The sequence below is a fragment of the Mesorhizobium sp. genome, from assembly GCF_005063415.1.
In the GTDB taxonomy this organism is placed as follows: domain Bacteria; phylum Pseudomonadota; class Alphaproteobacteria; order Rhizobiales; family Rhizobiaceae; genus Mesorhizobium.
The window spans coordinates 1-95,915 of sequence record NZ_SUEG01000005.1; the positions used below are offsets into that span (position 1 = coordinate 1).

Consider the following 95,915-nt stretch of genomic DNA (forward strand, 5'->3'; position numbering starts at 1 on the left):
CCTTCGGCAGCTTCTGGCCGGTCGCCGCGCGGCGCATAAGGCTTGCGTGGACCCTCGCGCTTTTCATAAGGCTTGCCTTCCGGAGGCGGCACTTTGCTGAACGGCCTGTCGCCGCCTTTGAAGTCGCGCTTCGGCCGTTCGCCTTCGGCCGCCGCCGGCCGGTCGCCGCGCGGAGCATAAGGTTTTTTGGCGCCGAAGGACGGCTTGCCGCCCTTGCCGTGAGCGCTATCGCGACCGCGCGGCCCCGCCGGTTTCGGGCCGGCCTTGCGCGGGAATTTCTTGTTTTTGTCGTCCATGTGGCCTTTGCTCGTTTGCGCGGGTAGTAACAGGATCGCGCTCTAGTGGCGAGGAGATAATCGGAATGGAAACCGCGTGAAGCGGCAGGATTTCATGGCGCTGGCGCTGAAAGAAGCCGAAGCCGCCGCCCTGCGTGGCGAAGTGCCGGTTGGCGCGGTCGTCGTCGGCGGCGATACAGTCGTTGCGAGTGCCGGCAACCGCACCCGCGAGTTCGCCGATCCCACCGCCCATGCCGAGATGCTGGCGATCCGCGAGGCCTGCCGCAAGCTTTCCAGCGAGCGGCTCAGCGGCCACGATCTCTATGTGACGCTGGAGCCGTGCGCCATGTGCGCCGGCGCCATCTCCTTCGCCAGGCTGCGCCGGCTCTATTTCGGCGCTGCCGACGAGAAGGGCGGCGCAGTGGTCAACGGCGTTCGCTTCTTCACGTCACCAACCTGCCACCATGTGCCCGACATCTATCCGGGCATGGCCGAGAACGCTGCAGCAGCGCTGCTGAAAGACTTTTTTCGCGAGCGACGCGGACCCTGATTTTCTGGTCCGGCAGACGGTCCAAATCCAAGTCAACCAATCCAGGCCAGAAAGTCTCTGGCGCCGTCAGGCTACCAAGGCAGCCAGTCGAACATGCCGCCACTCTTGCTCTTGGCGGCCGCCTCCTTCTTGAGGCGTCGTTCCTTCTTGTACTCGTCCTCGCCGAGGTCGCCCTGCGGCGCGGTGGCGGCGGCAGCGCGGTATTGCACCGGCGGCTCGCTCAGATATCTGCGGGTGGTCGGGTCGCCCTGTTTGCCTTCAGCCCGGCGGCGCATGATTTCCGCGGCGCGGCCCTTGTCCGAATCGGCCGGAGTCCAGGCGGGCGGGTGGCTCGAGCCCGACTGTTTCAGCGCGGCCTTGACCGACGCCGGATCCGTCTGCACGTCATCGATGACCTGCGCCTGGTAGGCCGGGTCGTCCTGATGCAGGGTGGCATCGGCGCGCAGGCGGGCACGGCGCTGCTCCGGCGATTCGGGCCATTCGGCGCTTGCCGTCTCGATGCTTTCCTGCGGCGCCGGCAAGACTTCCTTCTGCCCCGGCCCTGGCTTCACCAGCGTGGGGCGCGGCTTGTAGTCGATACTATCCTTGCGCTTGGGTGCGAAGGAAAAAGCCCCGGTGAGGTCGCCAGCAAGCTGTGCGCCCGCGGTCTTGTCGGTCCCGTAAGTGGGCGAGCCCATGCAGCCGGACAAGGCGAGGCCCGATACGACAAGCGCCAGCAGCGCAACGCGCGCGTAAGTTCTCTCGGTCATGCCAAAAAGTCCCACTGTAGACAGCCTCTCGATTGCCGCCGGCCAAAGAAAGGTCCGGTCCCCATCGCCTATGCTCTTCCGACGGAATTCCGGCGACAATTTGTCGTCCGGAGTTTCGCGTGTTTACCTCAACCACTCGTTAAGGGCAACGCGCGGGGGCCGATCGGCCGCCCGCCGTGGCATTTGTGCACCGCCTTAAAGGCGGCTCACAGCTTTCAGCTCATGCAGGACTGCGGCGTCACGGGCCGAGACGTCCGGGAATTCCGGATCTGAGCCGACATCGGCGGTGTAGCGCCAGGAGCGCGCGCATTTCACCAGGCCGCGGTCCTCCGCCTTCTCGACGACCACGGCGACGCCCTTGACGTCGTCGAGGGTAAAGCTGCCCGCCGGCGCTTTGCCGTGCACGATAACCAGATCGCTGGTGATCGCCATCTCGGCCATGTCGACATCGGCGATCGCCGCTTCGAGCGCGGCATCGTCGAGGGTGACGACCGGCACCGCTTCCAGCGAAGAGCCGATGACCTTCTGCGCGCGGGCAATTTCCAGCGCGCCGGTGACGACACGGCGAACCTGCCGAACCTTGCGCCATTTCTCCGCCAGCGCCTCGTTCTTCCAGTCCGCCGGGATTTCCGGGAACTGGTCGAGATGCAGGGAGACCGCAACCGGATGACGGTCGAGCCAAGCCTCCTCCATGGTGAAGGGCAGCATCGGCGCCAGCCATTTCACCAAGCAGTCGAAGAGATGACGTACCACCTGCACGGAAGCCTTGCGCTTCACGCTGGAAGGCGCTTCGCAGTAGAGCGCATCCTTGCGGATGTCGAAATAGAAGGCCGACAGCTCGACCACCATGAAGTCGAGCAGCGCGCGGGTGATGCGCTTGAATTCGAAGGCGTCGTACCCCGAGCGTACGACTTCATCGAGCTCGGCGAGCCGGTGCAGCATCAGCCGCTCCAGTTCAGGCATCTTGTCCAGTGGCACCTCCTCGCCGTCATCATGGGCGAGTGTGCCCAACATCCAGCGGATGGTGTTGCGCAGCTTGCGGTAGGCGTCGATGTTGGTCTGCAGCACGTTCTTGCCGAGCCGCTGGTCTTCCCAATAATCGGTCGTCACCACCCAGAGCCGCAAGATGTCGGCGCCGGACTGCTTGATGACGTCCTGCGGCACGACGGTGTTGCCGAGCGACTTCGACATTTTCCGCCCCTCCTCATCCATGGTGAAGCCATGGGTGACGACGGTGTCGTAGGGCGCCCTGCCCCTGGTGCCGCAGCTTTCGAGCAGCGAGGAGTGGAACCAGCCGCGATGCTGATCGGAGCCTTCGAGATAGACGTCGGCCGGCCACTTCAGGTCGGGCCGGTCCTCAAGCGTGAAGGCATGCGTCGAGCCTGAATCGAACCAGACGTCGAGGATGTCCATGACCTGCTGCCATTTCGAGGCATCGTGATTGCCGAGGAAACGCTCCTTGGCGCCGGCGGCGAACCAGGCGTCGGCGCCTTCCTTCTCAAAGGCGTCCATGATGCGCTGGTTGACCGCCTCGTCGCGCAGCACATTGCCGCCGGCATCGGCAAAGACGGCGATCGGCACGCCCCAGGCGCGCTGGCGCGACAGCACCCAGTCGGGGCGCTCCTCGATCATGGCGCGGATGCGGTTCTGGCCGGCGGCGGGCACGAAGCGGGTATCGTCGATGGCTTTCAGCGCGCGGCTGCGCAGCGTCGTGCCGTCGCCAAGCTCCTTGTCCATATAGACGAACCATTGGGGCGTGTTGCGGAAGATGATCGGCTTCTTCGAGCGCCAGGAATGCGGATAGGAGTGCTTCAGGCGGCCGCGCGCGAACAGCGCGTTGCGCTTGATCAGCTCGTCGATGACAGCCTGGTTGGCGTTGCCCTTCTTGCCATTGTCGTCGATGACGCGCGCCGCTCCACCCTCGCGGTCCGGGCCAAAGCCCGGCGCGTCCTTGGTGAAGAAGCCGGCATCGTCGACCGTGAAGGGGATCGCAGTGTCGATGCCGCGCTGGCGAAGATCAGAGGCTGCATCCATCCAAGCGTCAAAGTCTTCGCGGCCGTGTCCCGGCGCGGTGTGGACGAAACCGGTTCCGGCATCGTCGGTGACATGATCGCCGGCGAGCATCGGCACGGGAAAATCGTAGCCGCCACCCAGACTTTTGAGGGGATGCGAAAGCGTAAGGTTTTCAAGCTCTTCGGCGCCAACGTTGCGAAGCCGATTCAGAGTGACCTTGGCTTTCGCGGCAGCGTCGTCCGCAAGCTTCTCGGCAAAGATCAGCTTTTCGCCGGGCTGAGGACCAAAGGCGTTCTCGGCCGCCGTAACCTCGTAGAGACCATAGTTGATGCGCGGCGAGTAATTGACGGCGCGGTTGCCGGGGATTGTCCACGGCGTCGTCGTCCAGATGACGACGTTGGCATCAAGCAGATCGAGCGACGTCTGCGTCAGCTTCGGATCCAAAGCTGGCTGCCCATCCTCGATGTTGATAACCTGGCGAGCGAGGCTGACGACCGGAAACTTCGCCCAGATCGTGTCCGACTCATAGTCCTGGTATTCGACCTCCGCCTCGGCCAGCGCGGTGCGCTCGACGACGCTCCACATCACCGGCTTGGAGCCGCGATAGAGCTGGCCGGACATGGCGAATTTCAGCAGCTCGCCGGCGATGCGCGCCTCGGCATGGAAAGCCATTGTCGTATAGGGATTGTCGAAGTCGCCGACGACACCGAGCCGCTGGAATTCGGAACCCTGCACCTTGATCCAGTGCGCCGCAAACTCGCGGCACTCCTGCCGGAATTCGTTGACCGGCACCTCGTCCTTGTTCTTGCCCTTGGCGCGGTACTGCTCCTCGATCTTCCATTCGATCGGCAGGCCGTGGCAATCCCAACCGGGTACATAGTTCGAATCATAGCCGCGCATCTGGAACGAGCGGGTGATGACGTCCTTGAGGATCTTGTTCAGCGCATGGCCGATATGGATGTTGCCGTTCGCATAGGGCGGGCCGTCGTGCAGTACGTATTTTTCGCGGCCGGCTGCGTCTTCGCGCAACTTGCGATAAAGGTCCATGTCCTGCCAGCGCTTGACCAGCAGCGGTTCCTTTTCCGGCAAACCGGCGCGCATCGGGAAATCCGTCTGCGGCAGGTAGAGCGTTTTGGAATAGTCGATCGTCTCGGCGGTCTCGGTATCAGTCATTCGTCTGCCATATGCGTTGCCCGGCGGCAAAAGAGCCCGGGCGTTGAACTATCATGATCTGGAAAAAGCGCGAGAGGCCGCGCGCAAGATTCCCGGCGGCTCCGGCGGCGGTCAGGCCGCCCGGAACACCGGGCCTGTAATTCGTATCGCAGTCGCGAGAAGACGCGAAAAGCTCGTCATGGCTGGGCTTTTAACCGAGACAGGCGATGTTGAAAAGCCCGAACTCTGATACTTCCTTGTGCTATGTGCCAATTGCGCGTACATTTGAAGGCAAATGGCCTGCAGTGCCAAGGAGACGTTCATGTCGGTCGCAGCAAGGGCAATTCGCGCAACACACGACTTTTCCGTCCCTACGGACAAGATCGATCATCTGCGCAGTCTGGGTTTCAGTAGCGAAGAACTCTATCGTATCGTTGCCCCCCGCCGCACGCTGGCGCGTCGCAAGGAACATGCCGAGCCGCTTTCGCCAGCTGAATCCGACCGCGCCCTGCGCCTAGAACGCATCGCCGAGCAGGCGGATCGGGTATTCGGCAGCCGTGAGAAAGCCCAGCGTTGGCTGAGAAGCGAGATCATAGCATTGGATGGTGCAAGGCCGATCGATCTCATCGAGACAGAGACCGGCGCCCACGTCGTTTCCGAAGAGCTTATCCGCATCGACTTTGGCATGCTTGCCTGACGATGCGCATCTGGCGCATCTCCAATTTCGCGGATCTCTCGGGTCGTGGCGGAACGCTCGTTGATGGAAGATGGAATAGGCGCGGGATGCCCATCGTCTATTGCACCGACCACCCTTCCACGGCACTGCTGGAGATACTGGTGCATGCGACGCGCGAAACCGTTCCGGAAACCTACCAGCTTATCGAAATCGACGTTCCGGACGGAATAGAAATGACCGAACCGGTTATCCATGACGGCTGGGACAAGGACATGGAATCGACACGGCGACAGGGCACGGACTTTCTCTCGGCCAATCGTTACGCGGTCATGAAAATTCCTTCGATCATAATGCGCAAAGCAAACAACTATCTGCTCAACCCGACCCATGACGATGCGGCACGCATTACGATTGCGGGCCTATACCGTTATCCGTTCGACAGCCGTTTGATCAAATGAGCCGACGCCTACCCGCTCACATCGAGAAATCGAAGCGATAGGTCGTCGACACGCCGATCATGAACTGATCCCTGGAGCCGCGCTCCTTGACCAGGCTGGAATCGGCGGCCGGGCCCATCAGGCGGGAATATTCGCCGAACAGACTGGCCGTCATCGGCTCGGTCACCTTCCAGGTCACCGCGCCGCCCAGGCCCGCCGATTTCACCCCGCCGCCTGGATGATATTCGCTGAGCCCCGAGGCCAGGGACTCCTTGGCATCAACGCCGTAATAGGCGTCGAAATAGTCCGATGAGGCGAACGAAACGCGCGGCCCGCCCGAAATCCTGACGTCGGGCGTCACATCGTAAAAGGCGTCGGCGGCGATGTCGGCGACAAAGCCGTTGTGGGCGCGAATGCCGTGCCGCAATTCGGCGCGGGCACGCAGCCAATCCAAAGGATAGAATTCGAAGAAGCCGCCGGCCTCGCCGCCCCAGCGCACCGGGTCGAGACCCTTCAATTCGTCGGCGTCACCACCGTCGCGGGAAAACAGGAACTTGCCTGTCAGGCCGGCGCGGACGCCGCCATCGTCGATCAATGCCAATGAGATATTGTCGTTGCGCGAGGTGAAGCGCGCCGCGGGACCAGCCTTTCCGAGCGAGATGATCGGCGAGGCACTGAGCAGGTACTTCTTGCCGCCCTCGAAATTCGGGGCAACCATGCCGGTGGCGCCGACCGTCAGGTACCAGTCTCCGGACAGCCAGCCGAAGGTGCCCTCGCCGGCCTTGGCAACGCCGCAGGTGCCGAGCATGAATGCGGCCAAGACCGTCGGGATCGTCGGGACAGACCGCATCGTTACTCCATACGTCGAAGGCGTTGGCCGATACAACCAGCCTTGACTGAAGCCATGGCGCCAGTTCGGTAAAATTTGACTTAATATCCGTAGCATTGACGGCGTTGGCCGAACTGTTCCGCATTGCAGCCAATTGTGTGCCGCACCAAGATGCCAGACTTCCGGAATGCGCCAGCAGCGACTGTCATCTCCAGCCTGAAATGTCTCGGCTGCTGTTGGCGTTTCGCAATAGCCGTATGAACCCTAGCTGCTCAGCCAGGGGTTACAAACATTCGCGGACAAACATGCCGGCGCTGTGAAGAGCGCGCCGACCGGCACTCAACCCCGCGTTCCAAACCGGCCAAGCGTGAATCATATGCGGCCAAATTTCGAGACGTACTTTGACGTCAGCCGCGCCAGCGGCTTCGGCAAGCCGAGTTGCGTCCGACAACAGCGTCTCGGCCGAACCGACCTGTATCAGCATTGGAGGAAATCCGCTCAGATCGGCGAACAAAGGCGAGATCAGCGGATCGCGCCGACCAACGCCATTGGGAACATAGGCGGTTGCCAGTTCCTCCAAATACGCCCGGTGGATAATAGGGTCGATTGCGTCCTTGGTTGATAGTGTCGCGCCGGACATCGAAAGGTCCGTCCAGGGCGAAACCAGCCAAAGACACCGCGGCAGCCGCTCGCCTGCGGCGCGCAATATACTGACCAGGCACAAGGTGAGGTTGCCGCCCGCACTGTCTCCGCCAACCACGATGCGGTCCGGCGCGATGCCTTGCCGCCTTAGAAAGCGCCATGCCGCGAGTGCGTCTTCATGTTGCGCGGGGAAAGGATGTTCCGGTGCGCGTCGATAGTCGAGCGCGAGGGTGCGCATTCCCATTGCCCGACCTGCCTCGGTCACCATTCGACGATGACTTTTAAGAGAGCCGGAGCAGTAGCCACCACCTTGGAAAAAGAGCAGAACCCTATCCCTGTCACTCCCAGGCGCCAGGGACCACTCGCCCGCGAGGCCATCGAAATCCACATGCTCGCATCGGATGTCCTCCGCAATCGGCCAGACCGAACCGACTTCGTCGAGCCGCGCCCGGCGTTCGTCCCAGCGGACCGTTCGTGGTTTTGACGTCAACAGCCTGCGGACCGCGCTGATCTCTATCAGATCGAGGTGTTCGTCCACATCGCTCATTTTGCTCCCCTAGCCTCATCAAGCGTAGAAAACGGCATACAGCAGCAGCCACACGTCATCGATAAAGGGCCAATGCCAACGCTGGGAATTTTTCGTTACACTTGCGCCATGGCGAATACACGGGACGACGGGTCGCCCGTAAACCCGCTTGTCATCTTTTAGCACTGGCCCACCCCCGCACATGATCGAATATTCCATCTGGTATTTGGCCGCTTCGGGTCAAAAGCGGAGGTCTGGCAAGCGGATCGCTCGGGAGTGTGGCGCTCACAGCCTGCTCGCTGGACGGGCAAGGCGATCGGCGCTATTTTCCGGAACAAAGAAGCTAGGCAACCTTGCGGGAGAAGGGCAATGACCGTGCACAGCGATGCCATGAAAGACGCCATCGGCCAGACGCGGGCGAAGTGGGGATGGTTCGTCGCGCTCGGGGTGCTGCTGCTTGTCTTCGGCGGCATCGCCTTCGGCAATCTGTTCATCGCAACCGTCGCCTCCGTCTTTGTCGTGGGCTGGCTGATGCTGATGGCCGGCGTTGTCGAAATCATTCATGCCTTCGGCGTGAAGACATGGGGCCGCTTCTTCTATTGGCTGCTCAGCGGTCTCCTCTACGCCGTCGCCGGCTTCTTCGCCTTCGACAATCCGGTCCTCGCCTCGACGGTGCTGACCTTCCTCCTGGCGGTCGCGCTGCTTGCCTCAGGCGTGCTCAGGGCTTGGGTCGGCTACAGCCACCGGCCGCAGCCGGGCTGGGGCTGGGTGGTCGCAGCCGGCATCATCAGCGCACTGGCGGGACTGGTCATCGCCATGGGCTGGCCGGTCAACAGCGTGTGGGTGCTGGGCCTGTTCCTGGCCGTCGACCTGATCTTCCAGGGCTGGACCTTCATCGCCCTTGGCCTGGCGCTGAAGAGATAATTTCTGGTTTGAGCATGATTTATCGGAAAACCGGTTCCCACTTTTTGCTTCGCTGACCTTCAGTTCGGGACCATGCTCTAAAAAGCTATGGCCGCGTCGAGCCCGGAAAGCGGCCTGACGCCGGCGAGCAATGCCTTCGCCTCAGCCTCGTCGCGCTTCATCTGGGCGACCAGCGCGTCAAGCCCGTCGAACTTCACCTCCGAACGCAGGTAGCCGAAAAAGGACACGGCACAAATCTCGCCGTAGAGGTCGCCGGAAAAGTCGAAGACGAAGGTCTCCAGCAGCGGCGCGCCATTGTCATCGACGGTCGGCCGGCGGCCGAAGCTGGCGACGCCATCATGAAGCGAACCGTCGGCGCGGCGGAAGCGGACGGCATAAATCCCTTCCTTAAGGGTGGCTTCCGGCGAAAGCCTCATGTTTGCGGTCGGAAAGCCGAGCGTCCGGCCGAGCTGCTGGCCGCCGATCACCTCCGCCTCGACGGTGAAACGGTAGCCGAGCAGGCCGGCGGCCTCGGCCACATTGCCCTCGCACAGCAGCGTGCGTATGCGGCTCGACGACACCACCTCGGCGCTTTCGTCGCGAAACGCATCGACCAGCGTGACGCCAAAGCCGTGGCGCTCGCCGGCAGCCATCAGATAGGCCGGGCCGCCTTGGCGGTCCTTGCCGAAATGGAAATCGAAGCCGGTGACGGCGTGGCTTATGCCGAGGTTGCGCTCGAGCACGCCGGTGACGAAAGCCTCCGCCGACAAGGAGGCGAACTCGCGTGTGAACGGCTGCTCGACCAGCGCCGCAAAGCCCAGATGCGACAACAGCCGCGCCTTCATCGGCGGCGGCGTCAGCACGAACAGCGGCATGTCCGGCCTGAACACCTTTCGCGGATGCGGCACGAAGGTCAGCACCAGGGCAGGTACGCCGCGACGCTCCGCTTCGGCGTGCGCGCGTTCGAGCACCGCCTGGTGGCCGCGGTGGACGCCGTCGAAATTGCCGATCGCCACCACGCCGCCGCGCAGATGGGCCGGCAGCGGTGCGGTTGCGGAAATGCGTTCGAACATTGCCGTCATGGCTTAACCTATTGCAGCCTGGGAATCACCGCGACCGGCCTGTAGCCGTATTTTTCCAGAAAGGCCGCGAGCCTGGCCGGATCCGGCTGCAGCGTCTCACCGTAATCGCGGGCGTGGATGCCGCCCGATACGTAGAGCACGTCGAAGCCATTGTCGGCCGCACCCTTGATGTCGGTCATCATGCCGTCACCGATGGCCAGAACTTGCGAACGCTCGACCGGGCGACCGAGAGTGAGGGCGACCTCCTTCATGGCGACGTCATAGACCGGCGCGTAGGGTTTGCCGGCAATCAGCGTGCGTCCGCCAAGCTGTGCGTATTCGCGGGCCAAAGCGCCTGCGCACCAGATCATGCGTTCGCCGCGCTCGACGACGATGTCGGGATTGGCGCAGATGAAGGGCAGGTTCCTGGCACGCAGCCGCCGCAGAAGATCGGCATAATCTTCCGGCTTCTCCACCTCGTCATCGAACAGGCCGGTGCAGACCACGCCGGATGCTTCGAACTCCTCGACGAGTTCGACGTCCAGGCCCTCATAGAGCGTGAAATCCCGATCGGCGCCTATATGGAAGATCTTTCGCGGCCCTTCGGCGATCAGGTCGCGGGTAACGTCGCCGGACGTCACGACACGGTCGTAGGCGGCGGGAGGAACGCCGATGGCGTTCATCTGCGCCACCACATCGGCGCTGCGACGCGGCGAATTGGTGATCAGCACGACAGGTATTTTCGCCGCGCGAGCAGCGATCAGCGCGGCAGCCGCCGCGGGGAAATGCCATTCGCCATTGTGCACCACGCCCCAGACGTCGCACAGGATGGCTGCATAGGCTCCCGACAGGTCTGCGAGCGAACCGATGATGTCGGGGGAATCCGCCATGCCGTTGTCCCTGTATCATGATGGTTGCAAGGGCCGCGACCGACGGTCCGCCGCGACCGGTTGGGATTAACCGAAGCGCTTCACCCTGTCACCAGCTTTCGTTGTGTCCGCAAGATTGTCGCACGGGACACATCGTCGGCTGAAGGCGATGGGATTGGCGACTAAGGCAGGGGACCCAGCGCGCTGGCTCAAAGGCTCCTGCCCTCATGCCCTTGCGGGTGATGGAAGCGTGTGGTGAGTGTCCTCATCCGGAGATGCGCTCTTGCCTGAACCCGCCAACCACCTTGCCTTCGCGCTGGTCTGCCTCGGCATGGTGCTGACGCCCGGCCCGAACATGATCTATCTGATCTCGCGCTCGCTGTCGCAAGGGCCGAAGGCCGGGCTGATCTCGCTTGGCGGAGTGGCGCTCGGTTTTTTGTTTTACGTGCTGTCGGCGGCGTTCGGCATCACCGCGCTGCTGCTCGCCGTGCCCTTTGCCTATGACGTGCTGCGCCTTGCCGGCGCGCTCTATTTGCTGTGGCTCGCCTGGCAAGCGGTGAAGCCCGGCGGGCGCTCGCCCTTCCAGATCCGCGAACTGCCGAAAGACAGACCGCGCAAGCTGTTCGCCATGGGACTGATGACCAACCTGCTCAACCCGAAGGTGGCAGTGCTCTATCTGTCGCTGCTGCCGCAATTCATCAGCCCCGGCAAGGGCCACGTGCTGTCGCAGCTTCTGGTGCTCGGTGCCACGCAGGTCGCGATCAGCCTGACCGTCAACGCCATCATCGCTGTGACGGCCGGCTCGATCGCCGTGTTCCTCGCCGGGCGGCCGCTATGGATGGTGATCCAGCGCTGGATGATGGGCACGGTGCTGACCGCGCTGGCCGTCAAGATGGGAACCGACGCGCAACGCTGATCGGTCCTACATCGGCCGCCTGACCTGCTGTGCCCGCTCCGGTTCGACCACCCTGCGGTAAAGATGCCAGGTCGCGTGGCCAAGGATGGGCATGACGACGGCAAGCCCGGCAAATAGCGGGATCGAGCCGATGACCAGGAGCACGGCGACCATCAGGCCCCACAGCGCCATCTGCAGCGGGTTTGTCATAACTGCGCGCGCCGACGTCTCGACTGCCGAGACCGCGCCGACGTCACGATCGAGCAACAGCGGAAAGGCGACGACAGTCGTCGCCAGCACGATCGCGGCGAAGGCGAACCCAGCCGCGTTGCCGAGCAGGATCAGCGTCCAGCCCTTGCTGGTCGTCAGCACCTCGCGAATAAAGCCGACGATAGAGGCCGGAGGCTGATTGCCGTACAGGCTGGTGTAGATCGATTGCGCGGTGAACAGCCAGAGCAGGAACAATACCACCAGCATGATACCGATGACCGCAATCGCGGGCAGCGCCGGGGAGTGGCGCACGTCGAGCGCATGCCACCAGGATGTATCCATGCCGAACTCGCGCCGGCGGCTGATTTCGTAAAGGCCGATAGCGGCGAACGGACCGACCAAAGCGAAGCCGGACATCAGCGGATAGATGAGCTGGATGGCGTTCGAGCCCGACGTCCACTGCGTCAGGATCAGGCCGACCACCGGATAGATCAGGCACAGGAACACGTAGTGCGACGGCTTGGCCCAGAAATCCTCTACGCCGAGACGGAGCGCATCGAGCAGATCCTCGGTGCTGATGCGGCGCACCGTGGGCTGTACATGCATTCCACCTGCGTCCGCCATGACATGAAAGCCGGCCATAACCTTTCTCCCGTGTGTCGGAGCGGTCACCGCCAGGATGGCCGCCCGCAGCTGGCACTTCAAGAACAGCGATATGATAGCCGATCTCGGCACGCTTGTCGTCACCGCCCGACGCCGGGGCGCCGAGCGGCTGAACGAACAGATTAGGCCGCGAAGCGATCGGTCACCTCGGCCAGCGGCACGTGACCGAGGCAAGCGCCGGACCCGGCGGGCTTTTCGCCAGCCTCGACAGCGAGCGCGTATCGCACGGCCGGATCGGCTTCGATGCGGCGGCGTAACGCCGCCAGCTTGGGATAAGCGGTGCCGTCGACCGCCTGGTGGAACTCCGCCCAGCGCGCCACGCCGATCAACGTGGTGTCGGCAAGCGTCAGCCGGCCGCCGACCAGAAAGTCCGTGTCGAGGATCATCGCCTCAAGCTGATCATGGCGGTTGGTAACGACCGTGCGGCCAAAGTCACGCAAGGTTGCCAGCAGCGCCGGATCGGCCGACTCCATTTCATATGCAGCCCAGAGCGGGGTGAAGGCGGCGGTGAAACCGGTGTTCACGAAAGCTGTCAACTGATGCATCCGGTCGGCTTCCGGCGAGCGGGGCTCGAAGCTGATACGGCGTTGCGTATCGCGGGCTTCGAGCCAGGCAGCGATCGCCATGGTCTCGGTGAGCACCCTGCCTTCGTCGGTGATCAACACCGGTGTTTCCTGGCGGCCGTTGATGCTGGCATAGGCATCGTTCTTCATTTCAGTGAGCATATCGACGCGACACAGGCGGTAGGGTTGTCCGACGCGTTCAAATGCAGCGACAAGCCCCATCGAACTTCCCAGCGGGAAGCCGTAAAGGAGAATAGGTTCCATTTCTTTGTCTCTTCCATGATTTAGGGATTACGCTGCGCAGCGAAACTTGACCCTAAACGCTGGTCGCCCCATGTAAATTACGCACTATTCTGTAACCAGGTCCCCGTCATGAAAGACGTCGTCTCACGCTGCCCGATCGAAGAGACCATGCGTGTGCTCAGCGGCCGCTGGCCCACCTTGCTGCTCTACTATCTCAAGGACGGGACCAAGCGCTTCAGCGATTTGAGGCGTGACAACCCAACCGTGTCGCACCGCATTCTGGCGCTCGAACTGCGCAAGCTGGAGGAAGCCGGGATTGTGCGGCGAACGGCGCATACCGGCTATCCGCTACGCGTGGATTACGACCTCACGGAGCCCGGCCTCAAGCTTGTGCCGCTTATCGACGCCCTGAGCGACTGGTGGGCACATACCGAGCAAGATCGGGCCGGCCGGGCTACGTCGACGCCCGAAACGAATCTAGACACAGCCGCCTAGCCGATTGTGAAAATCTGACGCTTGCCACCCGAGGCTGGACAGCCGCTTTGGGTCGGATCCGGGCCGAATACCGAAACGCACCGGCAGCGCCAGAAGCTTCATTGCCGAGCAGATACGCTAACGTCGCATTTTGGGCACGCAAGCGGACTGGCCGCTTTCAGGTCCTTGGATCATCGAGCCGGCCTCAGTTCGGATCTGCCGACGTTGCTTTCGACCGGTCCTGTGACCACCGCGGCTTCCACCGGATCGCCAGAAAAGCGAGGCAAGCGAAGGAAGGCAGCGTCAAGTTCGAGCCAGAGATTAAGAAGAACAGAGCCATCGCCGCATAGGCGTCTGCCTGCGTGGGTATGGACGGATTTACTCATGCGCAATATGAATTATGAATGGAGATGAGGCCTGCCGTGGCGCTCACATTTTCGCCGAGTCGCTACGGCAGGTGACGCTCGTTCAATGACGCTGCGCAGGGCGGGTTTGGCCTTCTGGTCCAACGCCGCCGGCAGAAGTTTCGATATCAGGGGATCTGGTCAATGACCGACAACAAGCCAGACGTTACCAAGGATTGGCAAGCGACGCAGGGCCAGAAGTCCTCCGCCACGCGTCTTCGCCTTTTCGCCGCACTCTCGTGGGTCGTCGCCATTGGTGGCGAGATCTACGGAATTATGCTGCTTCGCCAGAACAAGTTCGACCAGGGACACCTGCCGCTGATCATCGGCCTTCTGGTCGGCATCGCGATTTTCGCAATCGCCGGCAACTTGCTGTGGAAGGCGGCCAACAGGCACGATCCGGCCCGCGCATCCGACGCGGCCAGGTTCTTCTTCCAAAACCAGCTCGGCGCAATCATCACGCTGATTGCCTTCCTCCCACTGGTTTTCCTGATCCTCACCGACAAAAACATGGATCCGCGGACCAAGAAGATTGCCGGCGGCGTCGGCGCTGCGCTGGCTGTGCTCGCGACGGTTACGGGGATCAGTTTCAAACCCCCGTCGGTCGAACAGTACACTCAGGATATGAACGCGTGCGCAGCCCAGATCAAGTCGGGGCAGCCGACCACCGCCTGTTCGCCCGATGTCGCCGCTCAGGCGCAGGCGATCGCGACGGACACCGCCGCGGTGGCGGCGGCGACGCGGGACGCGAGTCACCCCGCCGGTCAGGATGTCGTTTACTGGATCGCGCCCGAAAACGGAGCCGCGAAGTCCGCCGAGCCGCATGTTTTCCACCTCTGCGCAGGCGTGAGTCCGCTGAAGGACAAGACCGTGAATAGTGGCTCCGTGACGGAGGCCTATGCACAGAACGCCATTCGCATCACGAAGCAGATCGATATGGAACAGAAGCAGTGCGGGTTCACCGCCACAACCAGCACCAACTGAACCCGCCTGCGCTCGCCCCCGCACTAGTGCCTTGGATCAGTGGGGCGCGTCAGCGGAGCTCGGCCCTTTTGTTGCGCTGCGGGTCGGCTTGCGCGAGATTCTAGTCCCCTGCCCGGCAAAAGCCATGATCACCGCTATGTCAGGCGGGCATGACCATCGCGAGAATCGAAAATGATGAAGGCAAAGCTGGCCTAAGCAGGCGCATGCTGCTCAGGGCCGCCGGCCTTGCCGCCCTTGCAGGGCTCAGCGCCTGCGCAACCGCCGTGCTGCCTACCGGTGAAGGCGCCGGGATCTCTGCCTCGGCCACCGGCACGCTGGCCGGCATCCGCGCTTCAGCCGGTCTCGCGCCGCTTCTCCCAGATCCTCAGCTCGAACGGGCAGCCCTGCAGCAGGCCGGCTATATGGCGCGCGGCGGCCGAATGAACCACACCACCGGCTGGGGCAAGGACTTTGCCTCGCGCGTCAAAGACAATGGCATTGCCGGCGCGGCCGCCGAAAACATCGCCGAAGGCCGCTTCGACCAACAGAAGCTGTTCGATATCTGGGTGCATTCGCCAGGCCACCGCCGCAACATGCTCGACCCGCGCTTCACCCGCTTCGGCCTCGCCTATGTGCGCGACGGCCGCGACAGCACGCTTCGCTACTGGTGCCTTGTGCTCGGCAGATAACTTCCGCCATTTGGTCGGCGGAAGCCTGCCGGGCGACCGATCCGTCAGTCTGTTCGGCCGCCGCCGAGCAATTCCTCGATGTCCTGCGCACAAACCGGCCTGCTGAAATGATAGCCCTGCATTTCGTCGCAATTGTTCCTGCGCAGGAAGGCCACCTGATCATCTGTCTCAACGCCCTCGGCAATGACCCTCAGGTTGAGATTTTGCCCCAATGAAATCACCGCGCTGGCCACAGCCTGGTCGTTCTCGTCGGCGGCGAGATCCTTGATGAAGGACTTGTCGATCTTCAGCCGCGCCACGGGAAAGGCCTTGAGTGCGCTGAGGCTGGAATAGCCTGTGCCGAAATCATCGATCGAGATCTGGACACCCAGGCTTTGCAGAGCGTTCATGGTCGCGAGGGCGAGCTCGATATCCTGCATGATAAGGCTCTCGGTCACCTCCAGCTCGAGATACCTGGCCTCCAGGCCGCTGTCCTTCAGCGCGCTGACGATGCGATCGATCAGGTTGCGTTCCCTGAATTGCCGCGCCGACACATTCACGCAAACGGTCAAGGGCGGCAGCCCGGCGTCTTGCCAGGCTTTGTTCTGCCGGCACGCCTCATGCAGAACCCAGTCGCCGATCGGTACGATCAGACCTGTCTCCTCGGCGGTCGGGATGAACATCGTCGGCATTATCGTGCCAAGCGTTGGATGGTTCCAGCGTATCAGCGCCTCGACCGCAAAAATCCGACCTGACCGAAGGTCCACTTGCGGTTGGTAGAGCAGAGTGAATTCCGAACGCGCCAAGGCGTTTCGCAACTCTTCCTGAAGCACGAATTTTTCATGCGCCCTGGTGTTGAACTCCGGAGCGTAAAACTGGAAATTATCGCGGCCGAACTCCTTGGCTCGATACATGGCCGCATCGGCATTTGCCAGCAGCGTATCGGGATCCGTCCCATCCTTGGGATAGTTGGCAATGCCGATGCTGGCCGTCGCCCGCACCAGATGCGCTCCGAGCTGAACCGGCTCGGCGAGTGCCGCCCGGAGCTTTTGCAAGGTCTCGGAGACGAGAGCGACGTTCGCCGGCTGATCGAAAAGCACGACGACGAATTCGTCGCCGCCCAGCCGCACGACGGTATCGGTCGCCCTGACGCAGTCGACCATGCGACTTGCGACGATCTTCAGAAGCTCGTCTCCGGCATTGTGGCCGAGCGTGTCGTTGACGAATTTGAAATTGTCCAGATCGATGAACACCACGGTCACCCAGCGATCGTATCGCTGGGCGTACAGGACCGCCTGCGAAAGCCGGTCCTCGAGCAAGGCGCGATTGGGAAGCCCGGTCAGCACGTCATGGTTGGCCATGAAGTGGATCCGGTCTTCGGCCTGTTTGCGTTCGATGGCGATCCCGGCGATGCGCGTCGTGAAATCGATCAAGCGGGTCTCGGCCTCGGTCGGTTCGCGCACCGTCATCGAATACATCGCAAAGACGCCAAGCACGACGCCCTGATGCGACAGGATCGGTGTCGACCAGCACGAACGCAAACCGTGCGGCCGCGCGAGTTCGCGATAATCCTGCCAAAGCGGATCGTGCATGATGTCAGCGACGATCACCGATTCGCGCCGATAGACTGCGGTTCCGCAAGACCCTGCCGTGGGACCGACCGCGGCGCCGTCGACGGCGTCGGTGTAGTCTCTCGCCAGGCTCGGCGCGGCGGCGTGGCGCAAATGGGTGCCATCCTTGTCGAGCAGCAAGACCGAACCGAATATCCCCGCCAGTTGGGATTCGACCAGACGCATGAGCTGCTCGAGCACGTCTTCGAGGGGAGCGCTCTTTGCGATCATCTCGAGGATATGCCCCTGCCCGTCGCGAAGGATTTCGGCCCGCTTGCGCGCAGTGATGTCGCGGGCAATGCCGACGAGGCCGAAAATGTTGTTTTGAACGTTGCGCAACGGCAGCTTCGTCGACAGGAACCATTTGCCGGTGCCTGACGCATCGACGACGAACTCCTCCTCGTCGATCATCGGTTGTCCGTCTCGCATCAGTTGCTGCTCGATGGAGCGAAATTTTTGCGCAAGATCCGGTGCGTGAAGGTCGAAGTCGCTCAGACCGATCATGTCGCTCGTGCTGTCCCGACCGCTGTCGGACGCAATGGCTCGGTTCGCGACGACGAAGCGGCTTTCGGTGTCCTTCACCCACATGTAGTCTGGCACCAGGTCGATCAGCGTCTGCAACGAGATACGCTCGTCGACGACCAGGCGGTTGGCGCTGAGCTCGCTGATGTCCTCGTGCGTGGCCACCCAGCCGCCGTCAGGCATCGGTTGATGGCAGACCTGAATTGTCCGGCCGTCGGCGAGCACGGCTGACCAGTTTCTCGAAGCCGTGCCGGAATTGACTGCCCGGGCCAACGGCAGATAGGCGTCCGCTTTCATCGGCGAGGTCCCGACAGCGACGCGACGTTCGACGATTTCGCGCAGAGCCAGGCCCGGCTGCAATTGCTCCGGCGAAAGGCGATAGATTTCCGCATAGCGGCGGTTGCAGAGGATCAGCCGTTCATCGGCGTCAAAAAAGCAGATGCCTTGCGAGATGTTCTCGATCGCGGTCTGGAACCGCAGTGCCTGGTCCTTAAGTGCCGCAATCGTGGCGCGAAGCTCGCGCTCGAGGGCCTCATATGAGGCAGTCGCCAGTTGTGCCAGAGTCGTCAAATTGGCGGATTCGGGCGCTTCGGCGGTTTGCCTGGATGATTTCGTGGCCAAACACAATTCCTCCCGCTGATGCTTGAGGCAAGCAAACGAGGCTCGCCTTCAACCTAAAAGCGAGTGCATATTGGTCCGGATATACTAATGGCAGGTGAACCTGGCTCAACGCCGACGCGACCGGCACAGGCAGGGGAAGCCGCAGGCCGGTCTCGGTTGCCGGAGCCGTGAGACTTAATCCATATGCGCGGCAGGTGCCCCACCGGCGGGCGGCGCAGCCTTTGGCTTGCGCAGCAGGAAAACAAACGGGACGGCAAGCAGCGTCATCATCATCAGCAGTTTGAAGTCATTGACGTAGGAGATCATCATCGCCTGGATATTGACCATGCGATCCATCAGCGACAGCGCCGTCGGATCGCCGCCCGCCGCTGCCGGCGATGCCGCCCAGAGGTTGGGATTGAACGGATTGACATAAGCCGAGAGCTCGGCGTGGTTGATCTGCGTGTTACGCACCAGCAGAACCGTCACCACCGATACCCCGATCGACGAGCCAAGATTGCGCACCAGGCTGAACAACGCCGTGGCATCGGTGCGGAAGCGTGCGTCGAGCGTGGCGAAAGCCACGGTGGACAGCGGCACGAACACCATTCCCATTCCAAGGCCCTGGATGACGCCGGAGCTGAGGATAAGCCAGTTGTCCATCTGCGGCGAAAAGCTCGACATCGTGTAGAGCGACTGCGCAGTCAGCAGGAAGCCGATGACGACGAGAATCCTGGCATCGATCCTGTGCATGATCCGCCCGACGAACAGCATCGCAATCATCGTGCCGACACCGCGCGGTCCCAGGACGATGCCGATGGTGAGTGTCGGATAGCCGAAGATGGTCGACAGCATGGGCGGCAGCAGCGACATGCTCGCCAAGATGAGCACGCCCATGACAAAGATGAACGCCAGCCCGGTGACGAAATTGCGATCGAGGAAAATCTTGGGGTCGATAAAGGGGTGCTCCGCCGTTAGCGTGTGAATGGTGAACACCCAGAAGCCGGTGATGGAAAGACCAAGCTCGATCCATATCTCGATCGAGGAAAACCAGTCGACCTCGCCGCCGCGATCGAGCATCAGCTGCAGCGCGCCGACACCGAGCGAGAGCATGGTGAAGCCGAAGAAATCGAAGCTGCGCACCCGCCGGGCGACGCTGGGAAGATATGCGGCCATGCCGAGGAAGGCGATGATGCCGACCGGCAGGTTGATGAAGAACACCCAGCGCCAGTTGAAATTCTCGGTCAGCCAGCCACCCAGCGTCGGGCCAAGGATCGGTCCCAGCATAATGCCGGCGCCCCAGATGGCCATTGCCTGGCCGTGGCGTTCCCTGGGGTTGATGTCGAGCAGGAAGGTCTGCGACAGAGGCACGATGGCCGCGCCGAACACGCCTTGCATCAGTCGGAAGAGAACGATGGTCTCCAGGCTCCAGGCGATGCCGCACAGCATGGAGAAGACCGTGAAGCCGACCACGGCCGTCAGGAACAGCTCCTTGCGGCCGAAGCGATCGGCCAGCCAGCCGGTCACCGGCGTCATGATCGCCGCGGCAACGATGTAGGAGGTCAGCACCCAGTTGATGTTGTCGGGGGAGGCGCCGAGATCGCCGGTCATGGTCGGTAGCGCAACGTTGGCGATCGTCGTGTCGAGCGCCTGCATGATCGTCGCCAGCATGAGCGCAACTGTGATCAGGCCGCGGTGCGGCACTTCGCGAAAGGGTTCTGGGCTGCTCATGACGTAAAACTTCCAGCAGGTAACAAAAACGTGTACATTAGGTTTCCGGACGGCGAGGCCCTCGCTGTAGAGAGACCCTCATCGCGGTGGGACGCGAGCATCGATGTGGGGGTTACATCGACTGAGCGTCTCGACAAAGCGTGCGCCTGCCGCCCGGAAACCTGAGGACCGAAGATCCTGCGCGGCGTTGTCTGCTCAGGCAGGCTACAGCGCAGCCCGACCACGCATTCAACTTTTCCTGCGCCTCCCTCGGACCAATCCTGTCACCTGCATCCATCTCGCTGTTTGCTATGCGGCCGCTGTTAGGCCTCCTTACTTGGCCTCGCCTGCCGTGGCGCGGCGGAAAATGCTCGGCAGCCCGCGGGAAACGCCGGTGTCCACCGTGACGGTCGCGCTCATGCCGGTGCGCAGCGCCATCTTGGCGTCGGCATCGGCCAATTCCAGGCGGACCGGAATGCGCTGCGTGACCTTGACCCAGTTGCCGGTGGCGTTCTGCGCGGGCAGCAGCGAGAACTCGGCCCCGGTGCCGGCGCCGATCGCCTTGACGGTGGCTTCGAACGTCTTGCCCGGATAGGTGTCGACCACGATTTCGGCCTTCTGGCCCGGCTTCATGTTGGTGAGCTGGGTTTCCTTGAAATTGGCGTCGACCCAGGTGTCGCCGGTCTCGACCAGCGAAAACAGCGGCGGGCCCGAACCGACATACTGGCCGACCTTGAACGAAGCGGCCTGGCTGACGATGCCGTCGGCAGGCGCCTTGACCGTGGTCTGGACCAGATCGTAGGCCGCCTTGTCGCGTGCGGCGAGCGCCGCCATTACCGTTGGATGCTTGTCGGTCTCGATGTCGGGATTGCCGCCAAGTGCCGCCTTGGCGCTGACGATCCCTTGCTGGGCCACGGCCAGTTGCTGCTTGGCCTTGTCGAGGTCGTTCTTGGCCTCGTCCAGCGACGACTTGGCGTTGATGCCCTTGTGGGCAAGGTCGGCGGCGCGGTCATATTGCGACTGCGCGTACTGGACCTGGCTTTCGTCGGACTTCTCCTGCGCCAGCGCTTGGCTATAGGCCGCACGCAGCTGCTCGACATTGAGCCGCGCGCCCGCCACCGCCGCGTCGGCTTGGGCCAACGCGATCCGGCAGGGCTCGGGATCGATGGCGAACAACACGTCGCCCTGCTTGACAGACTGGTTGTCGAAAATGTCGACCTGAACGATGCGGCCCGCCGCATTGGCGGCTATCGACACCTTGGCCTGCTGCAGATTGGCGTTTTCGGTCTCCTGATAGCGGCCGCCGGTCACCCAGACATAGCTGCCGCCGGCGATCAACGCAGCGGGCAGCACAAACATCAAAAGGAAGCGGCCGGCACGACGCTTTTTCTTCGGCGCCACCGACGCCGGAGCTACCTGCGCAGCGACCGTTACCGGAGTTGCCGCCGGCTTCGCGGGAGCTTCCATCTCCAGCTTGGCCGCATTCTCATCTACTTTGGCTACCGCGTTCATCCTGCTGCGCCTTCCGTATTCTTCACTTTTTCCGAGGGCGGCGTGTCACCATCTGCAAGATTCTGCACCATTGTCTCCAGCGCCTTGACCAGGACGCGGCGATCTTCCGGCGAAACGCCAACGAGCGATTCTTCATAAACCTCGCCGGCAAGGCTCTTGACGTGGGCGTAGGCCGCGTTCGCCTTGGCGGTCGGGAAAATCATGCGCACCCGCCTGTCGGTTGCGTCCGGACGGCGCTCGATCCAGCCGCCCTCCTCCATGCGATCGACAAGACGCGAGACGCTGATCGGCTCGATTTCGAGAAGCTCGGCAAGCCGCGCCTGCGCGACACCCGCCTCCTTGGCGACACGGACCAGAAGCCGCCATTGCGCCGAAGAAAGGCCAAAACCGCTGGCGCGCGCCTCGAAGCGCTTGCGCATCAGGCGCTGCACGTCGTGGATCAAAAAGCCCAATCTATCGATGCCATCGGAAACCATGAGCGACATATATAATAAGCGTGCTCATAATTCAAGGAGCCGGATTATGCCAGAAGCCGGTAAGTGTGCATGGCAGTCAGTGCAGGGCGATCGTGGTTAGCAATTTGTCACCCCGGACGCTTGTGACGAGTATGCAGAAGATCGGCGTTCAGATGCTCAGACTATCGATCTCATCCAGGCGGAAAAGGCTTCGATATGCGCTTGTCGGGGGTGATTGGCTACGCTGGCAAGGTAAAAGCCATAGCCTGGCAGAGAGAGATCATGCGCCTTGACCAGCCTGCCAGCTTCGAGTTCGCCACTGACGACCACATCGCTGCAGATAGCGATACCTTGGCCTGCCGCGACCGCGTCGATCGCGTGCAGCTCTTCGCGGAAACTTAAGTCCCATGCCTGGTTGGCATTGGGGATGCTGGGATCGATCGAGCGTGCGATCGCCAGCCATCGCTGCCAAGTCGGCGCTTCCGGGTCGCGGTTCGTCCAATTGAAATGGATGAGCGGGTATTGCAGCAGATCGGCGGCGCGCTCGATCTGTCGGTCGCCTCCTGCGAACAGCTCCGGGCTGCATACCGGAAAGAATGCGTCCCGAAAAATTTCCTGCGCGGGAACATCCCGCGGCATCCTGCGCGCATAGCGGATCGCGACGTCGGCGTCACCGGCTCGCAGGTCCAGAACGGCGTCTGTCCCGATGATCTCCAGTGGAATGTTCGGATGCAGTTCGCGCCACTTCGACAGGCGCGGAACCAGCCATCGGCTGGCAAATGCATTTGGGCTCGTCACGCATAACGGGCGTTGGCCAACACCGGCCGAGGCTGATGCTATAGCCGTAGCGAAAGCGTCGAAGCCGCTGCAAATTACCGGGAATAGCCGTTCGCCCACGGCTGTGAGCACGAGCGGTCGTGGGCGCCGCCGGAACAGAAGTTGCCCACAGACCTCCTCCAGCAATCGAATCTGGTGGCTGATGGCCGTTGGCGTCACTCCGAGTTCCGTCGCGGCCTTCCTGAAGCTCATCAGCCTGGCAGCGGCTTCGAAGGCGCGAAGCGACCCGAGCGGCGGAAGTTTTCTCATCCAGGCAGTTTAGATGAATTTAGCTCATCCAGCGACTGAGATATTCGATTTTGCAGCGAATGGCGCCGCATGAGATCATTCTGATCCGACACACGTCGGTGAACGAAAGCGGCCTGTCCAACCGTGCCGGATCACGAAGGGTATCCCTCGATGAGCATGTTCAAGCTTATAGACGGTTCCGAGCCGACGTTGCAGGCGCCAGATATTGCCCGGCTCAGGCAGGCGATTCGCGGCGATCTGATCCTTCCGGACGAGCCTGGCTATAACCTGGCGCGCAGAGTTTGGAATGGGATGGTCGATAAGAGGCCGGCGGCTGTCTTCTATTGCGCCGAATCCAGCGATGTCGTCACGGCCGTCAACTTCGCCCGGTCGCAAGGCTTCCTCGTCGCCGTCCGCGGCGGTGGCCATAACGTCGCCGGCAGTTCGGTATGCGACGGCGGCGTGGTGATCGATGTGTCACGCATGAAGCGGATCGAAGTCGACCCGATCCGCCGTGTTGCGCGCGCAGAAGCCGGCTTGAACCTGGGCGAGTTCGACGCAGCCACACAGGTCCATGGTCTTGCGACGACCATGGGTGTCAACGCGGATACCGGCATAGCCGGACTGACACTCGGCGGCGGGTTCGGCAAGCTTGGCCGCAAACATGGACTGAGCTGCGACAACCTTGTCGCTGTCGAAATCGTGACGGCGGACGGCCGGTTGCTCACGGCAAACGCGGCCGAAAATGCAGATTTGTTCTGGGGCATTCGGGGCGGCGGCGGCAATTTCGGAATAGTCACGACTTTCGAATACAAGCTCCATCCCGTGGGTCCGCTCCTCATCGCGGGATCGATGCTATACCGCTACGAAGAGGCACGCGAAGCGATGCGGTTCTACCGTGCGTTCTCGAGCGGCGCCCCGGATGAGCTGCGCCTGGATGCCGCACTTGTCACGGCGCCCTCGGGCGAGCGCTTCTTCAGCATATCGGCGTGCTACATCGGCCCACTCGACGAAGGCCAAGAAATCATTCAACCTCTGAGAGAGTATGGCACGCCGGTTGAGCGCCGGATTGCTCCTGTCCCCTATCTTCAAATCCAGTCGGCCGGGGACAGCCTCTTTCCGCGCGGGCGGCGCTACTACTGGAAGGCGCAGTTCATGCGCGAAATCACAGATCAGGCGATCGATACCATGCTTGCGGCTTACATGACTGCACCCAGCGAATCGCTTCTGGTCCTGCAGCAGGTTGGCGGCGCCATCTCGCGAGTACCGATGGACGGAACGCCCTACGCCAACCGGGATGCACTTTACGATTGCTTCCCGATATCGATCTGGGACAATCCGTCTGACGACGAAACGCACGTCCGATGGGCGCGTGACCTGTGGGATGCAATGAGACCGTTCTCGACCGGCGGCGTCTATGCCAACAATCTCGGCGACGAGGGCACTGATCGGGTTCTGGCAGCTTACGGCGAGAATTATCCGAAGTTGGCCGCACTAAAAAACAAGTATGATCCTACCAATTTCTTTCGCTTGAACCAAAACATTAAGCCTACGACCTGAGCGACCGCCGCAGGCCGATGCCCGAAATTCTGCGCCCTGCTACAACTCCAAATCCCAGTTCTGGCCGACCAGATCCTTGCCGAAGGAATGGTGGTGCTCCTCGTTGGTCAATTTAAAGCCCGCAGCCTCATAGATGTGGCGGGCGGCGGCGAGCACGTCGTTGGTCCACAGCGTCAGTGTCCTGTAACCCGTGGCGCGGCAAAAGCCGACACATTCCTCGGCCAGCCGCTTGCCGATGCCGAGGCCGCGCGCCGACGGCTCGACATAGAGCAGGCGCAACTTCGCCACCTCGTCCGACTGGCGCACGACGAAGACCGAGCCGACGACCTCCCCTTCCCGCTCGGCGATCCAGCTGCGTTCCCATTTCGGATCGAAGGATTTGACGAAGGCACCGAGGATTTCGGCGACCAGCGCTTCATAGGTTTCGTCCCAGCCATATTCCTGCGCGTAGAGCAGGCCCTGGCGATGGATGATCCAGCCGATGTCGCCGACTTGCAGAGGCCGCAGCATATAGGGAATTTTGGGCTCGGCGCTTCCGCCCAGCAGGCGCTGCACCGTCTGCATGGCCTTGACCAGCCTGTCCTGTTCGGCAACCGAAAGCCGGTCGAGCAAAGCTGCGACCTGGTCGTGCGAGCCCTGGTTCAGCGGTGCGAAGGCCTGCCGCCCGGCCTTGGTCAGCGCGATCGACGAGCGCCGCGCATCCGCTTCGATCGTGGCGCGCTCGACCAGATCACGCTCCTCGAACTTCTTCAGCAGCCGGCTGAGATAACCGGCATCGAGGCCGAGGTCGCGCCCAAGGTCCGTGGCGGTCAGGCCATCGCGATGCGCCAGCTCATAGAGCACCCGCGCCTCGGTCAGCGAGAAGGTGCTTTTCAGCAGCCCTTCGTCGAGCAGCCCGATCTGGCGGGTGTAGAAGCGGTTGAAGGCCCGCACCGCGTCGATCCGCTCCCTACCTGGGTGATGATGAATGGTCATGGCATCCTCCTCGGGGCAAGATCAGCGATTTAGTTGACTTAGTCAAGTATCCGTTTGAAGCAATTGTCCTGATTATGCCCGGCGGGCGCCTTGACTCGTGCGAGCTGCCAGCCTATTTCAGCGCCACGTTAGCACTCCCCCAAGATGAGTGCTAACCACATGTCCGGCGCCGCCGGACGGAGGAACTGTTCTCACCATTCTCATCGAGGAATAAAAAATGGCAAAGTCGAAGTTCCGCCCGCTTCATGACCGCGTGGTCGTTCGTCGGGTCGAATCCGAATCCAAGACCGCGGGCGGGATCATCATCCCCGATACGGCTAAGGAAAAGCCGCAGGAAGGCGAGATCATCGCCGTCGGTTCCGGCGCCCGCGACGAAGCCGGCAAGCTCGTCCCGCTGGACGTCAAGGCCGGCGACCGCATCCTGTTCGGCAAGTGGTCGGGCACCGAAGTCAAGCTCAATGGCGAGGACCTTCTGATCATGAAGGAATCCGACATCATGGGCATCATCGGCTGAATATCGGCATCACCCTCATTTAAATCTTCGGGCTCAATCCAAGCCCCTGCCAGGAGCTAAAAATGGCTGCCAAAGACGTAAAATTCTCCCGCGACGCTCGTGAGCGCATGCTGCGCGGCGTCAACATCCTCGCCGACGCGGTGAAGGTCACGCTCGGCCCCAAGGGCCGCAACGTCGTCATCGACAAGTCGTTCGGCGCACCGCGCATCACCAAGGACGGCGTCACCGTCGCCAAGGAAATCGAGCTTGAGGACAAGTTCGAAAACATGGGCGCGCAGATGGTCCGCGAAGTTGCTTCGAAGACCAACGACATCGCCGGCGACGGCACCACGACCGCGACCGTTCTGGCACAGTCGATCGTCCAGGAAGGCCACAAGGCGGTTGCCGCCGGCATGAACCCGATGGACCTCAAGCGCGGCATCGACCTCGCCGTCGCCGACGTCGTCGCGACGCTGATCAAGAACGCCAAGAAGATCAAGACCTCGGAAGAGGTTGCCCAGGTCGGCACCATCGCCGGCAATGGCGATGTTTCGGTCGGCTCGATGATCGCGGAAGCGATGCAGAAGGTCGGCAATGAAGGCGTCATCACCGTCGAGGAAGCCAAGACCGCCGAGACCGAGCTCGAAGTCGTCGAAGGCATGCAGTTCGACCGCGGCTACCTCTCGCCCTACTTCGTCACCAACGCCGAGAAGATGGTTGCGGATCTGGAAGACGCCTACATCCTTCTCCACGAGAAGAAGCTCTCCAACCTGCAGGCCATGCTGCCGATCCTCGAGGCTGTCGTGCAGACCTCGAAGCCGCTGGTCATCATCTCCGAAGACGTCGAAGGCGAGGCCCTGGCCACGCTGGTCGTCAACAAGCTGCGTGGCGGCCTGAAGATCGCTGCCGTCAAGGCGCCGGGCTTCGGCGATCGCCGCAAGGCCATGCTGGAAGACATCGCCATTCTCACCGGTGGCCAGGTCATCTCCGAAGACCTCGGCATCAAGCTCGAGAATGTCGGCCTGAACATGCTCGGCCGCGCCAAGAAGGTGTCGATCTCCAAGGAGAACACCACCATCGTCGACGGCGCCGGCAAGAAGGCCGAGATCCAGGGCCGCGTTGCCCAGATCAAGCAGCAGATCGAAGAGACCACTTCGGACTACGACAAGGAGAAGCTGCAGGAACGTCTGGCGAAGCTCGCCGGCGGCGTTGCGGTGATCCGCGTCGGCGGTGCGACGGAAGTCGAAGTCAAGGAAAAGAAGGACCGCGTCGATGACGCCCTCAACGCGACCCGCGCGGCCGTCGAAGAAGGCATCGTTGCTGGTGGTGGCGTCGCGCTGCTGCGCGCTTCGGCCAACATCAAGGCCACCGGCGTCAATGCCGACCAGGCCGCCGGCATCAACATCGTGCGTCGTGCGCTGCAGGCTCCGGCCCGCCAGATCGCGGCCAACGCCGGTGCGGAAGCATCGATCGTTGCCGGCAAGATCCTTGAGAACAAGGGCGCGACCTTCGGCTACAACGCCCAGACCGGCGAGTATGGCGACATGATCGCCATGGGTATCGTCGATCCGGTCAAGGTTGTCCGTACGGCTCTTCAGGACGCGGCCTCGGTCGCCGGCCTGCTGGTCACCACCGAAGCCATGATCGCGGAGGCTCCGAAGAAGGAGTCGGCTGGCGGCGGCATGCCTGGCGGCATGGGCGGCGGCGGCATGGGCGGCATGGGCGGCATGGATTTCTAATCCAGCTCTGGCAGCTTTCGCAACGAGAGGGCGGCATCAATGCCGCCCTCTTTTTTTGCGAACCTCGGTCCGATGAACGATCGACGCCAACGCCGGCCATCGGCGTTAGGGCAACCTCAAAAGAACTGTCGAGTTGGTTGCGCGCGGCTTTGCGTCATCAGAGGCGCAAGGCGGTCGCGTGTGAGGATTGCGCGCTCCCATAGGCGGTTTCGGCATGTGCCTCGCCTTCGACATCGACATTGCGGCCAAGCAGGAAATCGGCGGCTTTCGAGGCATGGCTTGCGGCGCGGAAGATGGCGCGGTTGTCCTCGCGCAAAACCGTCAGCCATGAGCCGATGTAGTCGGCATGGCGCACGCTCGGCTCGATGCCGAGACTGCTGCAGATGAAGGCTGATGCGATTTCGGCGACCAGTTCCTCGCGCGCATAGGTGTTGGACCCGAAGGAGCCGGACAGGTCGCGCGCGAGTCGCCTCGGGTGGCCGGTCCAGTGGCCAAGCTCGTGAAAGCAGGTCCGGTAATAGTCGATCTGGTGGAAGAAAGCCGGCTGCGGCGGCACCTGTATGGTGTCGCTGCCGGGCATGTAGAAGGCGCGCTCGCCGCCGATGCGAAAATCAGCGCCGGTTGCATGAATGAGCGCCTCGGCCTGCGGGACCATCTCGCGCTCAGGCAGAGGCTCGCCGGCGGCGTAAAGATGTTCGGGCAGATTATCGCACTGCGCGACATTGAAGACGGTGAAGCGCTTCAGGAAGGGCACCGCCTGCGGTTCGTCGCCATCGGTGTCGGCGCGTTGCTTTTCGTTCTTGGGAACAAAGCGGTCAGCGTGAACGATGGTGGTGCCGTGCTCGCCCTTCCTGACATTGCCGCCAAGCGAAAGCGCCTGCCGGAAGGTGAGCCAGTTCTGGCTGGGGAAACCGCGCTCGATGACCGCGCCCCACAGGATCAGGATATTGATGCCGGAATATCGGCGCTGGGTGGCCGCATTCCGCGGCAGGCCGAGGCCTGTCCTTGCCCTGCCCCACGGCTTGACCCATGGCACGGTGCCGCGCTCCAGTTCGGCAATGATGCGGTCGGTGATTTCCTGATAAAGGCTGGCGCCGGTGCGCCCGCCACTGTCTGCGCCAGCCTGTCGGCTGCCGCAACGTTTGTTGTTTGCACGCATCGTGATGTCCTCCGCTCTACAATCGCGCGCCCTCCCCGGAAGCGGGGTGGGCGGCAAAAGCGACCGGAAAGGCCCGCCGTCGGAGGCGGACTGCATCAGCAGGACCGGAACGGAGTGGAGGACCCGAAAGCGACAAGCGAAGGGTTGCGGGACGCCGCGGCGGGCCTAGAAGGGAGTGCTGCCCACCCTGCGCCAGGGGGAAGGCCACAATAGAAAGACGCCGGCCGACAGGCCGGCGACCGTCAGCAGCCGAAGGCTGCCCCGCGCCAGGGGGCGATGCCGCAGGGCCAAGACCGCCTGAGCTTGCCGAAGAAAAGCGGGCTCGGTTCACGAGCACCCGGCCAGCGACTTCAGGCGCGGGCGCTCAGGATTGTTGTTGGCGCCCACGGCAGCTGGATGACCGCAACAAGATTACGAGGAGCGACAGCAAAGCCAGCTGCCACAAACGGCACGCTCCGGCAACAACAGCGTGGCCGGTCTACAGATGCTGCCCCGCACGAGAGCCAGCACGCTTTGAGCGCGCATCGGCGATGCAAGCGTTGCAAGCTGGCCATGTCCACAAGGTCGGCGACCACTATATCGCCGACCACCAACGCGGGCGTACCGTCTAAGTGCAGACCTTTCGCGAGTGCGCGGACCGCGCATTTCATCTGCGATGGCCGGATCTTGCATTCCCGCTTGAGCTGCTCAACGTCAAGGCCTACACGCGCTGCGATCTTGAGAGTGACCCTTCAACTGGGGGAAATCATAAGGGCGCGGTGGAATTCGTCGAACTTTCCCTGTTTTCTCGAGGCGAGTGCGGCGAAGGCTGGGAATTGGGAATCCGGTCCCAGGACCGGGAACTGTTTGATCACAAGCTTCAGATTGGGTTCATGCTTGAAGGCTTTTTGGTAGTTGATATCAGCCAGTCTGCAATGCGGACAGTTGTGGTAGTCATTGAATATGACCAGAACGGCATCGCCTTGCGGGTTGCCGGCGATTGGCGAAGGAGATCGTTGTCGAATGCGCCGCTCCACTTTTGCCTGTCGGTCGACCACGCCTGCCGGTGCAGGTTCGCGCTATATTGGCTCGCCAGCAAGGCGAGGAGTAAAAGAAGAGCTGCGACAGTGATGGCAGTCGGCTTAGACATGAGTCTCCAATCCATGGACGGCGTGGCAGCAACGGCCGCCTTTTTGGTGTAAAATGGGTCAGTTTTGATCGTGCCCCGCAGTTGCTACAGGCGCACAGGTGCCGGTGCGATCTGGCGGTTTCTCAAATACGGCTTTGCGCCATCGGGTCCACCCCAATAGCTGAGCGTCGTTCGCACGGGGAATTGTGTTCACCACGCCGGGCGACTTGACCGTCCACCGCCAGAGCGCTGAACGGTCCGCTAGTGAGGCGCTCCCCGAATCGTCGTTTATCCCGCTCGCCCCGGACCGGGTGACAGCCAGCGTTGCCGCTACGCTGCGGAGAAAAACCGTCAGCGCGTGGCATTCGGACATAAGCTGATCGACGCCAAGAATAAGCCCCACGGAGGTGACCGGTGCGGCCGGAACAAGAAAGAGCGTTGCAGCCATTGTGACGAGGCCTGCACCGGTAATGCGGGTTGTTCCGTTCGAAGGGAACAATGCGACAAACAGCATGAGGATCCGGCAGCCGATCGGGAGATCAGTTTTCGTCGCTTGGGCGATGAAAAGGGCGGCGAGCATCATATTCGTGCCGTCCAGATTGAATGGAATGAGACCCACGACCGAATGCGTGGCGCCGGCCCTTTCCATCTTCTCCATGAGCGAGGCCAGCGCGGCCTCTGAGGAGGACATTGCGAGCAGCAGCTCGTCCTTGATGTATCGGACGAGAGAGAAGAGCGAGCGGCCGTTGTAGCGGCAGACCGCGCCGAACAGGACCGAGAGGAACAAGACTTGCAGGATGTCGCCTTCCGCGAAGGCATTGGCAATCGTTGACGGGATGATGTTCATCAGGAAGCTGGTCACGGACTGCTCGTGAGCCGTGGCCACATAGCCCTTAACGGCTTGGACATCGAGCGAGGCCGGATCGATGTTGAGGCCGGCGCCAGGCTGAACGATATTCGCGACAATCAGCCCGACAACAAAAGCGAGCGTCGAAAAGGTGAGAAAATAGACCATCGCCTTGGCGGCAACTCGGCCGACCTTCTGCAGATCGCTCATGCCGGCAATGCCGGTCGCCATTGTCAGGAAGATGACAGGTACGGTGATTATCTTGACGACATCGACGAAGGCATCGCCGAGCGGCTTCAGGCTGTGGCCGGTCTCCAAATGGAAATAGCCGATTGCGGCACCCAGGATTATGGCGGCAAGTACCTGCACGTAGGTCCGGGCAAAATGGCGCTTGCGGGGCGCTGCGATCGCGCGGGGAACTCTTGGAACCAACACCGTCTCTCTCCTTGACCGGATCGGGGTGGGGCTCCTCCCTCTCCCATGCAGTGCTCCGGTCGAACGCTGCGCCCACTTCGGCGCAAACGATGTGCCAAATAGCAAAGAGGGGAAAACGCGCAGGACCTCACGCAATGCTTGCGATTCGCTCTCCCACACTCGTGCAGTGGTTGCCTGTCGCAACTATGGAAGGGTCGATTCTTGGGAACTCCAAAGGCCGCTCTTTGCGTCGAGCAGCTTGGCTGCCTGGAAGGTTCCCTCTTTGCCTTGCGGTCTGCGAGCTGAGTCCAGATCGTCATCATTTGGCTGCGCGCCGCACGGGGCTCGAAAGATTCAATCGAGGACGGGTCCTCTTGGAAAACGGGGGCAGCGTTGGTCAAGCCCTTCCACCCTGCTGTCCCAATGGTGTTCAGAAGCTCAGTTCACGATCAAGCGATGGATCAGCGTCATCTGGCGTTTGCGCCATCGCGGCGGCGTTGCAACGGGTCTGCCAAAGATGAGAAGGCCGCGAGGCAGGGTCCGAGACCTAGACTCCAACCTCATAGCGCGCTCGGCTCGCGTTCGGAAGGTTCGAACCGCAGCACGATCAGGTGGCGACACCGTTGGTCGGAACCGGAACCCGACGAATGATCGTTCGTGACCGACATCTGTGAACAAGCAGTATGTGTCATTGCAATCACCACCCGTTGCGCGGAAATGCCCATATGGCCGTGAATGAACTGGATTTGGTGATTTTCCAGATGGCGGTGGAAAGCGTCCGCTTGCTCTCTTCAAGCTTTGATGAGAAGGCGGCTGAGATAGCCACGAGGAGCCGTGGTAGCCTTCTTTTTGACGTGCGGGTGGACGGTGACCTGGAGGTCCAGCGAGTCGCAGCCATTGGATATCCAGGCGACAAGATCGGTGTGGTGGCATTGGACCGAGAGGGCCTTGTTAGCTGTTGTTGCCTAGTCAATGGCACCTTCTCACCTTTCATTGCACCGTTGGAGAACTGGACCAGCATGCCCCTTTCGATGCAGGCCCAGATCGATGTCACAGGCTATGCGAGGCTCCTTCTGGCCGCCTTGCGAAATGCTGGACATATGCTGGACAGGTAGCATCGCGATGATGTCTGTGATGAGATGGTGCAAACGGCTGGATGAGGCGATCGCTTGCTGGCAGCTTTGGCAACAAAGCGATCGGTGAGTTCGCAATGCTGGAACACGTCCTTTAGACTCTGCAGTTAAGTTAGCGGACTACCATCTGACGAATGCCCTCTGACAGTCTGCATGGCGCGGCATGCCCTCTTAGGAATGCAGCCGTGGTTCTACACCATCGGCTGTTTTTGTGTCGAAGGCGACGGGCACGCCATGAACGAAGGAAGCGGCCGCCAACAGTTCCTCCAACTCGCGGTCGGTGGCCTTGCATGCCGGCATTAGTGTTCGGATGGCGCGGATCGCCTGCGCCATGGAGAGAAAGCGGACCCTTCCCCTGGAAAGGACATAGGCTTCTGCGGCTTTTTCGACGGTGACGGTGTGAAACGAATTGGTCATGACGAATTCCTCCCTGAACCCTGACCAACCCGACTTATGGCACGAATTCGACCGCCTTCAAGCCTATGTCCGATTGCGGACAATAGCTGCGATTCGTTCAAAACCGCTGATGCTTTTGGGCGACCTGGTGAGGGGCAAGGAGACGTCGGCTGAACCCGTTTCAACCGACATGCTTCAGGCAGCGGCCAGGCCGAAATAACGCTGCTCCTCCTTGTCATAAGCGCCATGTGTGAGCTTTATCAATCCGGCACGGTCGATGATCGTGATCTCGCCGCGCTTGGCGTGCACCAGTCCTCGATACTCAAGCATTTGCAGGGCCGTGGTGACCCCGGGCGGTGGGCGCGAGCATGGTCGCCAGAAATTCATGCGTCGGGAGGATCTTATCTCCTTCCGCACGGTCGTGGACCATCAGCTGCCAGCGGGCCAGCCGTTCTTCGATCTTGGAGTGGCCATTGACCAGTGCCGTCCGGCATGATTGGACGAGGAACGCGTGGGCATAATCCAGCACTGAGGTGCGAAGCGACGGGCTAATCGCAGGGCGAAGGTTTTCAACCGGCAGGCGCCAGGTAGTGCTTTCCTTTCCGAGAATGACGGCAATTCCTTTCATCCCGTCATAGCCGACAATGCCGACTTCACCTTGCCGCCCGCCGGTCATGGTGGCGACCACCGACGCGATGCCCCTCTCGGGAAAATATACGTTCTTGATCGGCTGATGCGCGACCTCCAACTGGTCCTTGATGCCCGGTTCGACGTGATGCAGCGATGGTCGCAAAAGCGCGAAGTCCTGCGGGGTGAGGGCTTCAGCACCTGGTCGCGAAAGAGGGATCGGGCAAGGCTCTCTTCCAACGGGGCAAGAGCGCGTACGTCTTACTGTCGGCTGCACCGAAGTAAATGCCGGCCGATGCCAAAGCATAGGCTTCGAAACGCGCGATTGCAAAGCCCTGTCGGGGCAGTGCAGTCATGCTAGAAGTCGCGCCGCCTACGATAGGCAGCGGATGACATGATTCCCTTCTGCGGCGGCCACCAAGAACGGCTCGGGCACGCTTTAATCGTTCATACACAAGCTCGCAGGAATGTAAGCAGCGGAACAATCGGGTGATTCGTACCGCCCTGCCCTTTCAGAGATCAAGTCATTGGACGTCAATTCGGCTGGAACGCCTCGTCGAACGGCCCAGGAAAATGCAGCCGGATGAGCAATGGTGGTTCACCTTATGTGCGGTCCCGGATATGCGGTCCGGCGGCTCATCTCCCAATAGCTTGTCGATGGGGAAGTGGAACTCGTCATGTCGCCGCGAACCGTCACCGCGCTAGCGGGGCTCTTTTGAAGACGCCGGTGTTTTTCTTTGTGGAACTGAATCTGTGAGGTGATTGATGCATGAATCAAACATTTGCGTATTTCCGCTGCATCGGCGACGTATATTGGTCGAAAGTATCGCCCAGGCCCTCGAGACCAAGAACGGCGAGGCGGCGAGTGCGTTCTGGCGCTGTGCTGCCAAGAAAATGCTCATTCAATTGTCCGATGTAGGAATTGCGCCAGAGCTCGCTGCGCAGGAGGTTGGAAGCCTTCTTCATGCGGTCTTGGACGACATGGCCAACCGAACGGTAATGCACAAAGCATAGGCTCGGGCGCTGTTGGACCGCGCGTCAGCTCGGGTCCTTATCAGGGGACTGCTCCGACTGGCCGACGGTCCGGCCAAACCGGCATACCGGCAAAGGTTTGAGGTTGCGATCGCTCACGGCGGCCGGTCCAATATTCTAAGACGACCTCAGAAGCCACGTTGGCTTCTTTGGACGAAGCGGAGGGGCGCCATTTTGGCGTGCTCACGCTGGACTGCGGGTTGCGCCTACGGAAATCCAAAGTCCGGCCGCGCGAGCCAATCGACCGGAACAGTCGAAAGCTCGTGGGGGCGGGTCCGCTCACCCTCACGGCGGCGGTGGCGGCCGTGAGCAGACTTAACTCAAGTCACGGCTGAGCATCCGCAGGCGCTATGCCGATTGGATGAGAACTGGTTGCCACAACACCGGCCCGTTGAGGCGTCCCCTCCAGCGGATGCGCAAGAGACTGGCGTAGGAAATATCGAGGAAGCCGGCGACTGCCTCGGTGTTGCCGACCTGCTTGGGCTGTCCGATACGTGACAACGGCCAGGTGGCGAGACGAAGGATCCTTTCGATGCGCGTATCTGTCACCGTTACGATCCCGGAGAGATTGTTGGCCAAGCCGAATTCGATGATCCCCGCGAAGAGCTCGTAGGTTGCTTGGGCCAGGCCGCCAGCTGCCTTCGGCGCTGTCGCAGGGAGATCGAGCGCGAAACGACTACTCTCCCAGATATCGGCACTCGCAGGGACCACCATCTCATCCAGCAGCGTCGGAAACGTATCGCGCAACATTGTCGGTCCGGTGGTCGGCAAAAGGCGGACGCAGCCGCAAGTTCGCCAATCGGACCCCTTGAGAAGCAGGTAGACGGGGTTCAGGCTGTCAAACGGGTCCGTTTCCATTTCGCCTTCGGTCTGCACTTCCCAATCGAGCCGCTTCTTGAAAACCCGATACCTAAGTCCGTGCATTTCCTTGAGTTCGCTCGCAAACTCGGCGTAGCAGTCGGGTGTTATCAGCTGCATCATTGTCGTCTCCGTGCGGGATGTGTCCACGCAATCGAAGGGCAAAGCCGTCATGAATGCAGCCTGTAGACCTTTACAGCTAGACTTGGAGAGGATCAGGATCTCGCCCGAGCAGCCATCCGCACTACGGCCTGGTTGATGGTTCGCACGCCAAGCTTCGCCTTGGCGTTTTCCTGATGGAAGGTCACGGTGCGTTTCGAGACACCGAGAATCTGGCTGATATCCCAGGCCGACTTGCCGCACGCCGCCCATTTCAGGCACTCGAACTCCCGCCGGGTGAGCGTTATGCCATCTACCACGCAATCTTCGGCGAGCCTGCGCCGGGCATGGATATGAACGTTGATCGCAACCAGTTGCATTGCTTTTTCGTAGCGCGTCAGCGACCTCAGAAATGGCGGATGCGCCTCGTTGGAGGCGAAGGTCAGTGCGGCGAACCGGCCGCGATGATCATGCATCGACATGGTCAGTCCGCCGCGAATGCCGAACTCAGCTGCTTTTTCCAGGACTTCCTGCTGAGAGGTCGGCAAATAACGGTGATCGCGGTCCACACCCCAGTCGAAGGTATCCCAGCCCCGCAGTCCCCGCAGGATCACGGGATCCACGCTGTGGTAGCGCTGTTGCAGGTAATGTGATGTCCATGATGATGGATAATTCGAGATCAATCGCGGCCTGTCGCCGGAAGCGGATGGGTAGGTGAAATAAGCGAAGAGCGGAAAGTCGAACCCGGCTGCGGCGGACGCCATTGCCTCATGGAGATCGACGGCATCGACGCTTGCAGAGAGTTGCTCGACCAAGGTTTCAAATACGCGATGCATCTGCGCTTAGCGTACCTCGCGGAGGTTGCTGGAAGCCGACGGAGACGTGGTTCTAAATGATGGCCTGTCCCTGCAGGGCATACGACGCGCCGCCGTCATCACCGCAATTGCTGTGCTGCTTCCGATTGGAGAGAGCTCCGCCCACCTGACCAACTACCGATGGGTGATATTGCGACGTTATCGATGAGCCGCGTGTCGCCAAGCCAAGCCGCAGCAAGCAAGCGTGCCGGTCGGTCAAGGCTTGCTAACGATTGCAGGTCTGTTTCTCCGCGAAGCTCCAGGTATTCGAGCTCGCGATAGCCGGCAGCCAGAATTGCTGCACGCGCTTCATCAAGCGTAGGCAGGATGGGGGAGCCGCGTGCAAGCCGCTCGGCCGTATCGAGCAGGACCGATGCTAGTTTTGGGGCAATGGCGCGTTGGGCTGGGGAGAGCCGCACGTTACGCGACGATAGCGCAAGACCATCGGCTTCGCGGACTGTCGGACAGGGCACAATAGTGATCGGAATGTCGAGATCCCGGACCAAGCGCCTGACAAGCTGAAGTTGCTGAAAATCCTTTTCGCCAAAAAAGGCGAAGTCAGCGCCGGCCTGCAGGAAGAGCTTGGCCACGACCGTCGCCACGCCATTGAAATGGCCGGGCCGGAATGCGCCGCAAAGGCATTCGCTGATGCCGGACACTGAAACGGCCGTGGCGAAGCCCACCTGGTACATTTCCTCTGTGTCCGGCACATAGAGCAGATGCGTGCCCAGCAGAGCGAGCTTGGCAGCATCGTCGCTTTCCGTCCGAGGGTAGGCAATCAGGTCGGCGGGGCTGTTGAACTGCTTGGGGTTTACGAACAGCGTCACGATCACCCGCTCGGCCCTTTCGAGCGCCTTCCGCACGAGGCTCAGATGCCCGTCGTGCAAGGCTCCCATGGTCGGCACAATACCGATCGTGGCACCCGAGCGACGCCATTGCGCAACGACGCCGCGCAGCTCGCTCACGGTTCGAGCGATCGGCACGCTCATGTGAAGTCACCGGCCTTCAAGGCGTTGACATAGAGATGTTCGACCGCCGGAAAGTGCCGGTTCCGCACATCGGTGGCGTAAGCGGCGATTGCCGCCTCAGCCTGCTCACCGAGCTCGGCATAGCGTTTGACGAACTTCGGCCGAAATGAGGTGAAGAGCCCGAGCATATCGTGGCTCACCAGAATCTGGCCGTCGCAAGCTGGCGAGGCACCGATGCCGATTGTGGGTATGTCGATATCGGCGGTTATCTGCCGTGCAAGCTGCTCCGGTATCTTTTCCAGCACCAAGGAGAAGGCGCCCGCTTCGGTTACCGCCCTGGCGTCGCGCCTGATCCGCTCTGCATCGGCTCCCCGGCCCTGCACACGATAGCCTCCAAACGTGTTTACCGCCTGCGGCGTCAGGCCCACATGGGCCATGACAGGTACGCCGCGCGCGGTAAGGAAGCGGATGGTTTCCGAGATGGTCTCGCCGCCCTCGATCTTTACCGCTGAACAACCGGTCTCACCCATCACGCGCGCAGCGTTGCCGAAAGCGTGCTCTGGGCTTTCCTCGTAGGAACCGAAGGGCAGGTCGACGACCATCAGCGCGTGTTCAAGGCCGCGGCGAACGGCCTGTCCGTGCATGATCATCATGTCGAGCGTGACCCCCAGCGTCGACGACAGGCCGTGCAGCACCATGCCGACGCTGTCGCCGACAAGAACGATGTCGCAGTGGCGATCGAGCAGCCTCGCGACCGGCGTGGTGTAGGCCGTCAAGCATACAAGTGGCGTCTGGCCTTTTCGCGATCGAATATCTGGAGGAGTCATCCCTTTTATCTCACCAGCCGCGCTCAACCGAGGCCCCTTCCCTTACGTTACCAACAGCGGGTGTCGCGTTTGGCATATTTTTGTGCGACTGCGAAGAGCTAAAAACAGCGCTTGAGTACTCCGGTGTTGACGTGCTGGCTTCCAAGGTTACATTCAATCGATTAAGGCGCTCCGTTGGGCCAACCCGCTTTCGCAAACATGGATCCTCAGACAAGAAGAACCAAGAAAGGCAAAGCCGCCGTCAAAGCTGACGAAGCCAAAGTGGACCTGACTGCCGTCGTGGTCGCCGTAAACGACAGTGAGCCCTGTGTCCTCACAGTCGGTCATGCGGACACCCTCCCTTCTGGACCTTTTGCCCTTGAGCATCGATCACTGCAGTCGGGTTTGAGGGGGTGGGTGGAGCAGCAGACCGGCCATGCACTTGGATACATCGAGCAACTCTACACCTTCGCCGATCGCGATCGCATCGGCACTGAGCGCCACCAGCGCGTCATCTCAATCAGCTATCTCGCATTGACCAGGAAGGAACAGGCAACGAACTCGGCCGCGTGCGGCTGGCAAAGTTGGTACGAATATTTTCCCTGGGAGGACCACCGCTTCGGCACGCCGCCTGTGCTGCTCGATAGATTGCGGCCCCGCCTGATTGAGTGGGCCGGCGGCGCCAGCGAGCCGACCACTCAACGCGAGCGCCGGCAGCGCGCTGCGATAGCCTTCGGCTTCGACGACCGCCATTGGAACGAGGAACTCACGCTCCAACGCTACGAGTTGCTCTATGAAGCTGCTCTGATTGAGGAGGCCGGTGGCGGCAGGGACGCGATTGCGGCCGCGGCTGGCAAACCAATGGTCGCTGACCACCGTCGTATTCTGGCAACCGGGATCGCGCGGCTGCGTTCGAAGATCAAATACCGGCCGGTCGTGTTCGAGCTTATGCGGCCTTCCTTCACGCTGCTGCAACTGCAGCGAACCGTGGAAGCTTTGGCTGGCAGGCTGATCAACAAGCCGAACTTCCGGAGATTGGTCGAGCAGCAGGAACTTGTTGAGGAGACCGGGGAGACCTCCCTCGACACGGGCGGCCGACCGGCGAAGCTTTATCGCTTCCGGCATGCCGTCCTCGACGACAGGGCTATCGCCGGGACAAAATTACCGCTGGCGCGGGCTTGACATACTTATAGTCAAGGTAGATATATTCCCTTATTGTCAAACCGAATATAATCGAGGCGCCAATGACTGGGGCGTTACCTATGGCTGCGTCCCTGTATGAGCGTGTCCGGCGGGTGATCCCACCCGTTGAATGGCCCGCGTTCGCCGGCGATATTGAAGCCATCTTAGCGCTGAAGCGTGAGCGCAATGCGGTGGTGCTGGCGCACAATTACCAGACGCCCGAAATTTTTCATTGCGTGGCAGACATCGTCGGCGACAGCCTGGCGTTGGCCCACAAGGCGGTGACGGTCGACGCCGACATCATCGTGGTTGCCGGCGTTCATTTCATGGCCGAGACGGCAAAACTGCTCAATCCGAACAAGACCGTGCTCATCCCGGATCTCCGCGCCGGCTGCTCGCTGGCCGAATCGATCACGGCAAACGACGTGCGGCTAATGCGGCTGCGGTATCCGGGGGTCCCCGTTGTTACTTACGTCAACACTTCCGCCGCCGTAAAAGCGGAGTCCGACATCTGCTGCACGTCCGGCAACGCCAAGGCGGTGGTGGAATCGCTTGGCGTGGCGCGTGTGCTGATGCTCCCGGACGAATATCTGGCGAGGAACGTGGCAGCCGATACAGACGTCGAGATCATCGCCTGGAAAGGCCATTGCGAGGTGCATGAGCGCTTCACCGCAGCAGACATCCGGGAACTGCGCGATGCCCATCCAGGCGTCATCGTGCTGGCCCATCCAGAATGCCCACCAGACGTTGTCGCGGAGGCGGAGTTCTCCGGCTCGACCGCGGCGATGTCGGATTATGTCGAGCGTGAGAAACCGACGCGTGTCGTCCTTCTGACCGAATGTTCGATGAGCGACAACGTCGCGGTCGCGCATCCCGACGTCGAGTTCGTTCGCCCATGCAATCTGTGCCCGCACATGAAGCGCATCAACCTGGCCAACATTCGCGCCGCACTCGAGCAGAACCGGCATGAGGTCCGGATTGATCCCGAAATTGCCGGCCCCGCCCGCCGCGCGGTCGAGCGCATGCTTTCCCTATGAGTCTGGAGGTTCGCGACATCGCCGGGGCGCCGGTCGTCATCGGCGGCGGCATTGCCGGCCTGATGACGGCGCTTCATCTGGCGCCGGAACCGGTCGTGCTTTTGACCAACGCGCCGCTTGGAACCGGAGCCTGCAGTGAACTTGCCCAGGGCGGTCTTGCGGCAAGTCTCGGGGGCGACGACGGCCCAGATTTTCACCTTTGCGACACGATAGCTGCCGGCGACGGACTCTGCGATGAGGCCACGGTGCGGCGAGTGGTACGAGCTGCACCCGAAGCGATTAGGACGATCCAAAGGTTCGGCGTCGACTTCGACCAGCACCCTGACCGCGCGTTGCGACTTGGGCTCGAGGCGGCACACTCGCGACGGCGAATTGTGCATGCAGCCGGCGACGCCACCGGTCGCGAGTTGGTGCGCGCGCTCGTCGCCGCGGTTCGGCGTACAGCCTCGATCACCATTATCGAAAATGTGGAGGTCCGCCGGCTGGTCGTGCAGGACGGGTCGGTCATCGCCGTGGTCGCAGCAGGACGAGCCGGCGCGCTCGCTCTGCCCACGCGTCGCGCGGTGCTGGCGACCGGCGGCGTCGGCGGGCTGTTTTGCGACACGACAAACCCCGCTGGCTCATGGGGTCACGGGCTGGCGCTCGCCGCATGGGCGGGGGCGGAACTCGCCGACTTGGAATTCATACAGTTCCATCCAACTGCGCTCGACGGTCCGCGCCGGCCGATGCCGCTGGTGAGCGAAGCCGTGCGTGGCGAAGGCGCGGTGCTCATCGATGAGCGAGGAGAGCGCTTCCTCGCCGACACACCTGGCGGTGAACTTGCGCCTCGCGACGTCGTAGCGCGCGCCATTTGGCACCAGCTTGCCGTTGGACGCCGCGTATTCCTGGACGCACGGCAAAGTCTCGGCCCGAGATTTGGCAAGCGTTTTCCAGGCATCGCCGAATTGTGCCGGAGCGCAGGAATCGACCCCGCGACCGACCTGATCCCGGTGCGCCCGGCGGCACATTATCACATGGGCGGCGTCGCCGTAGACAGCGCCGGCCGCAGCTCCATCGAGGGATTGTGGGCCTGCGGTGAGGTGGCCTGTACCGGCCTGCACGGCGCCAACCGCCTGGCCAGCAACTCGCTCACCGAAGCGGCGGTCACCGCGAGCTGGGTTGCCGAAAGCGTTGCCGGCACGTCGTATACCCGGCGACCGCGCAGATGCTCCACATTCGTCCCTCCACGACCAGACGCTTCCGTGGTCCGCCCGATTGTCTCCGCCGCCCTGGGTATCATCCGCGACGGCGAGGCAATGCGCGAAGCGGTGGCGACCCTGCTGCCGATCGCAGCCAATAGTGTCGCTGCCTCTGGTCCGGCTTTGGTCTCACTGATGATCGCCGCGGCGGCCCTGAGGCGGGAAGAGAGTCGAGGCGCGCACTGTCGGTCCGATTTCCCGCTCCACGATGCCAACGTGCGTCCATCACGGCTGACACTGCACAGCGCAATGCGGGCCGCGGCCGCACTCGATTGCCGGGCTACCATACGGAGCACTTGATATGACTTCATTCTCCCCCCTCCCCGCGACCCTGATCGAACCGATTGTGCGCGTTGCGCTCCTCGAAGACCTGGGCAGATCCGGCGACCTGACCACCGATGCGGTTATCCCGTATGATTGCACTGCCACGTTGGTGCTCAAAGCGAGGCAGGCGGGCGTCGTTGCCGGGCTCGATCTGGTCTCGTATGCCTTCCTTCTCGTGGAACCGGCGATCAACATCCAGATCTGGCGCCCTGATGGCAGCGAGGTTGGGGCCGGGGAAACCATTGCAAGATTGTCCGGACCCGCACGAGGCCTGCTCACGGCCGAACGCACGGCCCTCAATTTCTTATGCCGGCTGAGCGGCATTGCCACTGCCACAGCGGCCATGGTTGAGGCCGTGCGCGGTCACAAGGCGAGGATTGTATCGACGCGAAAGACGACGCCCGGGCTGCGGGCATTGGAGAAATACGCCGTGCGCGTCGGCGGCGGTGCCAATCACCGGTTCGGCCTCGATGACGGCGTGCTCATAAAGGACAACCACATCGCGATCGCCGGCGATATCCGCACAGCAATAGAGCGGGCGCGCGCCGCAGCAGGGCATATGGTGAAGGTCGAGGTCGAGGTCGACACGCTGAAGCAGCTCGATGCAGCGCTCGCGATTGGTGTTGACGCGGTGCTGCTCGACAATATGTCGGTCGAGGATCTTGCCCGTGCGGTTTCTATAGTGGATGGCCGTACGATCACCGAGGCGTCCGGTCGGGTGATGCCGAAAACGGCGGCGGCGATTGCGGCGACCGGTGTCGATCTCATCTCCATGGGTTGGCTGACGCACAGCGCCCCGATCCTCGACATCGGCCTGGACATGCCGGACCACCAGAACATCTGCAAGCACTTGAACTGAGGATTACGGCGTGAGGAGCAACATCAGCTCGGCAGGCGTAGGAGGTGCTGGAAAGACGTGCCGCAGCTCGCCTTTAGCGAGTGCGCCCCAAAGCCAAGAAGGCGTACCGGACTAGCAAACAAAGGTTTGACGATGACGATTGGAATGAACTCGGAGTTCGACGTGAACCAGACCATGCAATCGGTCGATGGAACGCCTCCGCGATGGAACCGCAAAGAGGCCGAGGCCATCTACGGCATGCCATTCAACGATCTGCTGTTCCTAGCTCAGACGATCCACCGCCAGAACTTCGATCGAAACCGAGTGCAGCTGTCGCGGCTCCTTAGCATCAAGACCGGCGGGTGCCCCGAAGATTGCGGCTATTGCAGCCAGTCTGCGCATTACGAAACCGGTGTGAAGGCGTCGAAGCTGGTGGACGTCAAGCATGTCATCGACGAAGCGGCCATGGCGCGTGATGGCGGCGCAACGCGCTATTGCATGGGCGCGGCGTGGCGAAGTCCCAAGGAGCGCGACATGGAGGTTGTGGTCGCCATGATTGAGGGCGTCAAGGCCCTCGGCATGGAGACCTGCATGACGCTCGGCATGCTCGATCTTGAGCAAGCTGCTCGCCTGAAGCAGGCCGGTCTCGACTACTATAACCACAACATCGATACCTCTGAGCGCTACTATGGCGAGGTTATTTCAACCAGGACTTTTGCCGACCGGCTGGAAACGCTTGGGCACGTGCGCGCGGTTGGGATGAAAGTCTGCTGCGGCGGCATTGTCGGGATGGGAGAAGAAAAGACCGATCGCATCGACATGCTGGTCACGCTCGCGAACCTGCCCGAGCCGCCGGAAAGCGTGCCGATCAACATGCTTATTCCCATCGAAGGCACGCCGCTTGCCGCGGCCGACGCCATCGATCCGATCGATTTCGTCCGCATCGTTGCGCTCGCGCGGGTGATGATGCCGAAATCCTATGTAAGGCTGTCCGCCGGCAGGACGGCGATGAGCGACGAAACGCAGGCGCTGTGCTTCTTTGCCGGGGCCAATTCGATCTTTGTCGGCGACACGCTGCTGACGGCGGGAAATCCCGGCGAGGACAAGGATACCCTTCTGTTCCGGCGCCTCGGCATTGAGCCTATGGAACTCGCCACGCAATGAAGGAGGCAATTCTTGCCCGCTATGACGCAACCTTGCGGGGACTGGGGCGCAAGGACCGGTTGCGGACGCTCGCACCGCGCGCCGGGCTCGACTTCTCGTCGAACGACTATATCGGACTTGCCGCCTCCAAAAGACTGGGCGATGCGGTTTCGACGGCGATTGCGCGGGGCACGCCAGTGGGCGCCACCGGATCGCGGCTGTTGCGCGGCAATGCACCGGAACATGAGCAACTGGAGGCGGACGCAGCGGCATTTTTCGGAGCCGAGCGTGCACTGTTCTTCGGCAGCGGCTATATCGCCAACTTCGCTCTGCTGACGGCCCTGCCGCAGAAAGGCGACCTGCTGGTCCTCGACGAGCTCGCTCATGCCAGCATGCATGAGGGTGCCCAGGCCGGGCGCGCTGAGTTCAAGCTGGCCGCGCACAACGACGTCGACGCTGTCGAGGACGCAATCACCCGCTGGCGCGCCGAAGGCGGCATGGGGCGGGTGTGGATCGCCTTCGAAAGCCTTTACAGCATGGATGGCGACCGTGCGCCGATGGAGAGCCTGGTCGCGCTGGCTGATCGGTACCAGGCATTCATCGTCGTCGATGAAGCGCATGCCACCGGCGTCTGGGGACCGGACGGCCGGGGACTGGCCGCCGCGTATGAAGGCCGCGACAACATCGTCACGCTCCACACATGCGGCAAGGCGCTTGGCGCATCCGGCGCGCTCGTTACCGGACCGCGAACACTGTGCGACTATCTTATCAACCGGTGCCGGCCATTCATCTATGCGACCGCACCATCGCCGCTGATGGCAGTCGCGGCACGTGAGGCGCTGACTATTCTGTCTGACGAGCCTATGCGTCGTGCTCAGTTGCACGAGCGTGTCGCTTTCGCGAGCCGGCAATTGGCCGAACGCTGCGGCGTGATGCCCAGCGGTTCGCAGATCCAGCCGCTTGTGATCGGCGATAACAGCCGCACCATGGCGGTGGCGGCAGGACTGCAGGCACGCGGCTTCGACATACGCGGCATTCGCCCGCCGACAGTGCCTGAGGGTACGTCGCGCCTGCGCATTTCGCTGACTCTCAACGTCGACGAAGCCGACATTTCCGCCATGGTCGAGGCTCTCGTCGGAGTGTTGGCCACAGCATGACCAAACGCATCGTCGTCACCGGAACAGACACTGGAATTGGCAAGACAGTGTTTTCGGCCGGACTTGCCGGGCTGCTCGACGGCTTCTACTGGAAGCCGGTGCAATCGGGCCTCAACGAGGAGACCGACAGCGAGGTCGTCGCCCGGCTTTCCGGCTTGCCCGACGGACGCGTGCTGCCCGAAGTCTATCGACTGACGATGCCGCTGTCGCCGCATCGATCAGCCGAAATCGACGGCGTCGCGATCGAGGCCGACGATCTTTCATTTCCGGTCCTGCCGACACCGCTCGTCATCGAAGGCGCCGGCGGGCTGATGGTGCCGCTCAATCGACAGACAAGGTTCATTGACATATTCGAACAATGGCGGCTGCCGGTCATACTGTGCGCCCGCACCGCGCTTGGCACCATCAATCATACGCTGTTGTCGATCGAGGCCCTGAGAGCCCGCTCCATCCCGCTCATCGGCATTGCCTTCATTGGCGAAGAGGTGGCCGATACACAAAGGACAATCGTGGAATTCGGCGGCGTGCCGCAGCTGGGCAGGCTGCCGCACCTCGGTCCGCTGACGGGTGAAACGTTGAGAGATGCAATGATTTCCGGCTTCGACCTGGCCATGATTGCCGGAGGCGACTGATGGCGGAGTCTCGAGTCTGGCATCCGTTCACGCAGCACGCGCTAGAGCCCTCGGTCCCTGAAATCGTGCTGACTGAAGGCGCCTATCTCCACAAGGCCGACGGCTTCCGCATCCTCGATGCGATTTCTTCCTGGTGGGTCGTCACCCATGGCCATCGCCACCCCCGCATCATGAAGGCCATCGAGACGACCGCGTCGAGCCTCGACCAGATCATCTTCGCGGGCTTCACCCACGAGCCGGCCGAACGGCTGGCCGAGGCGCTTATCGGCATCGCACCCGCCGGCCTCGACCGGGTGTTCTATTCCGACAGTGGCTCGACCTCAGTCGAAGTCGCGCTGAAGATGGCGCTCGGCTATTTCCGCAACATCGGCGCGCCGCGTTCGCGCATCGCCGTCATGGAGCACAGCTATCATGGCGACACGATCGGGGCGATGAGCGTCGGCGCCCGCGGCGTCTTCAACGCCGCCTATGATCCTTTGCTGTTCGAGGTCGACGCCATCCCCTTCCCGGCCGCCGGGCGCGAGCAGGAAACGCTGGATCGGTTCGAGGCCGTTAGCCGCGACCGGCGCGCAGCCGCGCTGATCGTCGAGCCGCTGGTGCTTGGCGCCGGCGGCATGCTGATGTATCCGGCCTGGGTTCTTGCCGAATTGAAGAGGATCGCCGAAGCCTCCGGCACGCTGCTGATCGCCGATGAAGTGATGACCGGCTGGGGGCGCACCGGAACCATGTTTGCCTGCGAACAGGCGTCCGTCTCGCCCGACATCTTGTGCACCTCGAAAGGTCTGACCGGTGGTACCATCCCGCTGGCCGCCACGATCGCCACCGATGCCATCTTCCACGCTCACTTTTCGGAGGATCGCAAGAAGACGTTTTTCCATTCGAGCTCCTACACCGCCAATCCGATCGCCTGCGCGGCAGCACTTGCCAATGTCGAGATCTGGCGTGACGAGCCGGTGGCCGAGCGGATCGCGGTCTTGAGCGCGAGGCAGGCCGCCGGGCTGCAACGCTTCCGGGTCAATCCATATTTCACCGACTGCCGGACAACCGGCACCATCGCGGCACTCGACCTACGCACCGGCTCAGCCGGTTATCTGGCCGAGATCGGGCCAAAACTGCGCGCTTTTTTCCTTGAGCGGGGGCTACTTGTGCGCCCGCTCGGCAATGTCCTCTATCTTCTACCGCCCTATTGCATCACCAGCGACGAATTGGGCGGGCTCTATGACGCGATAGAGGAGGCCGGCGAACGCTTCGGCTCGCGGCCATGAACCTATCGTCGCGCGTTCTCGGCTTCGGCCATCATGCGCCGGCGCGCAAGGTCGAGAACCCGGAAATCGAAGACCGGCTCGGGCTTGAGCCCGGCTGGATCGAGCGGCGCACCGGAATTCGCTCGCGCTTCTGGGCAACAGACGAAGACACGCTGTCGGGCCTTGCCGCCTCTGCGGGCGACATGGCGCTGACCAATGCCGGTATCGACCGCGGCGACGTCGGTCTACTCTTGCTCGCCACGTCGACGCCCGATCACCTTCTGCCGCCAAGCGCGCCGCTGGTCGCACATCGGCTGGGGCTAGGCCGCGCCGGAGCGATCGACCTGACCGGCGCCTGCGCCGGCTTCATCTATGCGCTGATGTTCGCCGACGGGTTCACCCGCCTGCACGGCAAAGCGAGCCTTGTCATCGCCGCCAACATCCTCAGCCACCGCATCAATTTGGCCGAGCGCGCCAGCGCCGTGCTGTTTGCCGATGCCGCCGGCGCCATGGTGATCAGTCCTTGCGATGACCCGGATCGAGGCATTCTCGGCGCTTCGGTGGATTCCGACGGCTCGCGCTACGGGCTAATCCAGATTCCCGCCGGGGGAAGCAACACTCCGTTCCATGCCGACCTCGACCTCGCGCAGACACGGATGACGATCACTGACGGCCGTGAAGTATTCAGCAAGGCCGTGGAGATGATGACCGCCTGCTCGAGAGATGCGCTCACTGCTGCCCGACTGAGGCCGCAAGACCTCGATCGTTTCGTGCCGCATCAGGCCAATGCGCGCATTTTCGACGCGGTCGGCAGGAACCTCGGCATCGCTGATCACTCGATCGTCAAGACGATCGCCGAATATGGCAACTCTTCCGCCGCGACGATCCCGCTCTCATTGTCGCTGGCCCATCGGGCGCAGCCGTTTCGGCCTGGCGAGAAAGTCCTCTTGGCGGCAGCGGGTGCGGGTCTCAGCGGCGGCGCGCTTGTGGTGGGAATTTAGCAAAGCAATGCTTGCGCACAGGACTGCTCATGAATGAGACTATGAGAATGGCTCAATACGTAAATAGTCGCCGGCAAGCTCCATAGAGCTGGGTTCCGTGCGGTGCTCCGCGATGTCTAAGTATCGACCCGCTTGCTCAAATCGCAGCGCTCATCGAAGGCCAGCAATACCTCATGCAGAGCGAAAATCCTCAACCGCCCGTTTCAAAGACGCTCGCCCCATTTCGAAACAAGGTGTTTCGCTCAATTTGGGCGGCCACCCAGATTTCCAGCCTCGGTTGGCTAGTGCAAACGGTCGCCATCAGTTGGCTTATGGCAACGATTTCAGCGTCCGACCTCATGGTGGCACTCGTCCAGGCCGCATCCACATTGCCGGTGTTCTTCCTCTCAGTTTTCGCCGGAGCCATTGCCGACAACTTCAGCCGCCGGTGGGTGATGTTTGCGGGACACTGCCTGATAGCATCGGCGTCGACGACGCTGATGATTTCTGTGGGTCTGGGATTTGTCAGTCCTTGGCTGATTCTCGGGTTAGGTTTCCTGGCCGGCTGCGGCTTTGCCTTGAATGATCCGGCTTGGCACGCTTCGGTCGGCGATATCCTTCACAAACGCGACATTCCGGCCGCAGTGACGCTTATGTCCGTCGGATACAACATTGTGCGCAGCGTTGGTCCGGCCTTGGGGGGCGTGATCCTGGCCGTCTTTGGGCCGCTGGCCGCTTTCGCCTTGGCTGCGGTGAGTGATCTGGCGCCCATAAGCGCGATATGGCGCACCAAATGGGAGGTCCGCTCTTCGCCTCTCCCTCGTGAGAGAATGACGACGGCAATTCATGACGGAGTGCGCTTTACGGCGATGTCTTTGGAGATCAGGGCAGCGACCGCCCGAGCCGCTCTTTTCGGATTGGCAAGCATCTCCATTCTGGCGTTGCTCCCCCTCGTCGTCCGGGATCAGTTGAAGAGTGGGCCAATTGTCTACGGTATCTTATTGGCCGGCTTCGGCATGGGTGCTTTCATCGCGGGCATGGGCAACGGCTTCTTGAGGAAGGTCACGTCTCAAAACAGGCTGGTGGCCTTCGCCTCTGTGGCTTGTGCAGTCTGTTGCCTCTCCCTTGCCCTTACATCGTCGGTTCCTGTGGCGGCCATTTCGCTGGCGCTCGGCGGAGCGGGTTGGCTTATCACCTGGACGGGCATTGACGTGTCGGTGCAGTTGGCAAGCCCAAGGTGGGTTGTAGGCCGCACGCTCTCCATTTACTACGCCTTGAGCGCAGGCGGTATGGCTGCTGGCAGCTGGATCTGGGGTTCTGTCGCGCAAAACTATTCCTTGACCTCAGCATTGGAGGGCGCCGCAGGCGCTCTGTTGCTGGTTGCAGCAGCGGGGATCGTGTTGCCGGTCCGTCCCTGGGAAGAAACCGATCAAGAAAGTTCAGTTTTTCATCCGCCGGACGTGGCTCTCGATCTGAAACCCAGAAGTGGCCCTATCGTGGCCAAGGTCGAGTATTTGATATCGGAGGAAAATATCGAGGCCTTTCTGGGCTCCATGCGCACGCGGCGACACGTCCAGAGCCGTGCCGGTGCACGAAACTGGACGCTCCAGCGAAATCTGCAAACACCGTCACTTTGGACGGAGACATTCCGCACCCCCACCTGGATGGACTTTCTCCGCCTAAATCATCGACTCACCGCAGCAGATAAGGAAGTCGCCCAGCATCTCCTGTCACTGCATGAAGGAGAGGTGCCTCCGCAGACAGTGCTTTCGATTGAACGGACGACCGAGGCAATTCGTACCCGTACCTCGACAATCTTTTCTCGTCCTCCAAGATGACGCCATCAAGCTGCTGTCCAGGGACAGGGTGGATCACCGGTGCTTTGCAGAGCACAGCCTCACACCGAGAGCAGCGTGCTCCGGGTTGTGCGCTTTCGCGCGCACCCAGGCGAGATGATGGTGAACGCGGCGTCAAGTGGAAGTCCCCTGCATACGCTTGCGGAGTCTTCTGCGAGAGCCCATGCCGACGAGCGCCAAACAAGGTCTGATGCCTTTCGGCGTCGTGGCCTCAACTCATCGATTCGCGAGAAAAGCATCGAATGCAGCAGCAACGGCGCGAACAACAAAGCGGTGCTCCGGCCGCACGCGGATGAAGCCGTTTTCGACGTCCAGGATCCCCTCCTCAGCCAGCGTCACCAAACTCTCAACTGAATCGAGAAAACGAGCTGGTTCGATTTCGTGGGCGGCACAGATGGTCGGCACGTCGGCCTCCAAATCGCACATCAGTCGCTCGATGATCGCTGCGCGCACCCGGTCATCGTCGGTCAGACGGTGACCCTTTGATGTCGCCAGACGTCCACTTGCGATGTGCCGGGCGTAAGAATCCCGTGTTACTTCGTTCTGAACATACCCCTCGCGGACTCGGCCAATAGCCGACGCGCCGAAGCCGATCACGTTTTGCAAGTATCGGCCGAGTATCCCAGCGAATTACGCCGTAGGCGCCCGGTCTTCTGCGCTAGCGCAAGTTCGTCGTCCGGCGGAGCGAAATGATCGAGCCCGATCTCCCGGTAGCCAGCGCCAACCAGTGTCTCGGCGACAGCTGCAGCCTGTTCGGCGCGAAGATCGCCGTCGGTAGACCTGCCTGCTCGATTAGGCGCTGATTCTTTATCACGGAAGGAATATGCGCGTATCCGAACACCGCAAGCCGGTTGGGGCGCATGGCGACCGCAGCCATCGCGGTCTGGATGCAGGACTGCACAGTCTGTTTCGGGAGACCGAAGATGAGGTCGAAGTTGATATGGCCAACGCCATGCCGGCGGAGATTTTGGACTGCAGCGGCCGTCTGCACCTTACTCTGGATCCGATTGATCAAAGCTCTGCACGCCGATGCTCGCGCGGTTGACACCGTTAGCTGCCAGGGCTTCGGCCATTTCCGGTGTGAACGTTCGGGGATCGATCTCCACGGCGATCGCAGCAGTTTTGCTGAAAGCGAAGTGGCGGCGTAGAAATTCCATCAGCGCCAAGTGCTCGGCTGGCCCGATAAGGTGAGGCGTTCCGCCGCCGAAATGCACATCGCTCACCGGCAGCCCTTGCCGCACTTGCTCCGACACCAAACTGATCTCCTGACGCAGCACCGCTAAATAATTAAGGATCGGGCCGTTGCGACGGATGACCGCGGTAGGGAAGCCGCAATACCAGCACATGGATCGGCAAAACGGAATGTGGAGATAGAGCGACACCGATTCGTCGGCCGGGAGGCCCCCCAGCCATTCCTCATAATCGTCAGCACCAACTGCCGCAGAGAAGTCTGGCACAGTCGGATAGATGGTATACCAAGGCGGCCGGGGGTCCCGGTACTTTGTCAGGATTGAGGTGTGCAAGGAGCTGTCATCCCACGTCGCTGATCCATCATTCTTTCGTTGCGCGCTCGTCCTGGTCTCTGACCTAGATGTTTAGTCCCGGCATTTGCTGGAGTGGATCGAGTTTGAAGCGTTCCGGTTGTGACGCCCACGCCTTGCAGATGAACTCGTAGGGCGTAAGGCCTTTGAGGGTCTTGCACCTGCGACCGAAGTTGTAGGCCGAGATGAAGTCGGCAAGGTGCTGGCGGAGTTGGTCGTGGCTTTCGTAATAGAAGCGCCTGACAGTCGCATCCTTGATGGTCCGGTTCATCCTCTCGACCTGGCCGTTGGTCCACGGGTGCCTTGCCTTGGTCGTTCGGTGCTCGATGTCGTTCGTGGCGCAAGCGTATTCGAAGGCATGGGCCCAGAAGCGTTCGCCGTTTGCGATGGCCTCCTTGATCAATGGCACGGCCGAACCGCCGGCGCCGGGCGTCGTGAACTGGATACCGTTGTCGGTGAGGACAGTGTGGATCTTGTAGGGACGGCCGCGATCAGGTGCAGCAGGAAGTCTCTCGATATGGCGGTGGTGGCCTTCTCATGCAGTTCGACGAAGGCGAACTTCGAGGTGCGATCAATGGCGACGAACATGTGCAGCTTGCCCTGTTCGGTGCGCACCTCGGCGACGTCGATGTGGAAGTAGCCGATCGGATAGGTCTTGAAATTCTTCTTTGCCGGCCTGTCGCCTTCTACGTCCGGCAGGCGGCTGATGCCGTGGCGCTGCAGGCAGCGATGCAGTGACGAGCGCGTCAGGTGTGGGATCGTCGGTTGTAAGCCATAGAGGCAGTCATCGAGTGGCAACAGAGTGTAGCGCCGGAAGGCGACGATGACAGCCTCCTCCGCGGGCAAGAGCACCGTCGATCTAGGCTCTCTCGGACCGGTCGGCAAATCGGCCACCGAGGTCCGTTCCCGCCATTTGGCAACAGTCTTCTGGTTGATCCAGTAGCGCTTCGCCAGTGTCCTCAGGCTCGCTTGATGGGGTGGACGGCGCCCGCAACGGCATCATCCTCGTGAGAGGCGTGCCAAGATGGCTGCTGTCGAGCACTCATCTGAAGGAGCATCGTCCATGGAAAAGACTGACATCGAACTCAATGCTGTAGCCACCGTCGGCCTCGATCTGGCCAGGCATGTCTTCCAGGTCCACGCTGTCGACGCTGCCGGCCGTGTCGTCATGTCTCGTGCGCTGCGGCGCAAAGATGTGCTGGCATTCTTCTAGCGTCTACCGTCGTGCCTGATCCGCATGGAAGCATGCGGCTCGGCTCATCATTGGGCTCGCGAACTGGCAAGTTTTGGCCATCACGTGCGGCTGATGCCGCCAGCGTATGTGAAGGCCTATGTGCGTCGCCAGAAGAACGACGCCGCTGATGCAGCGGCCATCTGCGAGGCGGTGACGCGGCCCTCCATGCGCTTTATATCGGTGCGATCGGTCGAGAACCAGGCTGCGCTGTTGCCTGTCGTGCGTCGGCTGAAGGAACTCGATCATGAGATCGGACAAAGCGATCAGGCCATTCTGGCTCTCGCCAGAGCCGATGAGACCGCGCGCCGTCTGATGAGCGTTCCCGGCCTCGGTCCCGTCACCGCCTCTGCGCTTGCCGCAAGTATCCAGGATATCTCCACCTTCTCGGGCCCGCGTGAGTTCGCGGCCTTCCTTGGGCTAACGCCCCGGCAAAGTTCATCAGGCGGCAAGGAGCGGCTGGGGCGAGTTTCCAAGATGGGAAACCGATATCTGCGCAAGCTGCTCGTTGTCGGCGCTCACGCGGTCCTCTTCCACGCAAACGTTGCAGCGATGCGTTGAGAAGCTGGGCCGATCGCCTGATGGAGACCAAGCCGTTCAAGCTTGTCGCCGTGGCGACCGCCAACAAGCTCGCCCGCATCGCCTTGGCGCTCATGCGTGATGACGCACGCTATGCCGCTACGCCGGCGTAACGGAAAAAACGGCTGAGGCTGCGGTCCAGAATCGAGGGTGACAATGACGTTATGGGAACAGACAAGGACATATCCCGAAAGCCTGCAACGTAGTCGGAGCTTCGAGCTCGTTCTCTTGATCAGGCCAAAGGATTAGCGGACACCATCAGGGCCAGCGGTCACAGCACTGCAACAACAAGCCGGAGACATGACCGCACCCGCGAACGTCCCATTGCCGAAAACAAACCCTTGATCGGCGGGCGCCGTCCAGACATGACTATGCTGTATCGCTCCACGGACCGCCTCTGTCGTCGTGGCGCTCCCATGAAGAACCTGGCCCATAGCGCATCCCTTGATTCGGAGGACAAGGATGCCCCATCAAAGATCCCATGACCGGTGGTGGATCGCGACCTCCGCTCTGGCAGAGTGGGGTTGCTGACCAACAACTCTGTGGAGGCCCATCATGCGTGTTGTAGCCGATCGATCTGCGGCGCCTGCCGCTATCTGCACCGATCTTGGCGCGATCTTCGTTTCTTTGGAACTCAGTAAATCGACCTGGTTGATCACTTCGCTGTCGCCGGGCAGTGGGGAGAAGAGTCGAAACATGCGGTCCGCGGCGGCGATATCACAGGATTGCTGGCACGCTTTGCCCGGCTTCAGGACAAGGCACAGGCGCGCACCGGCCGGCACTTTGCGCTTGTGGTCATTCAGGAGGCGGGTCTCGACGGCTTCTGGATCCATCGAATCCTGGAGGCCGAAGGGATAGAAAGCCATGTCGTCGACGCCGCCTCGATTGCCACGTCGCGCTGGCGGCGTCGTGCCAAGACCGACAAGATCGATGGTGAGGCGTTGGTGCGTGCGCTGCTCGCCTACAAACGAGGCGAGCCGCGCGTGTGCGCGATGGTTAGGGTACCGAGCGTCAAGGAGGAGGACCATCGGCGCATCGGCCTTGAACGCAAGGCTCTGGTTGGTGAGCGGACCTGCCATGTCAACCGGATCAAGGGCCTGCTGTTTGCTCAGGGCATCACCGACTACGAGCCGCTGGGACGTGACCGGCGACATCGGCTTGAGGAATTGAGGACCGGCGACGGCCGCGCACTGCCAGAACATCTGAAGGGGCAAATCCGTCGCGAGCTCGACCGACTCGAACTGGTGATAGCCCAAATCAAAGAGGTGCAGGCCGAGCGCGACGCTCTGCTGGCAATCGAAGTCGCCGAAAATCCAGCAGCGACATTGGTCGATCTCAAGGGTATCGGCCCCGAGTGTGCCGCCATACTCTACTCGGAAGGGCTGTTCCGGCACTTCGATAATCGCCGGCAGGTCGCCGCCTATGCCGGGCTCGCGCCGACACCTTGGCAGAGCGGATTGGTCCAGCACGAGCAAGGCGTCTCGAAGGCCAGCAACCCCCGACTGCGAACGACGATGATCGAGTTGGCCTGGCTGTGGCTGCGCAATCAACCGAGTTCAGCGCTTACCCGCTGGTTCCATGAACGCGTGATGCGGCAACCAGGGGCGCCTCAAAAAGACAACCATCGTCGCCCTTGCAAGGAAGCTGCTCGTGGCGCTGTGGAAATACGTGACCGCGGGCGTCGTCATCGAAGGTGCTGTCATGAAGGCCGTCTGACGAGATCGCACCGATACACTCATCCCTCGAGGCCTGATCAGCCTCGGCGGATCCAGGAGGCGAACCGAGATCCCAGCTGGCTAGAATGCCGTATCAAAGACGGGTCTCGCCTTCTGGGTCCCTGCCGCCGCAAGCGGGATATTGGTGCAGCCGTCTCAAGCGGCGACCGTATGTGAGTTTGATTAGGCTCGATTGACCGAGCCGTGTCACGCAATCGGACCCAGCTCTGGATTCCGCCACCAATTGGGAGCAATACGATGCCTCCCTAACACACCTCTTGACCTCAGCATCGTCATGTGAATCTGGGATCAAACACCTTAGCCAGTGCAACGACAGGGTCGACGACCCCGGCAAAGTCATCAACGCCTGCAAACGTGTCACCCTTTTTACGGTCGACAACAGCTTTCGTGCACCATGGTGAATTGCTCACCACGTTTCTGGCGAGCGGTAAGCAACGCTTTCATGATATCTCGCAACTCCCGTAACAGGCCACGGATGTCGTTCTCGATGGCGATGGCCATTTTCCTAATGCAACTTGACGGCCGTCAGCAGCGCCCGGCGCTTCTGCCTCGTCGCGTCTCGACATGCACCTGGCGGCAGGCGTCAATGAGGCTCCTATTGCGAATCGTTGTCTAGCGTCTGGCACATCTGCGAGTGTTCGGTATAGGGGATACCGACTCCGAAGTACCGCGTGTGGGTGACGTCAAGGATGCGATTGATCAAGCTAGAGTAGCTGTGTCCGGCTGTCATCGCGGCTATAACGTAAGCGGAGTGCATACTGAGCCCCGGCATCGAATTGATCTCCAAGACATAGGGCTGACCGGAGCGATCTATTCGGAGGTCGACGCGGGCATAGTCCCGGCACTGGCAGGCGCGGAACGTCGCAACCGAAATATCCCGCAGCGAAGTGGCGAGTCTGCTTCCGATTTGTGCTGGGCAAATCTTCGGCGGCTGCACGGCCGCTAGGTACTTCGCTTCCCAAGTTAAAAGGCGGGTTTCGCGTTCGCTGAGGTCGAATTCCACCAGGGGCAACACCTCGAGTTCTTCGTTTCCCAGTAGAGAGACATGGATTTCTCGCCCATCGATGTATTCTTCGACGAGCGCGTCCTGTCCATACTGGGCAACGATCATTTCCACGGCAAGCCTCAAGCCAGCGGGGTCATGTACGAGATGCAATCCGAGGCTGCACTCTTCGTGACGCGGCTTCACCACCACTGGGAATCGTAAGTCGCTGGTATTCTCGGTTCCGCTACGCATCACGCGAAAGTTGGGCGTCGGCATGCCGCAATCGCGGATGAGCCTTTTGGTGATAACCTTGTCGTGCGTCAGCCCGATCCCGAGCGGGCTACATCCAGTGTACGGAACACCGGCCATCTCGAGCATGCCCGGAACGTGGGTGCAACTATATGCGCCCTGAATTCCCTCCGCTCTGTTGAAGACGATTCCCGAGGGACGGGCCTGCGGATCCGGTGGCATGAACCGCTCGAGGGTAGTGAGCAGTCCTTTATCGCCCTCACACAGCAGGGTCTCGTGGCCGCCATCTTGTAATGCCTCCACCACCCTCTCCTCTGTCTGGCCGCAGGTTCCCACCGGCCAAGACTGCGGACAAGGCTGGCCGAACCGGTTGATCACGCCCGTCATATCATTGTTCCACACAACGGCTACACGCATGAGCTACTCCTTGGATGTTTGCTGTCACGTTCATTCACTTGGATCGGGTGCTCCAGGGAACAGCTCTTCTGGGCCCCGCGCGTTCGACTCCAACGGGCGGAAATCGGGATGTTCTTGATCAGCAAATGCAGCCGGCCTACAAGACAGCGGTTCCGGAAGGCGCTGGTCGTTGCGCTGATTTGAATCATTCGAGCAAGTTTCGTTTAGACCCCCTGGGCTGAAGACTTCGAGACCGCCACGGTCGCAACTGATGTTTATCGTGTTCTACGCAATTAGCGTGCCACCCAGCGAGCAAAAGGGCAGACCATGTTTTTCGCGCCGCAATGGCGCAACTTGCGCCTCAGTGTGTCAGGCTCCGAACACAAAAGTCTTCAGCCGGACACGGCTCAACACGACAACAGGGACGTGGAATGAGGATGGTCGGCCTGTGGTGACTCGCTTCATGGAAGAACTCCCATCGCCACGGCGCATCACACATTGCAGGCGAATAGACGCACCGTGGCTCTAGCAGGATCATTTGGACGCGTACGGGTGATGGGACGGTGCCGAGCCCCAGGTGTGCCGCATGCTCGTCATGACGATCCCGGCGCTAAAGGTGCGGGAATCGGGCAATGAAGGTCAACGTCTCCGCCCGACGCTTTGAAGAGAGACATAGACCGCGTTCTTGTGCCAACCGGCGATCTGCGCAACCTTTTCCAGCGAGGTGACTGCACCAGTCGGCCCGATCACGCGTAGCGTTCAACGAAACGAATGACCGCAGCCAGAATGCTGGAGTCGGCGCCACGGCCGACCCGAATCACAAGGCCGCCGATCTCAAGCTCGATCGCACCGACCTCACCGACCACCTTCTGCTTCCGTGGTTGTCTTGGGCGCTGCGCCTGGCGGCTTGTCATGGGCTTCCAGGAACAGATCCACGAACAGGGCTTCCAGCGCGTCCTTGTCCTAACGGATCTTGTGATAGCGCGTCGGCGCCCCAGCGCGGCCGTGCTCCAGCCGGTTCAGCGTCGACTTGCCGGCTAGGACGCCCGCAATCGGAGCGCTTCGGCGTCAGGCTTTCCGACAAGAGCGCCAGCACCGGGTAGTGGCGAGGCGTATCGTGATCGTCGACGTCCTCGTAACCAAGCGCGATTGCCGCGATGCGCTGTCCGACCAGCGTCTAGACACTGTGCACCGTGCAATCCGAATCGCGGTGGTCGATGAAGCAAGCGGCCACCCGGTCGAAAAGGCCGATAGCCCCGTGGGCGTGGCGAAGCAGCAAGGCCCCGGCATCCGAGGTGATCGCCCCACCGTCGAAACCGGCGACAACTTTGTGGTCGTCGAAGCCTTCAAATTCAAGCTGGTCAGAGATACAGTGTGTTTGCATCGGACCCCGTCCTTGGATCTGATAACTCTTTGTTGCAAGAGCGGTTTCTCAGATTCTCGGGGCCGATGCACCCCTCACTTTGAGATATTCAAGCTAGCCGTGTCGTCAGCCTCGTAGCTCTGCGCTAGATCCGCAGCTTCGCCTGTGTAGGCCACTTGCGTCGCCGGCCGGAGCCGGTGAACACGTCGAACCGGCGAACCGGACTTAAGGGTAAGCTCTGGATTCATCATATGCCGTGACGTGGCTGAGCCATTCTGGTTGATGGGTGCACCGCCGGCTCAGCAGAGTGCGTCGTCCAAATCTGAACGCCCCTCCCGCGAAGCAATCTGCGGCGACCGATATCAACCGAGAAGATGACCCTGGACCCGGCATAGGCGCCCACGTAAAGATACTTGACTCAGTCAACGAGATTAATCGACCTCCATCACGTCACCGGACTACAGGCTGGTTCGGCGGTAAACGGAGATATGACGTTTGGACCCATCAGTGAACGCACCTTTCGCCCAATCTCCCCATCGCTCCGCCTGCTCAAGCCCTACGCATTCGGCCATGGTATCCAGCTCTTGGTGATAGACGTACCGGAGGCGTTGTGGGAAACGTCTGACCGATGTACCAGAAAACCAGAGGATGGTTGAAATCAAGTTCTGGTTTAGTGGGTCGTGGACATCCGCATTGATGAGTGTATTCTCATAATCCACGAGCGTAGTGGTAGTCTTCTGGCCGTTGATAAAATGACTTAGGGCCGGAACGTACAATTCTATGACCAATGTCCCATCGTCATCTAGTGCCTCGGCGGCACAGCGGAGCCCAGCTATTTGCGCTTCGCGCGTGGACAGCAGCGTGAAAGTGCCATGAACACAATACACCAAATTGTAGCGTTGCTCTGAGCTGAAATCGGCAATATCCCCCTTCCAAGCCTTGATCAGATCGGTGCGCTTGGCGAGAAGTTTCAACATACTGTCCGAATTGTCGACACCCTCCACCCTGACGCCGCGCTCGCTCAACGGCACCGCTACGCGTCCGTCGCCAATACCCAGTTCAAGAGCGCTCCCTCCGCTGCAATATCGCTCGAGAAAGGCGGCAGTCTCGTCTGCCTCAGCGCCTTTACCTCGCATGGTGGTGATTTTCTCGTAAAACAAAGCCCAATTTTCGTCATAGCTGAACTCTTTTGTCATAGTTTATCTCTCCAGAAGTTGCGCTTGGCAATAGTCCCTGCTCTCCCATAGTTCGTATTGAACTGACCCCCTTCCTAGGTGAGCCTCGCTTTTCAAAACGCAAGCGCTATGCCAACTTGAAAAGCGATTTTCAGTGCCGGCGCGTGGCTATCGCCACGCCTTTTTCCGGCCCTGCCGCAGGCCGGAGTTACCGCCCCCACTCCGTGTACTGGACGCAGTGCCTTCGCGACGCATTTCACCTTCGAAAGTCGGAAGCCGCACAAAAAATTGTGTCGTTGCAAACAGATGGCTCGGACTCGATGCCATGCACCTCGTTCTTCACTCGCGTGCGATGCCGCACGACTTGGTTGCGCCGCGCGACGAGGCGAGGAAGCCATTCCCGGTGCCCCTGTCCCGGATGGTCGCACCATACGCCGAAAATTGATCATCTCCAGCGGGGGAACGGGCCACACCGTCATGATCATACCGGTTACGGACATGTTGGAGCGGCTAAACCAGGAGATCAAGCGGCGCACCCTGATCGTTCGCATCTTCCCCAACCCGCAGAGCTGTTTGCGGCTGGTCGGGCATTGGCGGTGGAGATTCACGAGATGTGGCGCGACAATCTGGATGAGACGGCGTATTGCCTCACGTAACGATGTTCCTCGAGATTCGACCGTTGCCTCATCCATCTTGCTCCCGGCTTGGGCTAAGGAGGCCGGGCGCGGAGATGGCCGGGGTTTCGCAGCGCCCGGCCTCCTTAGCGAGCGCCACGGCGCCTCAGTGTGGCCCTGCGATCTCCAGGATCGGCGGCTCCTTGTTCAAGGGGCCAAACAGCAGCGCGTCCGCCTGTTCGCTGCGCCAGACCTTCAGCCGACGCTGAAGTGTTCGAAGCAGTTTGTCCGGGTAATCGCCGGGATACTCGGCCTGCAGTCGTGACAGAAGTTCGCTGCCGGTTCGCCATGGTTCGGCTTCGAACCAATTTCGTAAGTCCGCAGTCGCCTTGACGAGAGGGTCAGGACGCCGCCGCCCCCTTTTGGCTTTCACAATCGGGCGATCCGTCGGCCGGATAGCTCCGTCCTTCCAAGCAGTCCGCAAACTCGCCCGGAAAAGGTCGATTGGCTGAGCTGTTCCGTCAGGGCGCATGGCCGGCGGAGTATCGGCAAGCGCAGCGAGTCGCTCCTGCACGGCACGGATATCGCGCAATAGCAGGACAGGATCGAGCCCGGCGTAGATTTCCTGCAGACGGGAGCGGACTGCATCTGAGGTGCGAGGGTCGGCAACCAGACGCTGATGCGGCGTAGCTGGCGGACTATACGTCTTGCGCACACGCGCGCCGTCGCGCTGCTTCGCGATCAACTTGAACGATGGCTGAAAAAAGTTAACGAACAGCCGCGCTGACCGGTAGAGCTTCGCTAGCCGCGTGGCGCCTCCAGCCCCTCGAACCGACGATATCCGACCATCCCTACGCACCACGGCGCCATTCTTCTGCTCGACAAAGGCCTGGTCATTCGTACGCCTCCGGCGAAGGCCGCCTTGCTTGAGGATGGCACGGTAGCGAGGCTGCGCTCTTAAGGTCGTCCTTACGAGCGAAGTTAGCAGCACAGCATGAGCCATGTGACGTTATTGACCGGGCCGGAGCGGCGGCGTCGTTGGAGTGAAGTGGATCAGTGCGGATACTGGCCGCGGCATTCGCGCCCGGGGCCACGGTGACGGCCGTGGCGCGTCAGTACGATGTCGCGACCAGCCTGATCTATAAGTGGCGCCGCACGGTGAGAGCCCGCGAGACGGGCTTTGCCGAAGTTGTCGTGGCTCCCGATGAGCCTGTCGCCGTTTCGCGGCCGGCGGCATCCCCAGCGGTGATCGAGCTGGAGGTCGCCGGCAAGGTGCGGCTGCGGATTCCGCTGACCACGCCGCCGGCACTGGCGGCGGCGATGGTGAAGGCGCTGGGCGTTTCATGATCCCGTTCCCGAGCCAGGTGCGGATCTGGTTGGCGGTCGGCCGGACCGATATGCGTCGTGGGATGCAAGGCCTCGCTCTGCAAGTTCAGGAGGCGTTGGGCCGGGATCCGCATGCCGGCGATATTTATGTCTTCCGCGGCCGCAGCGGCAACCTGATCAAGATTATCTGGCATGATAGGCTCGGCATGTCGCTGTATGCAAAACGGCTCGAGAAGGGCCGGTTTCTGTGGCCATCGCCGGGCACGGTTTCCATATCACCGGCGCAGCTCGCCTACATGCTCGACGGGATCGATTGGCGCAACCCTGTCGCCGGCCCAACGCCACGCCGTGCGCCAAGAGCGGAGCATGCCGCTGGTCACCGAACTCGAGTGCTGGATGATCGAGACACGCGACAAGCTCTCGCGCGGGCACGACCTGACCAAGGCCTTCAACTACATGCTGCGCCGCTGGTCATCCTTCACCCGGTTCCTCGACGATGGGCGGATCTGCCTATCCAACAATGCAGCCGAGCGAGCCCTGCGCGGCATCGCTCTCGGAAGAAAGTCCTGGCTGTTCTGCGGTTCCGATCGCGGCGGACAGCGCGCGGCCATTCTCTACAGCCTGATCGTCAGCGCCAAGATGAACGATATCGACCCGCAGGCCTGGCTCGCCGACGTCCTCGCCCGACTGCCCGCCTATCCGGCCCATCGGATCGATGATTTGCTGCCGTGGAATTGGAGATCCGCAAAATTGCGGACCCAACCAGCTGCGGCCTGATCATGCAGCGCAATAAGGTGCATCACGTCTACACCGTCGAACGTGTCGCCAGGGACCTCGGCGTCAGCGAAGCGCTCATCCAGGAACTGACCCTCGGTCTCGAGCCCGAGGACGGCGTCATCTGGGTGTACGGCGCCAACGATGACGACGGGATCTTGGCCTTCACCGATCAAGGCTTCGAGGAAGTCAAACTCCTCCTCGAAGAATATCATCGCGTCTCCCCATCGAAAGCTTGACCCCAGCGCTCCGGTGCTCAGGTTCTCATGGCCACCATATACGCACGTCTGCGGTCTTCACCGGATGCGTACTTTGTTTCCGCTCATAGTCAAGTTCTTGAATCCACCGTTCGGCGAACGCTAATTTAGGGATATATAAACTATCATCAATCTAGAGTGCTCTCCAGAAAGAGGGCATCTCCATGCCGAAACTGAAATATCTGCTGCTCAACCGGCGGGGGAACTTTGCTGTGGCAGCCGCCTTAATGGCTGTTCCTCTAGGCTTGGCCTTAGGCCTCAGTATCGACTTTACCAATGCCGTCGTATGGAAATCCAAGTTGCAAGAAATAGCCGATTCGGCGGCTATTGCCGCCGTCGAAAATCACGAAGCCAACGAACAAGCCGTCCAGGTGGCGAAGGACTGGGCACTTGCAAATCGCTCCTTTGTGATCGATCTCGCGGTCGACGCGAACATCAGCACGCCTGCCTATGCATTGCGGGAGGTGGTAGTCGAAATCTCAGCCAGAATGCCGACCCTCTTCATGAACCTTGCCGGAATTCAGACGATAGAGCTTCACGTGGCGGCAACAGCTCGAAAATCTGCGCCAGATTACTGCATTTATGCCCTCGATCCGGACTCCGACGGGACAATGGCGGTGATTGGCTCGGGGGGGGTATCCGTTTCAAACTGCGGCGTTCAGGTGAACTCCTCGAGCGCGAACGCGCTGAGGCACGTTGGGACTGGAAAGATCGTCGCCGGAAAAATCTCGGTCGTGGGCGACTATCAAGGAGGCGGCTACAGTGTGGTACCGAAAACGAACCAACCTCTGCTAGCCGACCCGCTGGTCGACATACCAGAGCCTGTTCCTCCGAGAGGTTGTGATTATAACAACCAGATACTTTCCGGTGTTACTATACCGGCCGGTCGGGTGTTCTGTGGAAGCATCAGCTTTGACGGAGACGTGATTCTCTCTCCGGGAGTTCACTACTTTCACAAAGCGGTGGTGAGCGTCGATAGCAATGCGGATCTCAAGGGCGACGAAGTCACCATTTATCTTGACTCGGGGTCCAGCATGATTCAATCGCCGGGAAATGGTTCTGTCCGGCTATCGGCTCCCAAGGATGGAATCTATGCCGGGCTCGCTATATTTGGATCTCGCGAACTTTCGGACGCTACACCAGCGCTGTCATTTTCAGGAAATAAGAATTACCGCATTGATGGAACAATATACTTGCCACGCCATCGAATTCGGATGAAGGGAACGCATGATTTCAAATTGATAGCCAAAATAGGTTGGATTGTCGCCTGGCAGTTCCTTCACACAGGTAATTCGAGCGTGAGCCTAGATATCTCGGGCACCCCCCCACCCAACGGTCTCGGAAATTCAGCAATAGTGTTGTTTCGGTAAGACGACAGGGGTGTGACTGAGCCTTGCGGCGAGTGCTGGCGCGCCCCTTATCAAGGTGGCGCACGGAAAGCTGCGTCTCCGCAGCGCGTCACCTAGCATGCTCCTCTGAGAATTCGGCGCTGGTTCAACGACGAGATCCGCAATCACTTTTGAGATCGTCTGGTTGGGACCGATCATGATTTTGAAGACCGAAACCATCTGCTCGAAGGCTGGTTACCCATCCGTCGAGCTCAACGGCTCATGGTTGGGGAGATGGTGATGCAGCACCTCGCCAAGGTTTCGCTTGTCGAACGTCTGGCCACAGACAGGGCAGAGTCGACTTGAGCTTTTCGCTAATCAACCCTGCCAGTCCGCCTCACGACAGCGGACAAAAGGGCTGCCCAACGGTCCCACCTGAGCCGTCCGACCTGGGAGCTTTGGCTTTTGCGCTGAGCACGGACCCTCGGCAGGGCCGACTATCGAGCAAGGTCGAAGCCGGAAATCGTCAAAATCCGAGGCCAGGCCCGAGGAAGTTAAGGATCGATGAGCACTTAGCGGCTCGATGCCCTCCGATGCTCGTTCAACACATGATTGGAAGTCAGCTATCAGGGCAAATCTCGACATTTTTCAGCCCTGATAGGAGATTCGAGACCTCGCCCCCTTTTTGGAAGACGTAGGAGCTCGGCCTCCATGCCGGACCGCAATTCGTGAACGGCTGTGCGCGGCTGCGGGGGGAGAAATGGGTTGCGGAGGTAGGGGTTCGCAGCGGCTGCTCGCCACCTACAAAGCCAAAGGCCGGCCTATTGACGACGTTTAAGCGCCTAGGAACAGCAGCACGACCGCGTCGTGACTCGGACCAGTCGCTGTGGCTGGACTGGTGGGGCTCGTAAGTTGCGCGTAATCGACCCAGAAGAGCGACCAGGGATCGGAAGAGCACGCCTGGAGGTGTGACAGACGTTGCAGACACTCGGTCCCTGATGTAATTTAGCATTCGATCAAGTGAGGAATATGCCCGCTGTCGCGACGGCCTTTCTCTCTTTTTGTTTCGGCAGACGACATGCTCTCTGACGGACCTTGCTACCACGTGCCGTGTTCTTGTGGGCGAGGCAACAGCGTTCAAGGGATTTGCCATGCTCCGACTTTGCGGAATCATCGCAGCCTTCCTCTTCGCGAGCTTCACGACCTTTGACGCTTGCGCCGACCGAAGGGTCGCCTTTGTCATCGGCAACTCGGAGTACCGACAATTCCCCGCACTCAAGAACCCGGCCAAGGATGCCGAGGACGTGTCCAAAACGTTTCGACTGGCAGGGTTCGAGGTCTTCGTCGCAAGCGATCTGACGAAGCTGCAATTCGAGGAGCAGTTCCGCAGCTATCTTGCCGCCGCAGACGGCGCAGAACTGGCCGTCGTCTACTACTCCGGCCACGGTTTCCAGATCGGCGGCGAAAATTTTCTGATTCCGGTCGATGCCTCCTTGAAGCAGGCGGCGGACATCGAAGTCCAGGCCATCAAGCTAAACGATGTGCTGGAACAACTGCGTTCGAAATCAAAGATTCAGGTGATCATACTCGATGCCTGCCGCAACAATCCGTTTCCGCGTAAGAATTACTGGCTGAGGGACCAGCTCATCACTGCCGGCAATACCGGGCTCGCACAGGTGAGAAGCTCGCTGAACACCTTGATTGCTTTCGCCACCGAACCCGGGGCGGCGGCTTATGACGGCGCCGGCGAACTCAGCCCGTTTTCGGCGGCGTTTTCCCGTCGCGCGCTGGCCCCTAACCAGGAGATCCGCACCGTGATGGCGGCGGTGCGCCGCGATGTGGTCGAGGCCACAAACGGCCTCCAGGTTCCCTGGGAGAACTCATCGCTGATCGACGAAGTTGTCCTGATGCGCCGCAGCAATCGACCCTCGCTGCCGCCGGTGCTGGAGAAGGTCGTGCTGTCGGGAGTCGGACCGGTCGACTTGGGCCTGCCGGAACCGGTTGATGTCGATGGTGGCACGATTACCCTGAGCATCGAAAGACCGCCCGCTTTGGGGCGTTTGATGCTGGACGGCAAGCCTGTCGAGTTGGGCGTGCCGATCCAGGGCAAGGATCTACCGCGTCTGCAGATGGATGTTCCCAAGGGAGTCGCCCCGCAGGAAGAGGTCGACATGCTGGCCTATGCGACGCATGACAACTGGGGCGGCCAGACCCAAGGCATCGTCGTGTTTCGGGTCAAGAGCGGCGAAGGCGTCCAAGGCGAACAGATCATGGCTTCGCTCGAGGCCGAGCAGAAGCAGCAGGTGCTGGAGCGTGGCATTCATATCACCGGTGCGGCCGAGGCGATCGAAAACCGCGACATCGACGTTCCCGTGGGCGTGGGTCCAGTTGCGCTGAATCTGGATTTCCCGACCGATGATCCCGCCGTCAGCCTAAAAGTATCGAGTTATCCGGCAACGGGAACGCTCTCGCTGCCTGATCGAACCCTGTCGCCGCAGTCGAGCCTGATGGCCGGAGAGGTCGACCGACTGCGCTATGAACCTCAGATCGGCGCGGAAGCCAAGGTCGAGGTCGGCTTCGAAATCCGGGCGGACAGCAACTCATCAAAGCCGGCCACGATGAAACTGTCGCCGACGATCGATCCGTGCGACACGGCTGCCGGCGAACCTCTCGATCTGCAGGGCGTCACCCCCGGCCTGCTGCCGAATGAAATTGGCGCTAGCGCGGTGGAGCTTTGCGAGGCCGCGGTAAAGGCTTATCCCGAAGTCCCGCGCTTCCGCTATGAACTGGGGCGGGCGCTGCTTGCGGCAGGCAAGGTCGAAGAAGCCAAGACAGCCATCGAGGAGGCGGCCAGGAAGGGACATGTTCGCGCAGTGTTCGAACTCGGCTACATGTTTGCGACCGGAACCGGGATGGCCCTCGACCGCACCCAGGCGAACGCCCTCTACGCGGCGGCCGCCGGCAAGGGCGATCCCTATGGAATGACGTCGTGGGGTCGCGCCTTGTTCAATGGCTATGGCGTCAAGCCCGACACCGGCAAGGGTTTGGACCTGCTGCTCAAAGCGGCAGCGATGGGGCACACCTATGCGATGAACGATCTGGCTGCGATCTTCACCGAGGGCCGCAACGGCGTAACCGCTGACCCGGCCCGCGCTGTTGCCTTCCTGCAAGCCGGTGTCCAGCGGCAGGATATGTATTCCATGAACCTGCTCGGGCGCAATTACTTGTCCGGGCAGGGGGTGGAGAAGGATCCCAATACGGCGCTAGCGCTGTTTCAGCAGGCAATCGATCTCGGCCAGCCCTATGCGCCTGGCAGCCTCGCACGCATGTATCGGGACGGTGTCGGTGTGGAACGGAGCCTCGCAGAAGCGCAAAGATTGTTCGAAATTGGGATCGCTCGGGGTGATCCGTCCGCAGCTTACGATCGCGCGGCCCTCGAGATGCAAAAGGGCGACAAGGCCGATCAGGCCCTTACCGTGCGCTTCCTTGCGCTTGCGGCCGCACTTGACGTGCGCAAGGAACTGCCGGACGCCCAGAGGACGCTGGCAAAGTTCGGACCGAAGCCAAAAACAGCGGCGTTGAAGCAATTGCGACAGGAACTGAAATCGAAGCTTCCCGGCTCCGGTTCACAAGACACTCAACTGGTTAACGCGGCCAGAAGAGTCTGGGAAGAAGCCAATCCGCGTCGGGACTTGTTCTGACCAAGGAGGAGACAATGGCGAGCAGAGTATTGAAACACGCAATACTTGGAACGGCGTTATCCGGCTTCTTGGCGGGTCTCATGGGCTGCACTTCCCTGGTTCCGAGAGTTGAGCCGACGCCGCTGGTCGAAACGCCCCAGCCGAAGATTCTCCGCCGGGTGCCTCCGCCGAAGGTCGTCAAGCCCGTTCGCAAACAAAAAACCGCGAAGAAAGTGATTATACCGGTTGAGGACGAGCCCGTTCCCGCGCCTGTCATCCCTTCTGGTGGCGGTGGCGGTGGAAGCGGGGGAGGCGGCTGGGGTTGATCAGGTCAGACTGAAGAAGGATTGCACGAGCCTAGCGTCCGATGGCGCTTTCTGATCCTACCAGACTGGTCGGTCGTCATCGACATCCCGCCGAACACGACAAAAGGCAGGAGGGAGAACCGGTCTTTGACGGAAATGCTGCCGCCTGGACGAGATTGGCCGGCGCCCGTTTGGGAGCTCGGGGGCGGGAGGCGCCGGCCGTGCGGACATCAGGTCCGCCGCCCGGAGAACTTAACAGCGCCCACGCTCGCGCCTATGGCGTTATCGCGGAAGGCCGGACGGCAGCCGGTCAGCGCATAACTCACATGCGGTTCGGTCGCGCCTTACGATCGCAGCGGCTTGGCTGTCTCAACACGAGCGGGCTTGGCCTTGCAACTGCCAGCACACCAACGAGCGCCGTTAAGTAAACAGCGCCTCTTCTTGTAAATGACAGCCTGATGCGATCCTACCAGACTTGCCGATCATACCAGTCGTCAATATCCTGCCGAACACGGTCCTTTTCGATACCGTAGCGTTCCTGGATCTTGCCTTCGAGCTGATCGCGATTGCCAGCGATGCGATCAAGATCATCATCGGTAAGTTTGCCCCACTGTTCCTTGATCTTACCCTTGACCTGCTTCCAGTTTCCTTCGACCCGATCCCAGTCCATGACATATCCTCCATTGTTTTACACAAGCGAAACGGTCGTCCGGCCAGGGAGTTCCGGGACGAAGATGTCTGATGTCTCCAGTTGGGAAGGTGACGGCGCCAATTAGGAAATGGTGGGCCTTTGGGGACGCGTCGACCTCCCCGACGAAGGCCCTTTGCTACACGTCGACAGGCGATGCGGCGCCGTGGCCGAACGCAAACAACGAGCGGAGCCTGACGTGAGCGAGAGGAGCACGGTTGTCCTGCGCAAGATCATCCATGTCGAAATCGCCCTCCCAGGCTTCGGGCCGCTAGGCTCGACCCGCGGTAGCGACATGCCGGATACAAGGGCTCATCGATACCCCTGCCTGGGAGCTGGCCCCATGCCCCGCGCGTCGCGGGATTGAACCGGAAGAGTCCGGCCGCGTTGTCTGGTGACTGGAACGGCAATTGTTGGAGAAGAAATGGCTCACACTGGTACAACGGGTGGACGCAACCAGGACCGGGCAAGGCTCGCCGATGGGCAGGACCACGAAATGAAGTATGAGGCCAGCAAAACCGGCGCCAGCAAAGCTGACGTCAAGTCGGCGGTGAAGTCGCTCGGCAACAGTCGCAAGAAGGTCGAAGACAAGCTGGGCAGGAAGTGAGCCTCGGCCCCACAGGAGGCCGGCGAAGTTGGCGATATCAAGAGCTCGAGGTTCAGCGCAGAGGATAGGCCACGTTGCCCTATGACCGACTGCCGCGAGGTCTTCATGAGAGGGCGTGCAAATGACCCGCATCGCCACCTTCAATGTGAACGGTGTCAACGGCCGACTGCCTGTGCTGCTGAAGTGGTTGGGCGAAAGCGACTTTGACATCGTGTGCCTGCAGGAATTGAAGACGTCGGACGACAAGTTTCCTGCCGAAGCGATCAGGGAGGCGGGTTACGGCGCGATCTGGCACGGCCAGAAATCCTACAACGGTGTCGCGATCCTCGCTCGCGGAATTGAGCCGGTGGAACGTCGACGCGGCCTGCCCGGGGATCCTGACGATACCCACAGCCGCTATATTGAGGCCGAGGTGGATGGGATTGTCGTGGGCTGTCTCTACCTGCCCAATGGCAATCCAGCGCCCGGCCCAAAGTTTGACTACAAGCTTCGCTGGTTCGATCGTCTCATCAGCTACGGCCAGCACTTGCTCCAGGACCGGGCGCCAAGCGTTCTCTGCGGCGACTTTAACGTCGTTCCAACCTCGATCGACGCCGTGGTGCCGAGCCGATGGCTGGGCGATGCGGTCTATTTCCCGCAGAGTCGGCAAGCCTATGCCAAAATGCTCCAAGCTGGCTGGATAGATGCCGTGCGCCGCATCCATCCGGAGAAGGGCATCTACACCTATTGGAATTTCTCCTACCGTGGCGGCTACGATCGGAGTTCCGGTCTGCGGATGGACCATCTCCTGGTGAGCCCCTCCGTGTCCGACCGGTTGCGCAATGCCGGCGTGGATGTCGAGCTTCGCGGGTGGGACAAGCCAAGCGACCACGTGCCGGCCTGGATCGAGCTCAATTGACTGGGAGGAATACCGATGGTGGATCGGAATTCCCGAAATGAACCAAAGGTGGGACATGATGGCCCGCGATCGGCTTGATGCTCAGCTGATGGATCTTGTTCCGGAACTGGCGCGGTTCGTGCGGCCCGCTTTGCTGGGGACAACCCGTATGTCCGCTTGGCACGGGTGACTGCATGCTCGGATGCGGTCTGCGGGAATTGATTTACTTCATCGTATCGGGCGCGGAGACGGAGGTCTGGTGCTCGCCTCTGTGATGGGAGCAATCGATTTAATCTACCAGTGGTCATCGTCGCAGATGCGGTATGTTCCGGAGCTGACGCGACCCACGATGTCATGCTGGCGATCAATGAGAGCCGCTTCGGCATGCAGGTCGAGACAGTGACCACCGTCCACCTCGTGGCCGCGCGACTGGACGGAATATTGTGACATCGGGAGCACCTCTGCGCATGACGGACCAGGAAATGATTATCGAAGCCTTGGGCGTCACTGCGAGCTTCGACGTCGCGCTGGAAGCGCGCCGGCGCGTGGAGTTTCTCAGCACCTATCTGCGTGCATCCGGCCTAAGCACCTATGTGCTGGGCATCAGCGGCGGAGTGGATTCACTCGCCGCCGCCCTTCTGGCTCAACGCGCCGTCGAGGAACTGCGAATGACAGGATACGACGCCAGATTCCTGGCCGTTCGTCTCCCGTACGGCACCCAGGCAGACGAGCATGATGCCCAGCGGGCCTTGGACACCATAGCGGCGGACGAAGTGCAGCGGGTCGACATCAAGCCGGCTGCCGACGCGATGCTGGATGCGATCAGGCTCGCTGGGGTCGAGCTCGGCGATGCCGGCCGCGAGGATTTCTTGCTTGGCAACATAAAGGCGCGTCAACGCATGATCGCCCAGTTCGCGCTCGCCGGCGCCACGCGCGGGCTGGTCATCGGCACCGACCATGCGGCTGAGGCCTTGATGGGTTTCTTCACCAAATTCGGTGACGGTGCCGCCGACATTCTTCCTCTTTCCGGGTTGAACAAACGCAGGGTTCGCGCCTTGGCAGCGTATCTGGGCGCTCCGCCTGAACTTGTTGACAAGATCCCGACCGCCGACCTGGAGAACCTCGTCCCGCTTCGGCCTGACGAAAATGCATATGGTCTCACATACGATCAGATTGACGACTTCCTGGAAGGCCGGGAGATCAACGAAGCGGCGCGCACGCGCATACTTCACGCGCATTCCAGCACAGCCCATAAGCGAGCGCTTCCGGTCACACCGATTGCCATGACGAGTTCGACAGTGGCGCATCGGCAATAGTTGTCTCAACATACGCGACCGACGGCTTGCCGCAGCCTGAACTTCCGCTGGAGCGATGCGTTGCTCTTTCAGCTCCGCACGCGGTCATGCGGTCGAGAGTGTCGGCACGTATGGCCGAGGCCGGCGCGCGAACTCACTCCTCCCTGAATGCCCGCTGGATTTGATCTTCCAAAGGTTTCACGAGGTAAGACAGCATTGTCCGGCTGCCGGTCGAGAAGAACACCTCGACAGGCATGCCGGGCGCCAAGGTCAGGCCTTTCAGCCGCGTAAGCTCTGTGCGCGGCAGTGTGACCCGCACGGTATAGAAGCTCGTGCCGCTTCGCTCATCGATGCTGAGATCGGGGGAGATCTCACTGACTACACCATTTAGCTCAGGCGTTATCCGCTGGTTGAAGGCCGAAAGCCGCAAGGTTGCGCTCTGCCTTGGTGTCAGCTGATCGATATCTTGCGGGGCCACACGCGCTTCCACGGTCAAGTCGTCTGTCACAGGGACAATCTGCATGATGAGCTCTCCGGCAGATATGACGCCGCCGACCGTATGCACGCCAAGCTGATGGACGACGCCAGTTTGCGGGCTGCGTATATCGATACGCCTGAGTTGATCTTCGGCAGAGACCTTTTGCTCAACCAACTCGGCGAGCTTTGCCTGGACGTCACGGAGTTCGGTTGCCACCTCGCTGCGCAAATCCTGGTCGATCTGAATAATCTGCAAACGGATTTCGGACGTATGACCCTTCGATTGCGCGATTGCCGCAGTCAGATTGCCATGCTCGCCTTCAAGCCGGACTGCATCACGTTCAAGCGTCGTTATGCGATCGATTGAAACCAGCTTGCGGTGCCAGAGTTTGCGCATCCCGTCGAGCTCAAGCCCGATCAACTTGATTTCCTGGCTTTTAGCATCCCTTTGCTCGGTCAGACCGGAAACCTCCTCGCTGAGCTGAGCAATGCGCTCTTCCAACTGAGCCTTCTGGCCAGCGCGTGCCTGGCGACGAAATTCGAACAAGGACTGCTCGCCGGCCATTGCCCGCCGGATCTCAGGATCGCCCTGTCGCGAGCGCAGCGAAGCTGGAAAGGCGACGGCGTCGCTGCCATCGCGCTCGGCTTCGAGGCGGGCCAGCCGGGCCTCGAATTCGTCCAGGCTCTTGGTGACGATGGCTAAATCGGCCCGGGTGACGGTTTCATCGAGACGGATCAAGACCTGGCCCGCCTTCACAACATCGCCTTCTCGAACGAGGATTTGACCGACCACGCCTCCCGTTGGATGCTGCACCTTTTTAACGCTGGAATCGACAACCAGCCTTCCCGAGGCAATGACCGCTCCGGAAAGCTCTGTGACCGCCGCCAGGCTTCCCGCCCCACCAACCAGAAGCACGCACACCGCGACCCCACCGAACAGATAGCGTCGAATGGACCGGTCGATCGCGGATGCCGCATGTTGCGTCATCACTGTGTTGCCTCCTCAGGGCCGGAGACGACCTTCAGAGGAACGCCTCCCGGGCGGGTTACCTTGCCCAGGACCTCATTTTTGGGGCCAAATGCCTGGACACGGCCGTTTGCCATGACAAGGACCTGATCCAGGCTTGCGAGCGCGCTCGGCCGATGTGCAACCACCACAGCAATACCGCCTCGCGCCCGCACGCCCTCAATTGCCGCTGCCAGCGCGGCCTCCCCTTCGGCATCGAGGTTGGAATTGGGCTCGTCCAGGATCACGAGGAACGGATCGCCGTAGAGGGCTCGTGCGAGCGCAATTCGCTGTCTCTGGCCCGCCGAAAGCGCCGCCCCAGCCTCGCCGATGCGAGTTTCGTAACCTTCAGGCAGATGGACGACGAGATCGTGAACGCCGGCGGCTCGCGCAGCCGCCAGTATCTTGTGAGACGGCGGGCGAGGTTCGAAGCGCGCGATGTTCTCGGCAATGGTGCCATCAAACAGCTGCACATCCTGCGGCAGATAGCCAACATGGTTGCCTAGCTCTTCCAATGACCATTGGTCGAGGGTCGCGCCATCGAGCCTGACCGTTCCACGGATCGGGAGCCATATTCCGGCTATTGCCCGGACAAGTGAAGATTTTCCAGACGCGCTCGGTCCGACGACGCCAAGGCCGGCGCCCTTTTCTAGCGCGAACCCGACATCCTGCACAACTGCACGGCGCTCGCCGGGTGGCGTGACGCTGATGCTTTCGACGGCAAGAGCAGATACCGGCGCGGGCAGCGAGACACTCGTGGCGGTTTGGGGAAGCATGGCCAAAAGCTGGCTCAGCCGGGTCCATGCCTGGCGAGCACTGACAAAACCCTTCCAATGGGCGATAGCCAGTTCGACCGGTGCGAGCGCCCGGCTCATCATAATCGAACTGGCGATCATAATACCGGCTGTTGCTTGCTGATGGATGACCAGATAGGCGCCGATCGCCAGTATACCCGACTGCAGCATCATGCGCAGGACCTTCGAGATCGTCCCGAGCGTCCCAGCCAGGTCGCTGGCTGTTGCGTTGGTGTTGAGATAATCGGCGTTGACGCCTGACCAGCGCTCGGCGATGCGCGCGCCAAAGCCCATCGCCTGCAGAACCTCTGCGTTGCGACGCGTCGCCTCCGCAAGCGTATTGCGCGCCGCCGCCTGGCTGTTTGCCCTCTTCGCAGGCTCCCTCGTGCGAACTTCGGCAAGCAGAGTCAGGCCGGCGAGAACGATGGCGCCGGCCAGCGCCGTCATGCCGATCCAGAAATGGAACAGGAAGCAAATTGTCAGATACAGCGGCATCCAGGGTAGGTCGAAAAGCGCTGTCGGACCAGTGCTCGACAGAAACGAACGCACCTGGTCAAGATCCCGCAACGACTGGAGGCCGTCGCCTGGGAGCTTGGTGCGCAACGGCAAACGCATAAGGGCGGTATAGACTTGCCCACTTAATCGCGCGTCCAAGGCCATCCCGATGCGCACAAGCAACCGCGACCGGACAAGCTCAAGAACGCCTTGAAAAATGAATAGCGTGCCCGCAAATACGGTCAGCCCGACGAGTGTGGGCACACTGCGGCCGGGTATGACCCGATCATAGACCTGCAGCATGAAGAACGATCCGGTCAGCGCCAGAACATTGACGACGCCGCTCATCAGGGCAATTCCAGCGATCGCGCGGCGGAAAGAAGCCAAAACCGCAGCGAGCGTTGTTCGCGGCGGCTCGGACGAATGGGAATGCGACATCGCCTTCACATCGGTTCCAGTTCGGTCCAGGCGCAAGGATCGTGCCCGAAATCAGGCTCGATGACAACGTCTACATACCGCCGCCGTCAGGTGTTGCGCCTAGATAAGCCAATCGTTCAGCGCGTAGGCGTGGATGTAGTCGATCTGCATCTCCGCAGGTGTCGCAAGCCCGTCGGCAGGCGCCCCCGCGAGGCCACCGACCGCCAGATCGACCAGCATATACATTGGGTCGTGCATGTCGGAAGGCGTTGCGGCACGGGCAACTTCCACATCATCGAAATACCAGACGAGTTCGTCTTCTGTCCACAGCACGCCGTAGGTGTGGAACCCTTCGGTATCCGCGGCATAGGCCGTCGAGGACACTGTCGTATGAGTTCCCGTCTCGTTCGAATGGCTTGTCAGAATGAGCTTGTTAGGATCCTGACCGAGCATCTCCACGACATCCAGTTCCGGTGGCCAGGAGCCGTCTGCGGGAAGAAGCCAGAAGGCCGGCCACACACCTTGCTTTTCGGGCATGTCAGCCCGAATTTCGAAATAGCCGTAGGTCTGCGCGAAGGATTCATAGGTCGTCAGCAAACCTGACGTGTACTTGTAATTGTTTATGTAGGGCTGGATGGCGGCGGGAGCCTGGGCGGCGGTAATCGTGAGAACACCGTCCTCAATGCTGAAGGGGCTAACGGAACGCGTCGGAGCGTAGTTGCTGTCGATATACCATTGAAGCTCCTTGTTACTCGTGAGCGAGCTGCCGTTCGCGGCGCCCCACCAGAAGTTCGAATCCCATGTGCCGCTCGAGCCATTCCACAGGTCCAGTGCGTTGAACTCGTCCGAGAAGGTGAGTTCCAGATGCGACCTGTCCAGGGCCAGATCGAACTGGCCTGGGGTGAACTGGTCGATGGTCTTGTTGGCGAACACGAGAAACTCGTTATCGGACAGGTTGAGGCGGACATTCGCTCCCGTCTGCACCATGTTGGCGTGCACTTCCTCGAAGGAGGTGAAGCCGTAGCTTCCGACGCGCGCGGTGTCGTCGGCGCCAAAGTCGAGGATCAGGTCACTGCCATTCCCGGGGGTCACGACAAAAATGTCGGCCCCGGACCCACCCTTGAGAACGTCGTCGCCCCGGACGCCGTCGAGCGTCTGTTGGCCGGAGCCGCCGGTAATGATGTTGTTTAGCTCATTTCCGAAAGCATAGTGTTTGTCGCCGGTGACCGTCAGATTCTCGAAATTGGCCGGGAGCTTGTAGCTCATCCAGGTCGAGATGGTGTGGACACCCTCGTTGGGCAGCTCGAACGCCTTGTTTTTGGAGGAATACAGATAGTAGATGTCATCGCCCTTACCGCCATACATTGTGACGGTGACCCCGCCGTCGGCGTACATCGAGTCGTTGTAGATGCTGCCATAAAGTGTCGGGCCGGAATTCGTCGCCGAATACCACTTCACTGACGACCCGCTGTAGGCGAGTGGAACACCCTTGGCGTTCAGTACGCTGGCCATTTTGGTCCCTTTCTCCTCTTTCTCGCCTCGATATCACGCCTAACACCTAAGCAGGCAAAAGGAGCCAGTACCATTTAGGTCTCGACTTAGGAGAGTTACCAAAAGCTTAATGCAACGGAGCAGGCGCCTCAACCCTTCCAGGGCACCAGGATTGCGTCGGCCCTTGCCGCTCTACTTCGGCCGGTCGCAATGTTAGATGTGCGGCCGTTACGCGACGCAAGGCCTGTTGTCAGATGCGTGACGCGACATGTGAGATGCAGCTCCAGTTTTGGCGATGGCAGGCGCGCCGCAATGTTGATATTATCCGCACAGAACAGGCGCGCAAATGACATCGGATTCAGAGAAGGCTGCGGCGGTCGAGCAGTTGCTTGATACACCTGACCTTGCAACCGCACTGGAAAGCGAACAGTTCAAGAAATTCCTCGACCAGGTGCCGATCGCCATAGCCGTTTCGGACCTTGCCGGTGAGGAGCGCGTGGTCTACGCAAATCCGGAATTCGAGAAACTGTCAGGCCTGACAGCCGCGAGGCTCACCCGAGAAAACTGGGGGGCCCTTTTAGGCACAGGCCTCCATCAGCAAAAGGACAGGCTGCTGGCCGAGGCCGTAGTCGAGGGAACCGATTTGGTCGGCACCTTCAGGCTGGAGCGCGGCGAGCACAAATCCGCGATCGTCGACGTTTATTCCAACGAGATAGAGGACGACAACGGCAAGGTTTGCTTCCGGCTGGTGGCCCTGGTCGACGTATCGGCTCACGGCGAGGCGGGAGATCAGCGCTCGGCCGAGGAACGGGTCAGTGAGAAAGACACACTGCTTCGCGAACTGCAGCACAGGGTGAAGAACAACCTGCAGATGATCACCGCACTGATCCGGCTGGAAAGCCGCAACGCTACCGAGGCCGACCGGAGACGGTTTGAGCGGCTCGCCGGTCGCGTCGACGCTTTGGCGATCCTCTACCAGACGCTAACGGCCGACGAGCCGAAGGAGGAGGTCGACCTTGGTGTGTATCTCAGCCAGATCGCGTCCGCGGTGATGAGCTCGCATGCAGTCGAGGGGATCCGGCTGGATATGAAGGTGGATACATATCCGGTCTCAATAAACGTCGCCATGCCGGCGGGACTGGTCGTGAACGAATTGCTGACCAATTCACTAAAGCATGCGTTCCGGGGGCGCGACGGCGGTACGATAACGCTGCACAGCGTCGTGGATGGCGACGGCTGCCGGGTTATAGTGGCGGACGACGGAATCGGCCTGCCGGAAGGCGAGATGTGGCCCAAGCCAGGCAAGCTCGGAGCGCTGATCGCGCGATCGCTGACCGAGAACGCCAAGGCGCAGCTAGCCGTCGAGTCCAGCGCCAACAAAGGGACGAAGGTGACCATCGTTTTCACACGGTCGGCGGCAGCAAGCTGAACGATTGCCGTCGAACATAGCAGGCTGGCGGCTGGCTTCATGTCGCGGCTTTGAGCAGGTGCCTGCAAATAGGGCGCCCGACACGCGCTCCGAGCCGCCAGCAATCGGACGTCGCCAACTCGGCACGCGCCGGCTCACGGCTCACGAGAACACGTCACAACCCTTTGCTGCGAATGCGCCTGCAGCGGCTCGCCCGATCCCACTGGAGGCGCCCGCGATAACCGCGATCGGACGCAAGGCACGGCTCGGCGACTGACCTAGTTTTGTAGACCGCGACCCTCGGGGACGGCGGGGGCACCTGACGCCTTCGCGCTCATCACGCGCGGGCCGGCAATTCGGCAGCGAGTCATCGCATTCAATCTTGCCGAGGACGAAGGTCTAACCTACAGCATCAAACTGGTCCGACTGTTGTGGCCGGAGGTAACCGCGAATTGCGCCATCGGGACATGAGAGCAGTGCTGTAGGCAAACTGGGATGCGTGCATTCGTTCGATTGGTTGCTACGATTATCCTGACGCCTGGGGTGACCAGTTGCACCACTATTTCCTACTACGCGCAATCTTTGCAGGGTCATGTGCAGATCATGGCGGCGCGCCAAGACGTCGGAAAACTGATCGACGATCCTTCGACCCCTGAGATATTGCGCGCCCGAATGGCATCGGCGAGCGCCATACGACAGTTTGCTACCGATGAACTGGCGCTGCCCGACAACAACAGCTACCGCAGCTATGTCGATGTTGGTCGCGACTCCGTGACATGGGCCGTCTTCGCCGCGCCGGAATTCTCGCTGGCGCCACGAACGTGGTGCTTTCCGGTTTTCGGCTGTGTTCCCTACCGGGGATATTTCTCCGAAAAGTCTGCGACTGAAACCGCTGCCGGACTTCAAAGACAGGGTCTCGACGTCTATGTCACGGGCATCACTGCATATTCCACGCTTGGCTGGTCAAGTGACCCGCTGCTAAGCACGATGCTCACCCAAGATGAAACGTATCTTGCAGCGCTGGTATTCCACGAACTGGCCCACCAGCGCGTCTACGTGCATGACGATTCCGCGTTCAACGAAGCGTTCGCTGTCGCTGTCGAAACAACCGGTGTGAGAAAATGGCTGCGCGCGACCGGCGATACTGCCGGATTGCGCCGTTACGAAGCTGATCGGAGGCGCAGAGCTGAATTTCTCGCGCTGGTGTCTCAGACCCGGGACGAGCTAAGGCATGTCTATGACGGCAATGGTACTTCTGAGCAGAAGCGGGCCTCGAAGAAGGCCGCGATCGAACGGCTGAGGACGCGCTACCGACAGATGCGCGACAGGCGATGGGGTGGATACCGCGGATACGACGCCTGGTTCGATGCTCCGATCAACAACGCAAAGCTCGCCGCGACTTCCGTCTACAGCGATCGGGTGCCGGCCTTTCTCCGCTTGTTCGACTTGTGTTCGGGCGACTATCCACGGTTCTATGCATCGGTTCAAAGGCTTGGCGCGTTGGACAAAGCTCGCCGTGCGAAAGCGCTTGCGGGGGCAGACGCGTGTTATGGAGCCATTCAAAGCTGACGCCCGAATCGGTCCACTGACATTTCTTTATTTGGGCGTGAACTGACTGGGAGGTTTCGACCGGATGCGCAGCTATCGTGGGACGCTAAGGCGCGAGGGCAGTGTTTCTCCACCCGGCCCGGTCGCTCGGCCGGACTGGCGAATTATTCTGCGCAGCAAATATCGACCTAAAATCGGATATGCAGTGGGAAGCCACTTTCCGCTGCCAGGGGAGGGCTTCATCCTGCGGACAATCGGTTCGGCCTTCCAGCCTTGTTCTGCGCGATCGGTAACATATGCCTGGAGACCACCAGGCAGGGGCACTTCTATTTCGCGTAGCTCGGTCGGTGCGCTGAGTTGAAGCCAAACAGGTTGGTCGGATAATTGAGAGCCTGTTCTGCCGGGCACCAAAATCGCTGATCCCGGGAACGCTCCGCGATTCACCACGAATGGTGCGTACTTGGCTGTAATCTTAGATTTCCTCACCAAGCAGTATTTTGGCCTCTTTGGCAGCGTTTAGAAATGCCTGGCGCGCTATTCTTGGTGGCTTTTCGCCGCGGATGACCGCAAGGCACGCTTCGATTGCCGTGAGCCGCGACTTGCTCGCTGGCTGGGGCCATTCCCTCAGCAATATTTCGGCGGCCTCCGATACCGAGGCAACAACTTTGTCACGATCGATGCGGCCTGGCTGAACGACGACAGGCTTTCTAAAACGCCTAGCAGGCATGACACTCTCCAAACCGAGCACACAGGCTAGACTCGAACAATTCTTAGCGCTAGCTCAAAAAGGCTACCGGGGATGCTTCACTATTCATTAAGCATGTTCGAGGCCATGATAGGACGATCTCCAAACGTTCATCGACCGGTGTCGAAGCGCTCGGTAGGCGGGCAGGTATGCATCACCTGCCGGTAAGTGTCGCCCTTGCCATTTCGCTTGTCGGCGGTTGGTTGTGGCAGCGATAGCGTCAAACGGGATGAGGCCGAAGGCTGCGGTATACAATGCCTATCCGTCCCAGGCGATGGAGTTCCTCTGAGAGGCACGCGCGATAGAGGCGAAGGTTTGGACTGCAGGGAGGCTTTGAACCCTAATCAGAAGGCGTAAGGACCCCTTCCTCCTTGGCAGCAGCTTCGAAGGCCTTACGAGCCTCCTCAGGGTCACCCGGTCTTCCATTGTGTCGACGCACACTTGCACAGCCTTCCGCCACTTAGGTCCCATGTTGGTCCACTTCAGGAGTTCCTCAGCGGCACCTTCGACACTGTTGCACCCGTAGGTCATCCCAGGTCGGTCGGTCTTGACGTACACCGGAGGGGAGAACCAATGGGTCGCCATGACACCGCCTACTCAGGGGAGAGGTACATCATGGCCTCCTTAGCGGCAGCCTCAAACGCCTTTCGTACCACGTGAAGGTCAACGGGATCGCCCTCCAAGGCTGACAGGCAAAGGGTCACCGCCTTGTGCCAGCGAGGTCCTCTACGGGTCCACGTCTTTAGCTGCTCAAGGGCTGCCCTCGCGTTGTTGCAGCTATGCCTGTCACCGGCTTCAGTCCTTACGAACACCGGGGGGACGAACCAATGGGTTGCCATGAGGGGAATGTAGGGCGGCTATGGAGTTTCGTCGTCTCTGGCCTTCCCAATCGCCTCAAGCAATGAAGCCAGGGTTGGTGTTAGCTCTGTTTCGACTGGCCCAAACAGGTTCTGTACATGACGACGATTGTCTTCGGTTCCGATCAACTCCCGAACGGCGTCTGCAAGGGACCTATGCCCAGTTTTGTCGCGCTTTTTCATGTCGGCCGAGGTTCCCCGCCTGTCGCGCAACTCGCAGGTCAGGGAATGGTTGCATTAGGCGTCAGGAATGTTTGTTAGAAGTGATGCTACCTTGGCTCGATTGGCGGACTGCACCGACCGTCGAAACACACGAACAGGCCCATGGCAGTTGCTGCCTCGACAATCGCCTCGGTTAGTTCGTCGTCAGATGCCAGCAAATAAGGCGCAGACTCCCGAACTTCGTCTAGTGCCGATTTGATCGAGACAGTGTCACGGCGGTTCGCCCTATTGATGATTGCGAGGATTACTTGCTCTAGAACTGGACTGAGTCTTTGCACGACGCTCGTCAGCCTCCCAGGGAGACGCCGAAGGGGATCATACTCTCGCCATGACCGGCAGCAATGGTGCGTAACAATCGTACAAAATTGGTCGGTGCTGCGCCGCACCGGTCAGGAATGTACGGATGGATTGCCAGGGAAGGGAACGAGCGCGCCGCCTCGGTGCAGCATGGCGTCATTCTACCGAACGCGGTCACCAAGGCCGCCAAGTCCAGCGGCGATGCTTGATCTCGCATTCCAGGATTCCTGCGGAGATCACCAGCGCGCTCGGCGACATGGGCCGCGGCACCTGGTCGGGCTCATGTCCGACAGTGGTGGCGGCAAAACATCGTTCAGCCTGCAGCAGTGTCGCTTCGCCGCCTCCCAGGGGCTCAAGAGCGCGTTCTTCTCGATCGAGATCACCGACGAGGAGGCTGCCCTGCAGGCGGCTGCTCAGCAGGCTCATATGTCGCTCGGCCGCATCGACGCCATCACGCTCAACAGCAAGGAAAACGCCGGTTCGACGGGCAAGGCAGATGCGGCCAGGCTGAGGCCGGTAACGTGAAGCTCGTGCGCGGCCGCTGGAACGAAACATCCCTCGACGAGGTCTGTTCGTTTGCGAATGGCCATGACGATCAGGTCGATGCCTCCCCCGATGCTCTGAACGAGCTCGCGCTTGGTTCGACCTTCACGCTCGACAAGGTCTGACGGCAGGACTGACCTGGACTCGCTATCAGTCAAAGTGCTCTGGTAAGGCCTTCAACTGGTCGGTGGTCATTTGTGTGACGGCATGCACGGTGCCGTCTTCGTCCCGCATGAAATCGAGCTGCGTTGCATATAATGCCACGCGCTTTGAGCCTATGCCGAGGAACCCACCAACATCGAAGACGACTTGGGCATGCTCGCCGGTTCCATGGATGTGGTCGACCGAACTGATTTCCTCATCGTCGGGACCATAGATGGTCGCTCCTTCAATAACGTTAGGGCGCAGTTCAGCACTCGTGAGCCGTACGTGATCGGTGTGGTCCATTGTGGAGTCTCCTCTCCGTTGGACTGAGGTAACCCCCGACAGGATCAACCGTTCCGAACCGTCATTCAAAGGATAGGGCGTGGCGACAATATTCCCGTTTGCCAGGGACAGCCTTACCAATCTCGTCTCGCGCATGGGAGCGGGACAGGGCGTCGAGCAGAGCAGATACTATGGAGTGCCGCTCCTAAACCACCCAGCAACTGCTCAACGCGTACCGGGGAGCCTGGTTGCCGCCAAGCTCTGCTGTCTACCTGCGCCAAATACGCCGCCGCGCTACACGAAATGGTACAGGGTATCGAAAACATCGGCCAAGGCGTGAAGGATGATCCGGTTTGGGGGCGTCGGTGGCGGTGGTTTCCCTTGCACCAAGTGCAACCACCGAAATAGGTCAGCCTGCCTGCTTGACCGCCTGAAAACGCGCCCGAGCCGCGATGAGCAGCACGCTCTCATCACTCATGCCACTCTGGAAAAGCCGGACAAGATCGGCTGCGAGCTTCTCAGCTGCCGGTGAGCCGGGCTCGACATGCCCTTCCTCGCATATCTGGCTGAAAACGGATTTCAGGGCTTCCAAGTCGGTCGGGTAAAGGGCAGGGTCAATGCTCATGCGATCAATCATCTGGGGCCTCCTCAGCTGGCGACAGGTGAATGGAACGACAACGGACAATGACTCCGCTGGCCCAAGGAGTCATTTAAAAATTGACAATGCATTTCGCTCGGTACGGATCGAACAATCCACAACTTGACTCACGAGAACGGTACATACACGCGGCGAATGGTGCAGCGATTTTTCGTTCGCCGTGGCTTGACTTGGCCATCTGATGATCTAACGAAAATGGAACATCCATTGGGGATCTGGGATGCATTCTGGCATCGATATTTCGGGCATGCCGGTAGGCGATGAGGTCGACAGTTTCATTATCCTGCCACCGTTGGGACGTCGGTCCGAACCGGTCTTGCGCGAAGTCGACGCCTTCCTGAAGAGGTTTTTCCCCGAATACGACCTCTTCGCCAACGGCGACACGGAACCTTTCCAAGGCGATTTCCAGATCCTACCGATCTGCGGCGTCGGTGGCGACGAGCCGGGCACCCTGCGCATTCTCAATCCCCCCGAGCAATCGGTGATGATGGCATCGCCGCGGCGCTGAAGGGTTTCCGCCCCGGGCAGCCGCCGGCGCCGAACTAGAGGGACGGTCGCGTCGCCGGGCTGTCTTTGCGCCCCGCCATCAAAGACGAGGAACGCGACGGCTTTTCCGCTCGTTGATTCCTTATGCCCTCTACCTCGATTCGCAAAACGGAATACGATCCCGAGCGCAAGGTCCTTTCGGTGTGGTTCGTCGCCAGCGGCAAGCGGTACGAGTTCGAGGGAGTGCCGCCGGAGACCTTTGCGGCATTTAAAGCCGCGTTCGCGAAGGGCCGGAACTTAACGACCACATTCGCAACCATTTCCGAACCGCCTGGTTGTGAGCGAAAGCGACCCGGGATGACCTTACCTGTCGGTGGCGAGATGGCGCTAAGTACGACCAGCCCTTGGGACCTCGTCCAGGAGATTTGGACCTTTACTCGCTGGCAACTGGCCGTCGGGAGTGAGCTTGTCCACTGCGTCGGGGAGTTCTCTTGTGAGCCGGTCGAGAAGCTCGTCGTGGGACAATCCGGTTTGCTCGGCCAGATCGTCCAACGTTTGCGGGTCGATTGCTTTCTCGACCTGTTCGCGCCGAACGGGTCGGTTGGATCCTTTTCCTACCCAAGAATCTACCTGATCGCCCGCACCCACATTTCTGAGACGGTCCAAGATGTCGCCGAGGCCGCCGGGGGAGCCAGCGCTAGCGTTGGGATCTGTCGATTTCCTGCCAGCGATCAACTCGCCGATCTTGTCCCTGTTCTTGTAGGCAAGCAGGCCAAGCAACGCTATGGCGACCTTTCCTATGTCAAGGCTCATTTCGCATCTCCTTCCACAAGGCAAAGTCATGCGCTTTTGAAAGGTTCCACGATTCGGGTCTCCCACCGGAATTCCGGCCTAGCCCCGAACCTGTCGTATATCAGCATCTGCGGAACTTTCGGCCCTTTCGCGTGCTGGTGCTTTGTACTCCGGCCAGACAGCAAATCGTGATCAGCTGTCGGGTCACACTTGGCCCGTCGGCTTCGGTCGGCGGGCTTTTTGTTGTCTTGGGGTGGAACACCCGCCTGCGATACCACTATCCGCCCAGATCGGGCCACGCATAGGAGAGCGCCGCTTGGCCACCGAGAAGCAAAGACACGACAGAGAGCAGCGCACGTCAGATGCCGCACGGGCGCTGATCGACGACGCGCGCACGGCACAAGACGCAGAGACCGCTCGTCCGCATGAAGCCCAGGCTGACGCGCGTGAGAGATGAGAAGGGTGCAATCCATGACAGAGAGATGCATTCCGTGGAGATCGGGAAGATCTCCCGGAACAAAAAAAGACGTGATCTGCCGTTTGCCTTCGCCGGTCAGCTTGGTGGACCCCACCAGGCTGTCCAAGAACGACAAATGAATGGCTGGGTCGATCTCCCTCGCGCAGAATGTCCTGGTGGGCCTGATAGTCCCTGTTCTGAATCGGAATGTTTTCCAATACGGCAATGTCTGACTGTGTGAGATCGGAGATGTTCTGGAGCCTGCGGATCAAAACGTTCGGGAAAGACGTGTGCCGAATTCGGTGACCAGATTGAGTTAGGTGCCGAATTTGCATCGGGCGCTAATGTTCCGACGCCATCGGGCCGACTCGATCCTTCGCTCAGGCCCAGCGCCTCGCTCAATCGCGCAACTTTCTTGCCTCGCGCTCAAGTAGGCGATTTTGTATAATTCCCAAGGAGAAGAAAAATGGCTGAGGACCATACCAAAGTGATCGGGCCAGACCTGGTCCAGGGCATCGCGTTCGCCGATCTTCCCGACGGTGGAAAGCTGGTCGGCCATTGCGGCAATGAGCAGGTGCTGCTGGTGCGCCGCGGGGCCGAGATCTTCGCCGTCGGGGCGACTTGCACACATTACGGCGGGCCGCTCGTCAACGGTCTTGTGGTGGAAGACACGGTCCGGTGTCCGTGGCATCACGCGTGCTTTGATTTGCATACAGGCGAAGCCTTGCGAACGCCTGCCTTCAGTCCACTCGCGTGCTGGTCGGTGGAACAACGCGATGATCAGATATTCGTGGGCGAGAAGCGCAAACGGACTGCACCCAAGCCGCGCGATGGAGGCTCCGGCCCCGTTCCGGAGAAGATCGTCATCGTCGGCGGCGGCGCAGCCGGTTTCGCGGCGGCCGAAAAATTGCGGCGCGAACACTATCAAGGCAGTATCGTCATGCTCAGCAATGATGAAGCACCGCCGGTTGATCGCCCCAACCTTTCCAAGGACTACCTCGCTGGCAAGGCACCGGAGGACTGGATTCCGTTGCGTGGCGAAAGCTTCTACTCAAAGAATAATATCGACCTGCGTCTTAATGCGAATGTCGCTCGGATCGACGTACGTTCTCGCGAGGTTGTACTCGCGGACGGGACCTCGACTCCTTACGACAAGCTACTTCTTGCGACCGGGGCCGAACCGGTTCGCTTGACCATACCCGGGGCAGACCAGTCAAATGTTCACGCATTGCGCTCGTTCGCAGATTGCAAGGCGATCATTGAGCGAGCCACCGCGGCGCATATCGCTGTCGTGATTGGTGCCAGTTTCATTGGGCTGGAAGCTGCAGCGGCCCTGCGTTCGCGCAAGATCGAAGTTCATGTCGTGGCGCCCGATAAGCGGCCCATGGAGCGGGTCCTGGGTCCGCAAATGGGTGACTTCATCCGCACTATCCATGAGGAGAACGGCGTTGTTTTCCATCTTCAGGACACGGCGAGCAGCATCGATGGCAAAAAGGTGAAGCTCAGCAGCGGCGGCACGTTAGCTGCCGACTTCGTCGTCGCCGGCATAGGCGTGCGACCGCGGATCGGCCTCGCGGAAAAGGCCGGGCTCATCCTTGACCGCGGGGTTCTCGTGAACGCCTTTCTGGAGACGAGCGCACCAGACATATTCGCCGCCGGCGACATTGCGCGGTGGCCAGATCCTCACAGTGGCGAGAACATTCGGGTCGAGCACTGGGTGGTTGCAGAGAGGCAGGGGCAAGCTGCGGCGCTCAACATGCTCGGCCATCGTGAGAAATTCGAGGCCGTGCCATTCTTCTGGAGCCAGCATTACGATGTTCCCATCAACTATGTCGGTCACGCCGAGCGATGGGAGGAGATCGCGGTGGACGGCGACATTGCTGCCAAAGATTGCCTGCTCCGCTTCAAACGAGAAGGGCGCACGCTGGCTGTCGCCTCAATCTTTCGCGACGTTGAAAGTCTGGAGGCCGAGGTGGAAATGGAGCGCCAAATGACAAGCTAGCAAGCAAGCCCCACACCCGGCCATACGGCCGACGAATCTCGTTCATGGCTTGGCCCATTTTTCGCTGCGCAGGCGGCATGTAAAGCGTGATCTTCTGCAGGACGATCACTCCGGTTTTGACGTGCGCTTGCCGCGAACGAAGCCAACGACGGGTAGGCTTGGGGAACCATGGCGCACTGAAAAATAGGCGTTGTTAGATACCAGATGCTCAACCCTCTAGGCCCTCCACATTGTTTGGCGGACCTAGCGTCCGCGGCAGAAGCAGGATGGAGTAAGCGGGGCGTTTCCCTCAGTTGGGCTAGTCCAACGTGACCGGCCTTCAAAGACGCGGCAGGTGCTGTAGCGACTTCTTCAATCAGCTCCAATATCCGCCAACAAGACTGCTGCGTAGCCAGTGTTCGTCATCATCATTTTGCCGGACTTCCACAGCCCGGGACCTGAGCGGAATTTACACCGTCGCGGTCGATTCGCCGATGCTCGCCAAGCCTCGACAATTGTTCTATGCTCTCCTTGGCACGGCATGGTCGTGATTGCGACACGCAAGGCTGTTGTCCTGTGGGGAGTTCAATGTTCGAAGTCGTCGGAGACTGGTGGAAAACGGGCTCGAGAACCTGGTTCGCCCTAAACACCCTTGGCTTGATCGTCGCGCTATCGGTGCTGTTGTTGCCTGGGCTGGAAAGCGCTAATGCACAGACGAACTGGACACTCGACCCGACGGCCTCCGTGCTCACCTATCAGTCGGTCAAGAAGAACACGATCGTCGAAACCAACAAGATCAGAAACATAGCCGGCACTCTTTCTTCGACGGGTGAGGCCAAGATCACCTTTGACCTCAACTCCGTCGACACGGGTGTCGACCTTCGCAATGTCCGCATGCGGTTCCTTTTCTTTGAGACATTCAAGTATCCGTTCGCCGAACTGACCGCAAAAGTGGACCCTGCCGCATTTGCCGACCTGGCGACCAAGCGAAGGGTGAAGGCAGTGCTGCCATTCCGCCTCAACCTGCACGGGGTCGACAAGGATCTCGAGGCCAATGTCGTCGTGACCATGATCAGCGACAGCATGGTCTCCGTCGCTTCGGAGACGCCTGTTGCAGTGCATGTCGAGGACTTCGGACTGCTGCCGAATGTCGACAAACTGCAGCAGGCCGCCAATGTGACCAACATTGTTCCGACCGCCTCGGTATCGTTCGATTTCGTGTTCAACGCCGGCGGCAGCAAGCCCGCGGCCGTGCAGACAGTCGCGGCAAGTACTGCCGAGGTCGGACCCGTCGCCACTGATGCCGCGAAAGCGAACTTCAGCGACGAGGAGTGCCTCAACCGGTTCGCGGTGCTCTCCCGCACCGGGGCCATCTACTTTCGGTCGGCGAGCGCGCGGCTCGACAACCAAAGCCGTCCGCTGCTGGCGGAGGTGGTTGGCGTGGTCGGCAAGTGCCCCGGCCTCAAGGTAGAGGTTTCCGGCCATACCGATTCCGATGGTTCGCCTGCCGCCAACAAGCTGCTGTCGGAGCGCAGGGCCGAGGCCGTTGCCGATGCCATCGTTGCCGCGGGTATTGCACGAACGCAGATCATGGCGACCGGGTATGGCGAGGAGCGGCCTGTTGCGGCTAACGATACGCCGAAGAACAAGGCGCTCAACCGGCGGATCGAGTTTTCCGCCACCAAGCTCGTCAACTGAGGAAGGACCTCTTGTTCAGGCGGTGGGGCTTCGATCTGATTGCCTGTTTTGGCAGTGCCCTGCGCGCGATCGGGCTGGTGACACTCTCGCTGCTATTGACATTGACGGCGGCCAATGCGGAACGCCGTGTTGCTCTGGTCCTTGGCAACTCCCAGTACCAGCATGCGCCGGCGCTGACCAACCCGGTCCGCGACGCGCAGGCTGTTGCCGACCGCCTCGAGAAGTTGGACTTTGAAGTCGTCTCTGGTTTTGATCTGACCAAATTGCAGACTCAGACGACGATTGCGCAGTTCGCAAAGCAGGTGCGCGGCGCCGACATTGCCCTTTTCTTTTACGCCGGCCACGGTTTGCAGGTTTCAGGCAGCAACTACCTGCTTCCGGTCGATGCCGCATTGGAAGACGAGACCTCGCTTGATTTCGAGGCGGTGCCTGTCGAGTTCGTTTTGCGGCAAATGTCGCGCGAGACCAGCATAAGACTGATTTTCCTCGACGCCTGTCGCGACAATCCCCTGGCCGAAGTGCTGGCAAAGGCCGCCGGCGTCAAGGGAGCGAGAAGCGGGCTTGCCGAAATCCCGATCGAGAATGGCGGTGCGGGTACGCTGGTCGCGTTTTCCACCAGTCCCAATCAGGTCGCCTATGACGGATCGAGCGAACATTCGCCGTTCACGTCCGCGTTGCTTGCCCATATCGGGGCTTCGAACGTCTCCATCACCGACGCGATGAACATGGTCACCGCCGGTGTCTTCAAAGCAACCGCCGGCAAGCAGCGCCCGTGGATCAATGTCTCGCTGACCAGCGAGGTCGTTTTGCACAGAGTCGATCTCAACGCGCCGCTGATCGTCGGCGAAGCGACGGCTGCGCAACAAGCCGAAGACGGCTCCGATGGGCGCAACGCCACCGCAAATTCGTCAGGCGACAATGAGGCACAGCTTGCGCTTAATGTCCTGCGGCAGAAAATCCCGAAACTGGCTTCGGACGATCCGATCTTTTTCGACCGACCTGTCGATTTTGGAGATCCAAAGATCGACGGCAAGAGTATCGCTGAGCTGATCACGGGCAAGCCGCTCTTCACTCCCGTGGAAGGGCTCGACAAATCGGTATGGCAGGGCAAGCACTGCAATGGCTGCCATGAGTGGAATGAGGTTCGGCTGTGCGAACAGGCGAAGAATTTCGCCGCCAACGATATCTCCGTGCTGCGCCTGCAACACCCACTTGGGACGCGCTTCAAGGTGGCGCTGGCCAAGTGGGCGCAAGGCGGCTGCAAGTAAGATCTGGACCTTCGGTTCGAAAATTCCTGGTCAGGCCGCTTCCGGATGAGCACAAGCCTTTGCTTGATGAAATTGATCGAGCCGACAAAGAGTGACCGCATAAATCGTTCCTCCGGTCCTCGTTAGGGCGGGGTCTAACGTACCACGTCTGCAACCCACGGGCAGCAGCGAGGAACTCATGAAGTGGACCAAGCGTGGGCCGTCAGTGGGACCTCGTGGTCCGCTTTTGCGTCATTCATGGCTGATGCCAAGAAGGAGGAGGCTCTGCGCTCATTCGATCAGGACAGAGGCTGACGTGACCAACTCCGCTCAGAATTTCTACCAAGAATTGTTTCGCTGCGTTGGAACGCTTTGGGAATGAGCGAGTTTCGCCTCGATATGTGTACTTTCGCACAAAGCGTGGGTCTACCGGTCTACCTGATGCCGCCACCACGAAGAGCACGGACAGCCTTCCGACGATTGATCAGTTCAGAAGGCAATCGTCAGGTGTTGCGCAAGCGGCTAGGATTGGAAGTCGATCGAGAAATGCCGGAGCACTTTGCCGTATTGCTAGCCGCGCTTGACCAGCGGCAGCAGGAACTGGCTGACGAGCCTTCGGTACGCTTTCGTACATCGACTTGATTTCAAATGTGCCGTCACGGCAACGCTGCCCAGAGAACGCGGTTTCCGAGAGGTGATCAGTTGGAAGACTATCGTCCAAAGTCGAAAGCTGCGCAGGCTGTTGAGGTTTGTAGGCGGTGACACTCTGACATCAGGCCTTACCGCGCTGGCGCAGACGCTTCAGGAGGAGCTTGAGCGGCGGAGGCAAGGACCGGATACGAGAGCCACGAGCAGCCCTATGCCGCCATTGGTTCTGCCCTCCGGTCCACGTCAAGACCGACTGACCTGGGGTCACCCAACGGGTGCAACAACTCGAGGATCCGGCGAGGAACTCATGAAGTGAACCAAAAGGGACCTAAGTGGAAGAAGGCGGTCCAAGCCTGCATCGACGCATGCGAGGAGCCAGTGACCCGGAGGAGGCTCTTCGAGGCTGCGGTCAAGGAGGAGGGGGTGCTGCGCGATCAGTGACGCTAAACCTGACCGCCGAGATCACCAAGATCGCTGCGAGGCAGGGGCAGCAGAATATGCTACACCTCATCTTCCAGGGCTGAGACTGGTGGCCCGCACAATCCACCCCACGCCCGCCCTCTAGACCGAGGCAAGCACCGAGATGAAGACACGGAAGACGGTAGCCAACCCGCGGATGAGAATCTGATCAACCGTCATCTCTGAGCTCCACCCTCGGCCCTGTGCAGTTCCAGCCAATCCGACTCCTTTGGACACTCGCGCCAAGCAGTTGTTCCCTCTCGCCTTCAGCCCTGTCAGGGAACATGAAAGACTAGTATGCGTCCGCTGATTGGTGCAGCGCCTCGATCTCGGCCATCTGTAGGCCCATTTCGACAAAGGCAGATAGAACGGCAAAACGGTCCGCGAGTGCGACACGCGCCAGCCCTGCCAGAACTCCGGCATTGACGGCATGGGCGGCAGGAAACGGCTGTAAGGCCGGTGGCACTTCTGCTGCGCGGCCGACAGATCCGGCCGCACCAAGGCCATTGTCACGCCATCCGGCAGCCAAGGCAATCCAGGCGCCCGGGGTTGTAGGCGGCGCTGCTGCTGCCTGGCCCAGTGCGGCGCGATGGTGGGCGCTGCCCGGTTCGCTGACCCAGTTGCTGACGAGTGCGAGCAATTTTTGATCGGTCTCATCGAGCAGCTCGCTTAGATGCCCAAGGCATTCATGAGCCCACCAGACCGCAGCCCGATCCGGCAGCAGGTAGGCACAAAAGGTGATTGCCTCTTCGGGAACGCGCCCGGCGAGGAGATCGCGGCAAAACTCGATCGAACGCTGTTCGGTTGGAAGGGTTCGCATGTCTCGGGCAGCGGCGGGACAAGCTATGAAAAGATCTCGTGCCGTTTTGAATCGGAGCCCGTTGGCCATGACGCCACGCTTTCATCGAGAGCCTATCGGCACTCAAGCCTGCAGCGCGGCGCGGGTCAAGTCTCAACTCGCGGCGGGGTGATGACCGGCGACACAGCCGCGGCTCGGTATTTCCCGCAGACAATTGCTTCGGAATTTGGTATGTTCACGGTTGGTTATATCGGATGCTCAACAGGAGTAACCGCTATGCGGTGGGCCAGTTCACCCTTGGTGTTGGCGGTCGTGGTTTTCTCGACCCATGTTTACGCCGACCCCGTCCAGAAATCAGAAGACATCGTCAAGTTTTTTGCCGGCGCGGCCGATCTTGGCAAGTCGCGTGGAATTTGTGTTGGCACCGAGGAGCAGTGCAAGAGCAAGACCAAGGCAAAAGACGGACCCGCCGACAAATCCAGTCTCGACATGCTGATCAATTTCGGGCTCGATTCGGCCGAACTTGACGCAACCGCGCGCGCCGAGCTCACGGAGTTTGCCAAGGCCCTGAAGGACAACCGGCTGAGCACTTTCCACTTCGTCGTCGAGGGCTACACCGACGCTTCCGGTCCGGCAAAATACAATGAGCGGCTCTCACAGCGACGGGCGCAATCTGTGACGTCCTTCCTGACATCAAGCGGCATTGAGGCTGCCCGCATCAACCCGATCGGCCTGGGCGAAGCGCATCCGCGCAGCCCCAACCCGTACGATGCTGTCAATCGGCGCGTGGAAATGCGCATAAAGACCGAGTAGCGAACGCTGGCGCATGCCGCCGGAAAACTGTGCGGCAGTTTCCGAACCACAACTCGCATTGCCACGGGCAGGGCAGTCGTTTGAATGCCCGCTGTCGGTCCTTCAGTACGCCGCCCACCACCACACCGGCGCCGAAAAGCAGCGCCTTGGTTGGGAAATCGCCGACCCGGGGAACCAATCGGTCTGCGTCTCCGAATCGGCTGCGACTTGCCCGCGCCATGCCCTGGCTCAAAGCGCATTCTGAACGGAGCTCAGCATCGCCGTGATCACCTGTTTATACTTTGCGAACTCGGGAGATGTCTGCCGGACCTCAGTGGTGGTCGTCGTCTGCTGGCTCGCCGCGGTCGTGGCTGGGCTGAGCTTTCGACCCATCTTCCTTTCGGCCCAGTCCACGACATAGCTGGCGGTCTTGCCGGTGAGAAAGGGATTGGCCTGAATGACGGCTGACCCGAGCACGGCGCTCAGCTCCGCCGAACCCGACGCCGACAGCACCTGATGCGCGCCCTCCATGCCGAGGAAATGGCACAGATAGAGCCGGCCGGCTGTGATCTGGTGACCGCGCGCCCGAAGATAGGCTTCGCCCTCTCGCGCCAGATTGCGAACCATCTCGCGCGAGATCGTGGCGTCATAACGCAGGGCAAGCAGGTCGGCGGTCGAGAGCGTGCGTGCAAGTTCGGGGCGGTACGTATTCATCATCCGGATCCAGGTCTTGGTGATGAACTGGCCGGCGCCGGTCGCTGAAGAATTTGGGTTCTTGGCACGGGCACTGCCGCCACTTTCGACATGGACGATGCGGTCGGTGAGCGTTTCCACGGCGGAAAAATCCGAAGCGACCGCGGTAACGGTGCCCAGCGGGTTGATCGCCGCGCCATTCTGGTAGAGTTCGAAATGCAGGTGCGGCCCGGTCGACAGTCCGGTGGTGCCGATATAACCGATGATGTCGCCTGCCTTCACCTTGGTGCCGACGCCGCCCACGATTGCGAATTTCTGCATATGCGCATAGCGCGTCTCGCGCCCGCTTCCGTGCGAAATCTTGACCAGATTGCCATAGCCGCCCCCATCGCCCTGGAAGCTGATTTCGCCATCGAAGGCGGCTGCGATCGGCGTGCCGACGGGCGCCGCCCAGTCGACGCCCTTGTGAATGCGAACGGTGCCCAGAATTGGGTGCTTGCGCGGCCCGAAGGTCGAGGTCAGGACCCCATTGACCGGTGTGACCATGCCGTTGGTGACCGTCAGCGAGCGGACCTGATCGTCGCCTGTCACGCATGCAAACTGGCCATCGCCCTGCTGGAAGACGAAACAGTCGAGACTTTTTGTCGTGCCCTGGACACCCACATACAGCACCCGCCCGGCGCCTTCGTCCTTGCCGCGCGGCGTCTGCGAATAGATCAGCACAAGACGCTGGTCCTCGCTTGCGAAGGCGTCCAGATCCTGACCTCTCGACAGATACATGATGGCTTCGCCGATCACGCCGGTCGGAACGCTGTTGCGTGCCGCTGTCGAGTAGATCGCGTCGAGCAGACGATACTGCCTTTTGTGGCCGCCTTCCGCCGGCGCGCCCGAGTAGTTGAACAGATCTTCGCGTACCCAAGGGTCGACCCCCGATACGAACACGCCCGCGGCGTTACGCGTCAGCGTACCGACAAAGACGTTCTTGGCGTAGATCGACACTTGCATGAGGGACATCGTTGTCGTCTCGCGGTTCGGCCGGTATCCACGCATGGCCACGACATAGCCCGGCTCCAGGCCGTTCCGGCCGAAGAGCGCCTTCAGCGCCACGCCCGCCTGCTTGGCGTCGTCGGCCGAGAAATGTGCATCGAGCGCAACGCTATCCAAACTGCGATCGTTGAGGATCTTCACGAACGTGTCTTCCGTCGCCTCGAACCGCTGATATTCGTTCGTGACAGTCGCGACGCTGGTGTTGTTTTCGATCTGGGTCTTCTGGAACGCGGGAAGAGCTGCATCGCCTGCATCGATTGTTTCAGCCCAGCCGGCCTCGGGGTCATCGGCCTCGGCCTGTTGATCGGCAGCAGGCGGGGGTTCGTCCGCGGCAGGAGATGGCTGAAGATTATTCTGCAGATCGCTGGGGGCTGCGGGGGCGGTCTTTCGTTGCGCCTGGAAGAATGCAAAATCCTCCTGCGTCGACGGTATGGTCGTCATGAATTTCTCGCTGGCGCTAAGCATAACGTCGGACAAAATCTCGATCTGTGGCGAAACCCCGGCCTGGTCGAGTTCGGCCGGACGCGGAACAACGCGGCCTTTCGTTGCGGCGCCGGAATCGGGTGCGAGCGTGATCCACATCGGGTCCCCCGCCAGGCCGATAATGGCAGGCACATAAACAGAGGCATCGGCCGGCACATCGTCGGCTCCTTCGACCGCATGCAGCTCCTCGTCTTCGTCGCCAAACGACCAATAGTCCGCGGTGAGGTAGAAGCCGGCGGCAATCGAACACAGGAAAACCGTGGCGAGGCCGGCAAGAAGTCTGCGCCAAAACCTGCCCCGGCGAAGGGCAGCGCGTGCTTGCTTCTTCTCCTTGAAGCTGGTGTCGATAGCGTGCGTCACGGACTGCTTCCGGTCAGGAAAAACGTCCAACGCACCTGTTCAAGCGTATCGACTTCAACAAATCGCGCGGCAATATGGCCGCGCTGCCAGCATTCGTCGATGCCGCGTATCGAGAAACGTCGCCGCTCAATGCACATTTCGGTCGATCCGGTCAGGATTGCGTGGCCGAAAACGTCAGTGGCGTAGAGGTAGATGTAGCGGTTCGTCAGTTCCTCGCGGATGACGTTCACGCACTGATTTGCGCCGATGGTCCACCAGCCATCGGTCTGGTCGGCATTATCGACCTCCTGGCCGACGGCGAGGTTGACGACGTCGAGCGTCTGATTGCACACCGTGAACTCAGCGCGTGCTTCGTTGCAGGAAAGCACGGCCAGCAACGCGGCGGCCGAAACGACCGCAAGCCTCATGCGGCCCCTCGAGGCAAGCAAGGTTCGAAGCCGACCATGCTGCTTTAAGGGCAGGTCGGAAGACGAGCGGGGCAAACGCGAGCTACGTGGTTCCATCGGACGCCCATGCTACCCGCCGAGCCGGAAATACTTGGCACTGGTCGAGAACTTGGATCCGTTGGCCTCGATTTCCTCGAGAATTTTGGGCAACAGCTGCGAGGCTGGCATTGGCGTGGAGAACGCGGCCGCCTGGATATCCTGGGGCCCGGTGATCACCATGATGATCTGCGGCACGGCCTTGCCTGCAGCCCTGTCGGCGGCGCCGAGACCGATCGGGATGCTGAAGGTAGCCTTGTCCGATTGAACGACCATGCGGTCATCGAGGTTGAACATCATGCCTTTGTGGTCGATCAGCAGCACGCTGGAAATGAGCCCGCCACGCGTCACCAGCGTACCGCTGATCGGCGTACCGTTTGGCACCGATGTTCGATCGAGAACGAGCTGCGGCTTTTCGCCAGCAGTCTGCCCCAGAAAGCGCAGGAAATTGGTGACTTCGCACTGGCTCGGCTCAATGAGGCGCACGTTGATGTCCGGCTCAACGTGGAATTTTGCCTGGAAATCAGCCAGCATCTGCTCGAATGGCTGGACCGCGGTTCCAAATCCTTCGATGGCAGCGGTCTTATCGGTTATCGACGTCACGGCGGCGTAGAAACAGTCGCCACCGCTGAAGTCGCGAACCCACGAAACACGCTGCGCCATATCGTCGATCACCGGGGCAACTTCCGGCTTGGGCACGTTCAGGGCGACCGTGGCCTGCTCTGGTTGACTGGCCGGGGGCAGGTCGGCCTGCCGCCCTGCTGCGCTCGTCTCATCCGCCTGGCGTGCAGCCGCCTCGGGAATGGGCGCTGCTGGTATCGCCTTCCCCGGTCGGCTTGCCTGGTGTTTGGGCGGCGGCAGGTCGGCCTGCTGCTCCTTTGCCCTCGTCGCATCCGCCTGGCCTGCAGCCGGTTCGGGAGCTGGCGCGGCCGGTTTCGCCTCCGCCTGCTGGCTTGCCTGCTGTGCAGGCTTTTGGCCCGCCGCGGTGTCTGGTTGGGCTACGGGCGGCGGCGCAGCCTTTTCGACCGGCGGGAGGGCTGGAGCAAGCTTGGCAGGCGGCGAGGGCGTATCGGGCTGAATTGACGGCGTTGCGTTTTCCGCGGGCGGTTGCGCCCCACTTGCCGACGGCTGCGTTTCCTGCATTTGCGGGAGCATCTTAGGCG

Annotated in this window: 80 protein-coding genes and 13 pseudogenes; 47 read left to right on the forward strand and 46 right to left on the reverse strand. The window is 60.9% G+C overall.

Annotated features, from left to right (window positions below; translation table 11 throughout):
• A pseudogene (locus E5W70_RS02670) lies at positions 1-296 on the reverse strand (RNA pseudouridine synthase); the annotation flags it as partial.
• Positions 297-372: 76 nt separating this feature from the next.
• Between E5W70_RS02670 and E5W70_RS02675 the strand changes: the two are divergent.
• The gene (locus E5W70_RS02675; protein WP_292653914.1) at positions 373-825 is read left to right on the forward strand and encodes a nucleoside deaminase; all 453 of its coding nucleotides are present in this window, start codon (positions 373-375) and stop codon (positions 823-825) included.
• A 71-nt stretch (positions 826-896) separates the two neighbouring features.
• Here the strand turns inward: E5W70_RS02675 and E5W70_RS02680 are convergent, their stop codons facing one another.
• Both E5W70_RS02680 and ileS read right to left on the reverse strand, forming a co-directional pair.
• Complete coding sequence (locus E5W70_RS02680) at positions 897-1,574, reverse strand: hypothetical protein (RefSeq protein ID WP_292653915.1); 678 nt, start codon at positions 1,572-1,574, stop codon at positions 897-899.
• 195 nt (positions 1,575-1,769) lie between these two features.
• The gene (gene ileS / locus E5W70_RS02685) at positions 1,770-4,760 is read right to left on the reverse strand and encodes an isoleucine--tRNA ligase (RefSeq protein WP_292653916.1); all 2,991 of its coding nucleotides are present in this window, start codon (positions 4,758-4,760) and stop codon (positions 1,770-1,772) included.
• A 43-nt stretch (positions 4,761-4,803) separates the two neighbouring features.
• Here ileS and E5W70_RS02690 point away from each other — a divergent pair, with 43 nt between their 5' ends.
• The 3 genes from E5W70_RS02690 (at position 4,804) to E5W70_RS02700 (ending at position 5,873) form a co-directional block, all read left to right on the forward strand.
• Entirely contained in the window at positions 4,804-4,989 is a 186-nt protein-coding gene (locus tag E5W70_RS02690; protein WP_023717127.1) for a hypothetical protein, read from the forward strand.
• 72 nt (positions 4,990-5,061) lie between these two features.
• Complete coding sequence (locus tag E5W70_RS02695; RefSeq protein WP_292653917.1) at positions 5,062-5,436, forward strand: antitoxin Xre/MbcA/ParS toxin-binding domain-containing protein; 375 nt, start codon at positions 5,062-5,064, stop codon at positions 5,434-5,436.
• Between the two features lie 2 nt (positions 5,437-5,438).
• Positions 5,439-5,873: an RES family NAD+ phosphorylase gene (locus E5W70_RS02700; protein WP_292653918.1), complete on the forward strand. Its 435-nt coding sequence runs from the start codon at positions 5,439-5,441 to the stop codon at positions 5,871-5,873.
• Between the two features lie 16 nt (positions 5,874-5,889).
• Here the strand turns inward: E5W70_RS02700 and E5W70_RS02705 are convergent, their stop codons facing one another.
• The gene (locus E5W70_RS02705; protein WP_292653919.1) at positions 5,890-6,702 is read right to left on the reverse strand and encodes a MipA/OmpV family protein; all 813 of its coding nucleotides are present in this window, start codon (positions 6,700-6,702) and stop codon (positions 5,890-5,892) included.
• Positions 6,703-6,964: 262 nt separating this feature from the next.
• Positions 6,965-7,870: an alpha/beta hydrolase gene (locus tag E5W70_RS02710; RefSeq protein WP_292653920.1), complete on the reverse strand. Its 906-nt coding sequence runs from the start codon at positions 7,868-7,870 to the stop codon at positions 6,965-6,967.
• Between the two features lie 348 nt (positions 7,871-8,218).
• Here E5W70_RS02710 and E5W70_RS02715 point away from each other — a divergent pair, with 348 nt between their 5' ends.
• The gene (locus E5W70_RS02715; RefSeq protein ID WP_292653921.1) at positions 8,219-8,773 is read left to right on the forward strand and encodes an HdeD family acid-resistance protein; all 555 of its coding nucleotides are present in this window, start codon (positions 8,219-8,221) and stop codon (positions 8,771-8,773) included.
• Positions 8,774-8,850: 77 nt separating this feature from the next.
• On the opposite strand, the gene E5W70_RS02720 is transcribed toward E5W70_RS02715, so the two are convergent.
• Together E5W70_RS02720 and E5W70_RS02725 are read right to left on the reverse strand one after the other, a co-directional pair.
• On the reverse strand, positions 8,851-9,834 hold the full coding sequence (locus E5W70_RS02720; RefSeq protein WP_292653922.1) for a bifunctional riboflavin kinase/FAD synthetase: 984 nt from the start codon (positions 9,832-9,834) through the stop codon (positions 8,851-8,853).
• Positions 9,835-9,842: 8 nt separating this feature from the next.
• Entirely contained in the window at positions 9,843-10,703 is an 861-nt protein-coding gene (locus tag E5W70_RS02725) for a TIGR01459 family HAD-type hydrolase (RefSeq protein ID WP_292653923.1), read from the reverse strand.
• Positions 10,704-10,965: 262 nt separating this feature from the next.
• On the opposite strand from E5W70_RS02725, the gene E5W70_RS02730 reads away from it, so the two are divergent.
• Positions 10,966-11,598, forward strand: a complete 633-nt coding sequence (locus tag E5W70_RS02730; RefSeq protein WP_292653924.1) for a LysE family translocator — start codon at positions 10,966-10,968, stop codon at positions 11,596-11,598.
• Between the two features lie 6 nt (positions 11,599-11,604).
• Here the strand turns inward: E5W70_RS02730 and E5W70_RS02735 are convergent, their stop codons facing one another.
• Positions 11,605-12,429, reverse strand: a complete 825-nt coding sequence (locus tag E5W70_RS02735; RefSeq protein WP_292653925.1) for a DUF2189 domain-containing protein — start codon at positions 12,427-12,429, stop codon at positions 11,605-11,607.
• A 143-nt stretch (positions 12,430-12,572) separates the two neighbouring features.
• Positions 12,573-13,277: a glutathione S-transferase family protein gene (locus E5W70_RS02740; protein WP_292653926.1), complete on the reverse strand. Its 705-nt coding sequence runs from the start codon at positions 13,275-13,277 to the stop codon at positions 12,573-12,575.
• Between the two features lie 108 nt (positions 13,278-13,385).
• Here E5W70_RS02740 and E5W70_RS02745 point away from each other — a divergent pair, with 108 nt between their 5' ends.
• The 3 genes from E5W70_RS02745 (at position 13,386) to E5W70_RS02755 (ending at position 15,786) form a co-directional block, all read left to right on the forward strand.
• Positions 13,386-13,751 (forward strand): helix-turn-helix domain-containing protein, encoded by a 366-nt coding sequence (locus E5W70_RS02745; RefSeq protein ID WP_292653927.1) that lies wholly within the window; start codon positions 13,386-13,388, stop codon positions 13,749-13,751.
• A 527-nt stretch (positions 13,752-14,278) separates the two neighbouring features.
• Positions 14,279-15,118: a hypothetical protein gene (locus tag E5W70_RS02750; protein ID WP_292653928.1), complete on the forward strand. Its 840-nt coding sequence runs from the start codon at positions 14,279-14,281 to the stop codon at positions 15,116-15,118.
• A gap of 149 nt (positions 15,119-15,267) precedes the next feature.
• Positions 15,268-15,786, forward strand: a complete 519-nt coding sequence (locus E5W70_RS02755) for a CAP domain-containing protein (RefSeq protein ID WP_292653929.1) — start codon at positions 15,268-15,270, stop codon at positions 15,784-15,786.
• A 44-nt stretch (positions 15,787-15,830) separates the two neighbouring features.
• On the opposite strand, the gene E5W70_RS02760 is transcribed toward E5W70_RS02755, so the two are convergent.
• The 5 genes from E5W70_RS02760 to E5W70_RS02780 all read right to left on the reverse strand — a co-directional run bounded on the left by E5W70_RS02760 (position 15,831) and on the right by E5W70_RS02780 (position 23,260).
• A complete protein-coding gene (locus E5W70_RS02760; RefSeq protein WP_292653930.1) occupies positions 15,831-18,518 on the reverse strand; it encodes an EAL domain-containing protein in 2,688 nt (895 codons plus the stop codon).
• A 174-nt stretch (positions 18,519-18,692) separates the two neighbouring features.
• Positions 18,693-20,228 (reverse strand): DHA2 family efflux MFS transporter permease subunit, encoded by a 1,536-nt coding sequence (locus E5W70_RS02765; protein WP_292653931.1) that lies wholly within the window; start codon positions 20,226-20,228, stop codon positions 18,693-18,695.
• 312 nt (positions 20,229-20,540) lie between these two features.
• Positions 20,541-21,719 (reverse strand): HlyD family secretion protein, encoded by a 1,179-nt coding sequence (locus tag E5W70_RS02770; protein ID WP_292653932.1) that lies wholly within the window; start codon positions 21,717-21,719, stop codon positions 20,541-20,543.
• Positions 21,716-22,195, reverse strand: a complete 480-nt coding sequence (locus tag E5W70_RS02775; protein WP_292653963.1) for a MarR family winged helix-turn-helix transcriptional regulator — start codon at positions 22,193-22,195, stop codon at positions 21,716-21,718. Before E5W70_RS02775 ends, E5W70_RS02770 begins: the two co-directional genes overlap by 4 nt.
• A 156-nt stretch (positions 22,196-22,351) precedes the next feature.
• Positions 22,352-23,260 (reverse strand): LysR substrate-binding domain-containing protein, encoded by a 909-nt coding sequence (locus E5W70_RS02780; RefSeq protein WP_292653933.1) that lies wholly within the window; start codon positions 23,258-23,260, stop codon positions 22,352-22,354.
• A gap of 150 nt (positions 23,261-23,410) precedes the next feature.
• On the opposite strand from E5W70_RS02780, the gene E5W70_RS02785 reads away from it, so the two are divergent.
• The gene (locus tag E5W70_RS02785) at positions 23,411-24,799 is read left to right on the forward strand and encodes an FAD-binding oxidoreductase (protein ID WP_292653934.1); all 1,389 of its coding nucleotides are present in this window, start codon (positions 23,411-23,413) and stop codon (positions 24,797-24,799) included.
• Positions 24,800-24,838: 39 nt separating this feature from the next.
• Here the strand turns inward: E5W70_RS02785 and E5W70_RS02790 are convergent, their stop codons facing one another.
• Positions 24,839-25,774: a helix-turn-helix domain-containing GNAT family N-acetyltransferase gene (locus E5W70_RS02790; protein ID WP_292653935.1), complete on the reverse strand. Its 936-nt coding sequence runs from the start codon at positions 25,772-25,774 to the stop codon at positions 24,839-24,841.
• Positions 25,775-25,991: 217 nt separating this feature from the next.
• Here E5W70_RS02790 and groES point away from each other — a divergent pair, with 217 nt between their 5' ends.
• The gene (gene groES / locus E5W70_RS02795) at positions 25,992-26,288 is read left to right on the forward strand and encodes a co-chaperone GroES (protein WP_006203049.1); all 297 of its coding nucleotides are present in this window, start codon (positions 25,992-25,994) and stop codon (positions 26,286-26,288) included.
• Positions 26,289-26,350: 62 nt separating this feature from the next.
• Entirely contained in the window at positions 26,351-28,006 is a 1,656-nt protein-coding gene (groL, locus tag E5W70_RS02800; protein ID WP_292653936.1) for a chaperonin GroEL, read from the forward strand.
• A 157-nt stretch (positions 28,007-28,163) separates the two neighbouring features.
• On the opposite strand, the gene E5W70_RS02805 is transcribed toward groL, so the two are convergent.
• The 3 genes and pseudogenes from E5W70_RS02805 to E5W70_RS02815 all read right to left on the reverse strand — a co-directional run.
• The gene (locus E5W70_RS02805) at positions 28,164-29,165 is read right to left on the reverse strand and encodes a zincin-like metallopeptidase domain-containing protein (RefSeq protein ID WP_127309909.1); all 1,002 of its coding nucleotides are present in this window, start codon (positions 29,163-29,165) and stop codon (positions 28,164-28,166) included.
• A 731-nt stretch (positions 29,166-29,896) separates the two neighbouring features.
• Positions 29,897-30,202 (reverse strand): thioredoxin domain-containing protein, encoded by a 306-nt coding sequence (locus E5W70_RS33050; protein ID WP_126057771.1) that lies wholly within the window; start codon positions 30,200-30,202, stop codon positions 29,897-29,899.
• Between the two features lie 378 nt (positions 30,203-30,580).
• Positions 30,581-31,552: pseudogene (locus tag E5W70_RS02815) on the reverse strand (cation:dicarboxylase symporter family transporter); the annotation flags it as partial.
• A gap of 707 nt (positions 31,553-32,259) precedes the next feature.
• Between E5W70_RS02815 and E5W70_RS02820 the strand changes: the two are divergent.
• Complete coding sequence (locus E5W70_RS02820) at positions 32,260-32,649, forward strand: hypothetical protein (protein WP_024505560.1); 390 nt, start codon at positions 32,260-32,262, stop codon at positions 32,647-32,649.
• A 189-nt stretch (positions 32,650-32,838) separates the two neighbouring features.
• On the opposite strand, the gene E5W70_RS02825 is transcribed toward E5W70_RS02820, so the two are convergent.
• The 3 genes from E5W70_RS02825 to E5W70_RS02835 form a co-directional block, all read right to left on the reverse strand.
• On the reverse strand, positions 32,839-33,084 hold the full coding sequence (locus E5W70_RS02825) for a hypothetical protein (RefSeq protein WP_063169243.1): 246 nt from the start codon (positions 33,082-33,084) through the stop codon (positions 32,839-32,841).
• Between the two features lie 174 nt (positions 33,085-33,258).
• Entirely contained in the window at positions 33,259-33,393 is a 135-nt protein-coding gene (locus E5W70_RS02830) for a hypothetical protein (protein ID WP_256754986.1), read from the reverse strand.
• Entirely contained in the window at positions 33,386-33,856 is a 471-nt protein-coding gene (locus E5W70_RS02835; RefSeq protein ID WP_245454734.1) for a hypothetical protein, read from the reverse strand. Before E5W70_RS02835 ends, E5W70_RS02830 begins: the two co-directional genes overlap by 8 nt.
• Before the next feature lie 599 nt (positions 33,857-34,455).
• On the opposite strand from E5W70_RS02835, the gene E5W70_RS02840 reads away from it, so the two are divergent.
• Complete coding sequence (locus tag E5W70_RS02840; RefSeq protein ID WP_063169245.1) at positions 34,456-34,704, forward strand: DUF6074 family protein; 249 nt, start codon at positions 34,456-34,458, stop codon at positions 34,702-34,704.
• 366 nt (positions 34,705-35,070) lie between these two features.
• Here E5W70_RS02840 and E5W70_RS02845 read toward each other — a convergent pair whose 3' ends face one another.
• The 4 genes from E5W70_RS02845 to panB all read right to left on the reverse strand — a co-directional run bounded on the left by E5W70_RS02845 (position 35,071) and on the right by panB (position 38,355).
• The gene (locus E5W70_RS02845) at positions 35,071-35,703 is read right to left on the reverse strand and encodes an acyl-homoserine-lactone synthase (RefSeq protein ID WP_126057769.1); all 633 of its coding nucleotides are present in this window, start codon (positions 35,701-35,703) and stop codon (positions 35,071-35,073) included.
• Positions 35,704-35,795: 92 nt separating this feature from the next.
• Positions 35,796-36,515: a LuxR family transcriptional regulator gene (locus E5W70_RS02850; protein ID WP_126057768.1), complete on the reverse strand. Its 720-nt coding sequence runs from the start codon at positions 36,513-36,515 to the stop codon at positions 35,796-35,798.
• A 98-nt stretch (positions 36,516-36,613) separates the two neighbouring features.
• Positions 36,614-37,522 carry a pantoate--beta-alanine ligase gene (gene panC, locus E5W70_RS02855; protein ID WP_024505565.1) on the reverse strand — a complete coding sequence of 303 codons (909 nt, stop codon included), beginning with the start codon at positions 37,520-37,522 and terminating at the stop codon, positions 36,614-36,616.
• Complete coding sequence (gene panB, locus E5W70_RS02860) at positions 37,519-38,355, reverse strand: 3-methyl-2-oxobutanoate hydroxymethyltransferase (RefSeq protein WP_126063927.1); 837 nt, start codon at positions 38,353-38,355, stop codon at positions 37,519-37,521. The genes panC and panB overlap by 4 nt, the downstream gene beginning before the upstream one ends.
• Positions 38,356-38,526: 171 nt before the next feature.
• Here panB and E5W70_RS02865 point away from each other — a divergent pair, with 171 nt between their 5' ends.
• The 10 genes from E5W70_RS02865 (at position 38,527) to E5W70_RS02910 (ending at position 49,920) form a co-directional block, all read left to right on the forward strand.
• Entirely contained in the window at positions 38,527-39,489 is a 963-nt protein-coding gene (locus E5W70_RS02865; protein ID WP_024505567.1) for a membrane protein, read from the forward strand.
• A gap of 62 nt (positions 39,490-39,551) precedes the next feature.
• Positions 39,552-40,526 (forward strand): quinolinate synthase NadA, encoded by a 975-nt coding sequence (gene nadA / locus E5W70_RS02870; protein WP_095486074.1) that lies wholly within the window; start codon positions 39,552-39,554, stop codon positions 40,524-40,526.
• Positions 40,523-42,064, forward strand: coding sequence for an L-aspartate oxidase (locus E5W70_RS02875; protein WP_024505569.1), 1,542 nt, complete (start codon positions 40,523-40,525; stop codon positions 42,062-42,064). The genes nadA and E5W70_RS02875 overlap by 4 nt, the downstream gene beginning before the upstream one ends.
• 1 nt (position 42,065) lies before the next feature.
• Positions 42,066-42,947 (forward strand): carboxylating nicotinate-nucleotide diphosphorylase, encoded by an 882-nt coding sequence (nadC, locus tag E5W70_RS02880; RefSeq protein ID WP_024505570.1) that lies wholly within the window; start codon positions 42,066-42,068, stop codon positions 42,945-42,947.
• 174 nt (positions 42,948-43,121) lie between these two features.
• The gene (bioB, locus tag E5W70_RS02885) at positions 43,122-44,090 is read left to right on the forward strand and encodes a biotin synthase BioB (RefSeq protein WP_245454882.1); all 969 of its coding nucleotides are present in this window, start codon (positions 43,122-43,124) and stop codon (positions 44,088-44,090) included.
• The gene (locus E5W70_RS02890) at positions 44,087-45,226 is read left to right on the forward strand and encodes an 8-amino-7-oxononanoate synthase (protein WP_024505572.1); all 1,140 of its coding nucleotides are present in this window, start codon (positions 44,087-44,089) and stop codon (positions 45,224-45,226) included. Before bioB ends, E5W70_RS02890 begins: the two co-directional genes overlap by 4 nt.
• The gene (bioD, locus tag E5W70_RS02895) at positions 45,223-45,858 is read left to right on the forward strand and encodes a dethiobiotin synthase (RefSeq protein ID WP_063169254.1); all 636 of its coding nucleotides are present in this window, start codon (positions 45,223-45,225) and stop codon (positions 45,856-45,858) included. Before E5W70_RS02890 ends, bioD begins: the two co-directional genes overlap by 4 nt.
• Positions 45,858-47,123, forward strand: a complete 1,266-nt coding sequence (locus E5W70_RS02900) for an adenosylmethionine--8-amino-7-oxononanoate transaminase (protein ID WP_126080683.1) — start codon at positions 45,858-45,860, stop codon at positions 47,121-47,123. Before bioD ends, E5W70_RS02900 begins: the two co-directional genes overlap by 1 nt.
• Positions 47,120-48,103 carry a beta-ketoacyl-ACP synthase III gene (locus E5W70_RS02905; protein WP_126063924.1) on the forward strand — a complete coding sequence of 328 codons (984 nt, stop codon included), beginning with the start codon at positions 47,120-47,122 and terminating at the stop codon, positions 48,101-48,103. The genes E5W70_RS02900 and E5W70_RS02905 overlap by 4 nt, the downstream gene beginning before the upstream one ends.
• Positions 48,104-48,276: 173 nt before the next feature.
• Positions 48,277-49,920 (forward strand): MFS transporter, encoded by a 1,644-nt coding sequence (locus E5W70_RS02910; RefSeq protein WP_024505576.1) that lies wholly within the window; start codon positions 48,277-48,279, stop codon positions 49,918-49,920.
• Between the two features lie 234 nt (positions 49,921-50,154).
• Here E5W70_RS02910 and hemN read toward each other — a convergent pair.
• Positions 50,155-51,461: pseudogene (gene hemN / locus E5W70_RS02915) on the reverse strand (oxygen-independent coproporphyrinogen III oxidase).
• 64 nt (positions 51,462-51,525) lie between these two features.
• A pseudogene (locus tag E5W70_RS02920) lies at positions 51,526-52,451 on the reverse strand (IS481 family transposase); the annotation flags it as partial.
• 91 nt (positions 52,452-52,542) lie between these two features.
• Here E5W70_RS02920 and E5W70_RS02925 point away from each other — a divergent pair.
• Together E5W70_RS02925 and E5W70_RS02930 are read left to right on the forward strand one after the other, a co-directional pair.
• A pseudogene (locus E5W70_RS02925) lies at positions 52,543-53,402 on the forward strand (IS110 family transposase).
• Between the two features lie 442 nt (positions 53,403-53,844).
• A pseudogene (locus E5W70_RS02930) lies at positions 53,845-55,005 on the forward strand (IS110 family transposase).
• Positions 55,006-55,391: 386 nt separating this feature from the next.
• Here the strand turns inward: E5W70_RS02930 and E5W70_RS02935 are convergent.
• The 5 genes and pseudogenes from E5W70_RS02935 to E5W70_RS02955 all read right to left on the reverse strand — a co-directional run bounded on the left by E5W70_RS02935 (position 55,392) and on the right by E5W70_RS02955 (position 59,214).
• Positions 55,392-55,526 carry a hypothetical protein gene (locus E5W70_RS02935; protein ID WP_292653937.1) on the reverse strand — a complete coding sequence of 45 codons (135 nt, stop codon included), beginning with the start codon at positions 55,524-55,526 and terminating at the stop codon, positions 55,392-55,394.
• A gap of 94 nt (positions 55,527-55,620) precedes the next feature.
• Positions 55,621-56,676 (reverse strand): ATP-grasp domain-containing protein, encoded by a 1,056-nt coding sequence (locus E5W70_RS02940; RefSeq protein WP_292653938.1) that lies wholly within the window; start codon positions 56,674-56,676, stop codon positions 55,621-55,623.
• A gap of 725 nt (positions 56,677-57,401) precedes the next feature.
• Entirely contained in the window at positions 57,402-57,569 is a 168-nt protein-coding gene (locus E5W70_RS02945) for a hypothetical protein (RefSeq protein WP_292653967.1), read from the reverse strand.
• Positions 57,556-58,039, reverse strand: a pseudogene (locus E5W70_RS02950) (transposase); the annotation flags it as partial. The pseudogene E5W70_RS02950 and the gene E5W70_RS02945, both read right to left, overlap by 14 nt.
• A 437-nt stretch (positions 58,040-58,476) precedes the next feature.
• Positions 58,477-59,214, reverse strand: a complete 738-nt coding sequence (locus tag E5W70_RS02955; RefSeq protein WP_292653939.1) for a class I SAM-dependent methyltransferase — start codon at positions 59,212-59,214, stop codon at positions 58,477-58,479.
• Positions 59,215-59,685: 471 nt separating this feature from the next.
• Between E5W70_RS02955 and E5W70_RS02960 the strand changes: the two are divergent.
• A pseudogene (locus E5W70_RS02960) lies at positions 59,686-59,816 on the forward strand (transposase); the annotation flags it as partial.
• Between the two features lie 157 nt (positions 59,817-59,973).
• Here the strand turns inward: E5W70_RS02960 and E5W70_RS02965 are convergent.
• A pseudogene (locus E5W70_RS02965) lies at positions 59,974-60,705 on the reverse strand (ISNCY family transposase); the annotation flags it as partial.
• A 158-nt stretch (positions 60,706-60,863) separates the two neighbouring features.
• Here E5W70_RS02965 and E5W70_RS02970 point away from each other — a divergent pair.
• The 6 genes and pseudogenes from E5W70_RS02970 to E5W70_RS02995 all read left to right on the forward strand — a co-directional run bounded on the left by E5W70_RS02970 (position 60,864) and on the right by E5W70_RS02995 (position 67,193).
• The gene (locus tag E5W70_RS02970; RefSeq protein ID WP_292653940.1) at positions 60,864-61,154 is read left to right on the forward strand and encodes a transposase; all 291 of its coding nucleotides are present in this window, start codon (positions 60,864-60,866) and stop codon (positions 61,152-61,154) included.
• Positions 61,151-61,429: pseudogene (tnpB, locus tag E5W70_RS02975) on the forward strand (IS66 family insertion sequence element accessory protein TnpB); the annotation flags it as partial. The gene E5W70_RS02970 and the pseudogene tnpB, both read left to right, overlap by 4 nt.
• Positions 61,430-61,466: 37 nt before the next feature.
• Positions 61,467-61,910, forward strand: a pseudogene (locus E5W70_RS02980) (transposase); the annotation flags it as partial.
• Between the two features lie 2 nt (positions 61,911-61,912).
• Positions 61,913-62,146: a hypothetical protein gene (locus E5W70_RS02985; RefSeq protein ID WP_292653941.1), complete on the forward strand. Its 234-nt coding sequence runs from the start codon at positions 61,913-61,915 to the stop codon at positions 62,144-62,146.
• 182 nt (positions 62,147-62,328) lie between these two features.
• Complete coding sequence (locus E5W70_RS02990; RefSeq protein WP_292653942.1) at positions 62,329-63,534, forward strand: TadE/TadG family type IV pilus assembly protein; 1,206 nt, start codon at positions 62,329-62,331, stop codon at positions 63,532-63,534.
• Between the two features lie 1,109 nt (positions 63,535-64,643).
• Positions 64,644-67,193, forward strand: coding sequence for a caspase family protein (locus E5W70_RS02995; protein WP_292653943.1), 2,550 nt, complete (start codon positions 64,644-64,646; stop codon positions 67,191-67,193).
• A 750-nt stretch (positions 67,194-67,943) separates the two neighbouring features.
• Here the strand turns inward: E5W70_RS02995 and E5W70_RS03000 are convergent.
• A complete protein-coding gene (locus E5W70_RS03000) occupies positions 67,944-68,147 on the reverse strand; it encodes a CsbD family protein (protein ID WP_292653944.1) in 204 nt (67 codons plus the stop codon).
• A gap of 442 nt (positions 68,148-68,589) precedes the next feature.
• Here E5W70_RS03000 and E5W70_RS03005 point away from each other — a divergent pair, with 442 nt between their 5' ends.
• The 3 genes from E5W70_RS03005 (at position 68,590) to nadE (ending at position 70,965) form a co-directional block, all read left to right on the forward strand.
• A complete protein-coding gene (locus tag E5W70_RS03005; protein WP_292653945.1) occupies positions 68,590-68,772 on the forward strand; it encodes a DUF3606 domain-containing protein in 183 nt (60 codons plus the stop codon).
• Between the two features lie 121 nt (positions 68,773-68,893).
• Positions 68,894-69,670: an exodeoxyribonuclease III gene (gene xth, locus E5W70_RS03010; RefSeq protein ID WP_292653946.1), complete on the forward strand. Its 777-nt coding sequence runs from the start codon at positions 68,894-68,896 to the stop codon at positions 69,668-69,670.
• A gap of 446 nt (positions 69,671-70,116) precedes the next feature.
• Entirely contained in the window at positions 70,117-70,965 is an 849-nt protein-coding gene (gene nadE, locus E5W70_RS03015; RefSeq protein ID WP_292653947.1) for an ammonia-dependent NAD(+) synthetase, read from the forward strand.
• Positions 70,966-71,098: 133 nt separating this feature from the next.
• On the opposite strand, the gene E5W70_RS03020 is transcribed toward nadE, so the two are convergent.
• From E5W70_RS03020 to E5W70_RS03030, 3 genes are all read right to left on the reverse strand, one after another.
• Positions 71,099-72,409, reverse strand: coding sequence for an HlyD family type I secretion periplasmic adaptor subunit (locus E5W70_RS03020; RefSeq protein ID WP_292653964.1), 1,311 nt, complete (start codon positions 72,407-72,409; stop codon positions 71,099-71,101).
• A complete protein-coding gene (locus E5W70_RS03025; RefSeq protein ID WP_292653948.1) occupies positions 72,409-74,154 on the reverse strand; it encodes a type I secretion system permease/ATPase in 1,746 nt (581 codons plus the stop codon). The genes E5W70_RS03020 and E5W70_RS03025 overlap by 1 nt, the downstream gene beginning before the upstream one ends.
• A 99-nt stretch (positions 74,155-74,253) precedes the next feature.
• The gene (locus E5W70_RS03030; protein ID WP_292653949.1) at positions 74,254-75,645 is read right to left on the reverse strand and encodes a family 16 glycosylhydrolase; all 1,392 of its coding nucleotides are present in this window, start codon (positions 75,643-75,645) and stop codon (positions 74,254-74,256) included.
• 325 nt (positions 75,646-75,970) lie between these two features.
• On the opposite strand from E5W70_RS03030, the gene E5W70_RS03035 reads away from it, so the two are divergent.
• Positions 75,971-77,053 carry a histidine kinase dimerization/phosphoacceptor domain -containing protein gene (locus E5W70_RS03035; RefSeq protein ID WP_292653950.1) on the forward strand — a complete coding sequence of 361 codons (1,083 nt, stop codon included), beginning with the start codon at positions 75,971-75,973 and terminating at the stop codon, positions 77,051-77,053.
• A 474-nt stretch (positions 77,054-77,527) separates the two neighbouring features.
• Positions 77,528-78,601, forward strand: coding sequence for an aminopeptidase (locus E5W70_RS03040; RefSeq protein WP_292653951.1), 1,074 nt, complete (start codon positions 77,528-77,530; stop codon positions 78,599-78,601).
• 451 nt (positions 78,602-79,052) lie between these two features.
• On the opposite strand, the gene E5W70_RS03045 is transcribed toward E5W70_RS03040, so the two are convergent.
• Positions 79,053-79,307 (reverse strand): DUF982 domain-containing protein, encoded by a 255-nt coding sequence (locus E5W70_RS03045; RefSeq protein WP_292653952.1) that lies wholly within the window; start codon positions 79,305-79,307, stop codon positions 79,053-79,055.
• A gap of 611 nt (positions 79,308-79,918) precedes the next feature.
• A complete protein-coding gene (locus E5W70_RS33055; RefSeq protein ID WP_366509655.1) occupies positions 79,919-80,164 on the reverse strand; it encodes a DUF982 domain-containing protein in 246 nt (81 codons plus the stop codon).
• An 819-nt stretch (positions 80,165-80,983) separates the two neighbouring features.
• Between E5W70_RS33055 and E5W70_RS03050 the strand changes: the two genes are divergently transcribed.
• Positions 80,984-81,226 carry a hypothetical protein gene (locus E5W70_RS03050; protein ID WP_292653968.1) on the forward strand — a complete coding sequence of 81 codons (243 nt, stop codon included), beginning with the start codon at positions 80,984-80,986 and terminating at the stop codon, positions 81,224-81,226.
• Entirely contained in the window at positions 81,223-81,369 is a 147-nt protein-coding gene (locus E5W70_RS03055; RefSeq protein WP_366509656.1) for a hypothetical protein, read from the forward strand. Before E5W70_RS03050 ends, E5W70_RS03055 begins: the two co-directional genes overlap by 4 nt.
• A gap of 25 nt (positions 81,370-81,394) precedes the next feature.
• Here E5W70_RS03055 and E5W70_RS03060 read toward each other — a convergent pair whose 3' ends face one another.
• Together E5W70_RS03060 and E5W70_RS03065 are read right to left on the reverse strand one after the other, a co-directional pair.
• Positions 81,395-81,691: a PRC-barrel domain containing protein gene (locus E5W70_RS03060; protein ID WP_292653953.1), complete on the reverse strand. Its 297-nt coding sequence runs from the start codon at positions 81,689-81,691 to the stop codon at positions 81,395-81,397.
• Between the two features lie 388 nt (positions 81,692-82,079).
• Positions 82,080-82,307 (reverse strand): hypothetical protein, encoded by a 228-nt coding sequence (locus E5W70_RS03065; RefSeq protein WP_292653954.1) that lies wholly within the window; start codon positions 82,305-82,307, stop codon positions 82,080-82,082.
• A 241-nt stretch (positions 82,308-82,548) separates the two neighbouring features.
• Here E5W70_RS03065 and E5W70_RS03070 point away from each other — a divergent pair, with 241 nt between their 5' ends.
• Positions 82,549-82,836 carry a hypothetical protein gene (locus E5W70_RS03070; protein WP_292653955.1) on the forward strand — a complete coding sequence of 96 codons (288 nt, stop codon included), beginning with the start codon at positions 82,549-82,551 and terminating at the stop codon, positions 82,834-82,836.
• Between the two features lie 122 nt (positions 82,837-82,958).
• Positions 82,959-83,048: pseudogene (locus E5W70_RS03075) on the forward strand (KTSC domain-containing protein); the annotation flags it as partial.
• A gap of 153 nt (positions 83,049-83,201) precedes the next feature.
• Here the strand turns inward: E5W70_RS03075 and E5W70_RS03080 are convergent.
• The gene (locus E5W70_RS03080) at positions 83,202-83,657 is read right to left on the reverse strand and encodes a YidB family protein (protein ID WP_366509659.1); all 456 of its coding nucleotides are present in this window, start codon (positions 83,655-83,657) and stop codon (positions 83,202-83,204) included.
• A gap of 872 nt (positions 83,658-84,529) precedes the next feature.
• On the opposite strand from E5W70_RS03080, the gene E5W70_RS03085 reads away from it, so the two are divergent.
• The 4 genes from E5W70_RS03085 (at position 84,530) to E5W70_RS03100 (ending at position 89,631) form a co-directional block, all read left to right on the forward strand.
• A complete protein-coding gene (locus tag E5W70_RS03085; protein ID WP_292653956.1) occupies positions 84,530-86,065 on the forward strand; it encodes an FAD-dependent oxidoreductase in 1,536 nt (511 codons plus the stop codon).
• Between the two features lie 567 nt (positions 86,066-86,632).
• The gene (locus tag E5W70_RS03090; RefSeq protein WP_292653957.1) at positions 86,633-87,742 is read left to right on the forward strand and encodes an OmpA family protein; all 1,110 of its coding nucleotides are present in this window, start codon (positions 86,633-86,635) and stop codon (positions 87,740-87,742) included.
• An 11-nt stretch (positions 87,743-87,753) separates the two neighbouring features.
• Positions 87,754-89,010: a caspase domain-containing protein gene (locus E5W70_RS03095; protein ID WP_292653958.1), complete on the forward strand. Its 1,257-nt coding sequence runs from the start codon at positions 87,754-87,756 to the stop codon at positions 89,008-89,010.
• Between the two features lie 357 nt (positions 89,011-89,367).
• The gene (locus E5W70_RS03100; RefSeq protein ID WP_292653959.1) at positions 89,368-89,631 is read left to right on the forward strand and encodes a hypothetical protein; all 264 of its coding nucleotides are present in this window, start codon (positions 89,368-89,370) and stop codon (positions 89,629-89,631) included.
• Positions 89,632-90,388: 757 nt separating this feature from the next.
• Here the strand turns inward: E5W70_RS03100 and E5W70_RS03105 are convergent.
• Positions 90,389-90,736, reverse strand: coding sequence for a hypothetical protein (locus tag E5W70_RS03105; RefSeq protein ID WP_292653960.1), 348 nt, complete (start codon positions 90,734-90,736; stop codon positions 90,389-90,391).
• 33 nt (positions 90,737-90,769) lie between these two features.
• Here E5W70_RS03105 and E5W70_RS33060 point away from each other — a divergent pair, with 33 nt between their 5' ends.
• Entirely contained in the window at positions 90,770-91,708 is a 939-nt protein-coding gene (locus tag E5W70_RS33060; protein WP_366509658.1) for an OmpA family protein, read from the forward strand.
• 228 nt (positions 91,709-91,936) lie between these two features.
• Here the strand turns inward: E5W70_RS33060 and E5W70_RS03115 are convergent, their stop codons facing one another.
• The 3 genes and pseudogenes from E5W70_RS03115 to E5W70_RS03125 form a co-directional block, all read right to left on the reverse strand.
• The gene (locus tag E5W70_RS03115; protein ID WP_292653961.1) at positions 91,937-94,270 is read right to left on the reverse strand and encodes a M23 family metallopeptidase; all 2,334 of its coding nucleotides are present in this window, start codon (positions 94,268-94,270) and stop codon (positions 91,937-91,939) included.
• The gene (locus E5W70_RS03120; RefSeq protein WP_292653962.1) at positions 94,267-94,677 is read right to left on the reverse strand and encodes a DUF1036 domain-containing protein; all 411 of its coding nucleotides are present in this window, start codon (positions 94,675-94,677) and stop codon (positions 94,267-94,269) included. Before E5W70_RS03120 ends, E5W70_RS03115 begins: the two co-directional genes overlap by 4 nt.
• A gap of 108 nt (positions 94,678-94,785) precedes the next feature.
• Positions 94,786-95,915 (reverse strand): annotated as a pseudogene (locus tag E5W70_RS03125) (serine/threonine protein kinase); the annotation flags it as partial.

Coding starts and splice junctions, on each gene's coding strand:
- E5W70_RS02940 (WP_292653938.1), bottom strand. CDS start 56,676: ATGCGTGTAGCCGTTGTGTGGAACAATGATATGACGGGCGTGATCAAC.
- E5W70_RS02900 (WP_126080683.1), top strand. CDS start 45,858: ATGGCGGAGTCTCGAGTCTGGCATCCGTTCACGCAGCACGCGCTAGAG.
- E5W70_RS03065 (WP_292653954.1), bottom strand. CDS start 82,307: ATGATTGATCGCATGAGCATTGACCCTGCCCTTTACCCGACCGACTTG.
- E5W70_RS02935 (WP_292653937.1), bottom strand. CDS start 55,526: ATGGCCATCGCCATCGAGAACGACATCCGTGGCCTGTTACGGGAGTTG.
- E5W70_RS03060 (WP_292653953.1), bottom strand. CDS start 81,691: ATGGACCACACCGATCACGTACGGCTCACGAGTGCTGAACTGCGCCCT.
- E5W70_RS33055 (WP_366509655.1), bottom strand. CDS start 80,164: ATGGCAACCCATTGGTTCGTCCCCCCGGTGTTCGTAAGGACTGAAGCC.
- E5W70_RS03080 (WP_366509659.1), bottom strand. CDS start 83,657: ATGACTTTGCCTTGTGGAAGGAGATGCGAAATGAGCCTTGACATAGGA.
- nadC (WP_024505570.1), top strand. CDS start 42,066: ATGACTTCATTCTCCCCCCTCCCCGCGACCCTGATCGAACCGATTGTG.
- E5W70_RS02825 (WP_063169243.1), bottom strand. CDS start 33,084: ATGACCAATTCGTTTCACACCGTCACCGTCGAAAAAGCCGCAGAAGCC.
- E5W70_RS03025 (WP_292653948.1), bottom strand. CDS start 74,154: ATGTCGCATTCCCATTCGTCCGAGCCGCCGCGAACAACGCTCGCTGCG.
- E5W70_RS02680 (WP_292653915.1), bottom strand. CDS start 1,574: ATGACCGAGAGAACTTACGCGCGCGTTGCGCTGCTGGCGCTTGTCGTA.
- E5W70_RS33060 (WP_366509658.1), top strand. CDS start 90,770: ATGCCCAAGGCATTCATGAGCCCACCAGACCGCAGCCCGATCCGGCAG.
- E5W70_RS02705 (WP_292653919.1), bottom strand. CDS start 6,702: ATGCGGTCTGTCCCGACGATCCCGACGGTCTTGGCCGCATTCATGCTC.
- E5W70_RS03020 (WP_292653964.1), bottom strand. CDS start 72,409: ATGACGCAACATGCGGCATCCGCGATCGACCGGTCCATTCGACGCTAT.
- E5W70_RS03000 (WP_292653944.1), bottom strand. CDS start 68,147: ATGGACTGGGATCGGGTCGAAGGAAACTGGAAGCAGGTCAAGGGTAAG.
- nadE (WP_292653947.1), top strand. CDS start 70,117: ATGACGGACCAGGAAATGATTATCGAAGCCTTGGGCGTCACTGCGAGC.
- E5W70_RS03035 (WP_292653950.1), top strand. CDS start 75,971: ATGACATCGGATTCAGAGAAGGCTGCGGCGGTCGAGCAGTTGCTTGAT.
- E5W70_RS02745 (WP_292653927.1), top strand. CDS start 13,386: ATGAAAGACGTCGTCTCACGCTGCCCGATCGAAGAGACCATGCGTGTG.
- E5W70_RS02755 (WP_292653929.1), top strand. CDS start 15,268: ATGACCATCGCGAGAATCGAAAATGATGAAGGCAAAGCTGGCCTAAGC.
- E5W70_RS02875 (WP_024505569.1), top strand. CDS start 40,523: ATGAGTCTGGAGGTTCGCGACATCGCCGGGGCGCCGGTCGTCATCGGC.
- E5W70_RS03040 (WP_292653951.1), top strand. CDS start 77,528: ATGCGTGCATTCGTTCGATTGGTTGCTACGATTATCCTGACGCCTGGG.
- E5W70_RS02985 (WP_292653941.1), top strand. CDS start 61,913: ATGCAGCGCAATAAGGTGCATCACGTCTACACCGTCGAACGTGTCGCC.
- nadA (WP_095486074.1), top strand. CDS start 39,552: ATGACTGGGGCGTTACCTATGGCTGCGTCCCTGTATGAGCGTGTCCGG.
- E5W70_RS02790 (WP_292653935.1), bottom strand. CDS start 25,774: ATGACCATTCATCATCACCCAGGTAGGGAGCGGATCGACGCGGTGCGG.
- bioB (WP_245454882.1), top strand. CDS start 43,122: ATGCAATCGGTCGATGGAACGCCTCCGCGATGGAACCGCAAAGAGGCC.
- E5W70_RS03050 (WP_292653968.1), top strand. CDS start 80,984: ATGTCCGACAGTGGTGGCGGCAAAACATCGTTCAGCCTGCAGCAGTGT.
- E5W70_RS02865 (WP_024505567.1), top strand. CDS start 38,527: ATGGATCCTCAGACAAGAAGAACCAAGAAAGGCAAAGCCGCCGTCAAA.
- E5W70_RS02710 (WP_292653920.1), bottom strand. CDS start 7,870: ATGAGCGATGTGGACGAACACCTCGATCTGATAGAGATCAGCGCGGTC.
- E5W70_RS02735 (WP_292653925.1), bottom strand. CDS start 12,429: ATGGCCGGCTTTCATGTCATGGCGGACGCAGGTGGAATGCATGTACAG.
- E5W70_RS02770 (WP_292653932.1), bottom strand. CDS start 21,719: ATGAACGCGGTAGCCAAAGTAGATGAGAATGCGGCCAAGCTGGAGATG.
- E5W70_RS02780 (WP_292653933.1), bottom strand. CDS start 23,260: ATGAGAAAACTTCCGCCGCTCGGGTCGCTTCGCGCCTTCGAAGCCGCT.
- E5W70_RS02990 (WP_292653942.1), top strand. CDS start 62,329: ATGCCGAAACTGAAATATCTGCTGCTCAACCGGCGGGGGAACTTTGCT.
- E5W70_RS02995 (WP_292653943.1), top strand. CDS start 64,644: ATGCTCCGACTTTGCGGAATCATCGCAGCCTTCCTCTTCGCGAGCTTC.
- E5W70_RS02740 (WP_292653926.1), bottom strand. CDS start 13,277: ATGGAACCTATTCTCCTTTACGGCTTCCCGCTGGGAAGTTCGATGGGG.
- panC (WP_024505565.1), bottom strand. CDS start 37,522: ATGAGCGTGCCGATCGCTCGAACCGTGAGCGAGCTGCGCGGCGTCGTT.
- E5W70_RS02890 (WP_024505572.1), top strand. CDS start 44,087: ATGAAGGAGGCAATTCTTGCCCGCTATGACGCAACCTTGCGGGGACTG.
- E5W70_RS02715 (WP_292653921.1), top strand. CDS start 8,219: ATGACCGTGCACAGCGATGCCATGAAAGACGCCATCGGCCAGACGCGG.
- E5W70_RS02905 (WP_126063924.1), top strand. CDS start 47,120: ATGAACCTATCGTCGCGCGTTCTCGGCTTCGGCCATCATGCGCCGGCG.
- groL (WP_292653936.1), top strand. CDS start 26,351: ATGGCTGCCAAAGACGTAAAATTCTCCCGCGACGCTCGTGAGCGCATG.
- E5W70_RS02850 (WP_126057768.1), bottom strand. CDS start 36,515: ATGCATCGCGTATTTGAAACCTTGGTCGAGCAACTCTCTGCAAGCGTC.
- E5W70_RS03070 (WP_292653955.1), top strand. CDS start 82,549: ATGCATTCTGGCATCGATATTTCGGGCATGCCGGTAGGCGATGAGGTC.
- E5W70_RS02695 (WP_292653917.1), top strand. CDS start 5,062: ATGTCGGTCGCAGCAAGGGCAATTCGCGCAACACACGACTTTTCCGTC.
- E5W70_RS02805 (WP_127309909.1), bottom strand. CDS start 29,165: ATGCGTGCAAACAACAAACGTTGCGGCAGCCGACAGGCTGGCGCAGAC.
- xth (WP_292653946.1), top strand. CDS start 68,894: ATGACCCGCATCGCCACCTTCAATGTGAACGGTGTCAACGGCCGACTG.
- E5W70_RS02765 (WP_292653931.1), bottom strand. CDS start 20,228: ATGAGCAGCCCAGAACCCTTTCGCGAAGTGCCGCACCGCGGCCTGATC.
- E5W70_RS02720 (WP_292653922.1), bottom strand. CDS start 9,834: ATGACGGCAATGTTCGAACGCATTTCCGCAACCGCACCGCTGCCGGCC.
- E5W70_RS02945 (WP_292653967.1), bottom strand. CDS start 57,569: ATGACAAGCCGCCAGGCGCAGCGCCCAAGACAACCACGGAAGCAGAAG.
- ileS (WP_292653916.1), bottom strand. CDS start 4,760: ATGACTGATACCGAGACCGCCGAGACGATCGACTATTCCAAAACGCTC.
- E5W70_RS03085 (WP_292653956.1), top strand. CDS start 84,530: ATGGCTGAGGACCATACCAAAGTGATCGGGCCAGACCTGGTCCAGGGC.
- E5W70_RS03005 (WP_292653945.1), top strand. CDS start 68,590: ATGGCTCACACTGGTACAACGGGTGGACGCAACCAGGACCGGGCAAGG.
- E5W70_RS03045 (WP_292653952.1), bottom strand. CDS start 79,307: ATGCCTGCTAGGCGTTTTAGAAAGCCTGTCGTCGTTCAGCCAGGCCGC.
- E5W70_RS02910 (WP_024505576.1), top strand. CDS start 48,277: ATGCAGAGCGAAAATCCTCAACCGCCCGTTTCAAAGACGCTCGCCCCA.
- E5W70_RS02785 (WP_292653934.1), top strand. CDS start 23,411: ATGAGCATGTTCAAGCTTATAGACGGTTCCGAGCCGACGTTGCAGGCG.
- E5W70_RS02750 (WP_292653928.1), top strand. CDS start 14,279: ATGACCGACAACAAGCCAGACGTTACCAAGGATTGGCAAGCGACGCAG.
- groES (WP_006203049.1), top strand. CDS start 25,992: ATGGCAAAGTCGAAGTTCCGCCCGCTTCATGACCGCGTGGTCGTTCGT.
- E5W70_RS02840 (WP_063169245.1), top strand. CDS start 34,456: ATGCATGAATCAAACATTTGCGTATTTCCGCTGCATCGGCGACGTATA.
- E5W70_RS03090 (WP_292653957.1), top strand. CDS start 86,633: ATGTTCGAAGTCGTCGGAGACTGGTGGAAAACGGGCTCGAGAACCTGG.
- E5W70_RS03030 (WP_292653949.1), bottom strand. CDS start 75,645: ATGGCCAGCGTACTGAACGCCAAGGGTGTTCCACTCGCCTACAGCGGG.
- E5W70_RS02820 (WP_024505560.1), top strand. CDS start 32,260: ATGGCCGTGAATGAACTGGATTTGGTGATTTTCCAGATGGCGGTGGAA.
- E5W70_RS02955 (WP_292653939.1), bottom strand. CDS start 59,214: ATGACAAAAGAGTTCAGCTATGACGAAAATTGGGCTTTGTTTTACGAG.
- E5W70_RS03120 (WP_292653962.1), bottom strand. CDS start 94,677: ATGAGGCTTGCGGTCGTTTCGGCCGCCGCGTTGCTGGCCGTGCTTTCC.
- E5W70_RS02830 (WP_256754986.1), bottom strand. CDS start 33,393: ATGCTTGAGTATCGAGGACTGGTGCACGCCAAGCGCGGCGAGATCACG.
- E5W70_RS03100 (WP_292653959.1), top strand. CDS start 89,368: ATGAGCGAGTTTCGCCTCGATATGTGTACTTTCGCACAAAGCGTGGGT.
- E5W70_RS02725 (WP_292653923.1), bottom strand. CDS start 10,703: ATGGCGGATTCCCCCGACATCATCGGTTCGCTCGCAGACCTGTCGGGA.
- E5W70_RS02700 (WP_292653918.1), top strand. CDS start 5,439: ATGCGCATCTGGCGCATCTCCAATTTCGCGGATCTCTCGGGTCGTGGC.
- E5W70_RS02845 (WP_126057769.1), bottom strand. CDS start 35,703: ATGATGCAGCTGATAACACCCGACTGCTACGCCGAGTTTGCGAGCGAA.
- bioD (WP_063169254.1), top strand. CDS start 45,223: ATGACCAAACGCATCGTCGTCACCGGAACAGACACTGGAATTGGCAAG.
- E5W70_RS02775 (WP_292653963.1), bottom strand. CDS start 22,195: ATGGTTTCCGATGGCATCGATAGATTGGGCTTTTTGATCCACGACGTG.